This is a genomic window from Ruegeria sp. CDSB113, from assembly GCF_059611045.1.
The window spans coordinates 1-109844 of sequence record NZ_JBXWOU010000005.1; the positions used below are offsets into that span (position 1 = coordinate 1).

Annotated in this window: 116 protein-coding genes (1 of these 116 running past the window's edge); 67 read left to right on the top strand and 49 right to left on the bottom strand. The window is 58.9% G+C overall.

Features of this window, described 5'->3' with window-relative positions:
• From AC2FIS_RS10910 to glyA, 6 genes are all read right to left on the bottom strand, one after another.
• On the bottom strand, nucleotides 1–614 hold a 614-nt coding region (locus AC2FIS_RS10910), incomplete at its 3' end, for an aminomethyltransferase family protein (protein ID WP_496773353.1).
• A gap of 16 nt (nucleotides 615–630) precedes the next feature.
• A complete protein-coding gene (locus tag AC2FIS_RS10915; protein ID WP_058273652.1) occupies nucleotides 631–1053 on the bottom strand; it encodes a universal stress protein in 423 nt (140 codons plus the stop codon).
• A gap of 78 nt (nucleotides 1054–1131) precedes the next feature.
• Nucleotides 1132–2502 carry an alanine/glycine:cation symporter family protein gene (locus AC2FIS_RS10920; protein ID WP_282121348.1) on the bottom strand — a complete coding sequence of 457 codons (1371 nt, stop codon included), beginning with the start codon at nucleotides 2500–2502 and terminating at the stop codon, nucleotides 1132–1134.
• A gap of 25 nt (nucleotides 2503–2527) precedes the next feature.
• Complete coding sequence (gene lipA, locus AC2FIS_RS10925; protein WP_496773354.1) at nucleotides 2528–3472, bottom strand: lipoyl synthase; 945 nt, start codon at nucleotides 3470–3472, stop codon at nucleotides 2528–2530.
• 14 nt (nucleotides 3473–3486) lie between these two features.
• Nucleotides 3487–4869 (bottom strand): dihydrolipoyl dehydrogenase, encoded by a 1383-nt coding sequence (gene lpdA, locus AC2FIS_RS10930; protein WP_496773355.1) that lies wholly within the window; start codon nucleotides 4867–4869, stop codon nucleotides 3487–3489.
• Nucleotides 4870–4880: 11 nt separating this feature from the next.
• Nucleotides 4881–6134 (bottom strand): serine hydroxymethyltransferase, encoded by a 1254-nt coding sequence (glyA, locus tag AC2FIS_RS10935; RefSeq protein ID WP_496773356.1) that lies wholly within the window; start codon nucleotides 6132–6134, stop codon nucleotides 4881–4883.
• 147 nt (nucleotides 6135–6281) lie between these two features.
• Between glyA and AC2FIS_RS10940 the strand changes: the two genes are divergently transcribed.
• A complete protein-coding gene (locus AC2FIS_RS10940; protein ID WP_058273647.1) occupies nucleotides 6282–6884 on the top strand; it encodes a helix-turn-helix domain-containing protein in 603 nt (200 codons plus the stop codon).
• A gap of 69 nt (nucleotides 6885–6953) precedes the next feature.
• Here the strand turns inward: AC2FIS_RS10940 and AC2FIS_RS10945 are convergent, their stop codons facing one another.
• From AC2FIS_RS10945 to AC2FIS_RS10955, 3 genes are all read right to left on the bottom strand, one after another.
• Nucleotides 6954–7337 carry a carboxymuconolactone decarboxylase family protein gene (locus AC2FIS_RS10945; protein ID WP_058273646.1) on the bottom strand — a complete coding sequence of 128 codons (384 nt, stop codon included), beginning with the start codon at nucleotides 7335–7337 and terminating at the stop codon, nucleotides 6954–6956.
• A gap of 120 nt (nucleotides 7338–7457) precedes the next feature.
• Nucleotides 7458–8546 carry an aromatic ring-hydroxylating oxygenase subunit alpha gene (locus tag AC2FIS_RS10950; protein WP_496773357.1) on the bottom strand — a complete coding sequence of 363 codons (1089 nt, stop codon included), beginning with the start codon at nucleotides 8544–8546 and terminating at the stop codon, nucleotides 7458–7460.
• Nucleotides 8543–9430, bottom strand: a complete 888-nt coding sequence (locus tag AC2FIS_RS10955) for a MurR/RpiR family transcriptional regulator (RefSeq protein WP_472722768.1) — start codon at nucleotides 9428–9430, stop codon at nucleotides 8543–8545. Before AC2FIS_RS10955 ends, AC2FIS_RS10950 begins: the two co-directional genes overlap by 4 nt.
• A 67-nt stretch (nucleotides 9431–9497) precedes the next feature.
• Between AC2FIS_RS10955 and AC2FIS_RS10960 the strand changes: the two genes are divergently transcribed.
• The 8 genes from AC2FIS_RS10960 to AC2FIS_RS10995 are packed head-to-tail and all read left to right on the top strand — an operon-like array spanning nucleotide 9498 to nucleotide 18474.
• Nucleotides 9498–11951: an FAD-dependent oxidoreductase gene (locus AC2FIS_RS10960; protein ID WP_496773358.1), complete on the top strand. Its 2454-nt coding sequence runs from the start codon at nucleotides 9498–9500 to the stop codon at nucleotides 11949–11951.
• The gene (locus tag AC2FIS_RS10965) at nucleotides 11951–13033 is read left to right on the top strand and encodes an alcohol dehydrogenase family protein (protein WP_496773360.1); all 1083 of its coding nucleotides are present in this window, start codon (nucleotides 11951–11953) and stop codon (nucleotides 13031–13033) included. Before AC2FIS_RS10960 ends, AC2FIS_RS10965 begins: the two co-directional genes overlap by 1 nt.
• Nucleotides 13030–13608: a dimethylsulfonioproprionate lyase family protein gene (locus AC2FIS_RS10970; RefSeq protein WP_496773361.1), complete on the top strand. Its 579-nt coding sequence runs from the start codon at nucleotides 13030–13032 to the stop codon at nucleotides 13606–13608. The genes AC2FIS_RS10965 and AC2FIS_RS10970 overlap by 4 nt, the downstream gene beginning before the upstream one ends.
• Nucleotides 13605–14711, top strand: a complete 1107-nt coding sequence (locus AC2FIS_RS10975) for a mandelate racemase/muconate lactonizing enzyme family protein (RefSeq protein WP_496773362.1) — start codon at nucleotides 13605–13607, stop codon at nucleotides 14709–14711. Before AC2FIS_RS10970 ends, AC2FIS_RS10975 begins: the two co-directional genes overlap by 4 nt.
• The gene (locus AC2FIS_RS10980) at nucleotides 14708–14992 is read left to right on the top strand and encodes a cupin domain-containing protein (protein WP_496773363.1); all 285 of its coding nucleotides are present in this window, start codon (nucleotides 14708–14710) and stop codon (nucleotides 14990–14992) included. The genes AC2FIS_RS10975 and AC2FIS_RS10980 overlap by 4 nt, the downstream gene beginning before the upstream one ends.
• A complete protein-coding gene (locus AC2FIS_RS10985; protein WP_496773364.1) occupies nucleotides 14989–16095 on the top strand; it encodes a mandelate racemase/muconate lactonizing enzyme family protein in 1107 nt (368 codons plus the stop codon). The genes AC2FIS_RS10980 and AC2FIS_RS10985 overlap by 4 nt, the downstream gene beginning before the upstream one ends.
• Complete coding sequence (locus AC2FIS_RS10990; protein WP_496773365.1) at nucleotides 16092–17195, top strand: mandelate racemase/muconate lactonizing enzyme family protein; 1104 nt, start codon at nucleotides 16092–16094, stop codon at nucleotides 17193–17195. The genes AC2FIS_RS10985 and AC2FIS_RS10990 overlap by 4 nt, the downstream gene beginning before the upstream one ends.
• A 1-nt stretch (nucleotide 17196) precedes the next feature.
• Nucleotides 17197–18474, top strand: coding sequence for an aspartate aminotransferase family protein (locus tag AC2FIS_RS10995; protein ID WP_496773366.1), 1278 nt, complete (start codon nucleotides 17197–17199; stop codon nucleotides 18472–18474).
• Nucleotides 18475–18702: 228 nt separating this feature from the next.
• Here the strand turns inward: AC2FIS_RS10995 and hemC are convergent, their stop codons facing one another.
• The gene (hemC, locus tag AC2FIS_RS11000; protein ID WP_496773367.1) at nucleotides 18703–19662 is read right to left on the bottom strand and encodes a hydroxymethylbilane synthase; all 960 of its coding nucleotides are present in this window, start codon (nucleotides 19660–19662) and stop codon (nucleotides 18703–18705) included.
• Between the two features lie 108 nt (nucleotides 19663–19770).
• On the opposite strand from hemC, the gene hemE reads away from it, so the two are divergent.
• Nucleotides 19771–20814, top strand: coding sequence for a uroporphyrinogen decarboxylase (hemE, locus tag AC2FIS_RS11005; RefSeq protein ID WP_496773368.1), 1044 nt, complete (start codon nucleotides 19771–19773; stop codon nucleotides 20812–20814).
• A gap of 47 nt (nucleotides 20815–20861) precedes the next feature.
• On the opposite strand, the gene AC2FIS_RS11010 is transcribed toward hemE, so the two are convergent.
• Entirely contained in the window at nucleotides 20862–21971 is a 1110-nt protein-coding gene (locus AC2FIS_RS11010) for a CaiB/BaiF CoA transferase family protein (RefSeq protein ID WP_496773369.1), read from the bottom strand.
• Nucleotides 21972–22297: 326 nt separating this feature from the next.
• On the opposite strand from AC2FIS_RS11010, the gene AC2FIS_RS11015 reads away from it, so the two are divergent.
• From AC2FIS_RS11015 to uvrC, 6 genes are all read left to right on the top strand, one after another.
• The gene (locus AC2FIS_RS11015) at nucleotides 22298–23227 is read left to right on the top strand and encodes an ABC transporter ATP-binding protein (RefSeq protein ID WP_282152552.1); all 930 of its coding nucleotides are present in this window, start codon (nucleotides 22298–22300) and stop codon (nucleotides 23225–23227) included.
• Entirely contained in the window at nucleotides 23224–23985 is a 762-nt protein-coding gene (locus AC2FIS_RS11020; protein WP_058273631.1) for an ABC transporter permease, read from the top strand. The genes AC2FIS_RS11015 and AC2FIS_RS11020 overlap by 4 nt, the downstream gene beginning before the upstream one ends.
• Nucleotides 23986–24089: 104 nt before the next feature.
• Nucleotides 24090–24887: a S49 family peptidase gene (locus tag AC2FIS_RS11025; protein ID WP_282121365.1), complete on the top strand. Its 798-nt coding sequence runs from the start codon at nucleotides 24090–24092 to the stop codon at nucleotides 24885–24887.
• A gap of 168 nt (nucleotides 24888–25055) precedes the next feature.
• Nucleotides 25056–26018: a calcium/sodium antiporter gene (locus AC2FIS_RS11030; RefSeq protein WP_108860676.1), complete on the top strand. Its 963-nt coding sequence runs from the start codon at nucleotides 25056–25058 to the stop codon at nucleotides 26016–26018.
• Nucleotides 26019–26038: 20 nt separating this feature from the next.
• Nucleotides 26039–26818, top strand: a complete 780-nt coding sequence (locus AC2FIS_RS11035) for an SDR family oxidoreductase (RefSeq protein ID WP_496773370.1) — start codon at nucleotides 26039–26041, stop codon at nucleotides 26816–26818.
• Nucleotides 26819–27108: 290 nt separating this feature from the next.
• The gene (gene uvrC / locus AC2FIS_RS11040; protein ID WP_496773371.1) at nucleotides 27109–28983 is read left to right on the top strand and encodes an excinuclease ABC subunit UvrC; all 1875 of its coding nucleotides are present in this window, start codon (nucleotides 27109–27111) and stop codon (nucleotides 28981–28983) included.
• On the opposite strand, the gene AC2FIS_RS11045 is transcribed toward uvrC, so the two are convergent.
• Nucleotides 28980–29864: a DMT family transporter gene (locus tag AC2FIS_RS11045; RefSeq protein WP_496773585.1), complete on the bottom strand. Its 885-nt coding sequence runs from the start codon at nucleotides 29862–29864 to the stop codon at nucleotides 28980–28982. The two genes, uvrC and AC2FIS_RS11045, sit on opposite strands and share 4 nt — an antisense overlap.
• A 178-nt stretch (nucleotides 29865–30042) precedes the next feature.
• Between AC2FIS_RS11045 and pgsA the strand changes: the two genes are divergently transcribed.
• Genes pgsA through AC2FIS_RS11060 form a run of 3 tightly spaced genes read left to right on the top strand, consistent with a single transcriptional unit; the run spans nucleotide 30043 to nucleotide 31408 of the window.
• Complete coding sequence (pgsA, locus tag AC2FIS_RS11050; protein ID WP_496773372.1) at nucleotides 30043–30711, top strand: CDP-diacylglycerol--glycerol-3-phosphate 3-phosphatidyltransferase; 669 nt, start codon at nucleotides 30043–30045, stop codon at nucleotides 30709–30711.
• 3 nt (nucleotides 30712–30714) lie between these two features.
• Nucleotides 30715–30960, top strand: coding sequence for a molybdopterin converting factor subunit 1 (gene moaD / locus AC2FIS_RS11055; protein ID WP_209224144.1), 246 nt, complete (start codon nucleotides 30715–30717; stop codon nucleotides 30958–30960).
• Nucleotides 30961–30964: 4 nt separating this feature from the next.
• Nucleotides 30965–31408: a molybdenum cofactor biosynthesis protein MoaE gene (locus tag AC2FIS_RS11060; protein ID WP_496773373.1), complete on the top strand. Its 444-nt coding sequence runs from the start codon at nucleotides 30965–30967 to the stop codon at nucleotides 31406–31408.
• 37 nt (nucleotides 31409–31445) lie between these two features.
• On the opposite strand, the gene AC2FIS_RS11065 is transcribed toward AC2FIS_RS11060, so the two are convergent.
• From AC2FIS_RS11065 to ubiA, 4 genes are all read right to left on the bottom strand, one after another.
• Nucleotides 31446–32264, bottom strand: a complete 819-nt coding sequence (locus AC2FIS_RS11065) for an isocitrate lyase/PEP mutase family protein (RefSeq protein ID WP_496773375.1) — start codon at nucleotides 32262–32264, stop codon at nucleotides 31446–31448.
• A 101-nt stretch (nucleotides 32265–32365) separates the two neighbouring features.
• Entirely contained in the window at nucleotides 32366–32686 is a 321-nt protein-coding gene (locus AC2FIS_RS11070; protein WP_058273621.1) for a hypothetical protein, read from the bottom strand.
• 1 nt (nucleotide 32687) lies between these two features.
• Nucleotides 32688–34622 (bottom strand): OmpA family protein, encoded by a 1935-nt coding sequence (locus AC2FIS_RS11075; protein ID WP_496773376.1) that lies wholly within the window; start codon nucleotides 34620–34622, stop codon nucleotides 32688–32690.
• 65 nt (nucleotides 34623–34687) lie between these two features.
• Nucleotides 34688–35650, bottom strand: a complete 963-nt coding sequence (gene ubiA / locus AC2FIS_RS11080; RefSeq protein ID WP_496773377.1) for a 4-hydroxybenzoate octaprenyltransferase — start codon at nucleotides 35648–35650, stop codon at nucleotides 34688–34690.
• Nucleotides 35651–35662: 12 nt separating this feature from the next.
• Between ubiA and AC2FIS_RS11085 the strand changes: the two genes are divergently transcribed.
• The 11 genes from AC2FIS_RS11085 (at nucleotide 35663) to AC2FIS_RS11135 (ending at nucleotide 48062) form a co-directional block, all read left to right on the top strand.
• Nucleotides 35663–36388 (top strand): 16S rRNA (uracil(1498)-N(3))-methyltransferase, encoded by a 726-nt coding sequence (locus AC2FIS_RS11085; protein ID WP_109312972.1) that lies wholly within the window; start codon nucleotides 35663–35665, stop codon nucleotides 36386–36388.
• Nucleotides 36385–37233 (top strand): GNAT family N-acetyltransferase, encoded by an 849-nt coding sequence (locus AC2FIS_RS11090; protein WP_496773379.1) that lies wholly within the window; start codon nucleotides 36385–36387, stop codon nucleotides 37231–37233. The genes AC2FIS_RS11085 and AC2FIS_RS11090 overlap by 4 nt, the downstream gene beginning before the upstream one ends.
• Nucleotides 37230–37757, top strand: coding sequence for a hypothetical protein (locus tag AC2FIS_RS11095; protein WP_058273616.1), 528 nt, complete (start codon nucleotides 37230–37232; stop codon nucleotides 37755–37757). The genes AC2FIS_RS11090 and AC2FIS_RS11095 overlap by 4 nt, the downstream gene beginning before the upstream one ends.
• A 64-nt stretch (nucleotides 37758–37821) precedes the next feature.
• Nucleotides 37822–39192 carry a glutamate--cysteine ligase gene (locus tag AC2FIS_RS11100; RefSeq protein ID WP_058273615.1) on the top strand — a complete coding sequence of 457 codons (1371 nt, stop codon included), beginning with the start codon at nucleotides 37822–37824 and terminating at the stop codon, nucleotides 39190–39192.
• A gap of 64 nt (nucleotides 39193–39256) precedes the next feature.
• Nucleotides 39257–40378, top strand: a complete 1122-nt coding sequence (locus tag AC2FIS_RS11105; RefSeq protein WP_496773381.1) for a Hint domain-containing protein — start codon at nucleotides 39257–39259, stop codon at nucleotides 40376–40378.
• A gap of 65 nt (nucleotides 40379–40443) precedes the next feature.
• Nucleotides 40444–41517: a phenylalanine--tRNA ligase subunit alpha gene (gene pheS / locus AC2FIS_RS11110; RefSeq protein ID WP_282169857.1), complete on the top strand. Its 1074-nt coding sequence runs from the start codon at nucleotides 40444–40446 to the stop codon at nucleotides 41515–41517.
• A gap of 584 nt (nucleotides 41518–42101) precedes the next feature.
• Entirely contained in the window at nucleotides 42102–42896 is a 795-nt protein-coding gene (locus AC2FIS_RS11115; protein ID WP_496773382.1) for a CE1 family esterase, read from the top strand.
• Between the two features lie 40 nt (nucleotides 42897–42936).
• Nucleotides 42937–43368: a cupin domain-containing protein gene (locus AC2FIS_RS11120; RefSeq protein ID WP_496773383.1), complete on the top strand. Its 432-nt coding sequence runs from the start codon at nucleotides 42937–42939 to the stop codon at nucleotides 43366–43368.
• Between the two features lie 88 nt (nucleotides 43369–43456).
• On the top strand, nucleotides 43457–45853 hold the full coding sequence (gene pheT, locus AC2FIS_RS11125; RefSeq protein ID WP_496773385.1) for a phenylalanine--tRNA ligase subunit beta: 2397 nt from the start codon (nucleotides 43457–43459) through the stop codon (nucleotides 45851–45853).
• A gap of 81 nt (nucleotides 45854–45934) precedes the next feature.
• Nucleotides 45935–46381: a YtoQ family protein gene (locus AC2FIS_RS11130; RefSeq protein ID WP_496773386.1), complete on the top strand. Its 447-nt coding sequence runs from the start codon at nucleotides 45935–45937 to the stop codon at nucleotides 46379–46381.
• A 73-nt stretch (nucleotides 46382–46454) separates the two neighbouring features.
• Nucleotides 46455–48062: a GMC family oxidoreductase gene (locus AC2FIS_RS11135; RefSeq protein WP_496773387.1), complete on the top strand. Its 1608-nt coding sequence runs from the start codon at nucleotides 46455–46457 to the stop codon at nucleotides 48060–48062.
• Here the strand turns inward: AC2FIS_RS11135 and AC2FIS_RS11140 are convergent.
• Complete coding sequence (locus AC2FIS_RS11140) at nucleotides 48043–48741, bottom strand: glutathione S-transferase family protein (RefSeq protein WP_496773388.1); 699 nt, start codon at nucleotides 48739–48741, stop codon at nucleotides 48043–48045. The genes AC2FIS_RS11135 and AC2FIS_RS11140 overlap by 20 nt on opposite strands.
• A 211-nt stretch (nucleotides 48742–48952) precedes the next feature.
• On the opposite strand from AC2FIS_RS11140, the gene AC2FIS_RS11145 reads away from it, so the two are divergent.
• On the top strand, nucleotides 48953–49765 hold the full coding sequence (locus AC2FIS_RS11145; protein WP_496724512.1) for a mechanosensitive ion channel family protein: 813 nt from the start codon (nucleotides 48953–48955) through the stop codon (nucleotides 49763–49765).
• A gap of 194 nt (nucleotides 49766–49959) precedes the next feature.
• On the opposite strand, the gene ald is transcribed toward AC2FIS_RS11145, so the two are convergent.
• Nucleotides 49960–51078: an alanine dehydrogenase gene (gene ald, locus AC2FIS_RS11150; RefSeq protein ID WP_282121384.1), complete on the bottom strand. Its 1119-nt coding sequence runs from the start codon at nucleotides 51076–51078 to the stop codon at nucleotides 49960–49962.
• A 138-nt stretch (nucleotides 51079–51216) separates the two neighbouring features.
• Between ald and AC2FIS_RS11155 the strand changes: the two genes are divergently transcribed.
• Nucleotides 51217–51675, top strand: coding sequence for an Lrp/AsnC family transcriptional regulator (locus tag AC2FIS_RS11155; RefSeq protein ID WP_058278916.1), 459 nt, complete (start codon nucleotides 51217–51219; stop codon nucleotides 51673–51675).
• Between the two features lie 3 nt (nucleotides 51676–51678).
• Here the strand turns inward: AC2FIS_RS11155 and AC2FIS_RS11160 are convergent, their stop codons facing one another.
• Nucleotides 51679–52518, bottom strand: a complete 840-nt coding sequence (locus AC2FIS_RS11160; RefSeq protein ID WP_496773391.1) for a CPBP family intramembrane glutamic endopeptidase — start codon at nucleotides 52516–52518, stop codon at nucleotides 51679–51681.
• A 289-nt stretch (nucleotides 52519–52807) separates the two neighbouring features.
• On the opposite strand from AC2FIS_RS11160, the gene ppk2 reads away from it, so the two are divergent.
• Nucleotides 52808–53725, top strand: a complete 918-nt coding sequence (gene ppk2 / locus AC2FIS_RS11165; RefSeq protein WP_496724508.1) for a polyphosphate kinase 2 — start codon at nucleotides 52808–52810, stop codon at nucleotides 53723–53725.
• 60 nt (nucleotides 53726–53785) lie between these two features.
• Here ppk2 and AC2FIS_RS11170 read toward each other — a convergent pair whose 3' ends face one another.
• On the bottom strand, nucleotides 53786–54922 hold the full coding sequence (locus AC2FIS_RS11170; protein WP_496773392.1) for a CAP domain-containing protein: 1137 nt from the start codon (nucleotides 54920–54922) through the stop codon (nucleotides 53786–53788).
• Nucleotides 54923–55215: 293 nt separating this feature from the next.
• Entirely contained in the window at nucleotides 55216–55422 is a 207-nt protein-coding gene (gene rpsU, locus AC2FIS_RS11175) for a 30S ribosomal protein S21 (protein ID WP_005614280.1), read from the bottom strand.
• Between the two features lie 111 nt (nucleotides 55423–55533).
• Between rpsU and AC2FIS_RS11180 the strand changes: the two genes are divergently transcribed.
• Nucleotides 55534–56226, top strand: a complete 693-nt coding sequence (locus tag AC2FIS_RS11180) for a COQ9 family protein (protein ID WP_496773394.1) — start codon at nucleotides 55534–55536, stop codon at nucleotides 56224–56226.
• A 55-nt stretch (nucleotides 56227–56281) separates the two neighbouring features.
• Nucleotides 56282–57268, top strand: a complete 987-nt coding sequence (locus tag AC2FIS_RS11185; RefSeq protein WP_496707349.1) for an NAD(P)H-quinone oxidoreductase — start codon at nucleotides 56282–56284, stop codon at nucleotides 57266–57268.
• A gap of 35 nt (nucleotides 57269–57303) precedes the next feature.
• On the opposite strand, the gene AC2FIS_RS11190 is transcribed toward AC2FIS_RS11185, so the two are convergent.
• A complete protein-coding gene (locus tag AC2FIS_RS11190; RefSeq protein WP_496773395.1) occupies nucleotides 57304–58161 on the bottom strand; it encodes a DUF2189 domain-containing protein in 858 nt (285 codons plus the stop codon).
• Between the two features lie 191 nt (nucleotides 58162–58352).
• Here AC2FIS_RS11190 and AC2FIS_RS11195 point away from each other — a divergent pair, with 191 nt between their 5' ends.
• On the top strand, nucleotides 58353–59336 hold the full coding sequence (locus AC2FIS_RS11195) for a quinone oxidoreductase family protein (protein WP_496773396.1): 984 nt from the start codon (nucleotides 58353–58355) through the stop codon (nucleotides 59334–59336).
• Nucleotides 59337–59428: 92 nt separating this feature from the next.
• On the opposite strand, the gene AC2FIS_RS11200 is transcribed toward AC2FIS_RS11195, so the two are convergent.
• The 8 genes from AC2FIS_RS11200 to AC2FIS_RS11235 all read right to left on the bottom strand — a co-directional run bounded on the left by AC2FIS_RS11200 (nucleotide 59429) and on the right by AC2FIS_RS11235 (nucleotide 64738).
• Entirely contained in the window at nucleotides 59429–59902 is a 474-nt protein-coding gene (locus tag AC2FIS_RS11200) for a YHS domain-containing (seleno)protein (RefSeq protein WP_058273690.1), read from the bottom strand.
• A 195-nt stretch (nucleotides 59903–60097) separates the two neighbouring features.
• Entirely contained in the window at nucleotides 60098–60364 is a 267-nt protein-coding gene (locus AC2FIS_RS11205; protein ID WP_496773397.1) for a hypothetical protein, read from the bottom strand.
• The gene (plsY, locus tag AC2FIS_RS11210) at nucleotides 60361–60966 is read right to left on the bottom strand and encodes a glycerol-3-phosphate 1-O-acyltransferase PlsY (protein ID WP_496773398.1); all 606 of its coding nucleotides are present in this window, start codon (nucleotides 60964–60966) and stop codon (nucleotides 60361–60363) included. Before plsY ends, AC2FIS_RS11205 begins: the two co-directional genes overlap by 4 nt.
• A complete protein-coding gene (pyrC, locus tag AC2FIS_RS11215) occupies nucleotides 60966–62246 on the bottom strand; it encodes a dihydroorotase (RefSeq protein ID WP_496773399.1) in 1281 nt (426 codons plus the stop codon). The genes plsY and pyrC overlap by 1 nt, the downstream gene beginning before the upstream one ends.
• Nucleotides 62243–62629 (bottom strand): hypothetical protein, encoded by a 387-nt coding sequence (locus AC2FIS_RS11220; RefSeq protein ID WP_496773401.1) that lies wholly within the window; start codon nucleotides 62627–62629, stop codon nucleotides 62243–62245. Before AC2FIS_RS11220 ends, pyrC begins: the two co-directional genes overlap by 4 nt.
• Nucleotides 62614–63132, bottom strand: coding sequence for a hypothetical protein (locus tag AC2FIS_RS11225; RefSeq protein ID WP_496773402.1), 519 nt, complete (start codon nucleotides 63130–63132; stop codon nucleotides 62614–62616). The genes AC2FIS_RS11220 and AC2FIS_RS11225 overlap by 16 nt, the downstream gene beginning before the upstream one ends.
• Nucleotides 63129–64064: an aspartate carbamoyltransferase catalytic subunit gene (locus AC2FIS_RS11230; protein ID WP_058273594.1), complete on the bottom strand. Its 936-nt coding sequence runs from the start codon at nucleotides 64062–64064 to the stop codon at nucleotides 63129–63131. The genes AC2FIS_RS11225 and AC2FIS_RS11230 overlap by 4 nt, the downstream gene beginning before the upstream one ends.
• A gap of 59 nt (nucleotides 64065–64123) precedes the next feature.
• A complete protein-coding gene (locus tag AC2FIS_RS11235; protein WP_496773404.1) occupies nucleotides 64124–64738 on the bottom strand; it encodes a scavenger receptor class F, member 2 in 615 nt (204 codons plus the stop codon).
• Nucleotides 64739–64823: 85 nt separating this feature from the next.
• Between AC2FIS_RS11235 and AC2FIS_RS11240 the strand changes: the two genes are divergently transcribed.
• The 6 genes from AC2FIS_RS11240 (at nucleotide 64824) to AC2FIS_RS11265 (ending at nucleotide 72318) form a co-directional block, all read left to right on the top strand.
• Entirely contained in the window at nucleotides 64824–65591 is a 768-nt protein-coding gene (locus tag AC2FIS_RS11240; protein WP_496773406.1) for a uracil-DNA glycosylase, read from the top strand.
• On the top strand, nucleotides 65588–66187 hold the full coding sequence (locus AC2FIS_RS11245; protein WP_496773407.1) for a metallophosphoesterase family protein: 600 nt from the start codon (nucleotides 65588–65590) through the stop codon (nucleotides 66185–66187). Before AC2FIS_RS11240 ends, AC2FIS_RS11245 begins: the two co-directional genes overlap by 4 nt.
• On the top strand, nucleotides 66184–66804 hold the full coding sequence (locus AC2FIS_RS11250) for a LysE family translocator (protein ID WP_496773409.1): 621 nt from the start codon (nucleotides 66184–66186) through the stop codon (nucleotides 66802–66804). The genes AC2FIS_RS11245 and AC2FIS_RS11250 overlap by 4 nt, the downstream gene beginning before the upstream one ends.
• Before the next feature lie 6 nt (nucleotides 66805–66810).
• Entirely contained in the window at nucleotides 66811–67353 is a 543-nt protein-coding gene (gene moaB / locus AC2FIS_RS11255; protein ID WP_496773411.1) for a molybdenum cofactor biosynthesis protein B, read from the top strand.
• A gap of 106 nt (nucleotides 67354–67459) precedes the next feature.
• Nucleotides 67460–68914 carry an efflux RND transporter periplasmic adaptor subunit gene (locus tag AC2FIS_RS11260; protein WP_496773412.1) on the top strand — a complete coding sequence of 485 codons (1455 nt, stop codon included), beginning with the start codon at nucleotides 67460–67462 and terminating at the stop codon, nucleotides 68912–68914.
• Between the two features lie 5 nt (nucleotides 68915–68919).
• On the top strand, nucleotides 68920–72318 hold the full coding sequence (locus tag AC2FIS_RS11265) for an efflux RND transporter permease subunit (protein WP_496773414.1): 3399 nt from the start codon (nucleotides 68920–68922) through the stop codon (nucleotides 72316–72318).
• Here AC2FIS_RS11265 and AC2FIS_RS11270 read toward each other — a convergent pair.
• Nucleotides 72315–72734 carry an NUDIX hydrolase gene (locus tag AC2FIS_RS11270; protein ID WP_058273587.1) on the bottom strand — a complete coding sequence of 140 codons (420 nt, stop codon included), beginning with the start codon at nucleotides 72732–72734 and terminating at the stop codon, nucleotides 72315–72317. The two genes, AC2FIS_RS11265 and AC2FIS_RS11270, sit on opposite strands and share 4 nt — an antisense overlap.
• A gap of 13 nt (nucleotides 72735–72747) precedes the next feature.
• Complete coding sequence (locus AC2FIS_RS11275; protein WP_496773415.1) at nucleotides 72748–73554, bottom strand: protein-disulfide reductase DsbD domain-containing protein; 807 nt, start codon at nucleotides 73552–73554, stop codon at nucleotides 72748–72750.
• A 145-nt stretch (nucleotides 73555–73699) separates the two neighbouring features.
• On the opposite strand from AC2FIS_RS11275, the gene AC2FIS_RS11280 reads away from it, so the two are divergent.
• Nucleotides 73700–74254 carry a YqgE/AlgH family protein gene (locus AC2FIS_RS11280; RefSeq protein ID WP_496773416.1) on the top strand — a complete coding sequence of 185 codons (555 nt, stop codon included), beginning with the start codon at nucleotides 73700–73702 and terminating at the stop codon, nucleotides 74252–74254.
• Here the strand turns inward: AC2FIS_RS11280 and AC2FIS_RS11285 are convergent, their stop codons facing one another.
• Nucleotides 74255–75187: an L-threonylcarbamoyladenylate synthase gene (locus AC2FIS_RS11285; protein WP_496773417.1), complete on the bottom strand. Its 933-nt coding sequence runs from the start codon at nucleotides 75185–75187 to the stop codon at nucleotides 74255–74257.
• Between the two features lie 155 nt (nucleotides 75188–75342).
• Here AC2FIS_RS11285 and AC2FIS_RS11290 point away from each other — a divergent pair, with 155 nt between their 5' ends.
• The 7 genes from AC2FIS_RS11290 to AC2FIS_RS11320 all read left to right on the top strand — a co-directional run bounded on the left by AC2FIS_RS11290 (nucleotide 75343) and on the right by AC2FIS_RS11320 (nucleotide 81853).
• Nucleotides 75343–77046, top strand: a complete 1704-nt coding sequence (locus AC2FIS_RS11290) for an acyl-CoA dehydrogenase family protein (protein ID WP_496773419.1) — start codon at nucleotides 75343–75345, stop codon at nucleotides 77044–77046.
• Complete coding sequence (locus AC2FIS_RS11295; RefSeq protein ID WP_496773421.1) at nucleotides 77046–78092, top strand: MBL fold metallo-hydrolase; 1047 nt, start codon at nucleotides 77046–77048, stop codon at nucleotides 78090–78092. The genes AC2FIS_RS11290 and AC2FIS_RS11295 overlap by 1 nt, the downstream gene beginning before the upstream one ends.
• Before the next feature lie 4 nt (nucleotides 78093–78096).
• Complete coding sequence (locus tag AC2FIS_RS11300; protein ID WP_058273581.1) at nucleotides 78097–78549, top strand: DUF6173 family protein; 453 nt, start codon at nucleotides 78097–78099, stop codon at nucleotides 78547–78549.
• Nucleotides 78550–78613: 64 nt separating this feature from the next.
• Entirely contained in the window at nucleotides 78614–80452 is a 1839-nt protein-coding gene (locus AC2FIS_RS11305) for a glycerophosphodiester phosphodiesterase (RefSeq protein WP_496773423.1), read from the top strand.
• Nucleotides 80439–80999: a hypothetical protein gene (locus AC2FIS_RS11310; RefSeq protein ID WP_496773424.1), complete on the top strand. Its 561-nt coding sequence runs from the start codon at nucleotides 80439–80441 to the stop codon at nucleotides 80997–80999. Before AC2FIS_RS11305 ends, AC2FIS_RS11310 begins: the two co-directional genes overlap by 14 nt.
• A 68-nt stretch (nucleotides 81000–81067) precedes the next feature.
• Nucleotides 81068–81202, top strand: coding sequence for an aa3-type cytochrome c oxidase subunit IV (locus AC2FIS_RS11315; protein WP_058273578.1), 135 nt, complete (start codon nucleotides 81068–81070; stop codon nucleotides 81200–81202).
• Between the two features lie 18 nt (nucleotides 81203–81220).
• The gene (locus AC2FIS_RS11320) at nucleotides 81221–81853 is read left to right on the top strand and encodes a hypothetical protein (protein WP_496773425.1); all 633 of its coding nucleotides are present in this window, start codon (nucleotides 81221–81223) and stop codon (nucleotides 81851–81853) included.
• Here AC2FIS_RS11320 and AC2FIS_RS11325 read toward each other — a convergent pair.
• Both AC2FIS_RS11325 and AC2FIS_RS11330 read right to left on the bottom strand, forming a co-directional pair.
• A complete protein-coding gene (locus tag AC2FIS_RS11325) occupies nucleotides 81842–82174 on the bottom strand; it encodes an AzlD domain-containing protein (protein ID WP_058273577.1) in 333 nt (110 codons plus the stop codon). The genes AC2FIS_RS11320 and AC2FIS_RS11325 overlap by 12 nt on opposite strands.
• On the bottom strand, nucleotides 82171–82887 hold the full coding sequence (locus tag AC2FIS_RS11330; protein ID WP_496773426.1) for an AzlC family ABC transporter permease: 717 nt from the start codon (nucleotides 82885–82887) through the stop codon (nucleotides 82171–82173). Before AC2FIS_RS11330 ends, AC2FIS_RS11325 begins: the two co-directional genes overlap by 4 nt.
• Here AC2FIS_RS11330 and AC2FIS_RS11335 point away from each other — a divergent pair.
• The 5 genes from AC2FIS_RS11335 to AC2FIS_RS11355 all read left to right on the top strand — a co-directional run bounded on the left by AC2FIS_RS11335 (nucleotide 82886) and on the right by AC2FIS_RS11355 (nucleotide 87343).
• A complete protein-coding gene (locus AC2FIS_RS11335; protein ID WP_496773427.1) occupies nucleotides 82886–83827 on the top strand; it encodes a formate dehydrogenase accessory sulfurtransferase FdhD in 942 nt (313 codons plus the stop codon). The two genes, AC2FIS_RS11330 and AC2FIS_RS11335, sit on opposite strands and share 2 nt — an antisense overlap.
• Before the next feature lie 108 nt (nucleotides 83828–83935).
• Complete coding sequence (locus AC2FIS_RS11340) at nucleotides 83936–84889, top strand: AEC family transporter (RefSeq protein WP_496773428.1); 954 nt, start codon at nucleotides 83936–83938, stop codon at nucleotides 84887–84889.
• Nucleotides 84890–84948: 59 nt separating this feature from the next.
• Nucleotides 84949–85593 carry a molybdenum cofactor guanylyltransferase MobA gene (gene mobA / locus AC2FIS_RS11345; protein ID WP_282120084.1) on the top strand — a complete coding sequence of 215 codons (645 nt, stop codon included), beginning with the start codon at nucleotides 84949–84951 and terminating at the stop codon, nucleotides 85591–85593.
• The gene (gene mobB / locus AC2FIS_RS11350; protein WP_496773429.1) at nucleotides 85590–86081 is read left to right on the top strand and encodes a molybdopterin-guanine dinucleotide biosynthesis protein B; all 492 of its coding nucleotides are present in this window, start codon (nucleotides 85590–85592) and stop codon (nucleotides 86079–86081) included. Before mobA ends, mobB begins: the two co-directional genes overlap by 4 nt.
• A complete protein-coding gene (locus AC2FIS_RS11355; protein ID WP_496773430.1) occupies nucleotides 86078–87343 on the top strand; it encodes a molybdenum cofactor synthesis domain-containing protein in 1266 nt (421 codons plus the stop codon). The genes mobB and AC2FIS_RS11355 overlap by 4 nt, the downstream gene beginning before the upstream one ends.
• On the opposite strand, the gene AC2FIS_RS11360 is transcribed toward AC2FIS_RS11355, so the two are convergent.
• The 3 genes from AC2FIS_RS11360 to AC2FIS_RS11370 form a co-directional block, all read right to left on the bottom strand.
• Nucleotides 87344–88336: a hypothetical protein gene (locus AC2FIS_RS11360; RefSeq protein ID WP_496773431.1), complete on the bottom strand. Its 993-nt coding sequence runs from the start codon at nucleotides 88334–88336 to the stop codon at nucleotides 87344–87346.
• A 14-nt stretch (nucleotides 88337–88350) separates the two neighbouring features.
• Nucleotides 88351–88821, bottom strand: a complete 471-nt coding sequence (gene greA, locus AC2FIS_RS11365; RefSeq protein WP_058278909.1) for a transcription elongation factor GreA — start codon at nucleotides 88819–88821, stop codon at nucleotides 88351–88353.
• A 241-nt stretch (nucleotides 88822–89062) separates the two neighbouring features.
• Nucleotides 89063–89443: a VOC family protein gene (locus AC2FIS_RS11370; protein ID WP_496722902.1), complete on the bottom strand. Its 381-nt coding sequence runs from the start codon at nucleotides 89441–89443 to the stop codon at nucleotides 89063–89065.
• A gap of 88 nt (nucleotides 89444–89531) precedes the next feature.
• On the opposite strand from AC2FIS_RS11370, the gene soxR reads away from it, so the two are divergent.
• From soxR to AC2FIS_RS11390, 4 genes are all read left to right on the top strand, one after another.
• The gene (soxR, locus tag AC2FIS_RS11375) at nucleotides 89532–89987 is read left to right on the top strand and encodes a redox-sensitive transcriptional activator SoxR (RefSeq protein WP_496773432.1); all 456 of its coding nucleotides are present in this window, start codon (nucleotides 89532–89534) and stop codon (nucleotides 89985–89987) included.
• Between the two features lie 135 nt (nucleotides 89988–90122).
• Complete coding sequence (locus AC2FIS_RS11380) at nucleotides 90123–91769, top strand: electron transfer flavoprotein-ubiquinone oxidoreductase (RefSeq protein ID WP_496773433.1); 1647 nt, start codon at nucleotides 90123–90125, stop codon at nucleotides 91767–91769.
• A gap of 104 nt (nucleotides 91770–91873) precedes the next feature.
• The gene (locus tag AC2FIS_RS11385; protein ID WP_496773434.1) at nucleotides 91874–93586 is read left to right on the top strand and encodes a tetratricopeptide repeat protein; all 1713 of its coding nucleotides are present in this window, start codon (nucleotides 91874–91876) and stop codon (nucleotides 93584–93586) included.
• Nucleotides 93576–94397, top strand: coding sequence for a 4-(cytidine 5'-diphospho)-2-C-methyl-D-erythritol kinase (locus AC2FIS_RS11390; protein ID WP_496773435.1), 822 nt, complete (start codon nucleotides 93576–93578; stop codon nucleotides 94395–94397). The genes AC2FIS_RS11385 and AC2FIS_RS11390 overlap by 11 nt, the downstream gene beginning before the upstream one ends.
• On the opposite strand, the gene AC2FIS_RS11395 is transcribed toward AC2FIS_RS11390, so the two are convergent.
• A complete protein-coding gene (locus tag AC2FIS_RS11395; RefSeq protein WP_496722909.1) occupies nucleotides 94390–95388 on the bottom strand; it encodes a polyprenyl synthetase family protein in 999 nt (332 codons plus the stop codon). The two genes, AC2FIS_RS11390 and AC2FIS_RS11395, sit on opposite strands and share 8 nt — an antisense overlap.
• A gap of 56 nt (nucleotides 95389–95444) precedes the next feature.
• Here AC2FIS_RS11395 and AC2FIS_RS11400 point away from each other — a divergent pair, with 56 nt between their 5' ends.
• The 3 genes from AC2FIS_RS11400 to AC2FIS_RS11410 all read left to right on the top strand — a co-directional run bounded on the left by AC2FIS_RS11400 (nucleotide 95445) and on the right by AC2FIS_RS11410 (nucleotide 96716).
• Nucleotides 95445–95660: a putative signal transducing protein gene (locus tag AC2FIS_RS11400; protein ID WP_120632374.1), complete on the top strand. Its 216-nt coding sequence runs from the start codon at nucleotides 95445–95447 to the stop codon at nucleotides 95658–95660.
• Complete coding sequence (locus AC2FIS_RS11405; RefSeq protein WP_496773437.1) at nucleotides 95657–96430, top strand: tRNA1(Val) (adenine(37)-N6)-methyltransferase; 774 nt, start codon at nucleotides 95657–95659, stop codon at nucleotides 96428–96430. Before AC2FIS_RS11400 ends, AC2FIS_RS11405 begins: the two co-directional genes overlap by 4 nt.
• A gap of 121 nt (nucleotides 96431–96551) precedes the next feature.
• Nucleotides 96552–96716, top strand: a complete 165-nt coding sequence (locus tag AC2FIS_RS11410; RefSeq protein ID WP_282152494.1) for a YdcH family protein — start codon at nucleotides 96552–96554, stop codon at nucleotides 96714–96716.
• Here AC2FIS_RS11410 and yddG read toward each other — a convergent pair.
• The 10 genes from yddG to AC2FIS_RS11460 form a co-directional block, all read right to left on the bottom strand.
• On the bottom strand, nucleotides 96713–97579 hold the full coding sequence (gene yddG / locus AC2FIS_RS11415) for an aromatic amino acid exporter YddG (RefSeq protein ID WP_496773438.1): 867 nt from the start codon (nucleotides 97577–97579) through the stop codon (nucleotides 96713–96715). The two genes, AC2FIS_RS11410 and yddG, sit on opposite strands and share 4 nt — an antisense overlap.
• Nucleotides 97576–98523, bottom strand: a complete 948-nt coding sequence (locus AC2FIS_RS11420; protein WP_282169821.1) for a transcriptional regulator GcvA — start codon at nucleotides 98521–98523, stop codon at nucleotides 97576–97578. Before AC2FIS_RS11420 ends, yddG begins: the two co-directional genes overlap by 4 nt.
• A gap of 303 nt (nucleotides 98524–98826) precedes the next feature.
• On the bottom strand, nucleotides 98827–99549 hold the full coding sequence (phbB, locus tag AC2FIS_RS11425; RefSeq protein WP_109312925.1) for an acetoacetyl-CoA reductase: 723 nt from the start codon (nucleotides 99547–99549) through the stop codon (nucleotides 98827–98829).
• 187 nt (nucleotides 99550–99736) lie between these two features.
• Complete coding sequence (locus AC2FIS_RS11430; RefSeq protein ID WP_109312924.1) at nucleotides 99737–100912, bottom strand: acetyl-CoA C-acetyltransferase; 1176 nt, start codon at nucleotides 100910–100912, stop codon at nucleotides 99737–99739.
• A gap of 183 nt (nucleotides 100913–101095) precedes the next feature.
• The gene (locus AC2FIS_RS11435) at nucleotides 101096–101929 is read right to left on the bottom strand and encodes an EAL domain-containing protein (protein ID WP_496773439.1); all 834 of its coding nucleotides are present in this window, start codon (nucleotides 101927–101929) and stop codon (nucleotides 101096–101098) included.
• A gap of 103 nt (nucleotides 101930–102032) precedes the next feature.
• Nucleotides 102033–102221 carry a hypothetical protein gene (locus AC2FIS_RS11440; protein WP_145975011.1) on the bottom strand — a complete coding sequence of 63 codons (189 nt, stop codon included), beginning with the start codon at nucleotides 102219–102221 and terminating at the stop codon, nucleotides 102033–102035.
• A gap of 90 nt (nucleotides 102222–102311) precedes the next feature.
• On the bottom strand, nucleotides 102312–103283 hold the full coding sequence (locus AC2FIS_RS11445; protein ID WP_496773441.1) for a sterol desaturase family protein: 972 nt from the start codon (nucleotides 103281–103283) through the stop codon (nucleotides 102312–102314).
• A complete protein-coding gene (locus AC2FIS_RS11450; RefSeq protein WP_496773442.1) occupies nucleotides 103280–103666 on the bottom strand; it encodes a hypothetical protein in 387 nt (128 codons plus the stop codon). The genes AC2FIS_RS11445 and AC2FIS_RS11450 overlap by 4 nt, the downstream gene beginning before the upstream one ends.
• Before the next feature lie 60 nt (nucleotides 103667–103726).
• Entirely contained in the window at nucleotides 103727–104056 is a 330-nt protein-coding gene (locus AC2FIS_RS11455; RefSeq protein WP_496767571.1) for a hypothetical protein, read from the bottom strand.
• Between the two features lie 92 nt (nucleotides 104057–104148).
• Entirely contained in the window at nucleotides 104149–104715 is a 567-nt protein-coding gene (locus AC2FIS_RS11460; RefSeq protein ID WP_058273552.1) for a TlpA disulfide reductase family protein, read from the bottom strand.
• Nucleotides 104716–104736: 21 nt separating this feature from the next.
• Here AC2FIS_RS11460 and argH point away from each other — a divergent pair, with 21 nt between their 5' ends.
• From argH to AC2FIS_RS11485, 5 genes are all read left to right on the top strand, one after another.
• Nucleotides 104737–106125 carry an argininosuccinate lyase gene (argH, locus tag AC2FIS_RS11465; protein WP_496722923.1) on the top strand — a complete coding sequence of 463 codons (1389 nt, stop codon included), beginning with the start codon at nucleotides 104737–104739 and terminating at the stop codon, nucleotides 106123–106125.
• On the top strand, nucleotides 106125–106307 hold the full coding sequence (locus AC2FIS_RS11470) for an argininosuccinate lyase (protein WP_496722925.1): 183 nt from the start codon (nucleotides 106125–106127) through the stop codon (nucleotides 106305–106307). The genes argH and AC2FIS_RS11470 overlap by 1 nt, the downstream gene beginning before the upstream one ends.
• A gap of 82 nt (nucleotides 106308–106389) precedes the next feature.
• The gene (locus AC2FIS_RS11475; protein WP_496722927.1) at nucleotides 106390–106539 is read left to right on the top strand and encodes a hypothetical protein; all 150 of its coding nucleotides are present in this window, start codon (nucleotides 106390–106392) and stop codon (nucleotides 106537–106539) included.
• A gap of 53 nt (nucleotides 106540–106592) precedes the next feature.
• Nucleotides 106593–107858, top strand: a complete 1266-nt coding sequence (gene lysA, locus AC2FIS_RS11480; protein ID WP_282169815.1) for a diaminopimelate decarboxylase — start codon at nucleotides 106593–106595, stop codon at nucleotides 107856–107858.
• Nucleotides 107859–107894: 36 nt separating this feature from the next.
• Nucleotides 107895–109844: the 5' portion of a TIGR02302 family protein gene (locus AC2FIS_RS11485; RefSeq protein ID WP_496773443.1), read on the top strand. It continues 597 nt past the right edge of the window; only the first 1950 of its 2547 coding nucleotides appear in the window; its start codon is at nucleotides 107895–107897; its stop codon lies off the right edge, out of view.

A 109844-nucleotide genomic window follows, 5' to 3' on the forward strand; every position in this document is an offset into this window, starting at 1 on the left:
ACTTCGATCGCCTTGTCCTCGGGGATCGAGATCTCATACCCGTCCTCGCCGGTGTAGCCCAGCCGCGAGATGCGGCACTCGACACCGTTGATCGGGGCCTCAGTGGTTTCCATGAACTTCAGGTCGCGGGCGGCAGGGCAAAGATCACCCACAACGTTTTCCGCCGCCGGGCCCTGCACCGCCACCAGCGCGCGGTCGAAGATCTCGATCACTTCGACGCCGTCCAGATTGTCCCGCATATGCGGAATGTCCTGATGGCGCAGCGCCGCATTCACCACCACGAAATAGTAATCCCCCGCATTCGACACGATCAAATCGTCCATGATCCCGCCTTCCGGGTTGGTGAAAAACCCGTACCGCGCCTTGCCCGGCTTCAGGGTCGCATAGGCCTGCGGGCACAAAGCTTCCAGCTTCTCACCCACATTCTCACCGCGCAGGATCACCTGTCCCATATGAGACACATCAAACAACGCCGCCTTCTCACGGCACTGCTTATGTTCCCCCATAATCCCCAAAGGATACTGAACAGGCATCTCCCAACCAGCAAAATCAACCAACTTACCCCCCAACTCAACGTGCAAAGAATGCAATGGGGTGCGTTTTAAATCAGTCATATCTCTAGCCTTTCGATCAGCGAGACTGGTCACGAACGACCATGACGGTGCAATGCGCGTTGCGCACGACACGGGCCAGGTTCGGGCCAATCTCATAATTCGGGAAATCGCCTTTGGTCGACGCCATGACGATCAGATCAAAGCCGTCCTTGTAGGCCAGCTTCAGGATTTCGCGGTAGACGCTGCCTTCTTCGACATGCACTTGCACGTCAGATGCGTTGCCGTGATCCAGTATGGCCTGAACTGCATTGCGCACGTGGTCTTTGGCACCAGCGCCGTAGTTGGCAGGCAGGTTCGGCAGCTGGATGATCTCGGGGATGACGGCAACCGCATGCAGTTCGGCACCGTAGAACTTCGCCTGTTCCAGTGCGACCGGCAGGGCCAGTTTCCACGAGCGGTCGTCGGTGTGATCAATAGGCAGCAGGATTTTCGTGGCCATCACGTCTCTCCTCGAGATATGGAATTCTGTTTAAGTGCGGGGGGCCGGCGCGGCCCCCCGTTTTATTTTGGGACCGGATTACTCGGCAGGTGTCCCACCCGGCTCTTCGGACTTGCCACCCGAGGCAAAGAACTCTTTCGTCAGTTTGAAGACGATCGGGCTCAGCAGGGCCAGGGCGATCAGGTTCGGGATGGCCATCATGGCGTTCAGCGTGTCTGCCAACAGCCAGATAAAGCCTAGATCCGCGGTCGCGCCGAAGTAGATCGCGATGATCCACAGGATGCGGTACGGCATCAGGGATTTGACACCCAGCAGGAACTCGACGCATTTCTCACCGTAGAACGACCAACCGAGGATGGTGGTGAACGCAAAGATCGACAGCGCGATTGCAATCAGGTGACCGCCGCCCGGCAAAGACGTCGCAAATGCCAGAGAAGTCAAAGCTGCACCTGATTCACCCGACGTCCACGCACCCGACGAGATGATCGCCAGACCAGTGATCGAGCAGACGATGATCGTGTCGATGAACGTGCCCAGCATCGCGATCAGGCCTTGGTTGACCGGACCTTTGGTCTCAGCCGCGGCATGTGCGATTGGAGCAGAACCCAGACCGGCTTCGTTTGAGAACACACCACGTGCCACACCAAAGCGGATGGCGGCCCAGACGGCCGCGCCTGCGAAACCACCTTCAGCAGCTGATGGGGTGAAGGCATAGGTGAAGACCAGCGACAAGGCGTTGCCGATCTCGCCAATGTTGATGATCAGAACCAGAAGACCAGCGACAATGTAGGCGATTGCCATGGCCGGAACCAGTTTACCGGCAACCGCACCGATGCGGGTGATGCCGCCCAGGATAACGGCAGCGGTCAGGACCATCAGGACAACACCGGTGACCGAGGTGTTGACGCCCCAGTTCGATTCCAGAACCTGCGCCACACCGTTGGCTTGTACGCCGTTGCCAATGCCGAAGGCCGCGATTGCACCGAACAGGGCAAATGCAACACCCAGCCAGGCCCATTTCGCGCCGAGGCCGTTTTTGATGTAGTACATCGGGCCGCCGACAAAATTGCCCAGCTCGTCTTTTTCACGGTATTTCACCGCCAGAACGGCTTCGGCATATTTGGTGGCCATGCCCACCAGGGCGGTCATCCACATCCAGAACAAAGCGCCCGGACCGCCCAGGAAGACAGCAGTGGCCACACCGGCGATGTTGCCGGTACCAATGGTTGCCGACAGCGACGTCATCAGCGCGTTGAACGGGCTGATCTGACCGTCGCCCTGACCTTCACGACCCGCAAACAACAGCTTGAAGCCGGTGCCGACTTTCAGGATCGGCATGAATTTCAGCCCGACCTGCAGGAAGAAGCCGACGCCAAGGATGAGGACCAGCATCAGCGGCCCCCATACGACGCCATTGATGGCTCCTACGATTGAATTTAACGCTTCCATGGTTTCCCTCCCATTTGCGTTTGGTTTATGCCCCGTTGGCGATGGCCCGTTGGCGGGCCTGCTTGAGGGCGGCAAAATCTTCGTCGGCGTGGAACGAGGAACGTGTCAGCGGCGTCGCCGACACATGCAAAAAGCCCTTGGACCTTGCGATCTGTTCCAGTTGGGCGAACTCTTCCGGTGACCAGAACCGGTCAATTGGATGGTGTTTTGGGGTCGGCTGCAGGTATTGACCCACGGTCAGAAAATCGACCTGAGCCGCGCGCAGATCGTCCATGACCTGACGCACGTCATTCAGGCTCTCGCCCAGGCCAACCATCAAGCCGGATTTCGTAAAGATTTCTGGGTTTGCACGTTTGGCATCATCTAGAAGTCGCAGTGAAGTATAGTAGCGTGCGCCGGGGCGAACGGTCGGGTACAGGTGCGGAACGGTTTCCAGATTGTGGTTGAACACGTCCGGGGCAGCATCGAACACCAGATCCGCCGCATCGCCTTTGCCGAGAAAATCGGGGGTCAGCACCTCGACCGTAGTGCCAGGGTTCTGATGACGCACGGCACGGATGGTTTGGGCGATATGCTCGGCTCCACCGTCTGCCAGATCATCGCGGTCGACCGAGGTGATCACCACGTGACGCAAGCCTAGTTTCTTAACCGCTGCAGCAACTCGGCCCGGCTCGAACAGGTCCAGTGCATCGGGGCGTCCTGTTGAGACGTTGCAGAAGGAACAGCCGCGGGTGCAGACCTCGCCCATGATCATCATGGTGGCGTGGCGCTTGGACCAGCATTCGCCGATGTTGGGGCATGCAGCCTCTTCACAAACCGTCGTCAGATTGTGGTCGCGCATCAGGCGGCGGGTCTCGTAATATTCGGGCCCGTCGACCTTTTTCTTGCGAATCCACTTGGGCTTTCGCGGGATGACGCTGTCAGCCTTTTTGGCTTTTTCCGGATGGCGGGTGCGAAGCTGGATGGTCATCTGGCTGTTCCCTCTCAGGCGTGGATTGCGCGGCCCATGGCGTCCAGGCAGGCTTCCTTGACGGCCTCGCCCATTGCCGGATGCGCATGACAGGTTGAGGCGACCTCGCCGACGGTTGCGCCCTTGGTCATGGCCAGAACCAGTTCGGCGATTAGGTCACCGCCATGTGCGCCGCAGATATGCGCGCCCAGGATTTTGCCCTTTGGGTCGGCCAGTACTTTGACGGCTCCGTCTGTCTCGCCAGTCGAACGCGCGCGTGAGTTGGCCATGAAGGCAAACTTGCCGACAGCGTATTCGGACCCGGCTTCTTTCAGCGCTTCCTCGGTCAAACCGACCGAAGCGACCTCGGGGTCCGTATACACAACGCCAGGAACGGTATTGTAGTCCACATGCCCGGTTTCACCGGCCAGCATTTCGACACAGGCGACGCCGTCTTCTTCGGCCTTGTGGGCAAGCATCGGGCCGGGGACACAGTCGCCAATCGCATAGATGCCGGGAACCGAGGTGCGGAACGACGTGTCCACCTGAATGAAGCCGCGCGGGTCAAGGGCTATCCCCAGATCTTCCAACCCAAGCCCGCGCGATACGGGGCGGCGTCCGACGGCGATCAGAACCTTGTCGGCTTCGATCACCTCTTCCTTGTCTTTGCCAACCCGGTCCAATGTCAGCGTCAGCCCAACGTTGGTTTTGTCGATGGTTTTCAGTGCGCGCCCCAGCTGAAACTTCAGACCACGCTTTGACAGGGCGCGCTGTGCGAGTTTTGCTATCTCGCCGTCGATTCCGGGCAGAATGCGGTCAAGATACTCAACAACCGTGACCTTCGCGCCCAATCGGGACCAGACCTGTCCAAGTTCCAGGCCGATCACGCCAGCACCGACGACCACCAGATGTTCGGGAACAGCATCCAGCGCGATCGCTCCGGTCGAGCTTAGGATATCCTGCTCGTCAATCTCGATCCCGTTTAGCGGGGTTGGCTCGGAACCGGTGGCGATCAGGATGTTTTTGGCTTCATAAACATCGTCGCCAACTTTGACCTGCCCGTCAGAGGGGATACTGGCCCAACCCTCAACCAGATCGACGCCGTTTTTCTTGAACAGAAACGCAATGCCCTTGGTCAGATCGCCGACGATCTTGTCCTTGCGACCCATCATCGAGCTCAGGTCGATGCTGGCCCCCTCGACAGCAATGCCATGGGAGGAGAGATGTGCAAGCTCGGCATACTTAGCCGAGGAGGTCAGCAACGCTTTGGAGGGTATGCACCCCACATTCAGACAGGTTCCGCCAAGCGAACCGCGGCCTTCAACGCAGGCGACTTTCATGCCCAGTTGTGCTGCGCGGATTGCTGCAACATATCCGCCGGGTCCGCCCCCGATGACGATTAGGTCGTAGATACTCATTGAACGGTCTTTCAGTAGATCGGGTGGCTGGCGCAGAGTGCGCGGACTTTTTCTTGGGTTTCGGCTTCGATCTTCGCGTCGCCCTCGGGGGATTGGGCCAAGGCCTCGAGCACGTCGCCGATCAGGTGACCGATCTGTTTGAACTCTTCCGGTCCAAACCCGCGGCTGCAGCCTGCTGCGGTACCCAGCCGGATACCGCTGGTCACGGTAGGTTTTTGCGGATCGCCCGGCACGCTGTTCTTGTTGCAGGTGAAACCGGCACGCTCCAGCGCGGCTTCTGCGTCTTTGCCGGTCACGCCCAGCGGGCGCAGATCGACCAGCATCAGGTGGTTTTCCGTGCCGCCCGAAACGATGTCACATCCACGTGCCATCATGACGTTTGCCAGCGCCGATGCGCTATCCACAACGCGTTGCATGTAGTCCTTGAATTCGGGCTTTAGCGCCTCGCCAAACGCGACAGCCTTACCGGCAATCACATGCATCAGGGGGCCGCCCTGAAGGCCGGGGAATACGGCCGAATTCATCTTTTTCGCCAGCGCCTCGTCATTCGTCAGAATGATCCCGCCGCGCGGACCGCGCAGGGTTTTATGTGTGGTCGAGGTAACCACATGCGCGTGGCCGATAGGCGAGGGGTGCAGCCCGGTTGCGACCAGACCGGCGATATGTGCCATATCCGCCAGCAGCCAAGCGCCGACCTCATCCGCAATGGCGCGGAAGCGGGCGAAATCGATCTTTTGCGAATAGGCGGATGCGCCAGCGATGATCAGTTGCGGCTTTTCGGCTTTCGCCAGTTCTTCGACCTGATCATAGTCAATCAGACCGGCATCGGTCAGACCGTACTGAACCGGGCGGAACCACTTGCCGGATTGTGCTGGTTTGGCACCGTGCGTCAGGTGGCCACCCGCATCCAGTGACATGCCCAGGATCGTGTCGCCGGGGCTGAGCAGGGCCAATTTAACAGCGCCGTTTGCCTGCGCGCCCGAATGCGGCTGAACGTTTGCGTATTCGCAGCCGAACAACTGTTTCAGACGGTCGATGGCCTCGGATTCAACTTCGTCTACAAATTCGCAGCCGCCATAGTAGCGACGACCAGGGTACCCTTCGGCGTATTTGTTGGTCAGGACTGACCCCTGCGCGTCGATCACAGCTTGCGAGACAATATTCTCGGACGCGATCAATTCGATCTGTTCAGCCTGACGTTTGCCTTCTCGCGTAATTGACGCGGCGACAACCGGATCAGCTTCGGTAAGCGACGTTTTGAACATGGTTTCCTCCTCAGGCACCGAATCCTCAGTACGAAATTTTGTTTCCTATAGTGGAATTCGTGCAGCTAAGGCAACATATATCTCACATTTGTGAAGTTGTGTGGTTTGAGGGAAATCTGTAACCTCTGGTAAAACAGGGAGATTTTTATGGGCGACGAGACTCGCGGTGATGTTTCCTCACCGGAAGATCAGGACGAAGGTGAGGTTCTGGGGCGTTCCATCCGCGATGCACGACGTGCAAAAGGCTGGACTTTGGAGGAAGCCGGACGCGCGGCGGGAATCGGTCGGTCCACCCTGTCGAAGATCGAGAACAACCAGACGCGGCCAAGTTTCGACATCGTGCGCAGGCTGACACAGGCGCTGGATATGAGCACCCCTCAGCTGTTTCTGCAGTCCGGGCAATCGGGGATTTCGGGAAGGCGCGACTTTACCCCGAAAGGTGAAGGCGAGATAAAAAGCACACCGACCTATTTGCACGAATTGCTGTGTCCCGAGCTGACCAGCAAGCGGATGCTGCCCTATATCGCGACAATCAAAGCCCGCGACCTGTCAGAGTTCGAAAACTGGATCCGGCATACGGGTGAAGAGTTCATGTATGTCATCAGTGGCGAGCTGATCTTTGTATCAGAGCATTATCGCCCGCTGCCGATGAAGGCTGGTGACTCGCTTTATTATGACAGCGGGATGGGGCACGGGTGCATTTCAACCAGTGAGGAAGACGCGAAGGTGCTGTGGGTGTCACTCGAATAAGCGCGACCCACAAGGCATGAAAAAAACGGCCCCAGCGGCCGCTTTTTGAAGTATAAGACGGTCTCTGGGTCAGGTGTGGCCCAGCACCTTGCGGGCAACGCGGAAACACTCCAGCGCTTGCGGGACGCCACAGTAGATGCCAATCACGTGGATGATGGCTCGGATTTCCTCGGGCGAGACGCCGTTGTTGATCGCACCTTTGCAGTGAATTTCCCATTCATGCATCTTCCCAAGCGCGCCGATCATGGACAGGTTCATCATCGATCGCGTTTTGGCATCGATCACGTCATCGCCCCAGCCAAACCCCCAGCACCACGCCGTCATGGCCTCTTGAAACGGGCGGGTAAAGTCATCGGCCGCCGCCAGGTTCTTTTCCACATATTCCGCACCAAGCGTGTTCTTGCGCTGCTCCAGGCCTTTCAGGAACAGGTCTTCGTCGAAAATATCAGCCATCTATGGTCTCCGGTTCTTCATCGCTTTGCGCGGTGTTCGTAAATGCGATCATAATGTGGGTTCATTTTGAACTGTACCCGTTCGATCCGATCCTGCAGGTCACTTTTGGGCGCGCGCAGATTATTCCACCGCCTCGCGCATCCATTGTTGCAACCGGGCAATTGAGTGTTCCGACATCACCCCACAACTGGGGTCCAGCACGAGCGGACCGGGGCGATACCCGCGGGATTTCAGGCCGCGATGGACGCTTTCGACCAGATGGATGTCTTCTTCGACTGTGGTTTCCCGGTCCTGCACGGCCAGTTGTCGGATCACCGCGCTTTCGGATCCACCCTCGGTGTACCAGCCGCGCCAGACGGTGCAGTGATCGGCATCAATGGCGCGCCAGTGATAGGTGTTCAGCACATTGCCCGGGTAGCACTGGAACGAGAACATCGGCCACAGGAACCATGACTGATAGTCGCCCGCATGTGGCACCGACAGGTCGATGGGATAGGTCATCTTGTCGAGGCTTTGGCATTCGGTCGTATGGCGCAACACGTAACCGCCGTCTGCATCGGGCTGGATGTCGTAGGTCTCGGGCTTGACCACACCTTCGGCAAAGGTCGGGTGGTTGGTCGGGCAGTGATAGCACTCCGAGTAATTCTCGATACTGACTTTCCAGTTGCAGTTTTCCGGGATTTCGACCCATTCCAGCGGTTCCAGATCGTCGATATGCGGAACGAACGTGCGGATTTCCTCGCGCACGCCGGGGTACCATTCATCCATCGGGGCGGCGTTGTCGTCGAGGTTGATGAAGATGAAGCCGTTGAACACCTCAGTCCGAACCGAAGTCAGGCATATGGCGCTGCGATCAAAGCCAGGAACGGACTTGATGTTGGGTCCGGCGCGTAATTGGCCTGACAGCTCATAAGTCCACGCGTGATAGGGGCAGACTACGACGCGGGTGTTGCCTGCGCCTGTTACCATCTCATGTGCGCGATGCTGGCACACGTTATAAAACGTGCGAATTTCGCCGTCTCGGCCCCGAATGCAGAACAGGTTTTGCCCGGCGATTTCAAAAGCAAAGTAATCGCCCGATTCCCGGACCTGCGCCACGTGCCCGGCAAACTGCCACGTGCGGGCCAAAAGCCCCTGCATCTCCTGCTCGAAAATGGCGGGGTCGGTATAATACCGCGCGTCGAGCGAATGCGTCAGAGGTGCGTTCATTCGGGTTCCTCCGCGTAGAGGCCAAGTTGGTGGCGGCGTTGGTGAAATCGTTCCACCCGTTCGACGATCTCATCGCTGGACACGGCGATTACAAAGGACAGCAGCGTTTCCAGCAAGGCGATGGTCGAAACCGAGGACGGAAAGAACTGTGGTGTGTCAGCGGCAACGACAAAACCGTGCTGTGCATTTAGGATCACTGGGCTGGCCGGGCTGTCGGAAATGCCAATGACGGTCATTCCCTGTTGCCGCGCCAGTTTGATCGCGTCGATGACTTCGGTGCGGTAAGGGTGGCAGGTGATCGCGATCAGTACGTCTTGCTCATCCGCCCATGCCAGATCATCCACCGGAGTGGAACCGGGGCGCGGGATAGCGTGGAACTGTTTCATGCCGGTTGAAGCCAGATAGGTGAAATTGCGTGCGTTCGAATTGTTGACGCCTACACCCAGTGTGAAAATCTGGCGACAATTCCAGATATCCTCGGCGGCGGCCTTCAGGTTTGCGGCGTCGATCCCGGCAAAGGTTTCTTCGATATTGCGGATCGCGGCGCCGATCATATCGGCGTAGAGGCCGCCCAGTTCCCCTGACTTGCCGATGTCCTGCAACCAGCGGGCGCGGTCAGGAAATGACACACGTCCCTGCCGGATCGCATCCCGGAACGGGGCACGGAAATCTTCGTAGCCTTCGAACCCCACCTGCTGGGCCATCCGCACGAAGGTGTTCGGTTTTACTCTGGCGGCCTCGGCAATCTCGCGCACGGTTGAAACCCCAACGTCCGTTGGGTTTTCCAGCACGTAGCGCGCGGCCTTCTGCGCCTCGGGCGTCAGGGCGTCCCATTCTTCGGACAAGCGTTCCAGAACGATCGATGATACATTTGTGTCATTCATGATTGACGATGGTACATTTGTGGAATTAGCCTGTCGAGCAGAAACGCGACTCGGGAGAGGAAAAATCATGTCCGAGAAGAATCTGCCGTCCCATTCCCGCGTGGTGATTGTCGGTGGCGGCGTCATGGGGGTCGGTCTGGCCTATCATCTGGCGCATGAAGGGTGGGGCGGTGATACCGTCCTGCTTGAAAAGGCCGAGCTGACCAGTGGCAGCACTTGGCACGCCGCTGGGCAGATCACGCATTCGACGTCCAGTTTTGGGTTGGGCAAATGCGTGGATTACAATATCGGATTGTATTCCGGTCAGTTGGAGGCTGAAACCGGTCAGCCGGTGACATGGCATGGCTGTGGCTCGTTCCGCCTGGCCTATACCGAGGATGAGATGGACTGGCTGCGCCACACCCTGTCTGTAGGCCGGTCGTTGGGGTTCAACATTGAACTGGTCGGACCTGAAAAGGTTGCGGAACTGCACCCGTTCTACAATCTCGACGGCGTATTGGGTGCGCTATACACGCCAGATGATGGGCATGTGGACCCGACCAACGTCACCATGGCGATGGCAACCGGGGCGCGTCAGAAGGGCGCGCGCATTTTTCGCAATTGCCGCGCCACCAACATCACGCAGGCCGCGAATGGCGAATGGGTGGTTGAGACCGAGCGGGGTACCATCACGTGCGAGCATGTGGTGAACGCGGGCGGCACCTATGCGCGGCAGATGGGCGAATGGTCGGGTCTGCAGCTGCCCATGACCTCGATGACGCACCATTATTTTGTGACCGAGCCGGTACCGGAGTTCCAGAACCTGGATAAGGAACTGCCGGTGATCCGCGATGACCGCAAGGTTTCGGGCTATATCCGGATGGAGCAACAGCGCGGCCTGATCGGGATTTACGAGAAAGAGAACCCGAACTCGGTTTGGCACGATCACTGCCCGTGGGAAAACGAGAACTGGTTGTTCGACGCGGATTACGACCGGGTGATGCCATGGCTTGAGGAAAGTCTGAACCGCATGCCGATCTTTGCCGAATTGGGCATTCAGCGCGATGTGCATGGGGCGATTTCGCATCCGCCCGATGGCAACCCTCTGATCGGGCCGGCGCCGGGTGTGCGGAACTATTGGTGTTGTTGCGGGACGCAGATCGGCATCGGCTGGGGGCCGGGTTTGACCCGCGAGTTGGCACGCTGGATGGTGCATGGCGCGGCCGATATCTCGATGCGTGAGTTCGATCCACGCAGGTTCGGCAGCTATGCGACCAAGGATTGGCAGGTGATCAAGGCTGAGGAAGACTACTGCCTGCGCCACGAGATCCCGTTCCCGCATTTCAACCGTTTGGAAGGGCGTCCGATCAAGCCGTCGCCTCTCTATGATCTGTTGAATTCCAAGGGTGCTGTATATGAAGAGGTTTATGGCTTTGAGCGCGCCCGCTGGTTCGCGCGGGACGGGGCCGAGCAGCGCGATCACTATTCCTTCCGCCGCACCCCTGCAGATGGCATGGTCGCAGCCGAAGTCAAAGCGGTGCGCGAAAAGGTCGGCATCATGGACGTGACCGCCTTCACCAAGGTCGAAGTCTCGGGCCCTGACGCCTACGCGCTGCTGGACCGGCTGACCGCCAACCGGATGCCGCAAAAGGTCGGCTCAATCACCCTGACTCATATGCTGAACCGCCGTGGTCGGATCGAGTTGGAGACCACGATTGTCCGAATGGCCGAAGACTGCTTCTATCTGGTCTGCGCCGCCTTCTTCGAACAGCGTCTGCTGGACCATCTCGCGCAACAACGCGCAAAGGAGAATGTTCAGGTCACGGCCCTGTCTTCCGACTGGTCCGCCCTGTCGCTGAACGGCCCTCGGTCGCGGGACGTGTTGGGACAGTGCACTGATGCCGATCTGACCAACGCTGGTTTCCGCTGGCTGTCAGCACAGGCAATCACCATTGCAGGTCACAAGGTCTGGGCCTTCCGTATGTCTTATGCCGGCGAGTTGGGGTGGGAACTGCACATGCCCAATGCCGCCTGCCTCGATGTCTACACCGCGCTTTGGACCGCAGGCGAACCGTATGGCATCGCCGACTATGGCAGCTTTGCCATGAACGTGATGCGAATGGAGAAGGGGTTCAAGGGTGCGGGCGAGCTGACCAATGAGGTCACTTTGGCCGAGGCTGACGTGCTGCGTTTTGCCCGCTCCGACAAGGAGTATCTGGGTAAAGACAAAACCCTGGACACTGACTTGCCGTGGGTCTGCGCGTATCTGCAGATCGAGCCGGATGGTGAAATTGACGGCCACGGTGGAGAAGCAGTGATGCTGGACGGACGCGTAGTGGGTTCAACAGCCTCGGTCGTCTATGGGCACACGGTCGGCAAGATCCTGGCCTTTGCGTACATCAAGCCCGAGGCTTCCGACCCCGGCACCGAATTGGAGGCCGTCATCCACGGCCAACCCCGCGCGGCCCGTGTTCTGGGCGAACCTGCTTATGATCCGCAAAGCCTGCTGCCCCGCACCGACGCTATTTTGGAGACTGCATAATGAGCTTGCCTGACAAAATGAAGGCCATGGTCACGATGGGCCATGGCGGCTTGGAACAAATGGTGCTGCACAAAGACTGGCCGCGCCCGGAACCCGCGGCCGGCGAGGTGTTGATCAAAGTCGCTGCCTGCGGGCTAAACAACACGGACGTTAATACGCGGTCCGGCTGGTACTCAAAAGCCGTGACCGATGCGACGACGGGCGACGCATTCGCGGAAGTCAGTGACGAGGATCCGACATGGGGCGGCGCGCCCATCACTTTTCCCCGAATCCAAGGGGCAGATATCTGCGGGGAAATCGTCGCCGTGGGTGGCAGTGCCGATCCCGGGCTGATCGGTCAACGCGTTATCACCGATGGCTGGCTGCGCGACCCGTCTGATCCGGGCAATAAGGACAAAACGGGTTATTTCGGCTCGGAACGGGACGGTGGTTTTGCTGAATACGCCACGACTCTGGCGGTTAACGCGGTGCCGATCCTGTCCGACCTGTCGGATGCCGAACTGGCCACGTTCTCCTGTTCCTATTCGACCGCCGAAGGCATGCTGACCCGCTCAAATGTAACTGGCACTGACACGGTTCTGGTGCCCGGAGCCTCAGGCGGGGTTGGCGGTGCCTTGGTGCAACTGGCCAAACGCCGGGGTGCACGGGTGATCGCGATGGCGTCTGATGCAAAACACGCAGACGTTGCCGAACTGGGTGCCGACAAAATCTTGTCTCGTGCCCCGGAAAATCTGCGCGCGGCGCTTGGCGATGAAAAGGTCACCGTTGTGGCCGATGTGGTTGGTGGTCCCTACTGGCCAAACCTGATCGACGTTCTGGAGCGCGGTGGGCGCTATACCTGCTCGGGCGCGATTGCCGGGCCGATGGTCGAATTCGATCTGCGCACGTTCTACTTGCGTGACCTGACATTCACCGGCTCCACCGTGATTGATCCGCAGGTGATGCGTAACATCGTTCAGTATATCGAGGCCGGTGAGATCAAGCCCGCCCTGGCCGCGACATTTCCCCTGGAAGAGTTGCGCGAGGCACAAGCCGCATTCATTGCCAAGCAACACACCGGCAACATCGTGGTGATCCCATGACGATGGACGACGTTCTCGAAGCGGCCCGACAGCTGCATCAATCACATCCTGAGCTTTCAGAATTCGGCGCCTGGCCTGATGACCTGACGTCGGCCGATTTGGAGGCATACCAAATCCCAGCCGTTGAACTGATTCAGCAAACTGACTTCGCGACCGGGCACGCAACGCGATCCCTTTCAGACGCGATCAGGGCAACCGCACACCTGGCGCGGTGGCAACACACCTATACTGAAGAGGAGGTCGGAGCCGATTTCCTCAATCGCTATGGCTATTATGAGCTGTTCGGCCCAACCGGGCATTTCCACTCGACCCAAATGCGCGGCTACGTCGCCTACTGGGGGGCGGGTCTGGATTATGATTGGCACAGCCATCAGGCCGAAGAACTCTATCTGATCGTAGGCGGCGGGGCGATGTTCCGGGTTCAAGGAAACGAAACCTATGTCGGCCCAAACCAGACGCGCCATCACGATAGCTGGCAAAGCCATGCGATGACCACAACCGAACAGTCAATCCTGACCTTTGTCCTTTGGCGAGGTGATGGATTGAACGATTTGCCCAGAATGGACGCCGCATGAAAATCTCCCACATCCGCATTTACCAATCCAGGCTGCCATATGTAGGCGGCGCTTACGTTTGGGGTGCGGGTAATGCGATCGAAACGGCCATAGCCTCGGTTGTGGTCATCGATACGGATGCGGGTCTTCAAGGTTGTGGAGAGTTCACACCCTGTGGCGAAAACTATATGGTGGCGCATTCCGAAGGCGTGCTTGCGCTGGCCCGGCTTGTGGCCACGAAACTGCTGGGCGAAGACCCACGCCAGGTGGGCCGGATCGAACAACTTTTGGATCATCTGGTGCAGGGCCATGGTTATGCAAAGGCCCCGTTCGATGCAGCATGCTGGGACATTCTGGGGCAAGCTTGCGATCAACCCGTTTGGATGTTGCTGGGCGGCAAGTTGACCGATGGCGCGCCGATGTACCGGGTAGCGCCGCAGAAAGCTGTGGACGAGACAGTCGCCGAAATGGATCGATACCGCGCGCAGGGCTATCGCCAGTTTCAGGTCAAAGTGGGTGGAGATTGGGCGACCGACATAGACCGCATTCGGACAACTGTGCCTTTGCTGATGTCCGGTGAAGTAGCGATGGCCGATGCCAATCAGGGCTGGCGCGTGGATAACGCAATTCGGGTGGCGCGGGCAACGCGGAATCTGGACTACATCCTGGAACAACCCTGCCGTACTTATGAGGAATGCCAGCAGGTGCGCCGCGTGGCCGAGCAACCGATGAAGCTGGATGAATGTCTCACCGGTATACACATGGCGCAGCGCATCGTCGCGGATCGCGGGGCCGAGATCTGCTGTCTCAAAATTTCCAACCTCGGCGGGATCAGCAAAGCGCGGCGGGTGCGAGACTATCTGGTCGAGAACCGTATTGCTGTGGTCTGCGAGGATACATGGGGTGGTGAAATTGCGACCTCGGCAGTCGCCCATTTTGCAGCCTCGACATCGCCCGAATACCTGCAGAACACCACCGACTTGATGAACTACAACACACGATCCACCGGAATCGGCGGACCAATGTCGCGGAATGGCAAGCTCTATGCCTCGGATGCCCCAGGAATGGGCGTAGTGCCCGATTTCGAATGCCTCGGTGCGCCGATTGAGGAGTTCAGCCTATGAGACCACAAGCCGTTGCAACCCAAATGATTGATGACGCCCGCGTGCGTGTGACGCGATTTGACTTTGCACCGGGGGCCGAAACGGGATGGCATCGTCACGCAATGGACTACGTCATCACCGCCGTAACCGATTGCCATATGCAACTGGAAATGCCCGATGGTTCTGTCAACGAAGTAACGGTTGCTGCGGGAATAACTTATCGCCGCGACGAGGGTGTCGAACACAACGTAATCAATGCCGGGGACGCGCCGATGACCTTTGTTGAAGTGGAACTGAAATGAAAATCACTCGTCTTTCAGTCTACCATGTCGACCTACCGCTTGAGCATCCGTATTGGTTGTCCGGCGGCCGGCTGAAGTTCGAAGTGCTGGATGCAACGTTGGTCAAAACCGAAACCGATACGGGTCTAATCGGCTGGGGCGAGGGTACGCCGTGGGGCCACACATATGTCCCAGCACACGGGCCGGGTATTCGCGCCGGGATTGAGACGATGGCGCCATTCGTTTTGGGCCTTGATCCGCGTCGGGTGCTGGATGTCGAACGGGCGATGGATATCGCTCTGCCCGGCCACCTCTATGCCAAAAGCCCCATAGATATGGCTTGCTGGGATATTGCGGGTCAGGCCGCCGGTCTGCCAATTGCCGATCTGATGGGCGGCGGGTCCCGCACGCCGCGCCCGATTGCCTCGTCGGTCGGCGCGAAGACCGTCGAAGAAACGCGTGAAGTGATGGAACGATATCGCAGCCGGGGCTACGTTGCGCATTCGGTCAAAATCGGCGGTGATGTAGAACGCGACATTGCCCGCGTCCGCGACGTGGAAAGCACCCGACGCCCCGGCGAGATCGTCCTTTATGACGTAAACCGTGGCTGGACCCGGCAGCAAGCCCTGCGGGTGATGAGCGCCTGTGAGGACCTGAACGTGATGTTTGAACAGCCTTGCGAGTCGCTGGACGATATCGCCGCGATCGCGGGCCGCCATGCCTCACCCGTTTCGGTGGATGAAAGTCTTGTGACCCTGCAAGATGCTGCCCGCATTGCCCGCGAAGGGTTGGTCGAGGTGTTTGGAATAAAGCTGAACCGTGTCGGTGGCCTGACCAAGGCGGCACGGATGCGGGACATCGCGTTAGCGCATGGAATCGACATGTTCGTGATGGCCACTGGCGGTTCGGTTTTGGCCGATACCGAGGCCTTGCATCTGGCGGCCACCATCCCGGACGACAACTGTCATGCCGTTTGGGCTTGTCAGGACATGATCACCGTCGATGTCGCTGGCGGGCGAGGCCCACGAAACATCGATGGCCATCTTCATTTACCAGAGGCGCCGGGACTTGGTGTGCACCCTGACGAAGATGCGTTGGGCGACCCTGTCGGCGTCTATCAGTGAGGATAACCAGGATAACGCTCTGGGCCGTCGATCTGACGAGTCATGAGACCTATCACATGGCCGAGGGTAAGACCTGCGCGACCGTGACCTCTCATATCCTGTGCCTTGAGACAGATACAGGCTTGAGGGGTTGGGGCGAGGTCTGCCCTATCCCGCATTACCTGCCAGCGTTTGCGGGCGGAGTGCCGGGCGCAGTAACAGAGATGGGCCGCGAGATTCTGGGCATGTCCCCCTTCGGGGTGGATGCGCCGATGCGAAAGCTGGACGGGTTCCTGCAGGGGCATCTCTATGCCAAGTCCCTTGTCGACATCGCGCTGTGGGATTTGTTCGGGCAAGCGACGGGTCAACCGGTCTATGCGCTGCTGGGCGGGCGGACACGAAAGGACATGCCGCTGTACCACTCGATCACCTGCGTCGCGCCGGATAATATGGCGCGGATCGCCAAGACGGCTTACCAGACCGGCATTCGTCAGTTTCAGGTCAAGCTGGGGGTCGAAGGCGACTGGCAGGCCGACGCCGAGCGCTTGACCAAAGTGCGTGAGGCCGTGGGACCGGGGCCTCTGGTTTATGGCGACTGGAACTGCGGTGCGTCACGCCTGCAAGCTACGCGAACGGGCAGGGCGGTGGCCCACTTGGATGTGATGCTGGAACAGCCCTGCAAAACACTTGAGGACTGTGCGGCGGTTCGACAGGCCACTGGCTTACCTATGAAGATAGACGAGAACGCCCATGATCTGGCGTCGCTGCGGCGTGCACATGAGTTGGGCTGCATGGATGCTGTCGCTTTGAAACTGTCGAAGTTCGGCGGTTTGTCGGCCATGCGCCGGGCGCGCGACCTGACCGTGCATTTCGGGGCCGAGATCTGCGCCGAATGCACCTGGGGCTCGGATATTGTCACCGCCGCGTCGCTGCATTTTGCGGCCTCGACCCCGCACGGGTCACTGATGAACACCTGCGACCTGTCATCCTATGTGTCACCACGCATTTGCCCCGACGCACCAAACCGTGAAAACGGCCGGATTGCCCCGCCTGAAGGACCGGGGTTAGGTGTTGTGCCGGACCAAGAGGTTCTTGGCCCGCCAATATTGGAGATCGTTTGAGATGCTGAAAATCAACACCCAATCCGAATGGATCGCCCGCGCGAATGAGGTACTGCCCGCCGGCGGATTTGGTAATTTCGATCCCGGTATCATCATCGCGCGTGGTGAGGGCAGCCATGTCTGGGATGAGGATGGCAACGAATATGTGGACTTCCTGATCGGTTCGGGCCCGATGCTGCTGGGCCATGGTCACCCCGAGGTCATGGAAGCCGTGCTGGAACAGCTACCCAAGGGCATGACCTTCTTTGCCAACAATGCCCGGGGCATCGAACTGGCCGAGGCCATTGTTGACGCAGTGCCGTGTTGCGAGCAAGTCCGCTTTGTCGCTGCGGGGGGTGAGGCGGATATGTACGCCATCCGTCTGGCCCGAGCCTATACTGGCCGCAGCAAGATCCTGAAGTTCGAAGGCGGCTATCACGGGATGAGCGCCGAGGCGCAGATGAGCCTGGCCCCCAGCCGCCACGTCAACTTCCCCCAAGCGGTCCCGGACAGCGCGGGCATTCCCGACAGTGTGGCCGAGCAGATGCTGATCGCGCCCTTCAATGATCTTGACGCGGTGGCCAATCTACTGGCCGAGCATGATGACGTTGCCGCGATCATGGTTGAGCCGTTGCAACGAATTGTCCCTCCGGCACCCGGATACCTTCAGGGATTGCGCGATCTCTGCGACAAACACAATGTCCTGTTGATTTTCGATGAAATCGTCACCGGATTCCGTTTGGCCTATGGCGGTGCGCAAGAGAAATATGGCGTGACGCCCGATATCTGCACCTTGGGCAAAATCATCGGCGGCGGCTTCCCTTTGGCCGCTCTGGGCGCAAGCGCCGAGATCATGCAGCATTTCGACAAAGCGAAAGTGGGCGAGGAAGGCTGGCTGATGCAGTTGGGCACGCTGTCGGGTAACCCTGTCGCCTCGGCTGCCGGGTTGAAGACAATGGAGGTTTTGCGGCGCGACGGCATGTATGACCGTCTGCGTGAAATCGGTGCCGAGCTTCAGCAGATGCAGGTGGATGCGCTGACCGGGGCTGGCATCCCGCATCAGATCTGCGGGGACGAAACGCTGTTCGACATCTATTTCACCGATACGGACTGTCGTGACTACCGCAGCGCCAAACATGATGACCCGCGCCGTAACGCCATCTACAACGAATCGCTGCGCGCACATGGGATTTTCAAAGCCCCCGGCAAACTCTATCCGTCTCTGGCTGTGACCCAAGCAGATCTGGATCAGACGCGGATGGCCGTTGAGAAAGCGGTTCAGGCGATCAGCGCAGAATAGAGTTCACAAGGTCATAAAAATAAGCGGGCCGCCGTCATTTCTGACAGCGGCCCTAACTGGTTGGATTTCAGGGCCTGGTCTCGCCCCCTCGAATACCACTTAAAAGAGAACGGACTAAAAAAACTTTCGACTATTTCGAGACCGACCCGACTTCACAACCGGTATGAATACTTTATGCACCATCGGCGGCACTGTCTCAGTGAAGTAGTTCACTTTTCTTAAACTTTTTTATTTTTTCCAATCAAAAAAGCCTGGGCCTGCCTGTTTCAGCAGGGATTCTGCCATGGCGCGACCTATTTCCGGGCCATCTGCTACCGACCCAGTGGTGTCCTCGGATATGGATTCGGACCCGTCGGGGCGCAAAACCTCACCGCGCAGGCGTAGTTGATCACCTTCTATTTCTGCCAAACCCGCGATCGGCGTTTCGCAAGAGCCGTCCAAAGCGGCCAGCAACGCGCGTTCCGCCGCCAAGCGCTGCGCGGTCTCATCGTGGTGGATGGCCTCGAGCATTTCGGCCGCACGGGAATCATCGCCACGGCGTTCGATGCCGATCGTGCCTTGGGCGATGGCGGGCAGCATATCTTCGACGGCGATGGCGGTTGCGGGAGCCTCCTCCATATTCAGACGCCGGATGCCGGCCATGGCCAGAAACGTGCAATCGGCCACACCATCTGCCAGCTTCTTGAGGCGCGTTTGAACATTGCCCCGAAACTCGACCACGTTCAGGTCCGGGCGACGGTTCAACAATTGTGCCCGCCGCCGCAGCGATGAGGTGCCCACAACTGCACCCTGCGTGAGGTCACGGATCGAGCTCAGGCTGGGTGAGATAAAGGCGTCGCGCACATCTTCGCGCGGCAGAAACGTGTCCAGGACAAGACCTTTTGGCTGTTCAACCGGCATGTCCTTGGTTGAATGCACCGCGATGTCGATATCTCCGCGCAGCATCGCCTCTTCGATTTCCTTGGTGAACAGGCCCTTGTTGCCAATCTCTTTCAGCGGGCGGTCCGCATCAATCATGGCGCGGTTGTCACCGGTGGTCTTGATCACCACAATCTCAAACGCGTCTTCGGGCAGATCAAAGGCTTTGCCCAGTCGCTCTCGGGTTTCATAAGCTTGCGCCAGCGCCAGCGGTGAGCCACGAGTGCCGATTTTGAGCGGTGATGCGGGGGTTGGCAGGGTCAGTGTCATGTGCACAGCTTTAGTCGCGTCACATTGCCCTGACAATGGGGGCAGACCTTGACAAATTGACGCCGAAGGCAGACCCGTTTGCCGCAAACCAGACGAGTGGGGACAAAGATGGCCGAGACAAAGAAACTGCTGCGGGCGCTGGCTGGCGAAGTACAGGACGTGCCACCGATCTGGATGATGCGGCAGGCGGGGCGTTATTTGCCGGAGTACCGCGCAACCCGGGCGCAGGCCGGGGACTTTTTGTCTTTGTGTTATAACCCCGAGTTGGCGGCCGAGGTGACGTTACAGCCGATCCGCCGCTATGGCTTTGACGCGGCTATCCTGTTTGCTGACATTCTGTTGGTGCCGCAAGCTCTGGGTGCGGATCTGTGGTTTGTCACAGGTGAGGGGCCGCGGTTGTCGACGATCACTCAGCAATCCGATTTCGATGCGCTGAAACCGGTATCGGATATCCATGAAACCCTGTCGCCGGTGTACGAAACTGTCCGAATCCTTTCGCGAGAATTGCCATCCGAGACCACCCTTATCGGGTTCGCAGGCGCGCCATGGACGGTTGCGACCTACATGATCGCCGGTCGCGGCACGCCAGATCAGGGACCGGCTCATGCGCTGCGCGAGGAAAACACCGCCCTGTTCGAAGCGCTACTGGAGCGGATCACGCTGGCCACCATCGAATATCTCTCGGCCCAAATCGAGGCCGGTGCCGAGGTGGTGAAGATTTTCGACAGCTGGGCCGGGTCGCTGAAGGGCGATGCCTTTCAGAAATATGCGGTCGAGCCTTGCCATGTGATCACGCAGGCCATCAAGCAGCGCCATCCGGGCATCCCGGTGATCGGTTTCCCGCGCGAGGCAGGTGATGGTTACATAGGTTTTGCCAAAACCACCGGTGTGGATTGCGTTGCGCTGGACAACTCCGTGTCGCCGGATTGGGCGGTCGAGCATGTGCAGGTGGATGGCTGCGTTCAGGGCAATCTGGCCTCGTCACACATGGTGACCGGCGGACAGGCGCTGGTGGATGAGACGCGTCAGATTGTCGAGGCGTTCTCGAAAGGACCGCATATCTTTAATCTGGGCCACGGGATCACACCCGATGCCGATCCCGATAATGTTCAGCTGATGATCGACACGGTGCGGTCGTGGCGGGGCGCGTAGAGGGGCCAGCCCCTCTTGGATTTCGGCCAACTCACCCAGGGAGATTTTTAGCCAGGTGAGGGGTCAGGAGGCGTGTTGGTAGACAGCTGATCCAGAATATCCTGCCTGTGTTCGCCTCGGCGTGGGCTGGTTTTGGGCTGCCATGTCTCGGTCGAAAAGCGGGGCGCAGCCGCAGCCTGCAGCGCGCCGTCATGGTCGATCCAGGTTTGGCGCGCGGCGTTCATGGGATGGGCTTGCGCCTCGACCGGGTCGAGTACGGGCGCGACGCAGGCGTCGGAACCTTGGAAGATATCGGCCCAGTGGGCGCGGGGTTTGCTGACGAATAAGTCGGTGAGCCGTTGCGTGAGTTTGGGCCAAAGTGCCGGAACATATTGGTTTTTGAATTCGGGATCGTTGGTGAGTCCCAGTTTTTGAAGGAATTCGGCGTAGAACTTGGGCTCAAGACACTGGACGGACATGAAGCCCCCGTCCAGGCACGCGTAAGTGCGGCTCCAATGCGGGCCATCCAGCAGGCTTTGACCGCGCGCCTCAGAAAGGTTTCCGGTTTGGCGCATACTCATCAACAGATTCATCATGTGGGCCGATCCGTCATAAATGGCGGCATCAACCACGGTGCCCTGTCCGGTCCGCTGCGCGTTGAGAAGCCCGGCAAGAATACCGGCAACTAAATACATGGCACCGCCGCCAATATCCCCGACCAGGGTCGCCGGGGTCTGCGGGGGCTGGCCCGCTGCTGATGCATACCACAATGCCCCGGACAATGAGATGTAGTTCAAATCGTGTCCGGCCGTTTCGGACAACGGGCTGTTCTGACCCCATCCGGTCATGCGACCATAGACCAGTTTGGGGTTCGACGCGTTGAACGTGTCGGGACCCAGTCCCAGTTTTTCCATCACGCCGGGGCGGAACCCTTCGATTAGCGCATCGGCCGAGGCGATCAGACTCCTTGCGATGTCCAGATCGGCGGCATCCTTCAGATTCAAGTCAATCGAGCGTTTGCCGCGATCCAGGACGGATTGCTCGGGCATACCCGGTACGGCAGGCTGGCCTTTGCGGTGGATCGTGATGACGTCCGCCCCCAGATCGGCCAGCAGCATGGCGGCGAACGGACCCGGCCCCAAACCTTCAACTTCAATGATCCGTATTCCGCTGAGCATGGACCTTCTCCTTTTGGCGCAAGTTTTCGTGGATGCCCGGGGATTGCAAGCCCCGGATTCTGCTGGATGTGTGGGCGCGTCTGCTTCCGCCGGGTTGTTTGAAGTTGCCGGCAATTGAAACGCAAAGAGCCCGCGGCCTATCGGCAAGGACAACATGATGTGCGGTTGCATGTCGAACTGGTACAAAAACGGCACGCCGTATTGCAGCAGCATAGTCAGACCTGACTCAGCCGCGCGCCCACAAAAAAGCGCAGAGCAATGTGCGGAATTGACCTGTTCTGTGCCGGGCGGTCGCGGTAGTGTCCCCGCCAGAACAGGGAATGTGTATGACAACTATTCTGTCCATCAGGGATTTGCGTAAGTCCTATGCCGACGGATTCGAGGCGCTCAAAGGAGTGTCCTTGGATATCGAGCAGGGCGAAATTCTGGCGTTGCTGGGCCCGAACGGGGCCGGCAAGACGACCTTAATTTCCACCGTGTGCGGCATTACCACGCCGACTTCGGGCACCGTTACCGTTGGTGGGCATGACATCCAGACCGAATTTCGTGCCGCGCGCCGGATGATCGGGCTCGTGCCGCAGGAAATCGCGCTTGAGCCGTTTGAGAAAGTTTGGAACACGGTCCGGTTTTCTCGCGGCCTTTTCGGATATGGCAGCGACAATGCCCGGATCGAAGAGATCCTGCGCAAGCTGTCTCTGTGGGACAAGCGTAAAAACGCGATCAAGGAACTGTCCGGTGGCATGAAGCGCCGCGTGCTGATTGCCAAGGCCCTGGCGCACGAGCCGCGCGTGCTGTTCCTGGATGAGCCGACCGCCGGCGTAGATGTCGAACTGCGCAAGGACATGTGGGAGATCGTGGCCGAGCTGAAACAGGCCGGGGTCACCATCATCTTGACCACGCATTATATCGAAGAGGCCGAGGCCATTGCCGACAGGGTAGGTGTGATCGACAAGGGTGAGCTGCGGCTGGTGCAGGACAAGAACACCCTGATGGCCCAGATGGGCAAGAAGCAGATCGAGGTTATGCTGGCCGATCCTATCCAGGCCATTCCCGACAGTCTGGCTGTGCATAACCTGACGTTGAACGGCAATGGCGATGCGCTGGTCTATACCTATGACACTCATGCGGACCGCACTGGGATCACCACGTTGCTGAACGATGTGGCGCAGGCGGGGCTTGTTCTGCGCGACGTGCAGACCCGGCAGTCGAGCCTGGAAGAGATTTTCGTGAACCTGGTATCCGGAGAACCCGCATGAACTGGTCTGCCATCGCTGCAATCTACCGGTTCGAAATGGCCCGGTTCTTCCGCACTCTGGCGCAGAGCTTTCTGTCGCCGGTCCTGTCGACTTCGCTGTATTTCGTGGTTTTTGGCACCGCGATCGGCAGCCGCATCCAAGAGGTCGAAGGGGTGTCCTACGGCGCGTTTATCGTGCCGGGGCTTATCATGTTGTCCGTGGTGATGCTGGCAATCTCGAACGCGTCATTCGGGATCTACTTCCCGAAATTCCTTGGTACGATCTACGAACTGTTATCGGCACCAGTGAATTTCATTGAGATCGTAATAGGTTACGTCGGAGCTGCCGCCACCAAGTCGTTGTTTGTCGGGCTGGTAATCCTTGTGACAGCCACGTTCTTCGTGGACATACGCATCGAACATCCCTTTGCGATGGCAGCGTTCTTGATCCTGTCCTGCCTCAGTTTTTCGCTGTTGGGCTTTATCGTCGGGATATGGGCCAGCAACTTTGAGCAGATATCTTTGGTGCCCCAACTGGTTGTCACGCCACTGATCTTTCTGGGCGGTACGTTCTATTCGATCTCGATGCTGCCTCCGGTGTGGCAGACGATCACCCTGTTCAACCCGGTTGTTTACCTGATTTCCGGGTTCCGCTGGTCGTTTTACGGGTTGGCCGATGTCCCGATCGGATTCAGCTTGCTGGCGATTCTGGTCTTCACGGGGACTTGTCTGGCTGTGATCGGCTGGATCTTCAAAACCGGTTGGCGCATTCGCAGCTAGGGCGTTGCATTTTTGCCCGCCATGTGTGTGAATTTGGTTCACGTCACGTCTAAGGCCCGAACGGTCCCTTGTTTAGGGCCCGGCCGCACTCTACATCGGCACCCATGAAGCTCAGCCTGCCATTTGTCAAAAAGCAGCCTCTCGTGGCCGTGGTTCGCCTGTCCGGCGCCATCGGAATGGCGGGGCGTGGATCGTTGAACGACACCGCGCTGGCCCCCGTTCTGGAAAAGGCGTTTCGCAAAGGTAAACCTGCGGCCGTGGCGCTTGAGATCAACTCGCCCGGTGGATCGCCGGTGCAAAGCTCTCTGATAGGGTCGCGAATCCGGCGGCTGTCGGAAGAGCTTGAGATCCCCGTTATCGCCTTCGTAGAAGACGTTGCAGCGTCTGGCGGCTACTGGCTGGCCGCTGCCGCCGACGAAATCTGGGCGGATGACAGCTCGGTCCTGGGGTCGATCGGTGTGATTTCGGCTGGGTTTGGCGCGCATGTCCTTCTGGCGCGGCAAGGCATCGAGCGGCGCGTACATACGGCAGGCAAATCAAAATCAATGCTCGACCCGTTTTCGCCGGAAAAAGAAGAAGATGTCGCGCGGCTGCAAGGCTTGCTGGGTGATATCCACGCGAACTTCATTGACCATGTCAAAGCCCGCCGCGGTGACAAACTGGATCAAAGTGCGGATCTGTTCACGGGCGAGGTCTGGCTTGCCAGACGTGCGCAGGAACTGGGCCTGATTGACGGCGTCGCGCACCTGAGGCCGAAAATGCAGGAGCGGTTCGGCGACAAGGTGAAGTTCCGCCGCTATGGCCTGCGCAAACCGTTCTGGTCGCGGTTCGGGGCCACACTTGCCCAGGACGCCATAACCGGAATTGAGGAGCGGGCGGCTTACGCGCGCTTTGGTTTGTGACGTGATTGTCAAGATTGTCACCCTTTTCCTGATTGCCATGGGTGTCTTGGCGATGTTCGGCAAGCTGCGATTTCCGGGGCAGAAGAAGTTGCAATCTGCAAGATGCCCGCGCTGTGGACGGTTCAGTATCGGTAAGGGGCCTTGCTCCTGCGAAAAAGGAGGCCGTACATGACGGCATGGCTGTTATCCGGCCTCGGCTTGCTGATCTTGCTTCTCGCAGGTGATGCTCTGGTCCGCGGTGCAGTGAACCTGAGCCTGCGCCTGGGTGTACCGGCCCTGATTGTCAGCCTGACCATTGTGGCCTTTGGCACCTCGGCCCCTGAGCTGTTAATCGCGATCAGTGCGATCAAGGAAAACGCGCCGGGGATTGCGCTGGGTAACGTGGTCGGGTCGAATACAGCAAACATCTTGCTGGTTCTGGGTCTGCCAGCCTTGCTTGCCACGCTGCACACCAGCGAATGCAACACCCGAAGAAATTATGTGTTCATGCTGCTGGCCACGGTGCTGTTCATCGGCCTGGCATTTTGCGGCGTGTTCAACATGGCCAGTGGTGCGATCTTGCTGGCTGCTTTGGGATTGGTCCTGCTTAACGCGTTCCGCGATGCGCGCGCGCATCGCAAAGCCTGCGGCGAAGCCTGTGCGGAAGAGGATGAGCTGGAAGGTCTGGAAGAGGCCGACCCGGACATGCCCTATTGGAAACTATCGATCTATCTGGTCCTGGGCCTGATTGGCCTGCCGATGGGTGCGCATCTACTGGTCGACAACGCCACGATCATTGCCCGCACATATGGCGTCAGCGAAACGATTATTGGTCTGACTCTGATCGCGGTGGGGACATCCCTGCCGGAACTGGCCACGACCGTCATGGCGGCCTTGCGCAGACAGGCGGATGTCGCCTTGGGCAACGTGATCGGGTCGAACATGTTCAACCTTTTGGCCATCGTCGGTATCGCCACGTTGTTTGGACGTATCCCGGTGGACCCGGAATTCCTGCGTTTCGATCTGTGGGTCATGCTGGGCGCATCGCTTCTGTTGATCCCGTTCGTGTTCTTGAAACAAGATATCACGCGCGGCTGGGGTCTGGTGTTGACGCTACTGTATGCGGTCTACATCGTCTCGCTGCTGGCGTGACCTGAAGATAGGGGAAATCCATGGCCCGAGCGTTGGTGACCGGTGCAGGTATTCGTCTTGGTCGGGCAATGGCCCTGTATCTGGCAAAGCGGGGATATGACGTCGCAGTGCACTATGCGACGTCTGAACAACCTGCCTCCGAGACCGTGGCCGAGGTGCAGGCGCTTGGGCGGAACGCGGTCGCCTTGCACGCCGATCTGCTGGATGAGGCGCAGGTTCTTACCTTGCTGCCCCGTGCGGCAGAGGCGTTAGGCGGACCAATCACCTGTCTGGTGAACAACGCATCGATCTTTGAATACGACAGCCTTCAGTCCGCCACGCGGCAAAGCTGGGACCGACACCTCGACAGCAACCTGCGCGCGCCTTTCGTACTTACGCAGGCCATGGCCGAGCAGGGGCTGCAGCCGGGCACGGACGAGGCGGGTGAGCCTGTTGCCACCGGGCTGATCGTGAACATGGTGGATATGCGAGTGCGCAAGCTCACGCCAGAGTTCATGACCTATACGATTGCCAAGATGGGTCTTTGGGCCTTGACGCGCACCTCGGCGCAGGCGCTTTCGCCAGCAATCCGGGTTAACGCGATCGGGCCTGGTCCAACGATGCAAGGTCATCGGCAAAGCCAAGAACACTTCAATGCGCAGCGCGCGAACACGGTGCTGGAGCGCGGGTCAAACCCATCCGATATCACCGCGGCATTGGGTTATTTCCTGGATGCGCATGCGGTCACAGGCCAACTATTGTGCGTCGACGGGGGGCAGCATCTGGGGTGGAAAACACCGGATGTTCTGGGGCTTGAATAAGTAAAACTGCTGCAAGTTTTGCACCGCTCTCGGTTCTGTTACCTTCGCGTTACAAAAATGTCTTTTTTTTCATACACTTGCCTTGTGAATGAAATTATATACAATGAAAACAATGAGTTAAATATTTGCTTATTTTTTGTGCAAATCAAGGATTCCTTAATGAATCAAGGGAAATTCGCCACGCCCAGAAACTTATCTTCACACTTATCCACAGAAACCGTGGATTTGTTTTCTCTTGATCTGGGGGCCACAAGATTGCAGCCATGGTCAGAGAATCATATCTCAGGCAAATGACAACAGACAGCGACTCGACCCCTGACACTCAATTGACCGGCTATGCCTGCATTTTGCGGTATGTGAAGACGCTGGACAGCTCACCCGGTGTGTATCGGATGTTGGATGCGGACAGCCGGGTGCTGTACGTCGGCAAGGCGCGCAACCTTAAAGCGCGGGTGTCGAACTATGCGCGGCCGGGACATTCGGGGCGGATTGAGCGGATGATCGCGGCGACAGCCTCGATGATGTTCCTGACAACGCGGACCGAGACCGAGGCGCTGCTGCTTGAGCAGAACCTGATCAAGCAGCTCAAGCCCAAGTACAACGTGCTGCTGCGGGACGATAAAAGTTTTCCCAATATTCTGGTCGCCAAGGACCATGCCTTTCCGCAGATCAAAAAACACCGTGGCGCGAAGAAAGAGAAGGGGACCTATTTTGGCCCCTTCGCCAGTGCTGGCGCGGTCAATCGAACGTTGAACCAGCTGCAAAAGGCGTTTCTGCTGCGCAACTGCTCGGATTCCATGTTTGACGGCCGCACGCGGCCCTGTCTGCTTTATCAGATCAAGCGGTGCTCGGGGCCATGCGTTGGCCTGATCTCGGAAGATGAATACGGCGAAAGCGTCAAAGATGCCGAGCGGTTCCTGTCGGGGCGGTCGACCAAAGTGCAAGAGGAGCTGGCCGAACAGATGATGGCCGCGTCCGAGGCGATGGAGTTCGAACGCGCCGCCGGGCTACGAGATCGCATCCGGGCGCTGACGCAGGTGCAGACGTCCCAGGGTATCAATCCGCGCGGCGTGGCTGAGGCGGATGTAATCGGCCTCTATATGGACAGTGGGCAGGCTTGTGTTCAGGTGTTCTTTATCCGCGCAAATCAGAACTGGGGGAACAAAGATTTCTATCCTCGTGTCGGTGCGGATGTGTCCGCAGCAGAGGTGATGGAGGCGTTTCTTGGCCAGTTCTACGACAACAAGGAACCGCCCCGGCAGCTGATCCTGTCGGACGCCGTCGAAAATGCCGATCTAATGCACGAGGCGCTGAGCGAGAAGGCAGGTCGCAAGGTCGAAATCCTAGTGCCTCAGCGCGGCGAGAAACAAGAACTGATTGCAGGGGCCTTGCGCAACGCGCGGGAATCCCTGGCCCGTCGGATGTCGGAAAGCGCCACGCAGGCCAAGCTGTTACGTGGCGTGGCCGAAGCGTTTGATCTGGACAGCCCGCCGAACCGGATTGAGGTTTACGATAACTCTCATATCCAGGGCACCAACGCCGTTGGTGGGATGATCGTGGCAGGCCCAGAAGGGTACATGAAAAACGCCTATCGAAAGTTCAACATTCGGGGTGATGACCTGACCCCCGGTGACGACTTTGGCATGATGAAAGAGGTTCTGACCCGCCGCTTTACTCGCCTGCAAAAAGAGGATCCGGATCGTGACAAGGGGATGTGGCCCGACCTGTTACTGATCGATGGCGGCGCGGGGCAGGTGAGTGCTGTGCGCGAGATCATGGTTGAACATGGGGTCGAAGATATCCCTATGGTCGGTGTTGCAAAGGGCGTTGATCGCGATCACGGCAAGGAAGAGTTCTATCGTACCGGCCAGCGCCCCTTTGCCTTAAAACGCAATGACCCGGTGCTGTATTTTATTCAGCGTCTGCGGGACGAGGCGCACCGGTTTGCAATCGGCACTCACCGTGCCAAACGTGCCAAAGCGGTCGGCGCGACGCCGTTGGACGAAGTCCCCGGAGTTGGTGCTGCGCGCAAACGGGCATTGCTGGCGCATTTCGGCAGTGCCAAGGCTGTTAGCCGGGCCAATCTGGCGGATTTGAAAGCGGTCGAGGGGATCTCAGCCGGGTTGGCGCAGAAAGTTTATGATTTCTTCCACGACAAGGGCTAGACCTTGCGCCCGCGCCACAGGATGTAGAGGCCGGAGGCCACGATCAGACCACTACCGATCCACATTGTCTGGTCCAGATCCTCGCCGAAAAAGATCACGCCCAGGGCAACACCGAACAGCAGGCGGGAATAGCGGAAGGGCGTGACGGCGGACACCTCTCCGGTTCGCATGGCCTTCATCAGGGATGTGTATGCGATTGCGCCAAGGCCCACAGCTCCGGCGATATGCAGGCTTGTGAGCAACGGCACAGGCGCGATGGGGGCCTGTTCCCAAAAGCTGTAGGCAAACCCAGCGACAATCACGCTGACAAAGCCGTAGAACCCTAAAACTTCGGTTCCAAGGCTAGCGGGTGCGACCCGACTGGCCAGATCACGGCCGGCAAATCCCAACATCCCCAGCACGGCCAGAAGGGACAAGATGGTGAAACTGTCCCCAGTTGGTTGGATGATGATCACAACGCCGATCAGGCCAACGAGAATGGCGCTCCACCGCCGCCAACCAACGGTCTCTCCGAATAGAAGCGCGGCACAGGCGACGACCACAAGCGGGGTGGCCTGCAGGATAACAGTTGCTGATGACAAGGGCGTCAGTGTGATGGCCAGAACGTAGAACAGCCGCCCTAGGATTTCGAACACCGCGCGGATCTTCATTGCAGGCGACAGCACATCCGGCTGCAGCAGCCGCGTGCCACGTGCCATGGCGACACAGGCAAAGATGACCGAGCCACCCAATCCGAACAGGACAAGAATTTGCCAGACGGGCAAGGCAACCGCCGCCGCTTTCAGCAGAGCGTCTTCCAGTGCGAAACATGCCATCGCGCCGATCATCCATGCGCTACCGATCAGGTTGGCGCGCGCGTCGGTCTCAATATTCGGGGTCATCGGGTCGTCTTTGCCATTGGGCTTGGTCAGCTGCACTCTGCCGACAATCCGGCCCGGGGCCAAGGTCAATAACCGGCGTCGTGCCGGACTGCGGCGCTTTGACCAAGTCTCTGTGATCGGTACAGTTTTTTTCCGCCCCGTCTTTCCTGTCCCCGGTCGGCGATGTAGGGTCTGCTTCATGAAGTGGAACCTGCCGAATATCCTGACCGTCCTGCGCCTGGTGGCCGCGCCCGGTCTGGCCGTAATGTTTCTGTATTTCACCAGACCCTATGCAGACTGGTTTGCGCTGATCCTGTTTCTGACGGCAGCCATTACCGACTGGTTTGACGGATATTTGGCGCGAGCGTGGAAACAGGAAACCAAGATCGGCGCCATGCTGGACCCGATTGCGGATAAGGCGATGGTGGTGATTGCGCTGATGATCCTTGTGGGTTACTCCGCTGAGCACTGGACGCCCTGGTTGGTGCTGCCAGCGACGGTCATCCTATTCCGCGAGGTGTTTGTCTCGGGCCTGCGTGAATATCTGGGCGATACAGCCGGAACGCTCAAGGTGACCAAGCTGGCGAAATGGAAAACGACCGCTCAGATGGTGGCGATCGCGGTTCTGTTTTCGCAGGGGATTTTCGAGCACAATTTTGTGATGGCCACGTTCGGGATGGATGCCGAAACGATGGATATGGTCCTGACGGGTCAGCTGGAAGACCTGAATCATATGCGCTGGCACCTTGAGGCGATGTTCTGGTCTGGCCGGATCGGGTTGTGGCTGCTGTGGATCGCGGCGGCGCTGACATTGATCACCGGCTATGACTACCTACGTAAAGCCATGCCCCACCTGAAGGAGAGCTAAGGGATGGACGTGCTGTATTTTGCCTGGGTGCGTGAACGGATCGGCCTGCCGAAAGAACGGATTGAGACCGAGGCCGCGACCGTATCCGATCTGGTGGCCGAGCTGAGCGCGCGTGAAGACCGCTATGCTGCCGCATTTGCGGACCTGTCCGCACTGCGCGTGGCACTGGATCAGGAACTGTCCGATTTTGACGCATCGCTTGCCGGCGTGCGCGAAGTAGCTTTTTTCCCGCCGATGACCGGCGGCTGACACCATGCGCATCGCGGTTCAAGAAGAAGAATTTGATCTTGGGGCCGAAGCCAATACCTTCGCCGCTAGAGACGATGCCAACGGCGCCATCGTGACCTTTACCGGCGTGGTTCGCGATCTGGCATCCGGTGATCTGGATGTGATGGAGATCGAGCATTACCCCGGCATGACCGAACGCGCGCTAACCAAAATCGCCGAAGAGGCACAGCAGCGCTGGTCGTTGGGCGATGTTTTGGTGATCCACCGCCACGGACGTCTGGCTCCGGGGGACCGGATCATGATGGTGGCCACTGCCGCGCGGCACCGCAAGGATGCGTTTGAGGCGGCAGAATACCTGATGGATTACCTGAAATCCCGCGCCCCGTTCTGGAAAAAGGAAATCACCACATCCGGCGCGGAATGGGTCGCAGCCAAGGATGAGGATGAAGATGCGTTGACGCGGTGGTGACCCTGTCATCCGGGCACAAAGCTGGACCCAGCCAAACTTAGCTCAAAAGCCTGCCAAGTTCGTCACCAGAGATCGCATCAGCCGAATAGCTGAATGTCCCACTGGATTTCACTTCGTCGGCAGCCCGTTTCAACGCGCCAAACGCGGCACGTGCGAATGACCCGCCTACGCTGACCCGCCGAACGCCTGCGTCGGACAGCTCGGATACGGAATAGACAGGGCCGCTCAGACCCATCACCACATTCACCGGTTTGTCGACCTCGCGGCACACGGTTCTGATCGCGTCCAAGTCCGGTAATCCGGGTGCGTAGAGTACGGCTGCGCCTACTTCCGAAAACAGCTGCAACCGTTTGATTGTATCGCCCAGTTCCGTGCGGCCCCAAAGGTAGTTTTCTGCTCGTGCGGTCAACAGGAACGGCAAACCGACAGCGGCTTCCGCCGCAGCCTGAATACGGTCAACCGCCTGGTGCAGGTCATAGATCGGGGCATCGGGATCGCCTGTCGCGTCTTCTATTGATCCGCCAACCAGACCGATTTCCGCTGCCATGCGTATAGTCAGGGCACAGGCTTCGGGTTCATGCCCAAAGCCTGCCTCGAGATCGGCGGAAACAGGCAAAGGAACCGCTTCGACGATGTCCGAAGCATTATCCAGAAGCTCATCCCTGCTCAGGTCAGCAAAAGAGTCACGTTTCCCTTTTGAGAACGCAAAGCCAGCACTGGTTGTTGCCAATGCGTCAAAGCCCAAATTGCACAGCAACCGCGCCGAGCCTGCGTCCCAGGCGTTGGGTATAACAAAAGCCTCAGACCCAAAATGCAGGCTTTTGAATTGCTCGAATTTGTCTGTTTGATTTGACATTGAACGTCCCCGTGTTGGTGACGACCCTACAGCAACCAGACTGAAGTGAGAGCGAAAAATACAGCTTCCCGGTCAAGCCTGCCCTGATAGGGATAGCTCCCTTAATCCGCGTTGTTGATACGCCCACGCAATTCTTCGGCCTCTTGCCGCGCCGCGCGTAGGCCGTCCATGGCGGCGGCCAGTTCTGCCTCGGTCTGGGTCAGCTGGTTGGTCAGCTCGGCCTCGCGCTGCTGCAGATAGGTGATCGCCTGGTCGCGGGTTTCCTCTGCCTCGTGCAGCTCCTGGCTCATGCGGTCCAGATCGGCGACGTCGCTTTGGCGGACACGTGACAGGCGATGGGCCAGCCAATTGGCGAACCACCCCATGCAAAAGGCGGCAAACAATATGACGGCGGTCGCGATAATGAATTCGATTCTGTTCAACTTACTGGTCCCCTGCGCCCGAGTCGGTTTCCGCATCCGTTTCCGCGGCTTCGGCCTCTGGCTCTGCGTCTTGTGACGTCTCTGCTTCGTCTTCCATCGCTTCCAGCGCCGTTTGAGATTCGGCAGTGGATTCGGGCCGGATCAGGCGGAATTCGATACGTCTGTTTTCTTCGCGCCCGTTTTCGGTGTCATTGTCGGCGATTGGCTGGGTTTCACCATAGCCCAAGGCGGTAAAGCTGGCTGTGGGCACGCGCCGCGCGCGCAGCTCATTGAGGATGGATTGTGCCCGTGATTGGCTGAGCTGCTGGTTCATCTCTTCACGGCCCTGGCTGTCAGTGTGGCCCTGAATCTCCAGCCGGATGGGTCCGCATTCCCGCAGGATGTCGGCGATCTGATTAACCGTATCGCGCGACTCGGCGGCGACCGTGGCAGAACCCGGTTCAAAGGCGATTTTCGAACCCGCCTGAACTTCGGCGATGCGCTCTTCGCAAACATCCGGGTCGGGCAGCTTGTCTGCGGGCTCGGGTGGCTTTTGATAGGTGATCGACAGGCTGAAATCTTGCGCCTCGCCCAGTTTTTCCGACAAAAGCCCCGAAATATAGGCCCGGGTTTTGGGATCGTGGCTGATGCCGTTCAGAACCACTTCGTCCGGTGTCACGGTCAGCGCGCCATTGTGCAGTTGCGACAACGCTTCAAGCCCACTGAGGACGCGAATGGGCCAATCAGCAGGCAGGTCAGGGGCCACGCGGGTTGCGGTATGGACGTGTTCATAACCAAAGGCTGCACGGGCATAGCTGTCGACCATGTCGCGCTGGGTTTCATCCCCCAGCCGGCCGCGCATTTGCACCAGGCCTTCGGGACTTCGTGTTGCTGAGAATTCGGGCGGGCCGGATTGGTTTTCCGTTTCGGGTTCTGGCAGAACCGCGTGCAGGGCAAAGACCTCGGGCAGTGCGTTTTCCAGTTCACCGATCACCTGATCAAACCGCGCGGCGCCAGTGCCTTCGGCCGCGACCAAAGTGATATCCGCATCTGACAAGGTCACCGTACCCTGGCCGATTTCCGACAGCGCCCGAATGCTCAACACGGCGGCGTCGGGCCAGCGAGGCGAGGGTTCACCCAGACCGATGGTGCAGGAATAAGGCCCGGTCAGACCAGCATCCTGTGCGGCTGCGACGATCCGGTCCCGCGCCTTTTCATCCTGGGCTGAACAGGCGTCGAATTGCCCGCCATTTTCGTCGATCAGGTAACGCAGGGTGAAAGGTGTAATGACCGGGCGCGGTGCGGAAATGGACAAGCCAATGCGCAGGCTGGGTGGTGCCGCGCGCGTCAGTTCTTGCTCCAGCCGCTCTTTTTCCTGCTGGCTGTCGGCAATTGCCGTCACCTTTACAAGCCCGGGGCTGGCCGAGATTTTTGCCCGCGGCAGTCGGGCCAGCGCCTCAACGGCATAGGCGATCGCATCGTCCCAGCCTTTGGGCTTTGGATAGTCGGCGGTTTCCAGCAAATCGGATATCGGCCCGTCATTCAGCGAGCTCAATCTTTTCGTCAGAGCGTCGCGGTCTTCGCTGGCCGGGATAAGGCCAATTACCGAGATACCGCTGTCATTGCGCAGAATTTCGGCTGAAAAGCGTGGGGAGGCCAGCTGCGTCGAGGGCGCGACCTCCATGTCATCAATCACGCGCGAGGTGTCGACCTCGGTCCCCGCTGCCGTCAGGGCGTTAAATCGTGTTGCCTCATCCGTGGCAGTGCCGGTCAGAACCACCCGCAGCCCGTCTGACTGGACCTCGGCCCAGTTATGGCCTTTCAGGTCCAGCGCACGCCGCACGGCGAATTCCGAGGCTTCTTCGACCTTTGTTACGGCAAAGCTTGCGGCCAGCAAGGACAGCCCAGCGGACGCAAGGAAGACAAAGGCAACGACGAAGATATAAGGCAGACGCATGTGCGAACTATCGACTCCTCGGGTGAGTGTTCAGAACTCTTACAGAGGCCTAGGCCAAGGTGCAATCAGAGCAACAAGGCGACGCAAAGGAAGATCAGCGGAATAAGGCCGGTGTCGCGGTTGGCGCGAAACAATTGCAGCAGTTTGGCGTTGTCCTCAATATCAAGCCCCCGCAGTTGCCATGCCATGTGCCACCCCATCGCCCAAGGCCCGCCAAGGGCCACCACCAGGGCAATAATTGATACCTGGGTCGTCGCGGCGTCAATGATTGCCAGTCCCATCAGGGCCACGGTAGCCACCAGGAAATATTTCAACCATCGCGCAGTGTCGGTGCCAAACAGCCGGGCGGTGGACTTGATCCCGATCAGCTCGTCATCTTCGGCGTCCTGATGGGCGTAAATCGTGTCGTAAAACAGCGTCCACGCGATTCCGGCCAGATACAGCGTGATTGCGGGTATGTTTACGGTTCCCGTGTGTGCGGCCCAGGTCAGCAGGATGCCCCAGTTGAAGGCAAGCCCCAGAAACACCTGCGGCCACCATGTAAATCGCTTGGCAAATGGATAGATCGTCACTGGCAACAGTGACAACACACCCATCGCAATTGCAGCTTGGTTGAATGTGAGCAGAATCATCAGCGCCAGCAGGCATTGCAGCCCCATCCAGATAACGGCCTGGCGCACACTGACCTGACCGGACGGGATTGGGCGGGACCGTGTGCGTTCGACCTGACCATCGAATTCGCGGTCGGTGATGTCGTTCCACGTACAGCCAGCACCGCGCATCAGAAATGCGCCGAAGGCGCAGCCGATGGCGATCCACAGATCCTCCCACCGCGGGGTGCCGTCGCTGAGGATGGCCAGTGCCAATCCCCACCAGCAGGGAATCAACAGCAACCACGTGCCGATGGGCCGGTCAGCGCGGCTCAGGCGCAGGTAGGGGCGGGTGAAAGCGGGCGCATATGTATCGACCCAGTTGCCGCTGACAGCGTCGGCAACCTGACCGTCTGGTGTTGGGGCATTGCCTTGCATATGTAAGGTCTCATGAGTGCAAAGATCAGACTGTATGTAGAGCACCCTCTGGGTCAGGGGCAATCGGTTCCTTTGACGCGCGAGCAGGCCCATTACCTGTTTGGCGTCATGCGCCTGTCCGTCGGTGGACAGGTCGCGCTGTTCAATGGGCAGGACGGAGAGTGGCTGGCCGAGGTAATAGAGGCAGGCAAGCGGGGCGGCGTCTTGTCCTGCGTTGAGCAATCCAAACCGCTGCAACTGCCCCCAGATCTGTGGTTCCTGTTCGCGCCGATTAAAAAAGCGCGCACTGACTTTATCGTTGAAAAGGCAGCGGAAATGGGCGCAGCGCGGATCATGCCGGTGCAGACGGAATTTACCAATTCGGAACGCATTCGTCAGGACCGATTGCAGGCGCACGCCGTTGAGGCGACCGAGCAATGCGGTGGAACATTTGTGCCCGAGGTGGCTGATCTGCAGCGATTGGATCGCGTTTTGGAAAGCTGGCCCGAGGGGCGGCAACTGATGTTCTGCGATGAGGCCGAGGTAGGCTCGGCCCTGCGGTTGGCTGGCAATGAAACGGACCAACCCTGGGCTATTCTCATCGGCCCCGAAGGTGGCTTTTCCGAGCGTGAACGCGCGAGGCTGGCCGCGTTGCCTTATTCACATGTGGTCAGCCTTGGCCCGCGCATCCTGCGCGCCGATACGGCTGCCGTGGCGGCGCTGACCATGTGGCAGCAGGCGCTGGGAGACTGGGTGTGAACTGGCAAGAAGCGCAAGGCGCAGACGTTCCAAAGATCGACAGGTTCCTGTTTGAACACATCCAGACGTCCATGTTCCCTCTGGCGAACCTGCGGGATTTCGGCTTGCGCGGTTCAGACCCGCGCGCCGTGAACTTGTGGACATTGGGTGATGGCCCGCGGGCGGTTTTTGGAATTACCAACGAAGGTATGGTCCTGCCGCAATGCCCCGAATGTTCGGATGATGAACTGAGCCATGCGATTCGCCTGATCCGAGGGCGCAAGTTGTTCGGTCTGGCGGCTGAGGCCGCTCAAGCCGGTCGGATCATGCAGCTTGCGGGATGGGAAGACCGGCCTGCAACCCTAAACAGCGACGAGCCGGGGTTCTCGCTGGATCTGAATCGACTTGTCATGCCGGACGCCACCGGCGCGAAACTGGTGCCGCTGGATGAACTGGACCGATCTACAACAGTGGGATGGCGGCAAGACTATCTGATCGAAGCAATGGGCTTTGACCCCGAACGCGCGCAACCTCAGGCACAAAAAGATATCGCTGCCTATATCGAACGCGATTCCCATCGGGCCTTGTTGATGGATAACCAGCCGGTAGGAATGACCGGGTTCAACTCGCGTTTGCCAGAGGTTGTCCAGATTGGGGGCGTGTACACGCCGCCCGATCTTCGGGGGCATGGATACGCGCGACTGGCAGTGGCGCTGCATCTAAGCGAGGCGTATAGCAACGGCGCAACCCGCGCTGTTCTGTTTGCTGCTAGCGATGCCGCCGCGCGTGCCTATATAGCAATTGGGTTCCGGCCAGCAGGCCACTATTCCCTGATTCTGTTCAAAAACCCCGAGGACACGGCATGAGTTTCATCCGACCCGAAGCCAAACTGGCCCTGTGGCGCTGGCGCGAAGTGCTGGTGGCAGGGGTCGTCTTGTTGGTCGGCCTCAGCTGGATCGGCGGACCAGGTGGATTGCTGGGTTGGCTGGGCTGGGTTCTGATCGCAGTCTCGGTGGCGCTGGCCGTTATTGGCATTCAACGTGCCCGGTTCCGAACCGGTGCAGGTGGCCCTGGTCTGGTGACCATCGATGAAGGTCAGATCACTTATCTAGGACCGCTGACAGGCGGCATCGTTGCGACACGTGAAATCGAGCGCCTTGCGCTGGACCCGACATCGTCCCCGGCGCATTGGATTTTGGATCAACAGGGGCAGCCGACGCTTCACATTCCTGTGAATGCTGAAGGTGCCGAAGCGCTGTTCGATGTGTTCTCGGCCCTTCCGGGCTTGAAAACCGAACAAATGCTGTCGGAACTGAACGGTGGCGCGACGCATCCTGTGGTTATTTGGGAACGTACGCCTCTGCGTCCGGCCCATTTGAGGCTGCATTGACACTGGCGCGGTTTAAGACCACGACTGACCAAACGACAGACACATCAGGATCGGAGCACGGTTCATGTCCATTCCCCAGTCCGGCGGCGGACCGATCGAACGCCATGAGCAACTGGCCGAATATCTGGAATCGGGCTGCAAGCCCAAACAGGATTGGCGTATCGGAACCGAACATGAGAAGTTCGGTTATTGCAAGGACACGCTGAAACCGCTGCCCTTTGAGGGTGAGCGTTCCATTCTTGCGGTGCTGCAGGGGCTGCGCGATCTGCACGGCTGGGCCCCGGTGGAAGAGGCCGGCAAGCTGATCGGGTTGGAAAAGGACGGGGCCAATGTCTCGCTGGAACCCGGTGGGCAGTTGGAATTGTCAGGTGCGCCGCTTGAGACCATTCATGAAACCTGTGACGAGGTGAACGCGCATCTGCGCGATGTGAAGGATATCGCGGACAAGATCGGTGTCGGCTTCATCGGCCTTGGGGCCGCCCCGATCTGGACCCACGAGGAAATGCCGCTGATGCCCAAGGGGCGTTACCGGCTGATGAATGACTACATGGAAAAGGTCGGCACCATGGGCCGGTCGATGATGCGCCGGACGTGTACGGTTCAGGTCAATATCGACTTTGGATCCGAGGCTGACATGGTGCAGAAACTGCGCGTCGCGCTGGCGTTGCAGCCGGTGGCAACCGCACTGTTTGCCAATTCGCCGTTTTTTGAGGGGAAACCCAACGGCCAGAAAAGCTGGCGCAGCTATATCTGGCGTCATCTGGATGATGCGCGCACCGGTATGCTGCCCTTTGTGTTCGAAGACGGGTTCGGGTTCGAGGCTTGGGTCGAGTACGCCTTGGATGTGCCGATGTATTTCGTCTATCGCGACGGCAAGTATATCGACGCGCTGGGCCAGTCCTTCCGTGACTTTCTGCAAGGCAAACTGCCTGCATTGCCGGGCGAAACGCCGACTTTGTCAGACTGGGCGGATCACCTGACCACAGCCTTCCCCGAGGCGCGGATCAAGAAGTTCATGGAGATGCGCGGGGCCGATGGTGGCCCATGGCGGCGCCTGTGTGCCTTGCCCGCATTCTGGGTCGGTCTGACCTATGATCAGGGTGCGTTGGATGCGGCCTGGGATCTGGTCAAAGGCTGGGATGCCGAAACGCGTGAAGAGCTGCGGGTAGCCGCGGCCCGGGACGGTTTGCAGGCGCAGGTCGGCGACATCAACATGCACGATCTGGCTGGTGAGGTGGTTTCGATCGCCCAAGCCGGCCTGAAATCCCGCGCCTTTCCTGGTGCAGGTGGGTTGGTGCCGGATGAGACGCATTTCCTGAATGCGCTCAAGGACAGTATCGAAACCGGCAAGGTTCCAGCGGATGAATTGCTGGATCACTATAACGGCGACTGGAACGGCGATCTGACCCGGATTTATCCCGATTTCAGTTACTGACCGTCTTTTAGGTCTGTTGCCTTTAGGAGAGTATTTGCCAATTAACGCGATGTGACCTTGCCATGTGGCAGGGTCCTTCGAGTATGATTGGCGGGATATTCCCAAGCGTGATGGCGTCATGGCCCGTATCAGCGAACTGCATTATTCCAATGCCTACGCCGCCCAAAGCGGTGTGTCCGAGTTCCTAGAGGTTGCGCTGAGATCCGATGAGGATCCGGCCAATTTCACTGTGTCCTTCTATCAGGCGAATGGTCAGGTCGGGATCGAAATTCCGCTGGATCACCCGTCGGTTCAGGTTTCGACAGACCCTGACAACAACGAACAAGTCTTTGTGATTTCAGCGGACTTCTTTCCGATCTTGCTGACCGATCCCAATGGCGGTGGCTCTACCAACTATGAAGCCTATGCGCTGACCAATACGTCGACGGGCGAGGTCATTGATTTCTACGATATCGGTGGCGGAACCACAGATATCGTCGCTCAAAACGGGTTGGCCGCCGGGGAAACTTCGGAAAATCTGCCGGTTCTTGTCGGGCCGAACCAAACCACAACGACCCTGCAATTCAATCAGCCCAACCCGGATACACTGGTACATGCGCCGCTCTCACCCGGCGATTCAGGCGCGCCGTGTTTCGCGGCTGGCACGTTGGTCGACACGCCAGACGGCCCGCGCAGGGTTGAAACTCTGGGGCCGGGTGACCTGGTGCTGACGCAGGACGATGGCGCTTGCATCATTCGCTGGGCCGGTGGCCGCACTGTTTCAGGACGGGGTCGGTTTGCACCCGTTCGCATCCGTTCCAGTGCGTTGGGGGCAGAAAGGGACATTTACGTCTCGCCGCAACACCGTCTGCTGGTCGCAGGTTGGCAGGCGCAGCTGTTGTTCGGAGAAGATGAGGTCCTTGTCGCGGCTAAATCAATGGTCAATGACACGACCATCACATCCGCGCCTTGCGACCTTGTCCATTATGTCCACCTGTTCTTTGACCGGCATCAACTGGTGTCGACCTCTGGCCTGATCTCGGAAAGCTTCTTTCCCGGGGCGCAGGGCCTATCGAGTCTTGACCGCGAAGCCGCGGACGAGCTGTTCGCCCTGTTCCCCGAGCTTTTGGATCAGCCGCAAAGCTATGGCCCGACCGTTCGCCCGGTCCGGTGCGGCCCACAAGTGGCAATGCTGCGGGCGATCTGATCCGCCCCTCTTGCTTTCGCAGACTGCTGTGATAGCAGAGCTTCAACAGCATTCAGGGAACCGTCATGGACGATCTTAAGGGAAAATATCTGGGTCAGATCGCCGATGCAGGCGACGAAAACGCGCTCGAAGCGATCCGTGTCGCGGCTGTCGGCAAAAAGGGCGAAGTCGCGCTGAAGATGCGTGAGTTGGGCAAGATGACGCCCGAGGAACGCCAGGTCGCTGGCCCCGCGCTGAATGCCCTGAAGGATGAGATCAACTCGGCCCTGTCCGCCAAGAAAGCCGCTTTGGCCGATGCCGCGCTGGACGAACGCCTGCGCACAGAATGGCTGGATGTGACTCTGCCGACCCGCGCGCGCCGTCAGGGCTCGATCCACCCAGTTAGCCAGGCGACCGAGGAGCTGACCGCGATCTTTGCCGAACTGGGTTTCTCGGTGGCTGAAGGGCCGCGGATTGAGACCGACTGGCATAATTTCGACGCTCTGAACATCCCCGGCCACCACCCCGCGCGGGCCGAGATGGATACGTTCTATATGCACCGTGCCGAGGGCGACAATCGCCCGCCGCACGTGCTGCGCACCCATACTTCGCCAGTCCAGATCCGCTCGATGGAGAAACAGGGCGCGCCGATCCGCATCATTTGTCCGGGCGGCGTGTACCGTGCAGACTACGATCAGACCCACACCCCGATGTTCCATCAGGTCGAGGGGCTGGCCATCGACAAGGACATCTCGATGGCGAACCTGAAATGGGTTCTGGAAGAGTTCGTGAAGGCGTTCTTCGAGGTCGACGATGTCGAACTGCGCTTCCGCGCCTCGCACTTCCCCTTCACCGAGCCATCGGCCGAGGTCGATATCCGCTGTTCCTGGGATAACGGCCAGCTGAAGATCGGTGAGGGCGACGACTGGATGGAGATTCTGGGCTCTGGCATGGTCCATCCCAAGGTGATCGCCGCCGGTGGGATTGATCCGGACGTCTATCAGGGTTTTGCCTTTGGCATCGGCATCGACCGTCTGGCGATGCTGAAATACGGCATTCCGGATTTGCGGGCGTTCTTTGATAGCGACCTGCGCTGGCTGCGGCACTACGGGTTTGCAGCGCTGGATATGCCGAACCTTCATGGTGGTTTGTCGCGGTGAAGCAAAACTCGTTGAGTTATGCCGCTCAACTGATTTTTGGGCTTGTTCTTGGTATAATCCCAAGCCTTTCCACAGCAGAGCAAGTCAAAAAAGACCACCTATGTTTCGAGCTTTGGCAGGACCAGGTTGCGGAGATCCGAAGTGCGTTCCCCGACGGGTTTTCATCGAACCAGGTTGTCTATTTTGCCGGGAGTGATGGCAGAACTTTTGACTGCCTAAATGTCAATGTTCCCTCTAGCGTTCTTGAAGAATCAGAGCGTTGGTCGCAGCAAATTGCACCGCACGCTGATGAAATGGCGAGAGAGTCAGGTGAGATTTCTGTCAACTTCTGTAACCTAAGTCGCCAAAGAATAGGCGGGTTTCAAGTCGTTGCAGTACACTTGCCTTATGAAACAGGGGAACTGACTTCTTCAACATGCCAGAAGAGGCTCCGTGACCTCCCGGACCGTATTAAAGACAGCTTCAAGTAAGTAGGACGTGGTGCCCGTCGAAGCTTTTGGATTCATAGTTTGTAGCGCGGCTTGTCACAACCTCCCACGGGGTTGTGACGTGACAGCGGGCGCAGGCTCGCTAGGGTTCGACAGATGATTTACCGACTGCTCTGCCTTCTCCTTCTGACCGCCACCCAAGCCACTGCTGTGGATACATGCCACGGCGATACCGCCTGTCAGGTCGGCGACCGCTCGTACCATGTACTGGAACCCGACGGGTGGGATGGCGAAACGCCTCTGCCGGTGTTGCTGCATTTTCACGGCTGGGCGCGGCAGGGGACGGTGGTGGTGAACCATGAACGCATCGCAGGGGCTACGAAGCTGCGCGGCGTGTTGCTGGTGGCCCCAAACGGACTGGGCAAAAGCTGGGATTTCTGGACCTCGGACACGCGCGATGTCCCCTTCGCCGACCGGGTGCTTGAGGACGTCGCCAAACGCTATCCGATTGATCCGGACGGCATCTATGTCTCGGGCTATTCCTTTGGCGGTGCGATGGCGTGGCGCTATGTGTGCCAGTCGGGCAATGACACGGCTGCTTTGCTGGCGGTCGCGGGGTCGATCCGTCAGACCGAGCACTGCCCGCAAGCCCCGGCCGAGGTGCGCCATGTGCACGGGACCAGCGACACCGTGATGGACTTCCCCTTTGGGCCGGGCGGGGACACGACTTATCCAGTGGCGCTGTGGCGGCAGAAATATGGTTGCCACGACGCTACCCCGGGCGGGGATTGGAGCGTCGTGCCGATCCTTACGCTCAGCCGGATGGAATGGACCGATTGCGCGCAGGGGCAGGTGGTGCTGGACACACATCCCGGTGGGCATTTCATCCCCCACGGCTGGATCGGACGGCAGTTGGATGAGCTGCTGGGGCGTGAGCCGACATATCCCTGATCATTTGACTTGCACGGTATTTCCAGCTTGGTTGCCCGGAATGATCCGAAAATGGAACTGCCCGATGAAAACCTTGCTGCTAAGCGCCCTAATCCTTGCCGCCACACCTCAACTGGCGCGAGACACCTATCCGCCAGTTGAGGTTCTGTTGCAGACGGATAAATCCGTGATTGGTGAACCGCTGGAATACCCCGAAGGCAAGGCGCAGATAACCATGGCCATCGTGACCATGCAGCCCGGCCAAAAAACCGGCTGGCACCGGCACGAGGCCCCATTGGCGGCTTACATGTTGGAGGGTGAAATCACCGTGGATTACGGGGATGCCGGGACTAAAACCTACAAAACCGGTGATGCGCTGGTTGAGGCATTTCGCTCACCTCATGCAGGGGTGAACTCAGGTGAAGATATCGCACGGATTCTAGCCGTGTTTGCCGGTGCGGATGGTGTTTCCAACACGGTCGCGGAAGAGTAGGCGCCCAAGCCCCCCGCACCCTCTTTCCCCTGTCCGCAATATCCGTTACACGCGGTCTGACCCTAGATTTACTGGCGGAAACCGACCGATGAAATTCACTCTTTCCTGGCTGAAAGACCACCTCGACACCGATGCGTCGGTGGATGAGATTGCAGAGACGCTGACCGATCTTGGACTGGAAGTCGAAGAGATCGTGAACCCGGCGGACCGTCTGGCAGGCTTTACGCTGGGCTATGTGAAACACGCGGAAAAGCACCCGGATGCGGATAAGCTGCGCGTGTGCACTGTTGCGACTGACGAGGGCGATCTGCAGATCATCTGCGGCGCGCCCAACGCACGCGAAGGTATCACGGTAGTGGTCTGTAAGCCGGGCATGTATATCCCCGGTCTGGATCTGACGATCAGCGTGGGCAAGATCCGCGGCGTCGAAAGCTTTGGCATGATGGCCTCGGAGCGGGAGCTGGAGCTGTCAGAAGAACATGACGGCATCATCGAGCTGCCCTCGGGCGAGGTTGGAGACAAGTTCGTCGACTGGCTGACCGAGAACGAGCCGGCAAAGGTCGATACGATGATCGAAATCGCGATCACGCCGAACCGCCCCGATGCGCTGGGCGTGGCCGGGATCGCTCGCGATTTGGCTGCACGTGGCGTCGGTACGCTGAAAGAACGCGGCTATACACCGGTGCCGGGTGAGTTCAAAAGCCCGATCAAGGTGACGATCGACGAAGATACGCTGGACGGTGCGCCGCATTTCACCGGTCGCCTGATCAAAGGGGTCAAGAATGGCCCCAGCCCGCAATGGCTGCAGGATCAGTTGAAGGCAATTGGCCTGCGCCCGATCTCAGCTTTGGTGGATATCACCAACTATATGACGTTCGACCAGAACCGCCCGCTGCACGTTTTCGATGCGGACAAGGTGCAGGGCAACCTGCGCGTTCACCGTGCCAAAGGCGGTGAAAAGCTGGTTGCGCTGGACGAGAAAGAATACACCCTGCAGCCCGGTATGATGGTGATTTCGGACGATAAGGGCCCGGAGTCGATTGCCGGCATCATGGGCGGTGAGGAAACCGGCTGTACCGAGGACACCGTGAATGTGTTCCTTGAAAGCGCGTTTTGGGATCATGTGCAGATCGCGTTGACCGGTCGTGCGCTTAAGATCACCTCGGACGCGCGTTATCGGTTCGAACGTGGCGTAGACCCTGAATACACGCTGGAAGGGTTAGAACATGCAACGCAGATGATCCTGGATATCTGCGGTGGCGAAGCCTCGAAAGTGGTCGAAGCTGGCAAGGCACCGGATCACTCGCGCGCCTACAAGCTGGACGCTGAACGCGTGCAGTCGTTGGTGGGCATGGACATTCCGGAAAGCGAGCAACGCCAGACCCTGACCCGCTTGGGCTTTCGTCTGGAAGGCGAGATGGCGCATGTCCCCAGCTGGCGTCCCGATATTATGGGCGAAGCTGATCTGGTGGAAGAGGTCGCGCGGATTGCATCCCTGACTAAATTGCAGGGCAAGCCGCTGCCGCGTGTGACGGATGGTATTCCCAAGGCGGTGATGACCCCGACGCAGCGGCGTCAGTCGATGGCGCGACGTACCTGCGCGGCGCTGGGGTACAACGAATGCGTCAGCTATACGTTCATTGATCAGGCTTCGGCCGCGCTGTTTGGTGGTGGGGATGAAGCGACGCAGTTGGAAAACCCGATCTCGTCCGAGATGAGCCATATGCGTCCCGACTTGCTGCCCGGTCTGCTGCAGGCCGCCGCCCGCAATCAGGCGCGCGGGTATGCAGATGTCGCGCTGTTCGAGGTTGGCCCGGTTTTCCATGACGGTGAGCCCGGCGATCAGAAAACCCAGATCACCGGTCTGCTTGTCGGTCGCAACGGCCCCAAGGACGTTCACGGTGCCTCGCGCCCGATTGACGTGTTCGATGCCAAGGCGGATGCCGAGGCCGTGCTGATGGCCATTGGTGCACCCGCCAAGGTGCAGGTCCTGCGCGACGGTGACGCCTGGTGGCATCCGGGTCGTCACGGCAAAATTTGCCTGGGTCCCAAAAAGGTGTTGGGTGTCTTTGGCGAACTGCATCCGCGCGTGTTGCAGGCGATGGACATCAAAGGCCCGGCGATGGCCTTCACCATCTGGCCAGAAGAGGTGCCTCTGCCGCGTAAATCCGGCGCTACCCGCGCCGCGCTTGAACTGCGTGATTTGCAGGCGGTCGAGCGTGACTTTGCATTCGTCGTCGACGAGAGCGTCGAGGCGCTGACATTGGTGAACGCCGCAGCCGGCGCCGACAAAGCTTTGGTCGAGGACGTTCGCGTCTTTGACGAATTCATTGGCGGCAGCCTGGGTGAAGGCAAGAAATCTCTGGCCATTACTGTGCGCCTGCAGCCGACGGATGCGACGCTGAAGGAAAAAGATATCGAAGCTGTGGCCGAAAAGATCATCGCCAAGGTTACCAAGGCAACAGGCGGTACATTACGCGGTTGATGCTTGGCCGCCGCTGGCGGGAGTGTTTTTGAAAAGATGAAGGGGCGGTCGCGCCCTTTCTGTTTTTGCGGAGGACAATAGATGCTGAACGTTTACCTATCTGGCGAAATCCACACCGACTGGCGTGAGCAAATCATCGACGGCGCGCAGGGGTTGGACATCACGTTCAACAGTCCGGTCACCGATCACGCGGCCAGCGACGATTGCGGTGTAGCCATTCTGGGGGCCGAGCCGAACAAGTATTGGCATGACCACAAGGGCGCTATGGTCAACGCGATCCGCACGCGCAAGGGTATTGCGGATGCCGATGTGGTCGTGGTCCGGTTCGGCGAGAAGTACAAACAGTGGAACGCGGCATTTGACGCGGGTTACGCCGCGGCGCTGGGGAAATCACTGATTGTGCTGCACGGCCCTGACCACCAACACGCGTTGAAAGAGGTGGATGCGGCGGCACTGGCCGTGGCCGAGCATCCGGGCCAAGTGGTTGATGTGCTGCGCTATGTTCTGACGGGCGCCCTGCCAAAATAGCTCACGCTACGTTTCGCTTGCCTGAATTCAGAGCGCTTTCTACCGTCTGATAGGGCAGTAGGGGAGAACAGCCATGGAATTCGATTACGTCATCGTGGGCGGCGGGTCCGCTGGTTGTGTGATGGCCGCGCGGCTGAGCGAACAACCAGACACAAGCGTTTGCCTGATCGAAGCGGGCGGGGCGGGTGAGGATCTGGTGATCCGGGCTCCCGCCCTGGTGGCGGCCATGGTATCGGGGCGACCCAAGCTGAACAATTGGGCTTTTCAAACGGTGCGCCAACCCGGGTTGAATGGTCGGAAAGGGTTTCAGCCACGCGGCAAGGCGCTGGGGGGCTCATCGGCGATCAACGCGATGCTATATGTGCGTGGGCATCCCAGCGACTATGATGAATGGGCGGATTTGGGGTGCGAAGGATGGGATTGGAAGAGTGTCCTGCCTTACTTCCGCAAGGCCGAAGGCAATGCGCGCGGTGCGGATGATTTCCATAGCGGTGACGGTCCTTTGCACGTGTCGGATCAGTCTGAGCCACGGGCAATCTCTCATGCGTTTGTCGAAGCCTGCGGCCAGCAACAAATTCGCGAGACAAAGGATTTCAACGGGCCGGAACAGGAAGGCGCGGGCCTGTATCAGGTCACGCAGTTCCACGACGGGGCGCATAAGGGTGAACGTTGCTCGGCAGCTGCGGCCTATTTGCGGGGCGTCAAAACGCGACCCAATCTGACAATCATGACAGGGGCAGAAGCCCAGAAGATCCTTTTTGACAAAAAGCGCGCAACCGGGGTTTTGCTGCGTCAGAAAGGCAAAGAAGTCGAAGTTCGCGCCCGCCGGGAAGTCATCCTTTCGGGGGGTGCTTTTGGTTCGCCACAATTGCTGATGCTGTCCGGTATCGGGCCCGAAGACGAGTTGAAACAGCACGGTATTCCTGTTCTGCACGACTTGCCCGGCGTTGGTCAGAATCTGCAGGACCATCTGGACTATGTCCTCAGCTATCATTCGAAACGTAAGGATGTCATCGGGCTGACCCCGGGCGGGCTATGGAACCTGGCTAAGGCGGGGTTGGACTGGCGCCGCACCGGAGAGGGGTTGTTTGCGACCCCCTTTGCCGAAGGCGGCGCGTTCTTCAAATCCGATCCATCCGTTTCCAAACCGGATCTTCAACTGCACTTTGTTGTCGGAATCGTTGATGACCACATGCGCAAGATTCACTTGCCGCACGGGTATTCGTGCCATGTCTGTGTGTTGCGCCCGTTCAGCAGGGGCAGCGTTGGGCTAACCTCGGACCGGGCAGAAGAGCCGCCGCGTATTGATCCGGCTTATCTCAGTGATGACCGCGATCTGGATCTGTTGAAGCGCGGGGCTCGTATCATGGAATCAATTCTCGAATCCGAACCGCTGGAACCCTGGCGCAAAAAGCGGCTCTATGCCCATGACGGCAGTGATCAGGCCTTGGAGGCTGATATCCGCAGCCGTGCCGACACGATCTATCACCCGGTGGGCACCTGCAAGATGGGGGTCGACGATATGGCCGTTGTCGATACCGAAGGCCGGGTTCGTGGGGTCGATGGGCTGCGGGTGGTGGACGCATCAATCATGCCGACTTTGGTCGGCGGCAATACCAATGCGCCCACTATCATGATTGCCGAAAAGATCGCCGAAGCAATCAGTCCCGGGGCGGCGTAACCAGGCCTTTTTGCACTGCGGGTCGCTCCAGGAACCGGTCGAGATACGCCACCAGATTGGCGTGGTCTTCCCAACCAACAAGGTCGTGGGCATTGTAGAATTCGAGCCCGCGCAGCCACGGTGCGATTGCGATATCGGCAATCGAATAGTCTCCGGCAATCCAATCCTGACCTTCAAGCTGTTGGTTCAGGACATTCAGCAGTCGCTTGGCTTCGTTCACATAGCGTTCGCGGGGGCGCGGGTCTTCGATCTCGCTGCCTGCGAATTTGTGAAAATAGCCTAGTTGCCCGAACATCGGACCGATGCCACCCATCTGGAACATCACCCATTGGATCACGCGATATTTGTCGGCTTTGGTCTGACCCAGAAACTTACCGCTTTTCTCGGCGAGGTATATCAGGATCGCTCCGCTTTCGAACAGACCAATGGGTGTGCTATCCGGACCATTCGGGTCAATAATCGCAGGGATCTTGTTATTGGGATTCAACGACAGGAACTCAGGGCTTTTGACATCCGAGTCCGAAAGCGTAACCCGATGGGCTTCATAGGGCAGGCCGGTTTCTTCCAGCATGATTGACGCTTTGACGCCGTTCGGCGTGGGGAAAGAATAGAGCTGAATCCTGTCGGGAAACTGCGCAGGCCAGCGGGCCGTTATCGGGTGAGAGGCGGTGTCCAGCATGGGGGGCTCCTGTCATGGGTTGCCAGCAATAGGTAGGTACAATTGCCCAGTCTTGCCAGTATCCGGGCTGTGCATACAAGGTCAGGGGCTGTTTACGTGAGAACAACGGGGAAAACCTGCGTATCTCACACCTAGACCGAAGCGCGCTTATGGATCACTATTCCGCCAATCCCGCGCTGAGAGACGCGGGTTTGCCGTGAATCGAAAGGAGATGCGCGTGGATGAGGTCGTAACACAGGTGGGTGCCTATGCCCCGCTGATCATAAGCGCGGTCAAAGCGCTGGTCGTACTGATCCTTGGATGGATCATTGCTGGCGCCATTGCCGGTGTAGTCCGGCGCCGGATCAATGCGACACCGCATATTGATCAGACGCTTGGGAATTTCGTCGCCAGTCTGGTGAAATGGGTCATACTGGCCATGGTACTGGTTGCAGTGCTGGGCATCTTTGGCATTCAGGCGACAAGCATCGTCGCCATTTTGGGTGCTGCTTCTCTGGCCATCGGTTTGGCCCTACAGGGAACGCTGAGCGATCTTGCTGCGGGCGTTATGCTGGTTGTCTTCCGCCCTTACAAGCTGGGTCAGTATGTCGATATCGGCGGCACCGCAGGCACTGTTAAGGATCTGAACCTGTTCACGACAGAGCTGGTGACGCCGGATAACGTGCAGATCATCGTTCCGAACGGGCAATCCTGGGGATCGATCATCACGAACTACTCGGCGCATGACACGCGGCGTGTCGATCTGGTGTTCGGTATCGATTATGGCGACAGCGCTGATGAGGCGATGAAGATCATTCTGGATGTGGCAAAGGCCGATGACCGTATCCACAGTGATCCGGAACCTTGGGTGCGTGTGACAAACTTGGGTGACAGCTCGGTCGATCTGACGGCGCGCCTCTGGTGCGCGGCCGCGGACTATTGGGATGTGAAGTTCGACCTGACCAAAGCCGTGAAGGAAGCGTTTGACGCCAAAGGCGTTTCGATTCCCTACCCGCATTCTGTGGAAATTCACAAAGAAGGGTAAATTCTCCCGCCCGTCGCGCGGGCATTGGAAATGCCCTCCTCCGTTTGGGCCCGGCGCCGCGCTTTTAGCGCGGCGTTTTTTTGTCGGTGCAAAAGTCGTTCGATCAAAAGAAAAGCGGCGCGCCAAAGGCGCGCCGCCATGCCCAACGCTGTAAAGCAGCCGCTTTAGCGGCTCCTTTCAGGGGCGGGAGTGCTTCAGGCGTTGACGATTGCCTCGGGCGAGACAACATCCAGACCCAGCGCCGTACCAACAGCTTCGTAAGTCAGCTGACCGGCATGGACGTTCAGACCTGCCAGCAAATGCGGGTCGTCCTGACATGCTTTCTTCCAGCCTTTACCCGCCAGTGCCAGCAGGAACGGCATAGTCGCGTTGCCCAATGCGATGGTTGAGGTTCGCGCAACTGCGCCCGGCATGTTGGCCACGCAATAGTGCATGACGCCGTCCACTTCATAGATCGGATCGGCATGGGTGGTCGCTTTGGAGGTTTCAAAGCAGCCGCCCTGGTCGATCGCAACGTCAACCAGAACCGCACCGGGTTTCATGGTGGACAGTTGTGCGCGCGAGATCAGCTTGGGTGCCGCAGCGCCGGGGATCAGAACCGCACCGATGACCATGTCGGCTTCCTGGATCAGCTCGGCCGTTGCGCCAGCTGTCGAGTACTGGCTTTTGAATGTACCGCCAAAGACGTCGTCGAGGTAGCGCAGGCGTGGCAGAGACCGGTCCAAAACGGTGACATCAGCGCCCATGCCGGCCGCGATCTTGGCTGCGTGCGTGCCAACAACGCCGCCGCCGATCACGATGACTTTGGCCGGGCCAACGCCGGGAACGCCACCCATCAGAACCCCGCGGCCGCCATTGGCCTTCTGCAAGGTCCACGAACCGACCTGAGGTGCCAGACGACCGGCAACTTCGGACATCGGCGCCAGCAGCGGCAGGCCGCCGTTGCGGTCGGTTACGGTCTCATAGGCAATCGCGGTGCAGCCCGACGCCAGCAGGTCGTGGGTCTGGTCTGGATCAGGTGCCAGGTGCAGGTAGGTGAACAGCAGCTGGCCTTCACGCAGCATCTTGCGCTCGACCGCCTGAGGTTCTTTGACCTTTACGATCATGTCTGCGGTCGCAAAAACTTCTTCTGCGGTGTCGACGATACGCGCACCTGCGGCGACGTACGAGTCGTTGTCAAAGCCGGAACCCATGCCGGCATTGGTTTCAATGATGACCTCGTGGCCGCGCGCAACAGCTTCTTGCGCAGCGTTGGGGGTCATGCCAACACGGAATTCCTGGGGTTTGATTTCCTTGGGGCAACCGATTTTCATTTCTCGCTCCTCCATTCATAAACTGCCCAAATTATGTGCAATTCAGGATGCAATTTCTGTGAAACTCTGCCCGTCATTTGGGTTTTCTTTGCGAGAATCTTCGGTATTATTGGAATTTCTTGCAAAGGACTTGCGCGTATGAGCCTCGACACGACCGATAGAAAGATTCTGGCCGCCCTGCAGAGAAACGGCAGGATGTCGAATGCTGAGCTGTCAGATCAGGTGAATCTGTCGCCATCGGCATGTCACCGGCGGGTCCAACGGCTTGAGGCCGAAGGGTACATCCGAAACTATGTTGCGCTGCTGGACGCACGCAAGATGAACGTCCCGACCACCGTGTTTGTTGAGATCACCTTGCAGGGGCAAGCCGAAGAGCTTCTGGACGCGTTCGAAAAAGCGGTGGCGCGTATTCCCGACGTTCTGGAGTGTCATCTTATGGCGGGGACGGCGGACTATATTCTGAAGGTTGTCGCCGAGAACACCGAGGATTTCGCCCGAATTCACCGTCAGTACCTGTCGCGTTTGCCCGGCGTGGCGCAAATGCAAAGCTCATTTGCTTTGCGCACTGTGTTCAAGACGACGGCCTTACCGGTGTGACCGTCAGGCTGGGGTCGGGTAGGTGAACAGGATCAGATGTACGGCATTGAAGCCGAAATGCATCATAACGGGCACCCACAACCGACCGGTCGCATAAAATCCCAAACCACAGGCCGCGCCAAGAATCGCGGCATAAGCGACTAGGGCCGGACCCCCGGCAAAATGTGCCAGACCAAACAGAATGCTGGCCAGAGTTACGCCACGTGCTGCACCAAGTTTGGAAGCAATAAGCGACTGCAGGTAACCGCGGAAAAAAGCCTCTTCCGTCAGGCAGGTCAGAAACAGGTTCGACAATGCAAAAATCAGCCACCAAGGTGGTAGGCTGAGTTCTGGCCGGATGGCCTGCGCGGCCAGCCCAAAGGCGAAGAGGGCGGGCAAGGTCGCGAGGCCCACTAGCAAGGGTGTTCTCCGGACAGGTCTCGCTGAATCGGTCATTCCCGGCCAGGCCAGCAGGACCGCGAACAGCACCATTGGCTTGTCCAGATTCAAGTACATTGAAAACGCCGAACTGTCCGGCCCGGCATAGACCCGGTCCAGTACCAGCAGGTTTTGAAAACCGGGCACCTGATGCGCGCCCAATGCAAGACACCAGCCGATCAACATGACGTGGCCAACCGCCGCGCCGGTGCCTGTAAGATGGTTCAGGGCCGCAGCCCCCAACAATCCGGCAGCAACAACTCCAACAGCCAAAGGCGTGACCAGCCCCAGGGCGAGGGCGGCAAGACCAAACACCAACAGCAGCGTCAGGCCAAGTTGCCGCCGGCCCGAGGCCGCACTGACCATGCCGGCGATCAGTATGGACCAGGGCCACATCAATGGCAGAAGGGATACAAAATGCGCCACGGCTCTCTCATGTATTCAGGTGCGTATTGATGCCGTCGGACAACCCCAAATGGCAAGGCCGTGCAAGGATCAGCCTGTGCCTAACTGCTGGCGTTGCGTCAAATCGGACGCTTGTATCTAGGCGCAGGTCGGTTCAATTATAGGAATGACCGAACGTCTGTCTGTTTTACGGCCCCGCACCAACTTGAAATTGAACCGGCGCGGAGCGTTCATCAATTGTATCTGATGACATCAGGCGGTCACACTCTCTGGGTATGGTCGGAACCCGTTGACTGATAAGGAGCAGATCTTGGCTTACCAAAACAATGATGCCCCAAAAGACTGGCTGGAAGCCGAGCTCGAAGACACGCTGGATGAAGATCTCGAAATCGAATTCAGCGAGCCGATGCTGTCGATGGAAGTTCGCAAGATCTATAAGGAACAGCATCCTGACATGCTGGACCGCAAGGTCTATTTCCAGAACCTGCTGCGATTGCAGGCCGAACTGATCAGGGTTCAGGATTGGGTTCAACACACCGGTGCCAAAGTGTGCATCCTGTTCGAAGGTCGCGACAGTGCCGGTAAAGGGGGGGTAATCAAGCGGATTACCCAGCGCCTGAACCCGCGTGTTGCGCGTGTGGTTGCGTTGCCCGCACCCAGTCGCAGGGAACAAAGCCAGTGGTATTTCCAACGCTACGTGCCGCATCTGCCCGCAGCTGGCGAAATCGTTCTGTTCGACCGGTCCTGGTACAACCGTGCGGGCGTCGAGCGGGTCATGGGTTTTGCCAGTGAAGATCAGGTCGAACAGTTCTTTCAGGACGTTCCCGAATTCGAACGGATGCTGGTGCGGTCGGGGATCATCCTGCTGAAATACTGGTTCTCGATCACCGACGAAGAACAGCAGTTGCGATTCCTGATGCGCATTCACGATCCGATGAAGCAGTGGAAGCTGTCGCCGATGGATCTGGAATCGCGCATTCGGTGGGAATCCTACACCAAGGCCAAAGAGGACATGTTGTTTCGCACGAACATTCCCGAAGCGCCCTGGTACATCGTCGAAGGCAACGACAAAAAGCGCGAACGCCTGAATTGTATCGAACACCTGTTGACCAAGATCCCGTATTCGGATGTGCCGCAGGAAAAGGTCGATCTGCCGGATCGAAAGTATAACCCGGAATATGAACGCCGGATTTTGCCGGACGATCTGTATGTTCCCAAGGTCTATTGAACTATTGAAGTAGAAATTGGTGCGAGGCAGGATCGCCCCCGCCTCGCACCGTGGTATCCGTTAAGCGGCGTCCATCATGCAGTCGAAATCATAATAGTTGAACACAAAGACATCACCTGAATTGTCGCCGGCCATGTCAGAACATGTCTCAACATCGTCCACAGGATTGTCACCGCCGGTCATCACCATATCGAAATCGTCGGTTTCGGGTTCCGCATCGGCATAGTCCGTGTCGTTCCAATCAAACTGGTCAAACTGCGCCTGAATCGATTGGACGAATGCCCGGATCTCGGCAAGAAACTCCTGAACGTCAAAACAGGCAAACTCTTCGGGTTCTTCCGTTCCGGGCGTTTCTGCCACCGGTTCCTCGGGCTCGGTAACTTCGGGGTCAGGTACTTCGGCCACCGGTTCCTCGGGCTCGGTAACTTCAGGGTCAGGTACTTCGGCCACAGGTTCCTCAGGCTCGGTAACTTCTGGGTCAGGTACTTCGGCCACCGGTTCCTCGGGTTCGGTAACTTCTGGGTCAGGCACTTCGGCCACCGGTTCCTCGGGCTCGGTAACTTCAGGGTCAGGCGTTTCGGCCACCGGTTCCTCGGGCTCGGTAACTTCAGGGTTAGGCACTTCGGCTACCGGTTCCTCAGGCTCTGTAACCTCGGGTTCTGGCACTTCGGCAACCGGCTCTTCGGGCTGCGGGGTTTCTTCAACCGGTGGCGTCGGCGCTGGCGGAGTGGTGGAGCCGTTGTCCAGCATGACCTCACCCTGGGTGGCAGCAAAATTCTGCGTCACCATCACAGCGTCAAAACCCTGCATGTCGCCGGTTTCAATGCCGATCCCGATGTATTTGAAATCGGGGTTCAGAATATTGGCGCGGTGACCGGGGCTGTTCATCAGGTTCTGATGAAGCTGGGCGACGTCATCGCTGATGCCTGGCGCGCCGCGCTCGGATTGCCAGGCGATGTTTTCACCTGACCGCCAGTTGCCCGAGAAGTCGAACCCGGCCATTTCCATCCGCTGCGTGGCGCTGGAACCACCCGAGCCGGTGTGGCTGAAGACATCCGATTCCAGCATCCATTCACTGTGATCCTCGGACGAGTCGTTCAGGCGCGTTTCAAGCTGTAGGGGGTCCAGCCCGCGGGATGTGCGCTCTTGGTTAATCAGCGCCAGCATTTCTTGTTCGATACTACTTGCAGTCGACATTTTTGCCTCCGATTGGTTTTTTGTCGTGGTAGACGGCGCCAGTTACAAAGGCTCGATACTGCGTTGATAGGGATGGCGTGTTTAGAGGCGAGTTTTGGCGGGGCAGTGCTGCCGCAACGGGATTCGCTGCGCTGCAAAATGCCGGGCAAAATGTTGCTGAGGGGAAAATGGCAGCTTGTCGCGCGTAGGCGGCCCGAGTCGGCATAAATCATCCGACCCTGAAAACGACAAACCCCCGGGCGATGCCTCGGGGGTCGTCAAATAGTGTCATCCAAAGCTGGACGAGCGAGGTTTTAGAGCAAACCTTCGCGCTGTGCTTTCTTACGTGCCAGTTTACGGGCACGGCGGATCGCTTCAGCTTTCTCGCGCGCTTTTTTCTCGGACGGTTTCTCGAAATGTTGCTTGAGCTTCATTTCGCGGAACACGCCTTCGCGCTGCAGCTTTTTCTTCAGGGCACGAAGCGCCTGATCGACGTTATTGTCGCGAACACTAACCTGCATGTGGTTGTCACCACCTTTCTAGATAGAGTTGCAAGGAAATTGCAGGAATTGGCCGTATAGCAAAGCCGTTCTATCTTGTCTAGTACTGGTCCCCAGAACCGGAGAACCGCCATGACCACCACATATGAAGACGCCAAGCAGCAGTTGTTGGACGCGATTTTGATCCATGTGCCGTTTGACGGCTGGTCCGAAGCCAGCTTTCGTGCAGCTATCTTAGATTGCGATATGGATGACACGCTGGCGCGCGCGATCTGTCCCCGTGGCGCGGTTGATCTGGCACTGGCCTTTCACGCGCGCGGCGACGCGGCGATGGAGGATCGGCTGAAGTCCTCGGACCTGAGCGAGTTGAAGTTCCGCGAGCGAATCGCCGCTGCAGTTCGGTTCCGGCTTGAGGCGGTTCCGGACAAAGAGCTTGTTCGCCGGGGTATGACGTTGTTTTCGCTGCCCACCCACGCGGCCGATGGGGCAAAAGCCTTGTGGCAGACCTGCGATCTGATCTGGGACACGCTGGGCGATTCCTCGGAAGACGTGAACTGGTACACGAAACGGGCGACGTTGTCGGGCGTCTATTCCTCGACTCTGCTGTTTTGGCTGGGTGACGATTCCCCCGATCACCAGAAAACATGGGAGTTTCTGGATCGGCGGATAGACAACGTCATGCAGTTCGAAAAGATCAAGGCGCAGGTGAAGGACAACCCGTTGTTCAAACCGTTTCTGGCGGTGCCGAACTGGTTGGCCGGTCAGGTAAAAGCGCCGACGAAGATGCGGGCTGATTTGCCGGGTATGTTGAACCCGCGCAAGTAAGCGTCTGGGCCTTCCAGAAATTGCCTGCTAGGCATTGGGCAAAGGAGATTTGCCCATGACCCAGATGATGCGCGCTGTCGAAATCACCAAACCCGGTGGCCCGGATGTTCTGCAACTGACGGAACGCCCGGTGCCGGAACCGCAAGCCGGACAGGTGATCCTGAAAGTGGCCTATGCGGGTGTGAACCGCCCGGACGCGCTGCAGCGTGCCGGGGCCTATGATCCGCCGCAGGGTGCCAGTGATTTGCCGGGGCTTGAGGCATCGGGCGAGGTTGTTGCCGTTGGTGCCGGGGTCGAGGGTCTGGCCATCGGCGATCAGGTCTGTGCCTTGCTGCCCGGTGGCGGTTATGCGGAATATGTGGCCACACCCGCCGCGCATTGTCTGCCAGTTCCTTCGGAAATGGGGATGAAAGAGGCCGCGTGCCTGCCCGAAACCTTCTTTACTGTGTGGTCCAACGTCTTCACGCGCGGCGGTCTGAAGGCAGGTGAGCGGTTTCTGGTGCATGGTGGGTCCAGCGGCATTGGCACAACAGCGATCCAGCTGGCGAACGCGTTTGGTGCGCGGGTGTTTGCAACCGCCGGATCTGCTGAGAAATGCGAGGCCTGTGTGAACCTCGGGGCCGAGAGGGCGATCAATTACCGGGATGAGGACTTCGTGGGCGTCATGCGGGCTGAGGGTGGGGCGAACCTGATCCTCGACATGGTTGGTGGCGACTATATCCCGCGCAACGTCAAAGCTCTGGCCGAGGATGGGCGTCTGGTTCAGATCGCCTTCCTGCAAGGGCCGAAGGTCGAGTTGAACTTTGCGATGATGATGGTCAAACGCCTGACCCTGACGGGCAGTACTTTGCGCCCGCAAAGCGATCTGGCAAAGGCGAAGATTGCGCAGGATCTGCGCGAGGCTGTCTGGCCATTGCTGGAGGCTGGGAAGGTGGCCCCCGTCATGGACAGTGAGTTCGATCTGGCCGAGGCGGCGGCCGCCCATGCGCGGATGGAAAGCTCGGGCCACATCGGCAAGATTGTCCTCAAGGTCGCTGGTTAAAACTCTGGCGCGGGTATATCCCGCGCTTTTTTCGATCAGACCACTGCACGGCGGTAAAGATGCCAGGTTGCATGGCCCAGGACTGGCATGACAACGATCAGCCCCAATAGCATCGGGATGGCTCCGATGATCAACAGGGCCGCTACGATGAACCCCCATGCCAAAATGACACCGGGGTTATGCCGCAACACCCGGACGGACGTCACGACCGCCACCGGCAGCCCGACAGGACGGTCCAACAGCAATGGAAAGCTGACGACGCTCATGGCTAATGCGACCAGCGCGAATAGAAACCCGATCGCATTGCCGAAAATGATCATGGACCAGCCTGCGCCCGTGGTGAACACCTGAGTCACGAAAGCCCCGAGTGAGGTGGGCAGATCAGGCCCAAGCGTATGTACATAGATGCTCTGCGCGACCATCAGCCAGACCAGCAGCAGCAAGACCAGATAGAACCCCAAAGCCAGAATTGCACCGAAGGACGGGGACCGGAAGACGCCCAAGGCGTCCAGCCAACGCACCTCGCCGCCTTGCTCGCGTTTGCGGCTGATTTCGTAAAGGCCCACGGCTGCTATCGGACCGACTAGTGCGAAACCCATGATCAGCGGAGCCAGAAGGGGAACCATGTTGCGATTAAGGCCAAACCCGAACATCAGCAGACCTGCAATCGGGTAAACCAGTATGATGAAAATGGCATCCGCCCGTGTTTCCAGAAAATCATTGTATCCGGCCTGCAAACAGGCCTTCAGGTCCTGCATCGACAGTGTTTGCACCTGCGGCAGATGTCGGGTATCCGCGCTGCCGATGTGGTGCACGCTTTCGGTAATATGATCGCCGGTTGCGCCGATGTTTCGGGCGGCCCAACTGATCGGATTTCCTATTGTTTTGGCCATCTTGATCCCCTCACTTTGCCAGTGCGCAACGGGTTGAATCCGGCGGTGGTTGCCTTTGGCCGGACCATCCGGCAACGCTCAGACCCCAGTATAGCACAGTTTTTCCCGTTGTGGTTGCGCGGCAGCGAAAACCTACCAATTGCCCTGTTTCACAGGCGTGTTAGCTTGGCGTCAGGCAACAGGAGGTCAGCATGCAGCAAACGGCAAGAACCGTCGTCATTCATGAACACGGCGGTCCCGAAGTTCTAAAGATCGAAGACCGGCCCTTGGGCGACCCCGGACCCGGCGAGGTTCGCATCCGCCACCGGGCCTGTGGGCTGAACTTCATTGATGTCTATCAGCGCACCGGGTTGTACCCGATGGATTTACCGCACGCGCTGGGCATGGAAGCGGCAGGTGTGATTGAGGCCGTCGGCGAAGGTGTTACCCATCTGAAACCGGGCCAGCGCGCGGCCTATGCCGCAGCACCCGCCGGGGCCTATTGCGAAGCGCGCGTGATGCCAGCGGCGCAGGTGTGTCCGTTGTCCGAAGGGATTTCTTTTGACGCGGCTGCGGCGATGATGCTCAAGGGGATGACGGTCGAGTATCTGTTTCACCGGACAACGCCATTGAAACGGGGTGACACGGTTCTGTTTCACGCGGCTGCTGGTGGCGTTGGTCTGATTGCCTGCCAATGGGCCAAGTCTGAGGGCATCACCCTGATCGGAACAGCCGGGACAGATGAGAAATGCAGCCTCGCGCAGTTCAATGGGGCTGCGCATTGCATCAACTACCGGACCGAGAACTTTGCCGAACGTGTGGCCGAAATCACCGGCAGCAAAGGCGTGGATGTGGTCATGGATTCTATCGGCGCGGACACGTTCAATGGCTCGCTGGACTGCCTGAAGCCTTTGGGAATGATGATCTCATTCGGCAATGCCTCAGGTCCGGTTCCTTTGATGGACATCGGGATTCTGGGCAAGAAAGGTTCCCTGAAAATCACCCGACCTACCCTGTTCACCCATATCGCCGACCCTTCCGTCTGCCAGGCAATGGCACGGCGGCTGTTCGGCAAGGTTGAGGGCGGCGAGGTCAAAATCCACATCGACCAGCGGTTCCCGTTGGATCAGGTGGCCGAGGCGCATCGGGTGCTTGAAGCGCGTCAGACCACAGGCAGCACGGTTCTGGAGCCATAAGGCCGATTGAACCCGGCTCGTTGGTGTTTGATATTGAAACGAAAAGCGGCGGCAGAATACTCTGCCGCCGCCTATTTGGGGAATGTCAGAAATTATTGCTGCAGTTCCGCCGGTGTTTTATCCGCGATGGTTTCCCAATTGGCGCTGGCTTGTTCGACAAAACCAGGGATGTCACCTTCCCAGCGCTGCTGGATGTCTTGCGACAGGTTCAGGTACAGCTTGTTGTCGACGATCTTCCAATAGGTCGGGTCACCGTCAAACTTGAAGCCCATCGCAGCGCCGAATGCGCAGTAGCCACCATATGCAGGCAGGTAGGCCTCGGGGTTTTCTTCGAACGCGGCTTTGTTTTCTTCATTGGCAAAGCGATACATCGCGTCGTTGTGCAGTGTGGTGATGCGGTAGTCACCTTTGGTCGGCTCGCCAGCGGTGAAGTAGGCAACCGGATCATAGCCCTGCATGGCCAGACCGGTCGAGCTTGCGTTCAGTTCAACACCAGCGGCCAGAGCCGAGCTTGCAATGGCAACAGACAGCGCGACGCCGCCGATAAGAGATTTGAACTTGTTCATTGTTTTCACCTTTCGTGAAGGGGCTGCCACGTGACGCAGAAAATTGCGCCCAGACAACCCAAGAGTTTTTTTGTCCGTGAGACCCGCAATTGGTCGTCACGGAACCCAAGTGGGCAGGCGGCCCATCACGTTCAAAGCAATCAATTGTGAATGTGCAGGGGCGAAGAGGCACTGTTCACAAATGCAGGGTAGGCCTTAGGTATCGGGCGTCAGATCCAAAACGAATTCGGTGACTTTTTCCGCGGGCATTTCGCAGGGGCGAAGAAGAGATCCGCGTTTGGTCAGATAAAGGTTCAGGCTGATGTAGTCGCTGCCGTCCAGTGCGCGTGCGACAAGTTTCAGGGACTTGCCGTCTGAAAATTCCGTTCGACTGACGATATACCGCCTGCCGTGGGCACGCCCGGTCGACGACCCCTTGGGGATGGCAAAAAAGGCGGTCAGGAAGGCGTTCGGAGCGCTCAAGACTGTCCGATTTTTGGTTCAGTGCCGGATTTGATGCGGGCTATATTCGCGCTGTGGCGCCAATAGACCAACAGGGTCAGGACGCCAGCTAGTAGCAGCGTTTGCGAACTTGTCAGGAAAAGGACCCAGATAGTGGACGTTGCCGCCGCTGCAAGTGCCGCAAGGGATGAGATACGCCAGATTGCAGCAGCAACCACCCAGGTCAGGCAACAGGCCACACCGACGCGCCAATCCAACGCCAGCCAGATCCCCAGAAACGTGGCGACGCCTTTGCCGCCCTTAAATCCCAGCCAAACCGGAAAGCAATGGCCCAAAAGTGCTGCCAGCGCGGCAATCTGCGCGGCATCCTCGCCCGCCAGTGCGCGTGCTACCAGAACGGCAACCCCGCCTTTTGCGGCGTCGAAGATCAGGGTCAGGGCCGCGGCGGTCTTGTTGCCCGTCCGCAGAACATTGGTTGCGCCGATATTGCCCGATCCGATGTTGCGCAGGTTGCCCAGCCCCATCACCTTGGCCATGACCATGCCAAACGGGATCGACCCCATCAGATACCCAAGTGCAGCCCACAGGATCAGCTGGGTCATTGTACTGTCGATGATCGGCATCAGGGTCTCCGGTAAACTTCTTGTCCTGCAACGAAAGTTGCGGTGACCTTACCCTGCATGCGCTGGCCGTCAAACGGTGTGTTCTGTGATTTCGATTTGAGTGAGAACCGGTTCAGCACAAAGGGCACATCCGGGTCAAACAGCACCAGATCCGCAGGCGCGCCTTCGGACAGACGGCCGTTGTTCAGCCCCAGTCTTTTCGCCGGGTTCAGCGCCATAGCGCGGAACAGTGTCGGCAGGTCCAACTGCCCGGCATGATACAGACGCAAGGCGGCGGGCAGCAGCGTTTCCAGCGCCACCGCGCCGGAGGCCGCCTCTTCAAACGGCAGGCGTTTGCTTTCCTCATCCTGAGGCGTGTGCATGGAACTGATCGTATCAATCAGGCCGGTCCGCACTGCTTCGATCACTGCTTGCCGGTCGTCCTCGGATCGCAGCGGCGGCTTGACCTTGAAGAAGGTGCGATAGTCGGCCACGTCCAGTTCATTCAGCGTCAGGTGGTGGATTGACGTACCTGCCGTGATGTCCAGTCCATTCCGCTTGGCCCGCTCCAGCGCAGGCAGGGCGCGGGCGGTAGTGATCTGGTCGGCGTGATAGGCGGCCCCGGTCATCTCTAGCAGAGCGATGTCGCGGTCCAGTCCCATCCGCTCGGCCATTGGTGAGACGGCGGGCAGGCCACGCAGCACGGCGAATTTACCACTGGTGGCTGCGGCACCATTGCTAAGGATGGGTTCTTGCGGGTGGGCGATGACCAGCGCGCCACAGGCCCGGGCATAGGTCAGGGCGCGGGAAAACACCTTGGTGTTGGCGATCACGTGATCGCAGTCAGTAAAGGCGACGGCACCGGCATCCTGTAGGAATCCGATCTCAGTCATTTCGCGGCCTTCGCGACCTTTGGTCAACGCGGCCATTGGCAGGACGTTGACCGGAGTGTCGGCCTGCGCTCGGCGTGTGACGAACTCCAGAATTTCGGGCGTGTCGATCGCGGGGCTGGTATCGGGGCGGGTCACAATGGTGGTCACGCCTCCGGCCGCAGCGGCCAGACCGGCGGATTTATAGCTTTCCTTGTGCCGCTCACCCGGTTCACAGACCTTGACGCCGATATCGACGATGCCGGGGGCAAGGCACTGCCCGCCACAATCGATGACCTGCGCCTCCAATGCCGGAGCATCCCCCTCGCCGCGCGCAGTAATCTGACCGTCGGATACTTGTAGCCAGCCAGGGCAGTCGGTGCCGGTTTCCGGGTCAATCAGGCGGGCGTTGGTGAAAAGAGTGTTGTTCATGCCATTGCCCTTTCGATGGCGGTTTTGGTGGCGGCGGGGTCAGCCTGATACTTGATCAGGTGTTTGTCGCCGCCCTTGGTGACGATCTGGACAAAGCTGCCCATGAGGTTGACCGCCTCTATCTGGTTCAGCGCCACTTTGCGTGGTCCCGGGCCGGTTAGGGTGGTGTCCGTTATCTGCCATGTGGTGGTCAGTTCTTCTGAGGCCAGGTACCATGCGCGAAAGGCGACCGCTGCAAGACCGGCGGGTGCCCCGGTCCAGACGTAGGGGTTTCCGACCAGCCACAGCACGATCATAGCGACTGCCATGGCCCCGGCGGCCAGCCATGTATTCGTGCGGATATACGCGCCTTTGTCGGGGGTGAAGGTCACAGGATCAGCCACAGGATGCCTCCGATGACCACCAGCGCCACCACTGCCAGCATGGCCGACCCAATACGGCGGGGTTTGTCGTCTTGTGGCGGGGTTTGCGGGGCCGAGAACGGTTTCGCGCTTTCGGTATTAATTGCCCCACCGGTCCAGCTTGTCGCCTCTTCTGTGTAAAGGCCGATCAGACGCACTTTGGCGTCCGGTCGCAAAGTGGCGGCACGTCCCTGAAACGCGGCACTGCGCACGACCATGACCCAGCCTTCAACGCTCTCCAGCGCAGCCCGGTCCAGCTGATCTTTAGGGACGCCGCACCCTTCGTTGAGATAGCCGAAAAGACCCAGTTCCTCGAGATCTGATACGGGAAAGACGTCGATCTGAACGGGATCCAGACCCTCGACACCCAGAACCTGGTCGGCGGCGCCCGGTTCGCGCAGGAACTTTGCTGCCTCGGGCCGCATGTCCAGCTGAAACAGGCGCAGGACGCCGTATTCGTGGGGGGCGACGATCAGATCACTCATGCTGCCTCGCGCAGGTTGCGGGCCAACAGTTCCATTGCGGCCATGCGAACGGCGACGCCCATTTCGACCTGTTCCTGAATAACGGACCGGTTGATGTCGTCCGCCAGCGTTCCGTCAATCTCAACACCGCGATTCATCGGGCCGGGATGCATGACGATGGCGTCAGGCTTGGCCTGCGACAGCTTAGCGGCGTCCAGACCATAGCGGTGATAGTACTCCCGCTCGGACGGGATGAACCCGCCATCCATCCGCTCTTTCTGAAGGCGCAGCATCATCACGACGTCGACGTCCTTGAGGCCTTCGTTCATGTCGTCGTAAATTTCAGCGCCAAACTCGGCAAACTGGTTGGGGACCAGCGTCGGTGGTCCGATCAGACGAATACGGTTTTCCATTTTGCCCAGCAGGATCAGGTTCGACCGGGCCACCCGGGAATGGGCGACATCGCCGCAGATCGCGATGTTCAGACGGTGCAGGCGACCTTTGGCGCGGCGAATGGTCAGCGCGTCCAGCAGAGCTTGCGTCGGGTGTTCGTGCTTGCCATCACCAGCGTTCAGCACCGCGCAATTCACCTTCTGCGCCAGCAGGTCGACCGCGCCGGAATGCGGATGGCGCACCACCAGCAGATCAGGGTGCATCGCATTCAGCGTCATCGCTGTGTCGATCAGCGTCTCGCCTTTTTTGATCGAGCTGGCTTGCATCGCCATGTTCATCACATCCGCGCCCAGCCGCTTGCCGGCAATCTCGAAACTGGCCTGCGTGCGGGTTGAGTTCTCGAAGAACATGTTGATTTGCGTCAGCCCTGACAGCACGTCGGAATGCTTGGTCGACTGGCGGTTCATGTCGACATATTTCTCGGCCAGATCGAGAATGGCAGTGATATCGGATTGCGACAGATGCTCGATGCCAAGAAGGTGACGATGGGCGAAACGCATTGGCGGGCTCCTGTCTGACAATCGCGCCGCTTATAGGAAGCCGCGCTGCGCAAGGCAACCTAAGGATCAGATCCTTCGGGCAGTTTCTCGCATCCGCCTTCGGGCAGGCACTGTTCGCCGGGCTTGCACCACTTGCCGTATCCGCAATCGATGGCCTTGACGGGAACACAGCCCTGATTTTTGGAACACTTGAACCCCTGACGGCATTGCGACCCGGTTTTTTCGCAAAGATACCAGCCAGGGCGTGAACATCCGCCACCCGGCAGGCAAGACGACCCGGATCCGCAAATGCGACCGTCGTCGCATGTCAGTGAAGGCAGTTCCAGAATGTCAGGCGTGTTACGCTCGCATTCGCCACGGGCATTGCAGATGCTGCCGCCGGGGCAGTCCAGACGCGACCTGCACTTATTTTGCCCCGCTGGTGCGCATCGGGTGCCGCCTGCCACGCAGCGCTCGAATGGGCCGCAGGTTCTGCCGCCACCGCAATAGGTGCCGCCCAGCGGAATGCAGTTCCCGTCAAAGCTGCATCTTTGGCCACCCGAACAGCAGGTACTGCCGCATTTGAACTGACCCGCACGGCACTGCCCGTACCGGTCTTGAAACTGCGCAGAGGCCGGGCCGCTGAGCATGGTCAGCAGCAAACTGATGAGAAAGAATCGCAATACACACAACATGAATACGCCAATGGTCGGTGCGACGGACCGACCAATCAAGGCCTATTCGCTTTCCCTCGTTCAAAAGGTGGTTAGATTGAGGGGTATGGAATCGGCTTTGGACTATCATACTGCCCGTGCTCTGCTGGAATGGCAGATCGAGCTGGGTGCGACGGATGCGATCGGTGATGCACCGGTGGATCGCTATGCGCTGCCAGATACGGCGCCAAAAGCCAAGAAACCCGCAAAGGCCCAAACCGCACCAGAAAAACCAAAGCAGGTTGATCCGGTGGCGGTTGCGAAATCTGCGGCACAGTCCGCCGGGTCGCTGGATCAGTTACGGGCGGCCATGGACGCGTTTGACCATTGCGAGTTGAAGCGCGGTGCGCGGCAGTTGGTCTTTGCCGACGGCACCCCGGGTTCGCGGGTGATGATTATCGGAGAGGCTCCGGGCCGGGATGAGGACCGCGAGGGCAAGCCCTTTGTCGGACGCGCCGGGCAGTTGTTGGACCGGATGCTGGCGGCGATTAATCTCAATCGGACCGAAAACGTCTATATCACCAACGTCCTGCCGTGGCGCCCACCGCAGAACCGGGATCCCAAGCCCGAAGAGATTGGCATGTTGAAGCCGTTTCTCGAACGGCACGTGGCCTTGGCCAAACCCGAGGTTTTGGTGGTGATGGGCAATATCAGCTGTCAGGCTGTTCTGGGCAAACGGGGGATCACACGGCTTCGGGGTCAGTGGGGTCAGGCGATGGACTTGCCGGTTATCCCGATGTTCCATCCAGCATATCTGCTGCGACAGCCACAGATGAAGCGGCAGGCATGGGCCGATTTGCTGGAACTCAAAGCAAGGCTGGAGGGCAAGGCATGAAAATCCTCGCATTCTCTGACCTACATATGTCGAGAAACCGTGCCGCCGACATTGTTGCAGCCAGCGAAGAGGCCGATCTGGTTATCGGAGCCGGAGACTATTGCAACATGCGGCAAGGTCTGGAGGACGCGATGGCGATGCTCTCTGGTATCAATGCGCCGCTGGTTCTGGTGCCGGGCAATGCCGAAAGCTCCGGTGAACTGACCGACGCTGCGCCCGAAGGTGTGCACGTTCTACACGGGACAGGCATGACTGTGGATGGGCTGCGTCTGTTTGGCCTTGGTTACGGCGTGCCGGTGACGCCATTCGGTGAGTGGTCCTGTGATCTGTCGGACCCTGAAGCGGCTGAGTTGCTGGATCGTTGCGAAGGAGCTGACATCCTGATCGCGCATTCTCCGCCCAAGGGTCACGGCGATCTTACATCGACGGGTGATGCGGTAGGATCAGTGGCGGTCCGTGACGCAATCGAGCGGTTGCAGCCGCAATTTGCCCTTTGTGGCCATATCCATGACAGCTGGGGCTACCGAGGCGCAATCGGCGTGACGCAGGTCGCCAATCTTGGCCCCACAGTAAATTGGTTCGAGGTCACCACGTGATTGAAACAGTTACGCTGCTGGCGTTTATCCCGGCGGCAATTGCCCTGAATCTAACCCCCGGGGCGGATATGATGTTCTGCTTTGGGCAGGGGCTGCGGTCCGGGGCGCGGCCTGCAATCGCCGCCAGCGCAGGTATCTCCGTCGGATCGATAGTTCATGTTCTGGTAGCGGGTCTTGGTCTAGGAGCCGCGGTGGCCACGATGCCTTGGCTGTTCGATGTGATCCGCTGGATGGGCGTTGCTTATCTGCTGTATCTCGCCTGGGGGGCGTTTCGGAATGGGGCGGTCGCTGCGGATGCGCCGTCCGGTCCCACCCAATTGGCATTCCGGGACGGGCTGGTTGTGAACCTGACCAACCCTAAGGTAATTCTGTTTGTTCTGGCTTTTATCCCGCAGTTCGTGAACCCGGCGGCGGGATCGATCCTGCCGCAGTTCCTGATTTTCGGATCCATCATTGCGCTGGGCGGATTTGTGGTGAATGGGCTAGTGGGAATTTTTGCCGGTGGTGCGGGGCGGATGCTAATCGAGAACCCGCGCGCCTCACGCATCGTTGGTTGGCTGACCGGGGGGATCTTCACAGCCCTCGCCATCCGGCTTGCCATCTTGGAAAGGGCCTGACCAAACATGTCGCGCATTGATGAAACCAAAGACTTCATTGCTGTCCGGATCGCCGTGCTGACCGTCTCGGACACGCGGTCGCTGGATGAAGATAAATCCGGCCAGACACTTGTGGACCGCATCGAACGCGCCGGGCATCACGTTGCTGATCGCAGCCTAATACAGGACGAACGCAACAAGATCGCTGATCAGTTGCGGACCTGGATCGCTAACCCAGAAATAGATGTGGTAATTTCAACCGGCGGTACCGGCTTGACGGGGCGCGACGTAACTGTCGAAGCGCATCGCGATGTCTATGAGAAGGAAATCGAGGCCTTCGGCACGGTGTTCACAATTATTTCCATGGAAAAGATCGGCACCTCCGCCGTTCAATCGCGGGCAACTGGTGGCGTGGCAGGCGGCACATATCTATTTGCATTGCCCGGCAGTCCGGGCGCTTGCAAGGACGCTTGGGACGGGATTTTGGAAAAGCAGTTCGACTATCGCCACCGTCCCTGTAATTTCGTCGAGATAATGCCCAGATTGGACGAACATTTGCGACGGAAGTAGACTGGTCGCACGTTAAACCGTTCATAACCGCTTTGTGGCTTGGCATTTTTTGCTGCCCAGCTACCTTTTGCTAATGGCAGCCTGATGCAACCGGGGTGAATTTTATATGCGATTTCTGAGGCAAAGCCTTGTAGGAGTCTTTTTGACGTCGTTGACTGTGGCCCTGTTGTTTGTGGCAGCGCAGATGATTTCGGGCGCCGTACAAGACGTTCTGACGCGGGAGGAGTCGGCTCCGCAGGCGCGCGAGCGTGTCTTTGCCGTTTCTGTTCGGTCTGCGGAATTGGAAACCGTGACTCCGTATCTTGAAGCCTTTGGCGAGGTTCAAAGCCGTCGCAGGTTAGAGTTGCGCGCCGCGCTGGGCGGGCGCGTTGTCGAGTTGGCCGAAGATTTTGAAGATGGCGGTGTGGTAACAACAGGCGAAGTTCTGGTCGAACTTGATCCCGTAGACGCCCAGTCCGCGCTGGACCGGGCAAAATCCGATTTGCTGGACGCGCAGTTTGAAGAGCGTGACGCGGAGCGGTCGCTGCTGCTGGCGCAGGACGAGTTGAACTCGGCTGAGGCGCAGGCGGAGCTGCGCGGGCGCGCCTTGCAGCGCCAACAGGATTTGCAGACCCGCGGGGTCGGGGCCGCAGCATCTGTGGAAGAGGCTGAGCTGGCCAAAGCTGCCGCGCAGCAGGCGGTGCTGGCGCGGCGGATTGCACTGGCCCAGGCCGAATCCCGCGTCGATCAGGCGACCACCCTGTTGTCACGAGCCCGCATTGCGCTTGAGGCCGCTGAACGCGATCTGGATGATATGACAATCCGCGCCCGGTTCGGGGGCACATTGACGGATGTAACACTGGTCGAAGGACGGCTGGTGTCCGCGAACGAAAAGCTGGCGGAGCTTGTCGACCCCAATGCGTTGGAGGTGGCATTCCGGGTCTCAACCGCGCAATACGTCCGATTGCTGGATGCAGACGGTGATCTGATCGACGCGCCAGTGACTATCTCGCTTGAGGTCACGGGCACCGACCTGACCGCCCAAGGCCGCATTAGCCGCGACAGCGGATCGGCGGGCGAAGGGCAGACCGGGCGTTTGATCTATGCCCGGCTGGATGAGGCGTCGGGGTTCAAGCCAGGCGATTTTGTTACCGTCACAGTGCAGGAACAACCGCTGGACAACGTAGTATTGCTGCCGTCTTCGGTTCTTGATGCTGTTGGAACAGTGTTGGTGCTGGATGAGAATGACAGGCTCGAAGCGCTGCCAGTCCAGCTGATCCGCCGTCAGGGCGATGAGGTCTTGCTGCGCGGCGAAGGTTTGGTTGGGCGTGAGGTCGTGATAGGCCGCACGCCGCTGCTGGGATCGGGCGTGCGTGTCCGGCCCCTGCGGATAGATGATAGCGCCGGGGCCGCACCGGATATGGTTGAGCTGTCTGTGGAACAGCGCGCTAAGTTGGTCGCTCAGGTTGAGGCTAGCACCCGCATGCCAAAGGACGTCAAAGAACGGGTTCTGGGTCAGTTGAGCGAGGCCAAGGTGCCCGCCTCGCTTGTCCAGCGGCTTGAAAACAGGGCGGGGGGCTAAGCGCCATGATGCGCGAGATCCCCGGCGCGGCAGGCGGCATACTTAGTTACTTCACGCGTCACAAAACAGTGGCAAACCTGCTGCTGCTGGTGATGCTGGTCCTGGGCGCGGCCGCAATCCCGAACATGCGGGCACAGTTCTTTCCGGATGTGATCCTGGAACGCGTCGACGTGAGTGTGGACTGGGATGGGGCCGGTCCCGAAGATGTGGACAACGGAATCGTTCAGGTGCTTGAGCCCGCCTTGCTGGCGGTCGAGGGTGTCGCCAGCACCGAGTCCACGTCACGCGAGGGGCGCGCCAGCATTCGGCTCGAGTTCGAGCCAAACTGGGACATGTCCCGCGCTGTCGAAGAAGTACGGACGGCTGTCGACAGTGTCACCAGCCTGCCCGACGATGCCGAAGAACCAACAATCCGGCGGGGAGCCTGGCGGGACCGGGTTACCGATGTGGTTGTGACCGGGCCTGTCGATCCTGATCAATTGGCCAAGTTCACGGACGAGTTGATCAACCGGCTTTTCGCAGTCGGGGTTACCCGTACCACGATTCGGGGGCTTGCCGCGCCGCGCATCGTGGTCGAGATACCGACCGCCCAACTGATTGCCAACGACATCACCCTGTCCGAGGTCGCATCAGCTGTCGCGGCCGAGGTCAACGCAAACCCGGCAGGTGATGTGACTGGCGCGAATGCCCGTATTCGCACGGGTACGGAAAAGCGCACACCCGAAGAAATCGAAGGTATCGCCCTGCGCAATTTTGCGGACGGATCCAAGTTGCTGGTGGGCGATGTCGCCCAGATCCGGGTCGAAGGGGTCAACCGCAATCGCAGCTACTTCGTGGGCGAAAACCCGGCAATGTCGGTGCGCGTAGATCGCTCAAACTTGGGTGACGCGATTGAAATCCAGCACGCGGTTGAAGACGTTGTGACGGAAATGCAGGCCAGCGTTCCCGAAGGTGTGACGATCGAGTTGATCAGAACCCGCGCTCAGGCGATCACCGACCGTCTGGATATTCTGGTCGACAACGGCCTTGTTGGCTTGGGCTTGGTGGTCTGTCTGCTGTTTTTGTTTCTGAATGCGCGGATCGCCTTTTGGGTCGCAGCAGGTATTCCGGTTGCCATGTCCGCCGCGATTGCCTTCATGTATATCGGCGGGCTGTCGATCAACATGGTGTCCCTGTTCGGCCTGATCATCACATTGGGCATTGTTGTGGATGACGCCATCGTCGTGGGTGAGCATGCAGACTTTCGCGCGCGCCGGCTGGGTGAGGCACCGATGGTGGCTGCCGAACGGGCGGCACGGCGCATGGCGATGCCGGTCTTTGCGGCCACCCTGACGACGGTGATTGCCTTTTTTGGTCTGACCCTGGTTGGCGGCCGGTTTGGCGAGTTGATCCGCGACATCCCCTTTACCGTGATTGCGGTGCTGATTGCCTCGTTGATCGAATGCTTCTTGATTTTGCCGAACCATATGGCGCATGCCATCGCGCATTCCACGAAAGAGCACTGGTATGACCTGCCCAACCGGGTGGTCAATCGCGGGTTTCGCTGGGTGCGCGATCATCTGTTCCGCCCGTTGATCGCCTGGGTCGTATGGGCGCGATATGTGGTGGTTGCAATGATGGTGGTGATCCTGGCCAGCCAGGTTGCTTTGTTCATTCGAGGTGATGTGAACTGGCGGTTTTTCAACGCACCCGAGCGCGGCTCGGTCACGGGCAACTTCATAATGGTCGAAGGTGCCACCCGCGCCGAGACCGTGGCCATGATGCATGAGCTGCAGCGCGCGACCGAAGAGCTGGGCCAGATCTATGAAGACCGCCACGGTCGTAACCCGATCGACTATGTGCTGGCCGAGGTGGGCGGGTCCGCAGGATGGGGATTGGCCGCCGCTGATGGCAAAGACGCTGACTTGCTGGGTGGTATTTCCATCGAGCTGATCGATGCGGATCTGCGCCCCTATTCCAGCTTTGAGTTTGTGGGTGAGTTGCAGGATTTTGTTCCGCGCCACCCAAAGGTCGAACTGCTCAGCTTCCGGGGATGGCGCTCTGGGCCCGGTGGCGATGCCATTGACGTTCAGTTCTATGGCGCGGAGGTGAATACGCTCAAATCCGCTTCCGAGGATTTGCAGACCGAGTTGTCAAAATACCCTGAAGTTTCGGCACTGGAAGACAATCTTGCCTATGACAAGGAAGAGTACATTCTGGACCTTACAGCGCAGGGTCAGTCGCTGGGGTTCAGGATCGAAACGCTGGGACGCGTGTTGCGTGACCGGTTAAACGGGATCGAGGCGGCGACCTTCCCGGACGGCCCGCGTAGTGCCGAGATCAGGGTTGAACTGCCCGAAGGAGAGCTGACCGCAGACTTCCTGGAACGCACTCTGATGCGCACACCGGACGGCGTTTATGTGCCGCTGGCCGATATCGTGTCGGTCGAGCGAAAATCCGGCTTCTCGACCGTCCGGCGCGAAAATGGACTGCGGGTGATATCTGTGAATGGCGACATCTCGGAAGATGACCCGACGCGCGCGGCTGAGATTGCACGTGCCATGGGCGAGGAAATCCTGCCGAAAATCGCTTCGGAACGACAAGTTGAATGGCGGATGGCCGGTCTGAGCGAACAGGAAGACGAGTTCCTGTCCGAGGCGCGCACCGGCTTGATTCTGTGCCTGACGGGTATCTATCTTGTGCTGGCCTGGGTGTTTGCCAGCTGGACGCGGCCACTGGTGGTGATGGCGATTATCCCATTTGGGTTGGTCGGCGCGATCTGGGGGCACTACCTGTGGGAGGTTCCGCTAAGCATGTTCACGGTCGTCGGTCTGCTGGGGATGACGGGGATCATCATCAACGACTCGATTGTTTTGGTGACGACCATCGACGATTACCAAAAAGAGCGCGGGCTTGTGCCTTCGATAGTTGAAGGTACCGCAGACCGGTTGCGGCCTGTGATGCTGACCACTCTGACCACGGTTCTGGGGCTGACCCCATTGCTATATGAAGGATCGCAACAGGCGCAGTTCCTCAAACCCACCGTGATTACTTTGGTCTATGGGCTGGGCTTTGGAATGTTGCTGGTCCTGCTGCTAGTCCCGGCGTTGCTTGCCATTCTGAACGATCTGTCCCGCCCAATGACCGCGATGCGTCGGGCGGCACGTGCCCCGGACCGTGTGGTGCAGGGGGCGTTGGCGTGTTCGGGCCTCGCCTTGCTTTCATGGTTTACGGTCACGATGGTGTGGCCCGCAATTTACGGCGCGCCCATCGGGTTCTTGTCCGGGCTTTATGCGGGCGAGGATGGCATGGCTATTCTTCGGATGGGCTTGGGCGCATTCGTTACAGGTGCCGCGCTGATACTGTTCCTCAGCGTGGCAGTCTCTGGCTTGCTTTACGCCCGGCTCAAAAGGCCCGCGACCTAAGTCCGGCGCAGGGCGGTTTCCAGCAGATCGATGACGCGGTTGCTCATCTCTAGTTCGCCGCGGCGGATCTGATCCACAGGGAACCAACGCGCATCGAGCGCGTCGTCACCTGCAATGGGGTCGCCGGTTTGATACTGACAGGCCACGCCTACCAGCAGGTAGTGTGTCTGGACGTCGCCGTTTTCGTTCCAGCGCAGCAAATCAAGATTGTCTAAGTAGTGCTGTGGGTCTGCAATGACCGAGGTTTCTTCGCGCAGCTCTCTTTGCGCGGCTTGCAAAACAGTCTCGCCCCATTCCACGTGACCCCCAGGAAACCCCCATAGCCCAGCATCAGGTTGCTTGCTGCGTTGAACCAGCAGCACTTGGTCCTGATGCAGGACTACTGCCAACGCGCCGATTTTTGGAGTTTGTGTCATGAAATCACCGGGCTCAGCTTGCGCTGCATCCTCGAATGTCGACCGCGTGATTTGCACCCAACACGGTGATCCGAATTTCCGACCGATCCAGCGCAAACGGTCCACCGGATGCATTAATTACCTCAGAGGTTGCGATCAGAGTCTTGCCGGTTCGCGTCGTCTCGGTCTGCGAAGCCCAGAGCGCGGGGTTCCCCGGCTCGATCACGGCCACTTCGCGACCGCCGGCCGAGGGCATGGTCACCCTGGCCTCGATCTTCATTCCGTCTGATGTGGGTGAGAGGTGACAGGTGGTATGGGCCACTCTGGCCTCGTGTTCGGAAAAGGGCCGTTGGGCCAGTGCAGCGGCGATGGTCGGGTTGCGCCCGGCCTCTGCGTTCAGCGTGTGGTCGAAATCCAACTGTTCCGGGATGCAGACATCCTTGCAGACGCCCAGATCCATCGTTCCCTGCAGGCGTACGGGCTTGGCCGGGTTTTTCGGCGTGATCTCGACTGGCAAAACCAGTTGGTTTTCGTAACCGATCGATTGCAATCCGTTCTGGTCAAACACATCTGGCGCGGGCCATGTAATCGACACATCCCCAACATTGTCCGAGCGGTTCCAGTCGAATTGCGGCGGAATGCCAGCATCCCCCGGCGCACGCCAATAGGTTTTCCATCCGTCCTGCAGCGTTACACGCACGGCGCTGAGGTACGTTCCTTTAGCGGTGCGTCCGCCATCCAGAATATCCAACTCGGCAACGGGGCCGTTGACCTGCGCTGTTGCAGGTAGGGCCAGACCAAAGGTTATGGCGATCGCCGGCAATACATTTTTTACGCTCATGGTTCATAAATGCGCGGTTGCGGCACAGAATCCAAGTCACGTTCCGGTAACCAGGATGAAATCTGCGGAAATGTGCGCTGATCCCTTGCCATTCCGGGTGACCAAGGGTCATTGTTGAAGCATACCTGATAAGAGATGTCGGCCCATGGATCTTACCGGAAAACTGTTGATTGCGATGCCCGGCATGGGCGATCCGCGTTTTGATCATTCGGTGGTGTACCTTTGCAGCCATGGCGAAGATGGTGCTATGGGGTTGATTATCAACAAACCTTCGGACCTACGGCTGAAAACTCTGTTGAGTCAGCTCAACATCCCCTGCCGGATTCCGGTTGTGGGTGAACGTTTGGTCCATTTCGGCGGCCCGGTCGAGATGTCGCGTGGTTTTGTCCTGCACAGCTCGGATTACGAGGCGAACCTGCATTCCATGCACATCACGGATGAGTTCAGCATGACGGCAACGCTGGATATCCTTGAAGATCTTGCTGCCGGGCGTGGACCTTTGAATTCCACGTTGGTGCTGGGCTATTCGGGCTGGGGGCCCGGTCAGCTTGAGGACGAGATCGCGATGAACGGCTGGTTGACGACCGAAGCGTCACCGAACCTGGTATTTGACGTGCCGGATGACGAAAAATGGCAGGGTGCACTTGCGACTTTGGGCGTTGACCCCTTGATCCTGTCTGCCGAGTCCGGGCGCGCCTGATCAGCCGTTACGCGGGGCCGCAGCGCGGCGCAGGCGGTCGTTAATTGCCGCACCCAAATCATGTTCGGGAATTTGGGTCACCGCAATTGGTCTGCCGGTGTCATTCAGGTGGTGCAGTGCGGCAAACAGGTTGGCAGCGGCCTCGGCAAGATCACCTTTCGCTGACAGGTTCAGATCGCAGCCCACCGGGCCAAACCCCAGCAGAACTTCATCGCCTTGGGCGGTGCTGGCGTTCAGACGAACGGGCGCATCCGGAGCATAATGCGATTGCAGCTGGCCGGGCGCGTTCAGCGCTTCACCCGGCTGGTGGTGGTGCAGCTGAGTATCCAGAACCGCCTCGATCTGTTCCAGCGCAACACCGCCAGGGCGCAAAAGGGCAGGCTCGCTCGCAAGGCCCACGATTGTGCTTTCCAACCCGACCCCGCATGGCCCATCATCCAGAACCGCGGCGATGCACCCATTCAGGCCGGACAGGACGTGCGCGGCTGTGGTCGGGCTGATTTGCCCGGACGGATTGGCCGATGGCGCGGCGACCGGCCCGTCGAAGGCGGACAGCAGTGCACGCGCTGCAGGGTGGGCCGGAACCCGCACTGCCAGCGTGTCCAGCCCGGCTGTCACCAGCGACGAAATCCCGTGATCCGGGCGCAGTGGCAGAACCAGGGTCAGCGGTCCGGGCCAAAACGCGGCCGATAAGGCCTCGGCCTGATCGGACCATGTCACGAACCGCTGGGCGGCTTCGACCGAAGCCACATGCGCAATCAGCGGGTTGAAGCTGGGTCGCCCCTTGGCGGCATAGATGCTTGCCACCGCTTCTCCGTTACGGGCATCGCCGCCCAGACCGTAGACCGTCTCGGTTGGGAAGGCCACCAGAAGGCCTTGCCGCAACAGGTCTGCCGCTTGCGCGATTCCGGCTGGATCGGCGGATAATGTCATTGTGCCGTTGGGGATCATTGGTGGTGACGCCGCGTTTTGATTGCGTGTAGCTTTCGGACCGATACCTAATCGGTTGAACCCAGATGCATAAAGGTGGGCGGTGGAAATTCCAAGCCCGTCGGCGTAAACGCAATCAGACAGCCTAGAGGGAAGACATGCCATATCGCGCCCCAATCTCTGATTATGAATTCTTGTTCCGCCACGCGGTCAATTTTGACAAGATCGCTGCCACCGAGAAGTTCTCGGAAGCCAGCGACGATGTGGTCAGTGCCATTCTGACCGAAGCCGGAAAACTGTGCGAAGAGGTGATGGCCCCTCTGCAACGCCCCGGTGATCTTGAGCCCGCGCGTTTGGAAAACGGCGTGCTGCGTACCTCGACCGGGTATGCTGATGGCTGGAAAGCCATAGCCGAAGGCGGCTGGGTCGGGATGAGCGGTGATCCGGATTATGGCGGCATGGGTCTGCCGATGACGTTGACCACCGCCGTTAATGAAATGATGTCTGCCGCCTGTCTGTCGCTGCAACTTGCGCCGCTGATGACACAGGGCCAGATCGAAGCGCTGGAACATCATGCCAGCGATGAGCTCAAGGCGCTCTATCTGCCTAAGATGATGGCGGGTGAATGGTCGGGGACCATGAACCTGACCGAGCCGCAGGCTGGGTCGGATGTGGGGGCGTTGACATCAAAAGCGATCTCGAATGGTGACGGCACATATGCTGTTACGGGGCAGAAAATCTTTATCTCATGGGGCGATAACGATTTTGCTGGGAATGTCTGCCATTTGGTACTGGCGCGCCTGCCCGATGGCGTTCCCGGAACCAAGGGTATTTCACTGTTCCTGGTGCCCAAGCTGCTGCCGGATGAGAACGGCAATCCCGGTGTGGCCAATGACCTGAAGGTCGTATCGGTCGAGCACAAGATGGGCCTGCATGGCTCACCAACCTGCGTGATGCAGTTTGACGGTGCCAAAGGCTGGCTTGTAGGCAAGGAACATGGCGGCATGGCCGCGATGTTCACCATGATGAACAACGCGCGTCTGGGTGTTGGCGGTCAGGGCGTAGGTGCAGCCGAAGGTGCCTTTCAGCACGCGCTGGCCTATGCGTTGGAGCGGAAACAGGGCAAAACCCCCTCGGGCACCATTGTCGACCACGCGGATGTGCGTCGGATGTTGATGAGCATGCGTGCTGACACTTTCGCTGCGCGTGCGATTATGCTGGCCAACGCCGCAGCCATCGATATGGCCAACGCAACGGGCGACGCCGATTGGATGTCTCGTGCCGCCCTTTTGACGCCGATTGGCAAGGTTTTTGGCACCGAGACGGGAATGCGCGTATCTGAGACCGGTGTTCAGGTCCACGGCGGTATGGGCTTCATCGAAGAATCCGGTGCGGCTCAGTATTACCGCGACGTCCGCGTGACCGCGATCTACGAAGGCACCAACGGTATTCAGGCGATGGATTTGGTGGCGCGCAAGATGATGGATGGCGGCGAGGCGGCCTCGCGCCTACTGGACGAGATCGAAGATCATGCCGAACAGGCGCGGGCGACCATGCCCGAACTGGCTGGCCCGGTTTGGGAAGCGACCGAAAGCTTGCGCGAGACGACCGAGTGGATGGTGGCGCAGTCTGATTTGAACAACCGGTTTGCCGGGGCGTTGCCCTATCTGCATGCCTTTGCCCGCGTTTTGGGTGCACATTACCACCTGAAGTCGGCTCTGGCTGAACCGGGTGGCCCGCGCTTTAAACTGGCCCGGTATTACATCAACGCGCTGTTGCCTGAATATGCCGGACTGCTTGTTCAAGCACAGAACGGGGCAGATGATGTATTCGGGCTCAGCGCCGAGGAGTTTGTATCCTGATGGACGGAGATACCCCTTTGGCGATCAGATATCCTTGGTCTGAGCCTCCGGCCGAGGGCGAGGCGACCGAGGTTGCCGAAGGTGTTCTGTGGATGCGTTTGCCGCTGCCCATGGCGCTGGATCACGTTAACATTTACGCGCTGGACGATGGCGACGGCTGGACCGTGATCGACACAGGAATGTCGTCGAACAAAACACGGCGCATCTGGGAAAAGCTGATGGCAGGCCCGTTGGCGGGCAAGCCGATCACGCGGGTGGTCGTGACCCACCATCACCCGGATCACGTGGGCAATGCGGGTTGGTTCCAATCCGAACATGGCGTGGAACTGGTGGCGTCGCGAACGGCCTGGCTGTTTTCGCGGATGCTACAGCTGGATGTTCAGGAAAGCTGGCCCCAGGAGACGCTGGACTATTACCGCAGTGCAGGAATGGCGCCCGACGTGCTGGCCAAGCGGATGGCCGAGCGCCCCTTCAATTATTGCGACACTGTTTATCCGATGCCGCTGGGTTTCACCCGGATCAAGCAAGGCAGCGTGATCCGCATGGGTGGGCGCGACTGGGATGTCCATATGGGCAATGGCCATGCCCCTGAACACGCCACGTTCTGGAGCCGCGACGACAATCTGGTGATCACCGGCGATCAGATCCTCAGTTCGATCAGTCCCAACCTGGGTGTCTATGTCACCGAACCACTTGCTGATCCGGTTGCGGAATGGCTTGAGGCCTGCGAACGGCTACAGGGGCTGGCGCGACCCGATCATCTGGCGCTGGGCGGGCATAAGTTGCCATTCACCGGGCTGCCCATCCGGATGAGGCAACTGATCGACAATCACCACAGCGCATTGGATCGTTTGGAAAAGTATTTGGACCAGCCCAAGACCGCTGCCGAATGTTTCATGCCCCTGTTCAAACGGCAGATCAGCGGTGGCGAGTATGGGCTTGCGCTGGTCGAAGCGGTTGCACATCTGAACCATCTTTACCACATTGGAGCTGTCACCCGGACGCGCCGCGCGGACGGGGCGTGGGAGTTTCAGCGCAAAGGGTAAAGCTATGCAGGATCAGATCGAAACCTCGGCCGAGGCCGCCGAAGCCGCAGCTTTGCCGCGCTGCTACGAAGTGCATTCCGACCCCGAAGCAAAGTCAGGCGCGAAAGATTTGCCCGGTCCGTTGCAAAAACCGGTCGAGACGAAAAGCCCCGCGCAATGGGCTTATGAGCGGCTGATCCTCTATATCCAGAATTTCGAAAAGACGCTGACTGGCGACCAAGAGGTCGCGATGGGATTCACGGGCGGCGACGCAGGCGTCATGCGGATCGAAGGGATGGGGTATTTTGATCCCGATATCATCACCTTTTACGGATCGGATGCGACCGGCGCGCGCACTCAGCTTGTACAACATGTGAGCCAGCTGAACGTGATGCTGCGGGCCCTGCCCAAATCGGTTGAGGACAAACCAGCCAACCGGATCGGGTTCCGCTTGGCGGCTGATCTGGAAGAAAGCTGATCACCTGACTTGCAATTCACGTCTGCGCAGCCTTGAATGAGTCTACCATTCAAGGGGACCTCACGTGACCACTTTCTCTGCCGTTACAAGTGCCTACAAGGGTGCATGGGCCCGTCGCCGTGTCTTTGTGCCGATCTATCTTGTTGTGCGCCTGTTGCTGGTTGCGCTGATTGCGCCCGGCGTGGCGATCACGGTGAATCTTGCCGTATCGCTGTCCAACCAGACGGCGCTGACTGATCAGGCGATCGCTGCATTCATCCTCTCACCTGCCGGGTTTATTGCGGCAGTTGTGGTTCTCAGCCTGTTTCTACTGGCCGAGGTGTTTGTCTTCTCGGTCATGGCCGGGTCGTTGCGGATGGCAGAGCCGGACCCATGGCGCGCTGGTAGTTCTTCGATCAGGCTGATCCTGTCGCGGCTTCCATCCCTGTTTGGATTTGCGGTGCGCTTTGTTGTGCGCGTTCTGCTGTTGGTTCTGCCCTTTGCGATCGTTTCTGCCGTGATCGCGTGGTGGACGCTGACTGAATATGACATCAACTATTATCTGACATTCCACCCGCCCTCATTCTGGGTGGCTGTGGTGCTGATCGGGGCGGTTGCGCTGGCTATGGCTTGGGTGTTGATCCGACGCCTGTCAGCCTGGGCATTGTCGCTGCATTTGGTTTTGTTCGAAGGCGTTCACCCCGGACATGCGTTTGGCATCAGCGCCAGTCGGATGGAAGGTAAGCGCGGTCGCCTCAAGATAGAATTGGCCATCTGGCTGGCTGTTCGCCTTGTCATCGCCGCCGTGATCGCCTGGGTGGCCGGGCTATTGTTCGCGCTGGTGCCGCTGCAAGGCGCAGCCAATCTGAGATTGGCCCTGATTTACAGCTTGGCCGTCGCCGGTATCTGGTCACTGGCCGGACTGGTATTGGCAGCCACGGCTCTGGGCGCATTGGCAGTGCTGCTCGATGGGTTCTTTGATATCCAGACATCAGATCCAACCCCTCCAAAGCCGCGCAACCTGCGCAGAACAATGGTCACGGCTGTTGGGGCCGCCATCGTCGCCGTTCTTGTCGGGATATGGTTTGGGCAGCACCTTCTGGAAAGGGTGCAGGCACCGGACCGTGCCGAGGTTATCGGACATCGCGGCGCTGCCGCGCTGAAGCCCGAAAACACGATGGCCTCGGTTCTCAAGGCGATCGAGGACGGTGCCGACTGGGTTGAGATCGATGTTCAGGAAACAGCGGATGATGTAGTCATCGTCGCCCATGACAGTGATTTCATGAAGCTGGCCGGTGTTAACCTCAAGGTGTGGGATGCCACGATGGAGGATATCGATCAGATCGACATCGGCAGCTGGTTTGGCCCTGAATACGCAGATGAGCGGACGCCGACGCTGCGTGACGTGCTGGAGGCCGCGAAGGGCAAGGCCAAGGTCATTATCGAACTGAAATACTACGGCCACGACGTAGACCTTGAGAATCGGGTTGTCGCTCTGGTCGAAGAGCTGGGCATGCAGGACGACATTGCAACGATGTCCCTGAAATACCCGGCTGTGCAAAAAATGAAGACGATTCGCCCCGACTGGCGCGCCGGTGTTCTGGCCGCGACTGCCGTGGGTAATCTCTCAGGTCTCGAAGGTGATTTTGTTGCGGTGAACGCCGCGATGGCGACGCCGGGTTTGGTCAATTCGGTCCACGCTGCCGGTAAGGACATCTATGTCTGGACCGTGAATGATCCTCTGCAAATGTCGGCGATGGCGTCGATCGGGGTGGATGGGCTGATCACGGACCAACCCGCGATGGCGAATGAAGTTCTGCGTGTGCGCGCCGAATTGGGGCCGGCAGAGCGGTTGTTGCTGTGGCTGGCGACGACCTTTGGCATGTCCTTTGATACTGAGGCGATGCGCGATGAAAGCCCCTAATCTGGCAGCAATCCTTTTGGTGAGTGCCGCGCCAGCCTTCGCGCAAGACGTCATGCGCAGCTTTGAGCTGCCCGCGCATCGCGCCCTGATGGCCGGGCTCAGCAGCGCAGAGTTGACCCCGTTTGAAACGGATGGCTGTTCGGGTGGTCTTTCGGCCAGCTGGCGCTTTGTGGCGGATACATTCCCCAGCTTTCGGGGACTGTATGAGGCGCACCCGCCGTGGGAATACTGCTGTGTGACGCATGATCGCGCCTATCACCATGCTGGCGGGGCTTTGCGGGCCGAAGACAGCTATGACGCACGCCTGTCCGCGGACGACACCCTGCGTGCCTGCGTCAAACAGCATGGGACAGACCATGCCGAGGAATATGCCGAACGCTATGACATGACGGCCGAACAGATTCGCACCGCCCATTCCGTTACCGCCGAGGCGATGTACGCGGCGGTCCGATTTGGCGGCGGCCCCTGTTCGGGCCTGCCCTGGCGTTGGGGTTTTGGGTATCCGGGGTGCTCGGTGTTTCCACCTTTGGCCCCTGCGCGCGAATGACGTGGTGACAGGCCCCGGATTTTCCATTATCCAACATTTCAAACACGCGAATTAGGATTCTGAGACTCATGGCTGAACACAAGCACGGCGAAATGGATATCACTGTTCAAACCAAAACCTTTGATGGGTTTGTCAAAGCCACCACATGGTGTGTGGTTGCCATCGCCCTCCTTTGCCTGTTCCTGGCGGTCTTCGCCGCATAATCCAAAACGGGGTTGACCTTGATCCGGATTTTGATTGCCTGCCTGCTGGCAGCAACTGTTGCTGGCTGCACGGGATCGCAGCGCCCGCAAGCCGACCGGTCCGAGGTCGTTGCCCGATCCTATCGTGATCCGGGTCCCTCGACCCTGACGCTGTATACGATGATCAGCACGCGCACCGGGTCTGGTGCCCATACTTCGTTGATGATCAGCGGCAGCGAGCGGGTGATCTTTGATCCTGCGGGGTCTTTCCGCGCAGATGTGGTTCCGATCAAGGACGACGTGCTGTACGGCATTACCCCGAATGCGGAGCGCGCCTATCGCAGCTCGCACGCGCGCGAGACACATTATGCGCGTATCCAGACGATTCAGGTAAGCCCGCAACAGGCTGAGATTGCCTTGCAACTGGCCAAACAATCCGGTCCGGTCGCTGGCGCCTATTGTGCGAATTCCACCGCGTCGCTGCTGAAGCAGGTTCCGGGGTTCGAACAGATCGACGTAACCTTTTTTCCGGTCAAGCTGTCAGATCAGTTCGGTCAGATCCCGGGCGTCGTGACAACGGAGTATCGTGAGAACGACGATGCCGACCTGCAAAAAGGTCTGGCCGCCAACAATGCGGCGCTGAACCAACAAGACGCTGTCTCAGCCCAGTAAATACAACAAACCATACAGGGTTGCGGCACCGCTGAAGATCGCTGCCAGCACATTCTTTGTGATCACTCCAACACTCAGCGCAACCGCGGCGGCCGCCATCCGTGGAATGTCGGGCTGCCCTTCGGTTGCGGTTGGCCAAACAACCAGCGGTGCAATCAGGGCGGGCAGGATGGCCACAGCAGTATAGCGCAAGTGGCGCAACAGCCAGGGAGGCATCGGGCGATCCCCGACGAGGCCAATAAAGACAAACCGCAAACTATAACTGCCAATGGCAAGTCCAATGATGATGGACCAGATCGTGACCGGATCAACAGGGGTCATTGTGTGGCCTTTCTGCGTTCGGCGAACAATTCGGCCTGAGCACCGGCCATCATGCCGGCACATCCGGCAATCAGCAGGCCCAGATTGTATGGGATGCCAGCGGTCAACAAAGAAACGACAATGGCGACCAGCGCAGCCACCACGTGGGGCAGGGTGCGCATCATTGGCCCGATCATTGCCAGAAATGTAATCGGCAAGGCAAAGTCCAGCGCCCAGCTTTCGGGAATGCGCGTGCCAAGAACCGCGCCCAGATAGGTCGCAAATATCCATAGCGGCGTGATGGGTGTGACCGAGCCCACGAAATAAGCCATGCGCTGGGGCACCGTCATCTTGGGTTCTTTTTCAAACTGCACGATTGAACAGGCATAAGACTGATCGACGGTCAGGTAGGCCGCACATGCCCGTTGCCACATCGGCGCAGCCCCCAGATAGGGCGTCAGGGACGCTGAATACATCGCCATCCGCAGATTTACCGCCAGGGCAGAGACAAGAATAATGGCCGTCGGCGTCTGATCCTGCAGCAATTGCAGCGCGGCAAACTGCGCAGCACCCGCAAAGACGGTGGATGTGAACGCCATGGTTTGCACGATATTCAACCCAGCCTCGGTCGCGAACACGCCGAACAGGGTGCCAAACGGGATCGCCACAAAAATGAACGGGGTCCCGTCGCGAAAACCCCTCCAGAAGTATGACTTGGATGTGGTGTCTGCCATGGCTAAATCCTATGGTGATCCCCGCAGCAGTAGCGGTCTTGGGAAAGGGTTGCAATTGGCCACGGAACAGAACCAGTCAGACTACATCATCGCCCCAGATCCCGGTGCGCCCCGCCTGACCCGCGCCGTTGAAGGCGTGGACCAGAATGGTGAGGTCAGCCAGATCTCGGTGGTCGAGGAACGCCCGCTGACGATTTTCCTGAATTCGCAAGAGATCGTGACGGCGATGACGATCGGTGACTACCCCGAGTATCTGGCGCTGGGGTTCCTGCGCAATCAGGGGATGCTGCTGGTCGATGACGACATCACGCGCGTCGATTACGATGAAGATCTGGAAACTGTAGTGGTACGTACTGCGCGCGAGACCTCGTATGAGGACAAGCTGAAGAAAAAGACCCGCACCAGCGGCTGTGCAGTCGGCACGGTGTTCGGTGACATGATGGAGGGTTTGGAGGGCGTGCGCCTGCCGCAGATCTCGGTCCGCACCTCGTGGCTGTACGATCTGGCGGCCAAGATCAACCGCACCCCGTCGCTGTATCTTGAGGCTGGGGCGATCCACGGCACTGTGCTGTGCCACGAGAACCGCCCGCTGGTCTATATGGAAGACGTGGGCCGCCACAACGCTGTCGACAAGATCGCGGGTTGGATGCTGTCCGAAGGTGAGGGGGCTGAAGACAAAATCCTCTACACCACCGGACGCCTGACCTCGGAAATGGTGATCAAGACCGCGATGATGGGCATCCCGGTTCTGGCGTCTCGATCGGGCTTCACCGCATGGGGCGTAGAGATCGCTCGCGAAGTCGGACTGACATTGATCGGCCGTATGCGTGGGCAGCGCTTTGTATGTCTTTCAGGCGAAGACCGTCTGGTGCGCGATGTAGACCCGTCTACCGTTGCGGTCGAAGATAAGAAGCACAAAAGGAAAAGTTCCCAGTCCTGAAATCCGTGGGTGACCAGATTTTGAGAAAACTCTGCAAGCTCCAGAAGATATACGCTAAGGTAGAGCAACTCAGAGTAGAATTTTGGATGGTTGCCACGTAGGGAAGCTATGGAATTAATCAGTTTGATTGCACCGGTCTTCGCGGTGATCTTGACGGGGTACGTGTTTTCTTGGACGAATCTTCTGGGTGAAGACACGTCAGAAGCTCTGGTGCAATTTGCGGTTTACGTCCTGATCCCCGCCATCATGTTTTACCTGATTGGTCAGGAGGAGTTTGAGAACCTTCTGAACTACGGTTTCTACGTGTCGTATGGCGGTACGATACTGGCTCTTTTTGCCGTTCTGTTCATCGGTTTGAAAGCGCTGACGAATTTTCAGGTCGGATCAGCAACCGTATTGGCGTTTGCTGGCGTCGCCTCGAACACAGCGTTGGTTGCGTTGCCCATCCTTCATTCGATTTTTGGGTCAAAGGGGGCGCTGCCGGCTGTATTGGCAAATCTGGTGGTCGCCATTCTGCTGTTGATCATGACCACCATTCTAGAAACCTCGGCCGGGCACAAGGCAAGCGCCAAGACTCCCATTTACAAGATCCTTCTTAATGTTTTGAAAAACCCGATAATCGCTGCAACGTTGTTGGGTGTTCTTTACTCTTTCACAGGTATTGGGTTTTCTGACGCCGTTTCGGATTATTTAGAGCTTATGAGCCAGGCGCTTGCAGCTGTTGCGCTGTTTGCGATCGGGTTCACCACAAGTGTTCGCACGATTGTTCAGACTGGACCGATGATCCTGTTCTTGACAGTAATAAAACTTCTCGTTGTTCCGGGGGTGGTGCTGCTTGCGGGGCATTTGATCGGCCTGGATCCGCTTTGGATCATTGCGGCGACGGTCTCTGCAGCAGCGCCCACAGCAAAGAGCATCTTTTTGCTGGCCAAACATTATGATCAGGAGCCGCAACTCGCCGCTCACATCGTGTCGGCGACCTCGTTCCTGGCGGTCGGGACTTTGATCCTGTGGCTGTTTGTCCTGCATCATCTGCATCCTACCGCGTTCCAATTGAATTGAGTTCGCTCTACAAAGTTGCGATCTATTGATCACTTGGACGCAAGCAACAAGGTGCAGCAATGAACACCCCTTTGGGCGTAATCCTCGCAGGCGGCCTCGCCACCCGTATGGGCGGCGGCGACAAGGGTCTGTTGCAGATCGGGGGGCAAAGCCTGCTGTCTCATGTCATTGACCGGTTCGGCCCGCAGGTAGACGGTCTGGCGCTGAACGCCAATGGCGACCCCGAACGGTTCGCCGATCTGAACCTGCCGGTTCTGCCCGATACCATCGAAGGTTTCGCCGGGCCTTTGGCGGGTGTGCTGGCGGGGCTCGACTGGGCTGCTAAGCAAGGCGCCTACAGCATAGTCACAGCCGCCGCTGACACGCCGTTTTTTCCACGCGATCTTGTGGCACGGCTGACCGACGCTGCCCAAGGGCAAACACATCCTCTGGTGCTGGCCACCACGCCGCGCACCGGGGATGAAGCTCTAAAGTCCGGCGGCGGCAAGCGGGTCAACAGGCATCCGACATTTGGGCTCTGGCCTGTCGCCCTGCGCGATGATCTGCGGGATGCCTTGAATGACGGGCTGCGCAAGGTTGTGCTGTGGACCGACAAACATGACGGTCGTGAAGCTTTGTTTCCCGCGGAACCTTTCGATCCCTTCTTCAACGTCAACACGCCCGACGATTTGGCGCGGGCGCAAAAGCTGCTGGAACAGGCATGAGGGTCTTCGGCGTCACCGGCTGGAAAAACGCAGGCAAGACCGGCCTAGTGGAGCGGTTAGTGACCGAGATTACCGGGCGCGGCTTCTCAGTTTCGACGGTCAAACATGCCCATCACGCGGTCGATGTCGACCAGACCGGAACCGACAGCTTCCGCCATCGAGAAGCCGGTGCGTCCGAGGTGCTGTTGGCATCCGGCAAGCGCATTGCGGTGATGCAGGAACTGCGCGGCGCACCTGAGCCGCCACTGGCTGATCTTCTGACGCGGCTGCTTCCGGTCGACCTCGTTCTGATCGAAGGGTTCAAACGAGAAAGCCACCCCAAGGTCGAAGCGTTTCGCGCTGAGGCCGGCAATGCGTTAATGGCCGGGGAAAACAGTACGATCCGCGCTGTCGCCAGCGATACGCCCCTGCAGGTACAGGTTCCGGTGTTTGATCTGGACAACACCGCCGCAGTCGCGGATTTCATCTTGAAAGAGGTCGGATTATGACGCCGCCGAACATCACGCCTCCGCCCCTGCGAAACGATTGTTTTGCCTTGCCTGCCGGGGTCAACTGGACACCTGTGGACGACGCGCTGGCCTTGTTGCGATCTCGGTTGACGGTGGTGACTTCGGTCGAAACCGTTCTGATCGGGCAGGCTGTGGGGCGGATACTGGCAGAAGACGGTTTTGCGAAACGTTCAAACCCGCCGCAACCGAACACGGCTGTGGATGGCTATGGATTTTCCGGGTCTGTCTCCGAGGGCCCCCAAGTGATGCCGCTGCAGGATGGGCGCGCTGCGGCTGGTATTCCGTTTGATGGCACGGTGCCACACGGCAAGGCGCTGCGCGTGCTGACCGGCGCAGCGCTGCCTGCTGGTGTGGATACGGTCATACTGGAAGAGGACGTGACCGTTCAGGATGGTCACATCGCCTTTCACGGCCCGTTGAAACTGGGCGCAAATACCCGCAAAGCCGGTGAAGATGTGGCCGAAGGTGACATGGTCCTGCCCGCAGGGCGAAGGCTGACTCCCGCTGATATGGCCCTTCTGTCCGCAACCGGGATTGCCGAGGTTGCGGTACGCAAAACGCTACGCGTTGCGGTGCTCTCGACCGGAGATGAACTGGTTGAACCCGGAGAATCCGCCGGACCCGGTCAGATTTTCGACGCCAACCGTCCGATGCTGTTGTCGATGATCGCGCGGCTGGGCTTTTGTCCGGTGGATTTGGGGCGCGTGTCTGACGACCGGGAAGATTTGCGTGACAGATTGAACAAAGCGGCGGAACAGGCCGACGTCATTCTGACCAGCGGCGGTGCGTCCGCCGGGGATGAAGATCACGTCTCGGCCCTGTTGCGAGAGGCCGGTGCGATGCAAGAGTGGCGGATCGCACTGAAACCAGGCCGCCCATTGGCGTTGGGTATGTGGAACGAAACGCCCGTATTTGGCCTGCCGGGTAATCCCGTCGCTGCCAAAGTCTGTACGTTGATCTTTGCCCGCCCTGCGCTGGGTCTGATGGCGGGCGAAGGCTGGTCTCAGCCGCAGGGGTTCGACCTGCCAGCCAATTTCGAGAAGCGCAAAAAACCGGGGCGGCGCGAGTACTTGCGGGCCCGTGTCCGAGACGGTCGGGTCGAAGTTTTTGCATCGGAAGGCTCGGGTCGTATCAGCGGCCTTAGCTGGGCCGAGGGATTGGTCGAGGTTCAGGATGGCGCATGTCACATCAGGCCGGGCGATCTGGTGCGGTTCATTCCCTATGGCAGCTTTGGGCTGTGATCAATCGAAGGTGCCCGCCACACGTCCCAACAGCATGAACGCACGGGCGGTTCGCGTGTCGCCCAAAGCCGTCAGATCCGCGTCGCTGGCAATCGGTTCAAATTCAACAATCATGTGATCAAAACGGCGCAGGAAATGGTGCACGGCGTCCCGGAATATCGGGTCCTGCTTCATCCGTGCTGCCGTCAGTGCCAGCGAGGACCGGTCCCTGATCCCGCCCAACGCGGCAACCGCGCGGCCGCGTGCGCCCTGAGCAAACTGTCGCCAGATTTCGGGACGCGCCATATCCGGGCGCAGGTCATCCATATAGATGCCTTCCTGGCTCAGCAGGGTAAGCACGTCCTGCGAAGCCTGCACCAGTTGGGCTGTCTTGCGATCCCGTAGCGCCAACCTAAGGGCGTCGAACCCTTCAGCATCATCCTGCGTTTCAGGGAAATTCAGCGCCCGAATGAAGGTATCGGTCGTCAATGGCGGCGCGATATCTTCGGCCGGAGTGCCCAGTTCCAAAGATGTCTGGTCGCCTGTGGCAATAGATGCTTCGCCGCGAATCGGCTCGGTCCGTTTCGACGAAAACGTCGCCAGCGCGGTTTCTGCTTTTTTGGCGGTCTCGGCGATTTCGTCCAGCTTTTTGCTGACACCGGGTTCTTGCAAACTGGCGGCGCGCTGTTGCTGAATCACGTAAGCCTGACGGATCGCATCTATCGCTGTCTGCAGCCGAGCGCTTTCTTCGCGCATGACGCGACTGGCGCGCATCGCCATAGCGGCGACCCAAATCATCGCCACCGGCATGAAAACAGCCAGCAGAGTCACGACGAATCCGCCGCCATCGACCTTGTCGGGAAGCACCAGAAACACAATCGACACGATCAGCCAAACCACGCTAAGCGCGACGGCAACGATCTCGATCTCGGTCACCGAAGGATGCGAAGGCTTATCATATATACCCAAAGGGGTTGGCCGTTCGGGATCTTGTTCGGGATTGGGCTCTGACATGGTCAAGGCTCCGGTCAGGCATACTCGATACTTAGAACTTCATAGGACCGCACACCGCCGGGGGTGCGTACTTCGACACTGTCGCCTTCTTCCTTGCCGATCAATGCCCGCGCGATTGGGGATTTGATATTCAGCAGGCCGTTTTCGATGTTGGCTTCGTATTCGCCAACAATCTGCCAGGTCTTTTCTTCGTCAGTGTCTTCATCCACCAGGGTGACCTTTGCGCCAAATTTGATCGCGCCGTTCAGTTTGGCGGGGTCGATCACATCGGCAAGCGACAGAATGCCTTCCAGCTCTTTGATGCGACCTTCGATGAAGCCCTGCTTTTCTCGGGCCGAATGATACTCGGCATTCTCTTTCAGGTCGCCCAGCTCGCGCGCTGTGGCGATGGCTTCGATGATCGCCGGGCGCTCGACGGACTTGAGGTTTTTGAGCTCCGCCCCAAGCGCGGCATTACCCGCAGGCGTCATTGGAATTTTTTCCATGTTCTTGTCGTCCACGCATAAATTGGTTCGCCCCGCCGCATGAGACACGCGTCGGGGCGATTTGATGGGTCGTCAATTAACTGACCCAAATGAGGCGTGAATTGCAAGGGGGCTTGGTCGCTCAACGCGCGGATTACGGCCTATGATGTTCAGGAAAAGTCTGAATCGCCAATGCTCTGTCGCGCTTCGCGCTCTCGGGGCATTGGCGATGAAGAATCTATCAGGTGTTTCCCAGAACGCCTTAATCGTAGCTAATCACTTCAAATTCGATGTCATTGTCGTCATTGAAATAGAACCGCCGACCCGGTTCATAATCAGCATGGGACTTGGGCGTGAAACCGGCGTCGATCACCTTTTTCTCGGTCGCGTCGATGTCTTCGACCAGAACACCCACATGGTTCAGCCCGCCGACGATGTCATAGCTGCTTTCCCCGGACGGTTGTGGATCGCTGGGCGCGTAAAGGGCCAGATAGGTGTGCTTGGAGCCCACGTGAACCGTGTAGCCGCCCGCAATTGCCGGGCCTTCCCAGCGTGTTTTCCAACCGAACACCTTGTGCATCCACGCAGCCGAGGCCTGCGGGTCGCGAACGGTGAAATTGGTGTGTTCAAGTGTCGCCATCATGGGATCTCCTTCGTGTTTTGAGGCTTGTCCCGACTCACCGTAATTCCTAAACCTAACTTTAGATCAAGGTATTTTTCAGGAGAATGTGATGGCGGCTTCGGAAGGGTTGGCAATTGGCGCATTGGCCCGGCGCACAGGCTTGGCCGTTTCGGCGATCCGGTATTATGAGGCGCAAGGTCTGATATCGCCGTGGCGCAATGCGGGCGGGCAGCGGCGATATCAGCGCGCAGATATCAGACGCCTGAGTTTTGTGATGATCGCACAGCAGTTCGGACTGACCCTGCCCGAGATCCGCGAGGTCCTGTCTGGCCTGCCCGGAAACCGCACGCCAACACCGCAGGATTGGCAGGACATCAGCAAGGGGCTAAGGGCCCATCTGGACCAGCGAATCGATACCCTGAAGCGTTTGCGCGACAATTTGGATGGCTGCATCGGCTGCGGATGTCTAAGCCTGCCGAAATGCGCCCTCTACAACCCGGATGACCGCGCAAAATCCAATGGTAGCGGTCCCAGGTACCTAATGGGGGACTCACCCGAGGCATAACTGCCGCATTGCAGCAAAGTTACGCCGTGTTTTGATTGACCAAGGTGTTTGCGACCATGTAATCAGCCGTGAAACAAAATTGCGCAGAGCATGCAGTGAAAGCGCCAATTCGGAAAGTTAGCTAGGGAGCCCGCGATGGCCGAGATTGAACGCGAAGCGATGGAATACGACGTGGTGATCGTGGGCGCAGGCCCCGCGGGCCTGTCGGCGGCCATCCGTCTGAAACAGCTGGATGCCGACCTGAATGTCGTGGTTCTGGAAAAGGGCTCGGAAGTGGGCGCGCATATCCTGTCGGGCGCGGTTCTGGACCCTTGCGGGCTGGACGCACTGATCCCGGACTGGAAAGAAAAAGGCGCGCCGCTGAACGTGCCGGTACACGAAGACAACTTCTATATGCTGGGCGAGGCGGGCAAGATCCGCATTCCCAACTTCCCGATGCCGCCTCTGATGAACAACCACGGCAACTATATCGTTTCGATGGGCAATGTCTGCCGCTGGATGGCTGAACAGGCGGAAGAGCTGGGCGTGGAAATCTTCCCCGGCATGGCGTGTTCGGAACTGGTTTATGGCGACAATGGCGAAGTCAAAGGCGTCGTCGCCGGTGTCTTCGGCCTAGAGCCTGATGGATCATACGGGCCCCAAACCGAGCCCGGTATGGAACTGCATGGCAAGTACGTCTTCCTGTCGGAAGGTGTGCGCGGTTCGCTGTCCAAGGAAGTGATTGCCAAGTATGACCTCTCTGCTGGCAAAGAGGTGCAGAAATACGGCGTCGGCATGAAAGAGATCTGGGAGATCGACCCGGCTAAGCACAAGGAAGGCTCGGTCACGCACACCATGGGTTGGCCGCTGGGCAGCAACGCGGGCGGCGGGTCATTCATCTACCACCTTGAAAACAATCAGGTCTACGTCGGTTTCGTGGTTCACCTGAACTACAAGAACCCACACCTGTACCCCTACATGGAATTCCAGCGTTTCAAGCACCACCCGATGGTGGCCGAGCTGCTGAAAGGCGGCAAGCGCGTCGCTTACGGCGCCCGTGCGATCACCGAGGGTGGTTATCAGTCAATGCCCAAGCTGGTTGCGCCGGGCGTGGCTCTGTTGGGCTGTTCCGCAGGCATGGTCAACGTGCCGCGCATTAAGGGCAACCACAACGCGATGTTGTCGGGCAAAGCGGCGGCTGAAGCGGCGTTTGACGCCATCAAGGCCGAGCGTTCGGGTGATGAACTGACCGCCTATGAAACCGACGTGCGCGAAGGTGCAATCGGCGCAGACCTGAAGAAGGTGCGCAACGTTAAGCCGCTGTGGTCGAAATACGGCCTGACCGCCAGCCTGATGCTGGGCGGCATGGATATGTGGACTAACACGCTGGGCTTTTCGCTACTGGGCACGCTGGGCCACGGAAAGAATGATGCTGAATCGACCGAAGAGGCCAGCAAGCACAAGCCCATCGATTATCCAAAGCCTGATGGCAAGCTGTCCTTTGATCGTCTGACCAACGTGTCCTTTGCGATGACCAACCATGAGGAAAGTCAGCCTTGCCACCTGAAGCTGGCCGATCCGGAAATCCCGGTCAAAGTAAACATGCCCAAATACGATGAACCGGCGCAGCGCTATTGCCCGGCGGGCGTGTACGAGATGGTCGAGGATGAAGGTGGCGCGCGATTCGTCATCAACTTCCAGAACTGCGTCCACTGCAAAACCTGCGACATCAAGGACCCCAGCCAGAACATCACCTGGACCACGCCGCAGGGCGGGGATGGACCGAACTACCCCAACATGTAAGCGAAAACATGGGCAATGGCGGGGTCGTGAAGGCTCTGCCATTGCCTCTTTCCGGTCAAAGCCCTAGCTTGTTGTCCAGTCAACGATAGCAAGGCAGGATTTTGGTGGCTTCCCTCGTTCGTCGCGCGGCATTTGCCGCGCTGTTAACCTCGTCATTTGCATTCCCGGCGCTGTCGGATTCTGGCTCTGGGTCGTATCTGGCCGGACGTCAGGCGATTTATCAAAGCGACTATATTTCTGCCGAGAAATATTATGCGCAGGCCCTGCGCGCCGACCCCGAAAATGGCAAACTTCTGGAAAACGTCGTCGTAGCGCGTCTTGCATTGGGTGAGATTGAGCGCGCGCTGCCGGTTGCGCAGTCAATTGAGGCGCTCGAACTGCCAAGTCAGGCGGCAAAGATGGTCATCATGGCCAACCTGATCGACGACGGAAAGCTGGATGAGCTGCTTGCACGTGATCCTGAAACTCAAGGCGTTGGGCCATTAGTGGATGGTTTGGTTCTGGGTTGGGTCTATGTGGCGCAAGGTGCCATGACCAAAGCGATGGAAAAGTTCGAGGAAGTCGGCACCCAGGAGGGGCTTCTGGAATTCGCGCTTTACCACAAGGCGTTGGCGCTGGCGTCGATTGGTGACTTCGAAGGGGCCGAAGAGATTTTTGCGGCAAACAACGGAGCGGTGTCGCGGTTCTCGCGCCGTGCGGCCTTGGCCCGGACCGAAGTTTTGTCACAGCTGGACCGCAACGAAGACGCCCTGCAATATCTGAAAGACGTTTTCGCGGCGGGCAGGGACCCATCCATCGAAGGTTACGTGGCGCGTTTGAAGGCGGGTGAAACGTTGCCGTTTACACACATACAGTCGGCGCAGGACGGCATGGCTGAAGTGTTCTTTTCTGTTGGTGCTGCGCTCAGCAGTGAGGCGTCACAGGACTATGTACTTCTCTATGCCCGGATTGCCGCGTTCCTGCGCCCGGACCACGTGGACGCAATCCTACTAAGCGCCGAGTTGCTGGATGCACTGGAACAATATGACCTGGCCGTCGAAGCCTATCGCACGGTGCCGTCCACCAGTAGCGATTACCACGCGGCCGAGTTGGGCCGGGCCGAGGTTCTGAGCCGTTCGGGAAAAACGGACGCTGCGGCCGAAGTTTTGCAGAACCTCGCGGCGCAAAGCCCCAGCCTGCCCAGTGTGCATGTGGCCCTGGCTGATCTGCAACGGCGGCAAGAAAACTATGTCGATGCCGTTGGTACCTATGACACTGCTATCGAACTGACCGAGCAGGGTGTCAGCGGCAACTGGTTTTTGTATTACGCCCGCGGTATCTCGCATGAGCGTCTCAAGCACTGGGAAGCGGCTGAGGCCGATTTCCGTCGCGCGCTGGAACTGAACCCCGATCAGCCACAGGTTCTGAACTATTTGGGCTACTCGCTGGTCGAACGGCAGGAAAAGCTGGACGAAGCACTGAACATGATCGAACGCGCTGTCGCGGCGCGCCCTGACAGCGGCTATATTGTCGACAGCCTTGGGTGGGTCCTGTTCCGACTGGGCCGCTATGACGAAGCCGTCGCGCATATGGAGCGCGCGGTCGAACTGATGCCGGTTGATCCTGTGGTAAACGACCACCTTGGCGACGTCTATTGGGCCGTGGGCCGCGCGCGCGAAGCTGAATTTCAGTGGAAGCGTGCTCTGTCCTTTGTTGATCCAGACGACACGGATGGTGAGGCCGACCCCGAGCGCATTCGTCGCAAGATTGAGGTGGGTCTGGACGCAGTCTTGGCCGAAGAAGGCGCCGATCCATTGAAAGTCGCCAATGGCAATTGAGGGTTTCGCGCCCGCCAAGATCAACCTGACCCTGCATGTGATCGGCCGACGCGATGATGGGTATCATCTGCTGGACTCTCTCGTCGTGTTTGCGGATGTCGGTGACACGCTGGAATTCACGCCGGGGCCGGAGCTGTCGATGTCAATCGCCGGTGAACACGCCAAGGGCGTTCCGGCGGACGACAGAAATCTGGTCTGGAAAGCCGCCGCCGCCGCTGGATGGATCGGGCATATCAACCTTAACAAAGCGTTGCCCCACGGTGGTGGCATTGGCGGCGGATCATCCGACGCCGCGGCGACACTGTGCATGATCGCAGATCAGGGTGTGGCTATCCCCAGCGAAACTGTCCTGACCCTTGGTGCGGATGTGCCGGTTTGCATGATGGCAAGGGCCACCCGGATGCGTGGCATCGGCGAGCGGTTGCAGCCGGTCTCAATGCCGCAATTGCCAGCGCTTTTGGTCAATCCTGGTGTCGAAGTCCCAACCGGCGCCGTATTCTCTGCCTTGCAGAGCCGCGACAACCCGCCAATGCCTGATGAAATCCCGGTCTTTGAAACGCCCAAGGCATGCGCGGATTGGGTGCAGGAACAACGCAATGACTTGGAGCCACCGACAAAGGGCATCGCACCCGAGGTTGCCCGGGTGCTGGATGATCTGTCGGATACGAAAGATGTTCTGCTGGCTCGGATGTCAGGTTCGGGTTCGACCTGTTTTGCGCTCTACCCAACCATGAAAGCCGCCCATTTTGCAGCCTACGAGATTGGCGCGGCGCACCCCGATTGGTGGTGCCGCGCCACGCAGCTTAATTGAGGCGCGAAACCACGTAGTCGGCCAGATCGCGCAGCAGCGACCGGATCTCGTGATCGGGCAGCGCGTCCAGCGCGGTCTTGGCTTTGGTGGCCCAGCCAAACGCATCCGACCGTGTTGCGTCCAGCGTGCCGTATTTGTTCATCAGGCTCAGCGCATGGTCCAGATCACCGTCTTCCTGGCGACCGCGGCCAATTGTACGCTCCCAAAAGGCGTGCTCTTCCGGGGTGGCCTGTGCGATGGCCTTGATGACAGGCAAGGTCAATTTGCGCTCGCGGAAGTCGTCGCCGACATTCTTTCCGGTCGCCTTGCTGTCCCCCTGATAATCCAGCAGGTCATCGGCAATTTGGAACGCAATTCCCAGCGCATCGCCGTATTCGTATAGCGCCTTAACCTGATCCTCAGCCGCGCCAGCAATTACGCCGCCCACCTCGGTCGCGGCGGAAAACAGCGCGGCGGTCTTGCCGCGCACGACCTGCAGGTAAATGGCCTCGGTAGTGCCCAGATCGGTGGCTGCGGTCATCTGCAGCACTTCGCCCTCGGCGATGGTGGCCGAGGCATTGGCCAGAATGTCCAGCACACGCAGCGACCCGGTCTCAACCATCAGTTGGAAACTGCGGGAAAACAAGTAGTCGCCGACCAGAACGCTGGATTTATTGTCCCACAACAGGTTCGCTGTGGGGCGGCCGCGCCGCTGGGCGCTTTCATCAACGACATCGTCGTGCAACAGGGTCGCGGTATGAATAAATTCGACTGTCGCGGCCAGTCGCACGTGATGATCACCCGGATAGCCAAACATCCGGGCTGCCGCCAGCGTAAGCATTGGGCGCAGACGCTTGCCGCCTGCTTCAACCAGATGCGCTGTCACTTCCGGGATGCGCGGTGCGTGCTCCGAGGCCATGCGCGTACGGATCAACTGGTTTACAGCGTCCATTTCGCCGACCAGAATCTCTGCCAGTCGCTCATGCGGTTTCGAGATCGTGTCGATGTTCATCACTCTCCTGATACAAGGCTCGACTTCCGCCTTGCCTTGCCCTTACATCCATCCCCATGAAAGAACTTTTGCGCAGCACCGATCCGACGATTCTGGCCTTTGCTTCCGCCCTTCTTGAGGGCGAGGATATAGACTGCTTTCAGATGGACGTAAATATGAGCATCCTCGAAGGAGGCATAGGAATCTTTCCGCGCCGCCTGATGGTGCGAACCGATGACCTGACCCGCGCAGAACGGGTAATGCGTGACAACGAAATCCCGCTGGGCAGATGAGCCTGTTTTCCGATAGTGAATTGACCCAAAATGATTTTCTGGGCGGGCGCGTGCAATTGTTGCAGCCGCGCGCAGGGTATCGCGCGGGGGTTGACCCGGTTCTGCTGGCAGCGGCGGTCCCGGCGACACGTGGTCACACCGTGTTGGAACTGGGCTGTGGCGCGGGTGCCGCGATCCTGTGCCTGCTGGCGCGCGTGCCGGGTCTGCAGGCCGTTGGGGTCGAGTTACAGGCAAGCTATGCAGAATTGGCGCGCCGAAACGCTGCTGAAAATGCCGCGCCGATGGAGGTTGTCGAGGCCGACCTCAGCGAATTGCCAGCCACGCTCAAACAACGGCAATTCGATCATGTAATCGCAAACCCGCCTTATTACCGTGCTGGCGCGCATAGCCCGGCCGATGACACGGGGCGTAGTATTGCGTTGGGTGAGCAAACGCCTTTGGAGGCGTGGATTGACTGCGCGGCCAAGCGCCTCGCGCCTCGCGGGTACTTGCATATGATCCAGAAAGCCAACCGTCTTCCCGACATATTGATGGCATGCGAAGGGCGGCTGGGATCGGTCGAAATCCTGCCACTGGCCGCCAGAGCCGGTCGCAAGGCAGAATTGGTAATTTTACGGGCCAGAAAGGGCGGCCGCGCCGATTTTAAGTTGCATGCGTCAGTCGTTTTACACGACGGGGATCGGCACGAACGTGATGGGGAAAGCTATACGCCACAGGTCTCAGACGTGTTGCGCAAAGGGGCCTCGTTGCCGGGGTTTTCTGATCAATAGGCATTAACCAGCCGAATTTGTCGGATTTATTACAGATTCTGTGCGTCTGCGGCGTGACAGGCTGGAAACGATGTGGTCAACTTCTTACGTGAACCTGAGACACCAACGAAGGAGTATCGCCATGAGCGTGAGCGCACATCTGACCGAACTGAAGAAAAAGCACGAAAACCTCGGTCTTGAAGTTGAACAAGCCCAACGCGCGCCAGGCATCGATGATCTCCATATCGCTCAACTCAAGAAACAAAAACTAAGGCTAAAAGAAGAGATCGAACGCCTGTCAGCCTAGGACTTCATACTCGCCCGCGCGGCTATGGCCGCGCCGCCAGTAATCAATAGCGCCGCGATCGCCAGACCCCAGGACGGGGCGGCGATCCCGGCCACAACCAAAGCCAGCGTAGACAACAAGGGTGCCGCGTATGACGCCGTCCCCAAGAGCTGTATGTCGCCCTGTTTAACCCCGATATCCCAGACATAGAACGCCAACCCCACCGGCCCCAGGCCCAGTGCGATCACGGACGCCCAGCTAAAGGCACTGTCAGGCCAGACGGTATCTTCGACAGCAAGGTGCAGCACACCGGATGCTATGGCGGTCGCAATACAGAAAACGGCGACAGAGCTGGTTGGCGTATCGCCCAGCCGACGCGACAGGACCGAGTATCCGGACCACGTCAACGCGCATAACAAGGCCAAGGCGTAGCCGGGCAGGTGGTCGATCTGAAACCCAATGCTGCCACCTCCGGCGATGATCACGGCTGCCCCTGCAAACCCCAGACATGCGCCGAACAAATGTCCGATTCGCAGGTGTTCGCCCGGCAAAAGTCCGGAAAACAACACGATGAGCAATGGCCAGAGATATGCGATCAGACCCGCCTCGGCCGCCGGGGCCATGCGCAGGGCTGAGAAATACAGCGCGTGATAGCCGAACAACCCGATTGTGCCGAACAGATAGGTGGTCCACGGCACGTCCCGCAATTGCCGCAACCCACCGCTGCGCCAGGTCCAGATCAGGCCAAGTGTTCCACCAATAGAAAAGCAGATTGCATTCAGCAACAGTGGCGGCGTGGGGGATGACCCGACGGTGAACAAGGCCAGCAGCGACCACAGCAAGACGGCGGCAAACCCGATGGCTGTAGCGCGCGATTTGGTCATAGGCTTTGAACCTCTTGGACCGGGATGATGTTGAATTCGTCCGAAATATGCGCGGTCTTTTCAATTTCGGCCATGAACCAGTCGCGGAAAGCGGCGATTTGGGGCCTGTTTTCTGCACCTGGCAAGCACAGAAACCGAAACCGGCCTTGTGTTTCGATAGCCGTTTTGAACGGAGCAACAAGACGTCCCTCGGTAAGGTCCTTCAAGATCATAGCCCGGCGACCCAGTACCACGCCCACGCCCGCAACAGCAGCATCAATTGCGTGGTCTGCGTTCGAAAAATGCGCCCCATGCGTTGGGGCATAATCCACTCCGACCGCGCGAAACCAGGTCGGCCAATCGCTGGGCGGTTGCAGGAACGCAATCGAATCGTCAAAGATCAATGGTGCGTCCCGCAGGCTGTCGGGGGTGGGGAATTGCTCGGCCAGATCTGGTGTCATCACCGGGGTCAGCCATTCCTTGCGAACCGGCAGGGAATACAATCCTTCATCCCCACCGTAGCCAAATCGAATGGCGACATCCACGTCATCACGTTCAAGATCCATGATCCGCAACGTTGCCGAGAATTTCAGGTCAATCTCGGGATGCGCCCGTGCAAATTCATACAGGCGCGGTGCCAGCCACTTGGCTGTCAGCGCCGGGCCTGCTGTCACGGTCAGCGAGGTATCGTTGCCCTGCCGGCGCGCAGCTTGCCACGCCATCTGCAGTGCGGCGAATCCTTCGGCCGCGCCGGGGGCAAGGGCGCGTCCGGCCTCGGTCAGCTCAACCGCCCGGTTCAAGCGGTGAAACAAGGGCCGGCCCAGATGTTCCTCCAGTGATTTGATCTGGAAAGACAGGGCTGCCGGGGTCACGCGTAACTCCTCTGCGGCTTTGGCAAAGGACATGTGGCGTGCTGCGGCGTCGAAGGCACGCAGGGCGGTTAGCGGAGGAAGGTAATCGCTCATCAATACGCAAGAATATCTTAACTGAAACTCAAAGAAAGCTCGTTTGTCGCCTTTCTTGATAAGGCGCATATTGGGTTCAAGTCAAACACAGCTGAACTGAAAGGATGACTGCCATGATCGAAATGACAACCAACCCCGCAGCTGCCCGCGCCTTTCAGCGGGCCCATGCTGAACGTGGCAAGATGATCAAACACGCCCTTATGTGGCTATTCGGTTCCCGCTGAGCGCAGCGCGCGCGCTCTTACGGGATAAAAAAGGGCCGGTCCGAAATGGACCGGCCCGTTGTCTTTTCTACGCTTCAGATCAGACGAAGAATTGCGCACCGTTGGCCGAGATGGTCGAGCCATTGATGAACTGAGAATCGTCGGATGCCAGGAACGCCACGCAGCGCGCGATTTCTTCGGGCTCACCCAGGCGACCTGCTGGGATCTGGCCGATAATGGATTCGCGGACTTTTTCAGGAACAGCCATCACCATCTCGGTTGCGATATAGCCGGGGCAGATCGCGTTGGCGGTAATGCCTGCACGCGCGCCTTCCTGCGCCAGCGATTTCACGATGCCCAGATCGCCTGCTTTGGTCGCGGCATAGTTCACCTGAGCGAACTGGCCCTTCTGACCATTGATCGAGCTGATGACGATGACGCGGCCGAACTTACGCTCGCGCATGCCGTTCCAGACAGGGTGCACTGTGTTAAACACGCCGGTCAGGTTGGTGTCGATTACCTGGTGCCACTGTTCGGGGGTCATCTTGTGGAAGGGTGCGTCGCGAGTGATGCCCGCGTTTGCAACCACGATGTCGATCGCGCCAACCTCGGCTTCGACTTTTTCAATTCCGGCTTTGGATTCGTCATAATCAGCGACGTTCCACTTGTAGGTGGCGATGCCGGTCTCTTCGGTGAACTTCGCGGCGGCTTCGTCGTTCCCCGCATAGGTGGCTGCAACATTGTACCCTTCGGCCTTGAGCGCCTTGGAAATTGCTGCGCCGATGCCGCGGGAGCCGCCGGTAACGAGTGCTGTACGTGCCATTTAGGAATCCTCCAATTAAAGTCGTCTTGGTAATGCTGTTACTTTGAGAGGTGATCGTGCGCAATATTGTTTCGTCATGATTTTCTAAATTCCGCGTGGCAATATCGTCGCATCTTTGGGTTAAGGCCCCAATGTAACAAAAAAGGGCGCCCAAGGGACGCCCTTTTCTATTCGCTTGTCAAAGCACTTAGTCGCGCTCCACGCACAGGGCGACGCCCATGCCGCCGCCGATGCAGAGAGTGGCGAGACCTTTCTTCGCGTCGCGGCGTTTCATTTCGAAGAGCAGCGTGTTCAGAACGCGGCAGCCCGAAGCGCCGATCGGGTGACCGATGGCAATGGCGCCGCCGTTCACGTTCACGATCGACGGATCCCAGCCCATGTCCTTATTCACGGCGCAGGCCTGTGCGGCAAACGCTTCGTTCGCCTCGACCAGATCCAGATCGTCAACGGACCAGCCCGCTTTTTCCAGCGCTTTGCGCGAAGCGTAGATCGGGCCTACGCCCATGATCGACGGGTCCAGACCGGCGGTTGCATAGGATGCGATACGGCCCAGTGGCTCGATTCCGCGCTTTTCAGCATTTTCGGCGGACATTAGCAGGGTCGCCGCCGCGCCGTCATTCAGGCCGGATGCGTTTGCGGCCGTGACCGAACCGTCCTTTGCGAAGGCCGGACGCAGCTTTGCCATCGCTTCCATGGTGGCGCCGTGGCGGATGTATTCGTCAGCGTCCATCACGATGTCGCCCTTGCGGGTCTTGATGGTGAAGGGCGTGATTTCGTCGGCGAACTTGCCAGCCTTTTGCGCGGCTTCAGCCTTGTTCTGCGAGGCGACGGCGAATTCGTCCTGCATGTCACGGCTGATCTGCCATTTCTCGGCGACGTTCTCAGCGGTCTGGCCCATGTGATAGCCATTGAACGCATCCCACAGGCCATCGCGGATCATCGTGTCGATGTATTTCATGTCGCCCATCTTTTGACCGGCACGCAGAGCGGCGGCGTGGGGCGAAAGAGTCATGTTCTCTTGTCCACCGGCAGCAACGATCTCGGCGTCGCCCAGTTGGATGTGCTGAGCACCCAGAGCCACGGCGCGCAGGCCCGAGCCGCAAACCTGATTGATACCCCAGGCTGCGCTTTCCTGCGGCAGACCAGCGTTGATATGTGCCTGACGGGCGGGGTTCTGACCCTGAGCTGCCGTCAGCACCTGTCCCAGTATGGTTTCGCTGACTTCGCCCTTTTCCACGCCTGCGCGTTCTACTACGGCCTCCAGTACGGCGGCCCCAAGATCATGCGCGGGTGTGTTTGCAAACGAGCCGCCAAAGCTGCCCACTCCGGTGCGCGCGGCGGATGCGATTACTACGTTGGTCATTTAGACAATCCTTTACCGTCAAGGTCCTGCGGGATATTCGACGGCGCGGATCGCACAGAGACAACTCTGTGGCAGTAAGAGCGCCTCATGTTCCCCGCTCCAACTCCACATGGCATAGCGCAACGCTGCAGTTGCAGCAACGGTCAGCTTGCCTCAGGTCGGGCGTGGACCGGATAAATCACTCTAACTGGCTGTATGTTTGCGCTTTTCCGCCTTCCACGGGGCGGAAACGGTAGGGGCGCCAAACAGGAACCCCTGCAGGCAGTCGACGCCGTTGGCAATTAGGAATTCGGCATCCTTCTGTGTTTCGACTGATTCGGCGGTCACCAGAATCTCGAATTCTCGCGCCACGGCGATCAGGGCCCGTACCAAAGCCTGATTGTCCCGATTTTCGCCGATTCCGTGGATGAACTGGCCGTCGATCTTGGCAGCATCAAAGAAAAACTCGCGAAAATTGCGAAAGCTGAAATTGCTGGCCCCAAAGTCGTCAAGCGCAAAGGCGATGCCGCGCGGCTGCAGCCGGTCCATGAAATCGATCACCAGCTCAGGCACCGTCATAGCCGAGCTTTCTGAGATTTCCAAAATCAGCCTTTCGCCAATATTGGGGTCTTTCTTCAGAAACCGCTCCAGCACACGTGACCATCGCGCGTAACCGATCGAACGGGCAGACATGTTGATGGACAGGCGAATGTCGGGGTTTTTGGTCAGCGTCCGCAATCCCATTTCAAGCGCGACACAGTCCAGTTCGCGCCCGATTGGAGTGTTTTCCAGTTGTGGCATGAACTCGCGCGCGGGGATGACCCGACCGGTTTCATCCAGCACCCTGATGAACCCTTCGTAGAAGGCGACGCCATGCGACCTGTTCGCTTGCATCACAGGTTGAAAGGCCAGTTTGCACTGTTTGTGCTTCACCGCCTCGGTCGCCATTTCAATCGTCGAGGCATCGCGGGATTTGACCGCCGCGTTCAAGGGGCTGTCCCCACCTTCGGGCAAATCTGCCAGTACCTTCTTCCGCATATGCAACCCGTTTCCTTCAACGCCGCCGGTCCGGTGACAATTTCAGAGGAAAGGTATGAATCTGCGGTTAAGACAAACGCAATTGATTGAAGTCAGGCTTGGGTCAACGTGTCGTTTCCCAGATGCGTCCCAGCGCTGCAAAGCCACCGACCAGCGCACCCATGAACCCCAAAAGCATCATGCCAAAGCCCAATGCGACGATCCCGGTCGCACCGCCAGCCAGAGCCGTCAACATTGCGAGCACCACTCCGGTAAGACCCATAACGGTGGAAAGGGTTGTCAGTTTGGTCATGTTGCCTCCGGTTACTCGCACTGCACACATCGATTGGATATGGGACGCGAGGGCCGGATTTCAAGAATCAGGTCGGATAGATCGGCGGTATCAGGCCTGTTTTGCCTGCGTATTGGGCTGTTTGGTGTCGAATTGTTCGAATCCGGGCGTTCCACGATCTTCCGGGTGGCGGTCCAGATGCTTGGCCTTGATCTGTTCGGAATTGTCCCGGCTGCCATCATGGCTGTAGCCGGGGGGTGCAAAGCAATAAGCCAGCCGCTGACGCATTGTCAGGCCCGGTTGTGTCGCGTCGCGCCAAATTCCAACCCACTCATGAAAAGCCACGCGCAGCGGGTTGAACGTGCCGATATTGTGCACCAGGCCATAGTCGACGCGGTCATCTTCCTGTTCGGGGACGAAAGTTCCGAACAGCTTGTCCCAGATGATGAAAACGCCAGCATAGTTGCAATCCAGATAACGTGCGTTGCGACCGTGATGGGCGCGGTGGTGGCTGGGCGTGTTCATCACCGCCTCGAACCAGCGGGGCATCTTGCCGATGGCCTCGGTATGAATCCAGAACTGATAGATCAGGTTCAGACCACCGACGAACAGCACCATCGCCGGATGGAAACCCAGTAGGATCAGAGGCGCGCGAACCACCATCATGAAGGTAAAAGTATAGGTCCATGTCTGACGCAGGGCGGTGGTCAGGTTGTAGTGCTGCGAGCTGTGGTGGTTCACGTGGCTGGCCCAGACCCAGCGAATGCGGTGACCAAAGCGGTGCACCCAGTAATAGCGGAAATCATCCAGCACAAAGCACAGAAGGATAACGGGGATAGAGGTGCCCAGGTTCAGCGGCGTGATCTGCCACAGCCACATGAAGAATGCATAGGCGATGAACCCCAACAGAAAGCCGGACGCGATGTTGCCAGCCCCCATGATCAGCGATGTGACAGCGTCCCGCGTCTCATAGCGGCCACCGCGCCCTTTGACGGCGATCCACAAAAATTCGGCCAGAATGGCAGCTATGAAAAAGGGGACAGCCCACTGCACGGCGTCCGGGAAAGTCACGTGGTCAATCATGCGGGCTCCATCAGGTGCTGCCAGTGGCGGCGTTCGCGTTCATCAAGGTGGATTATGGCCTTGGGCGTTCCGAAATCGTGGAATTGAACCTCGAACCCTTGCGGGTGATCCAGCAGATCAAAGTCCAGGAGATGCCGGGCCACGGTGTCTGCACCGAAAGACCACAGCAGACCATTTCCTGTTTCGGTTCGGATCAGGGCGGCGTGCCCGTCATGTGCAACAGTGACATCGATGATCGAATCATCCGGCGCATGGCGCATCCATTCTGACCACGCCAATTCGGGGGATAGCACGCGCAATCGGGATCTACCTGTCAGGTGCAGCAACAGGGTTATCCCGGCGATGCCTCCGACCACCAGAACCAATAGAATTTCAAGCGGCATTCCGTCCTCCTGCGCGGCAGAGTGCAAAGCGGCAGGCAGGCTGTCAAAGGTGGCGTCGCGTCAGCTATGTTCCAGACTGTCCAGAACCTCATACTGGACAACTCGCTGGACAAACGGCACCAACCCGTCCGACCCCGAGGCGCGATCCTTTAGGTGGATACAGATATCGGGCCTGCGTGCCGCGATGATGCCCACCATCTCGCCGCGTATCCTGTCATCAAGACCGGCACCCATGATCGCGCAGGCGATGCGCGGCTCTTCGTCCAGCTGCCGTTTGACTTCTTCCTGATCATGCGCGCCAAGCCATTGGATCGGAAGGTGATCAAGTTGCCGGGCAACGTCTCCGATCACATTTGGTAATTTGCCAATTAACAGAACTACCGGTTTCATCGTCGTCTCCCCTTCCTTCAGGTTGCAAACGAAAACCGGCCCATTTGGGCCGGTTTCAGCATAACACAAAACGTTCAGGAAGGCCTGATGCTTCAGCTGTTGCCCTCGACAAGGGTTGAAACGATCGCCTTGGCGCTGTCCGAGTTCCACTCGGCATCTCCGATCAGGCGGGCAATCTCGTTGCCGTCGGGGTCCAGAATGACAGTGATTGGCAGGGCGATCACGCCCATTTTGCGTGCAACTGCCGATTGGGGGTCCTGATGACGTGGCAGGTTGTCGATGCCGTTTTCCTCGAAAAACTTCTTGATCCCGGCTGGCGAGTTGCGCCCGGTGGCCAGTGTTACGACCTCGAATTTGTCGCCGCCGAATTCTTCTTGCAGCTCGGCGATCTGGGGCATTTCCTTGCGGCACGGCGCACACCAGGTGGCCCAGAAGTTTAGTAGAACATACTTGCCCTTGTAATCCGCAAGCGTCGCGGTGCCGCCGTCATCCTCAAGCTGAAATTCAACTGCTTCGACTGGTTTTGGCTCTTTGTGCAGGATCAGCCGTTTCAGGGAGTCCTCCCGGAGCGGTGCCAGAGTTTCGGCATCCGTGGCCAAAGCCGCGTTTGCACCCAACGCAAGGGCCATATAAAGGGGGATCAGACGAAATAGGCGCATATCAACTCCGGGTTTTCTTACATGACCGATCAATCTTCGAACCAGATGTGGGGCGGCCGCTTTGCCGCCGGTCCAGACGCGATCATGGAGGCGATCAACGCCTCGATCGGGTTCGATCAGCGGATGGCAGCCCAGGACATTGCAGGCTCGCGTGCCCATGCCGCCATGCTGGCTGCCACAGGTGTTATAACTGATAGTGATGCGCAGGCTATTCGGGAAGGGCTGCTCACCGTTTTGTCAGAAATCCAGAACGGAGAATTTCAGTTCTCGACCGCGTTGGAAGACATCCACATGAATGTCGAGGCGCGCCTGAAAGAGGTGATTGGCGAACCCGCAGGCCGTTTGCACACAGGCCGGTCGCGCAATGACCAGGTGGCGACCGATTTCAAACTTTGGGTCCGCGATCAGTTTGATGCGGCTGAATCCGGCCTGCTGGCCCTGATCCGCGCGCTTTTGGCGCAGGCTGAGGCTGGCGCTGATTGGGTTATGCCCGGCTTTACCCATCTGCAAGTTGCGCAGCCCGTCACATGGGGCCATCACATGATGGCCTATGTCGAGATGTTTGGCCGCGATCTGTCCCGTGTCCGCGATGCACGCGCCCGGATGAACGAATCCCCCTTGGGTGCTGCCGCGCTGGCTGGAACGTCCTTCCCCATCGATCGTCAGATGACGGCTGAGGCGCTGGGCTTTGACCGCCCCGCCGCCAACTCGCTGGATGCCGTCAGCGACCGTGATTTCGCGCTGGAATTCCTGTCGACCGCCTCAATTTGCGCTGTACACTTGTCGCGCTTTGCCGAAGAGCTGGTGATCTGGTCGTCGGCCCAGTTCCGCTTTGTTACGCTGTCCGACCGGTTCTCGACCGGTTCGTCGATCATGCCACAGAAAAAGAACCCTGATGCCGCCGAACTGATCCGTGCCAAGGTGGGTCGGATTTACGGTGCCAATACTGCACTGATGATGGTGATGAAGGGCCTGCCTCTGGCGTATTCCAAGGACATGCAGGAAGACAAGGAACAGGTCTTTGACGCCGCCGACAACTGGATGCTGGCTCTGGCCGCGATGGAAGGCATGGTCAAGGACATGACGGCCAACCGCGAAAGCCTTGCTGCCGCCGCAGGGTCTGGTTTTTCGACCGCGACCGATCTGGCCGATTGGCTGGTCCGTGTTCCGGGCCTGCCGTTCCGCGACGCGCACCACGTTACCGGATCGCTGGTCGCCATGGCCGAAAGCAAGGGCTGTGACCTGCCTGATCTGACGCTGGAAGACATGCAATCGGTCCATGCGGACATCACCGACAATGTCTATTCTGTCCTTACCGTCGAAAATTCGGTAAACTCACGCCAGTCTTTTGGTGGCACTGCACCGGATCAGGTGCGTGCCCAGGTCAAGCGGTGGAAGGCGCTGGTGTGATGCAGATACTACGTGTGGTCCTACTAATCGCGGCCGGGGTTGCCCTGGCAGGCTGCGGAGCGGATGGCGAACCCATCCAACCCACGATGAGCGCAAATATCGGTGTCGGCAGCAGCGGTACCTATGGCGGTGTCGGGGTCGGCCTGCGACGCGGTGGGCTGGGCGTTTTCCTGGGGCTGTAATCGTCGATAGCAATCTCGCATAACCATGCCTATTTGAACGGCATAGTGGCCGAGCGCCAAAATCAAAAAAGAAGTCAAGACAATGAAAACCATCGGCCTGATCCTCTCGCTGGTCGTACTGGCAGCCTGCGACCCAACATATAAACCCCGCCCCGAGCCCGCAGAGACATCAACCGGGAACGGCATCAAAATCTCGGGCTATGGCCGGGTCGGTGTTTCCACATCGAACTGATCTTGCGCGGAATCCATTGATCCGCGTGGCCATTTTGGTCTAAGCGCGCAGTCATGGATCACTTTCTCTACCGCGACGGCGCGCTATACGCCGAGGATGTCCCGATTTCCGAAATCGCAGCCGCGGTCGGAACACCGTTTTATGTTTATTCCACCGCCACGCTGTTGAGGCACTTCCAGCTGTTTGATGACGCGCTGGAAGGGATGGACCATCTAGTCTGCTATGCCATGAAAGCGGCCAGCAATCAGGCGATCCTGAAGACGCTGGCACAGGCCGGTGCGGGGATGGACGTGGTCTCGGGCGGGGAATACCTGCGTGCCAAGGCGGCTGGCGTGCCGGGCGACAAGATCGTGTTCTCGGGCGTTGGCAAGACCGCGGATGAGATTCGCGCTGCGCTGAGCGGCGGTATCCGCCAGTTCAACGTGGAATCCGAACCTGAGATGGAAGTGATCAACGCCATCGCGTTGGAACTGGGTGTGGTCGCGCCGATCACCGTTCGGGTGAATCCGGACGTAGACGCCAAGACCCATGCCAAGATCGCGACTGGCAAGTCTGAGAACAAGTTTGGGATCCCGATCGCACGCGCATCTGAGGTTTATGCCCACGCAGCCAGCCTTCCGGGGCTGGAGGTGATCGGTATCGACGTCCATATCGGCTCGCAACTGACCGAGCTGGAGCCGTTCGAGATGGCCTACACCAAAGTCGCCGAACTTACCGAAAAGTTGCGGTCCGAGGGACACAATATCCGACGCCTTGATCTGGGCGGGGGATTGGGCATTCCATACACCCGCGCCAATGACGCACCACCGTTGCCGGTGGAGTATGGCGCGTTGATCAAGAAAACGCTGGGCCATCTGGGCTGCGAGATCGAGATCGAACCTGGCCGCCTGATTGCCGGAAACGCCGGTCTGATGGTCAGCAAGGTAATTTACGTGAAATCTGGCGAGGGTCGTGACTTCCTGATTCTGGATGGCGCGATGAACGACCTGATCCGTCCGGCTATGTACGAGGCACATCACGATATCGTTGCCGTGCAGGAACCCGCTCCGGGCGTTGAACAACAACCCTATGACATTGTTGGCCCTGTTTGCGAAAGCGGTGATACTTTTGCAAAGGAACGCAACATGCCGCCCCTTGCGCCTGGCGATCTGGTCGCCTTCCGCAGCGCCGGGGCCTACGGCGCAGTGATGTCCAGCGAATACAATACCCGCCCTCTGATCCCCGAGGTTCTGGTGCATGGAGATCAATTTGCAGTTATTCGTGAACGGCCAAGCTTTGACGAAATCATAAACCGCGATACCATACCTGAGTGGCTTTGACGCGATAACCGCGCGGGCCCGCTCAGGAGGCCTGCCTTGACCGCAAGACATAACCTGCCGATTCCAAGACTTTCCCTGTGGCTGACGCACGCAGGGATGCTGGCCGAGCAGTTTTTGCGCGCATTTTGGCCGTTTTTCTCGGTTTTGATGGCAATTCTGGCGGCTTTGATGCTGGGCTTGCAGGACGAGGTCCGCGTTGAAATCGTCTGGGGCGTGGGCGCTGTCGCACTGTTGGGGCTGGCCGCTACGCTGATTGTTGGTGCAAGGCGATTCCATTTCCCTTCACGGGCCGAAGCGCTGATGCGGCTGGATGCGGCGATGCCGGGACGGCCTATCCAAGCTTTGATAGATGATCAGGCCATCGGCGCGATGGACGCGGATTCTGTCGCGTTGTGGCGTGCGCACCAGAATAGGATGGCGCGACGTGTTGCGCAGGCCGAACCTGTCAAACCCGATTTGCGGCTGGCGGATCGCGACCCTTATGCGCTGCGCTATTCGGCACTGCTGGCGCTGGTGATCGCGGCGATGTTCGGGTCGTTCTGGCGCATCGGCTCGGTGGCCGAGATGACGCCGGGCGCCGCCGTGGCAGGGCAAGGTCCAAGCTGGGAAGGCTGGGTTGAGCCGCCCCGTTACACCGGGCTACCGACGCTGTATCTGGCTGATCAATCCGATCCGACGTTGTCCGTTCCGCAGGGCAGTCGTATCACTCTTCGCTTCTACGGGGAAATCGGCGCGCACAGTTTGACGGAAACCACCACGCCTTTGGGCACTGAGGCGGCCACCGAGCCGGAGCAGGATTTTGTCGTCGAACGCTCGGGCCAGTTCAAAATCGACGGCCCATCGGGCCGCGACTGGGCGCTGAACGTTATTGCGGATACCCGCCCACAGGTGGCCGTGGCCGGTTCCGCCGAGTCCGAGGCCGGCGGTCAGATGAAACTGCCATTTGCTGCCAGCGATGATTATGGCGTGGTATCCGGCTCGGCTGTGATCGAATTGGATCTGGCCTCAGTCGACCGGCAGTATGGTCTGACGGCTGCGCCTGAGCCGCGCGAGGTCATAACGGTTGAACTGCCCATGCCGATCACCGGCGACCGGGCGGATTTCACCGAAGATCTTATCGAGGATTTTTCACAACACCCATGGGCGCATTTGCCGGTAAAAATCACTTTGATGGCCCGAGACGCGGCGGATCAAGAGGGGCAATCCGAGCCTTATGCGACTGCGCTGCCCGCCCGTCGGTTCTTTGACCCGCTGGCCGCTGCCGTGATCGAACAGCGCCGCGATCTGCTGTGGACTCGCGAAAACGCGACCCGGGTTTCGCAGATGCTGCGGGCGGTATCGCACCTGCCCGAAGAGCTTTTCCGGTCCGACACCGCCTATCTGCGCTTGCGCGTGATCCTACGCCGGTTGGAAATGTTCAACGAGTACGGCCTGAAACAGGAACAGCAGGCAGAAATCGCCGAGGCGCTTTGGGAGCTGGGCGTTCTGATAGAAGACGGTACCCTTGCAGACGCGCTGGAACGCATGCGCCGCGCGCAGGAGCGCCTGACAGAGGCGATGAAAAACGGTGCCACGGATGAAGAGATCGCCGAGTTGATGCAGGAACTGCGCGAGGCAACGCAGGACTACATGCGCCAATTGCAACGTCTGGCGCAGGAAAACGGTGAGTTCGACGAAAATCAGCAAGGTCAGGACGGCGAGTCCATGCAAATGACGCAGGACGACCTGCAACGCATGATGGACCGAATTCAGGAGCTGATGGAACAGGGCCGCATGGCCGAGGCGCAGCAAGCGCTGGAAGAGTTTCAGCAGATGATGGAGAATATGCGCGTTACGCAGGGCCAGGGTCAGGGACAACAGTCCGAAGGCCAGCAGGCGATGGAAGGATTGGCCGAAACTCTGCGCGAACAGCAGGGTCTGAGCGATCAAGCCTTCCGTGATCTGCAGGAACAGTTCAACCCCGGCGCGCAAGCCGGCGAAAGCCAG

Excerpts from the sequence above, each read along its gene's own strand:
- AC2FIS_RS10915 (WP_058273652.1), bottom strand. The coding sequence starts at position 1,053 with ATGGCCACGAAAATCCTGCTGCCTATTGATCACACCGACGACCGCTCG.
- AC2FIS_RS10920 (WP_282121348.1), bottom strand. The coding sequence starts at position 2,502 with ATGGAAGCGTTAAATTCAATCGTAGGAGCCATCAATGGCGTCGTATGG.
- lipA (WP_496773354.1), bottom strand. The coding sequence starts at position 3,472 with ATGACCATCCAGCTTCGCACCCGCCATCCGGAAAAAGCCAAAAAGGCT.
- lpdA (WP_496773355.1), bottom strand. The coding sequence starts at position 4,869 with ATGAGTATCTACGACCTAATCGTCATCGGGGGCGGACCCGGCGGATAT.
- glyA (WP_496773356.1), bottom strand. The coding sequence starts at position 6,134 with ATGTTCAAAACGTCGCTTACCGAAGCTGATCCGGTTGTCGCCGCGTCA.
- AC2FIS_RS10940 (WP_058273647.1), top strand. The coding sequence starts at position 6,282 with ATGGGCGACGAGACTCGCGGTGATGTTTCCTCACCGGAAGATCAGGAC.
- AC2FIS_RS10945 (WP_058273646.1), bottom strand. The coding sequence starts at position 7,337 with ATGGCTGATATTTTCGACGAAGACCTGTTCCTGAAAGGCCTGGAGCAG.
- AC2FIS_RS10950 (WP_496773357.1), bottom strand. The coding sequence starts at position 8,546 with ATGAACGCACCTCTGACGCATTCGCTCGACGCGCGGTATTATACCGAC.
- AC2FIS_RS10955 (WP_472722768.1), bottom strand. The coding sequence starts at position 9,430 with ATGAATGACACAAATGTATCATCGATCGTTCTGGAACGCTTGTCCGAA.
- AC2FIS_RS10960 (WP_496773358.1), top strand. The coding sequence starts at position 9,498 with ATGTCCGAGAAGAATCTGCCGTCCCATTCCCGCGTGGTGATTGTCGGT.
- AC2FIS_RS10965 (WP_496773360.1), top strand. The coding sequence starts at position 11,951 with ATGAGCTTGCCTGACAAAATGAAGGCCATGGTCACGATGGGCCATGGC.
- AC2FIS_RS10970 (WP_496773361.1), top strand. The coding sequence starts at position 13,030 with ATGACGATGGACGACGTTCTCGAAGCGGCCCGACAGCTGCATCAATCA.
- AC2FIS_RS10975 (WP_496773362.1), top strand. The coding sequence starts at position 13,605 with ATGAAAATCTCCCACATCCGCATTTACCAATCCAGGCTGCCATATGTA.
- AC2FIS_RS10980 (WP_496773363.1), top strand. The coding sequence starts at position 14,708 with ATGAGACCACAAGCCGTTGCAACCCAAATGATTGATGACGCCCGCGTG.
- AC2FIS_RS10985 (WP_496773364.1), top strand. The coding sequence starts at position 14,989 with ATGAAAATCACTCGTCTTTCAGTCTACCATGTCGACCTACCGCTTGAG.
- AC2FIS_RS10995 (WP_496773366.1), top strand. The coding sequence starts at position 17,197 with ATGCTGAAAATCAACACCCAATCCGAATGGATCGCCCGCGCGAATGAG.
- hemC (WP_496773367.1), bottom strand. The coding sequence starts at position 19,662 with ATGACACTGACCCTGCCAACCCCCGCATCACCGCTCAAAATCGGCACT.
- hemE (WP_496773368.1), top strand. The coding sequence starts at position 19,771 with ATGGCCGAGACAAAGAAACTGCTGCGGGCGCTGGCTGGCGAAGTACAG.
- AC2FIS_RS11010 (WP_496773369.1), bottom strand. The coding sequence starts at position 21,971 with ATGCTCAGCGGAATACGGATCATTGAAGTTGAAGGTTTGGGGCCGGGT.
- AC2FIS_RS11015 (WP_282152552.1), top strand. The coding sequence starts at position 22,298 with ATGACAACTATTCTGTCCATCAGGGATTTGCGTAAGTCCTATGCCGAC.
- AC2FIS_RS11020 (WP_058273631.1), top strand. The coding sequence starts at position 23,224 with ATGAACTGGTCTGCCATCGCTGCAATCTACCGGTTCGAAATGGCCCGG.
- AC2FIS_RS11025 (WP_282121365.1), top strand. The coding sequence starts at position 24,090 with ATGAAGCTCAGCCTGCCATTTGTCAAAAAGCAGCCTCTCGTGGCCGTG.
- AC2FIS_RS11030 (WP_108860676.1), top strand. The coding sequence starts at position 25,056 with ATGACGGCATGGCTGTTATCCGGCCTCGGCTTGCTGATCTTGCTTCTC.
- AC2FIS_RS11035 (WP_496773370.1), top strand. The coding sequence starts at position 26,039 with ATGGCCCGAGCGTTGGTGACCGGTGCAGGTATTCGTCTTGGTCGGGCA.
- uvrC (WP_496773371.1), top strand. The coding sequence starts at position 27,109 with ATGACAACAGACAGCGACTCGACCCCTGACACTCAATTGACCGGCTAT.
- AC2FIS_RS11045 (WP_496773585.1), bottom strand. The coding sequence starts at position 29,864 with ATGACCCCGAATATTGAGACCGACGCGCGCGCCAACCTGATCGGTAGC.
- pgsA (WP_496773372.1), top strand. The coding sequence starts at position 30,043 with ATGAAGTGGAACCTGCCGAATATCCTGACCGTCCTGCGCCTGGTGGCC.
- moaD (WP_209224144.1), top strand. The coding sequence starts at position 30,715 with ATGGACGTGCTGTATTTTGCCTGGGTGCGTGAACGGATCGGCCTGCCG.
- AC2FIS_RS11060 (WP_496773373.1), top strand. The coding sequence starts at position 30,965 with ATGCGCATCGCGGTTCAAGAAGAAGAATTTGATCTTGGGGCCGAAGCC.
- AC2FIS_RS11065 (WP_496773375.1), bottom strand. The coding sequence starts at position 32,264 with ATGTCAAATCAAACAGACAAATTCGAGCAATTCAAAAGCCTGCATTTT.
- AC2FIS_RS11075 (WP_496773376.1), bottom strand. The coding sequence starts at position 34,622 with ATGCGTCTGCCTTATATCTTCGTCGTTGCCTTTGTCTTCCTTGCGTCC.
- ubiA (WP_496773377.1), bottom strand. The coding sequence starts at position 35,650 with ATGCAAGGCAATGCCCCAACACCAGACGGTCAGGTTGCCGACGCTGTC.
- AC2FIS_RS11085 (WP_109312972.1), top strand. The coding sequence starts at position 35,663 with ATGAGTGCAAAGATCAGACTGTATGTAGAGCACCCTCTGGGTCAGGGG.
- AC2FIS_RS11095 (WP_058273616.1), top strand. The coding sequence starts at position 37,230 with ATGAGTTTCATCCGACCCGAAGCCAAACTGGCCCTGTGGCGCTGGCGC.
- AC2FIS_RS11100 (WP_058273615.1), top strand. The coding sequence starts at position 37,822 with ATGTCCATTCCCCAGTCCGGCGGCGGACCGATCGAACGCCATGAGCAA.
- pheS (WP_282169857.1), top strand. The coding sequence starts at position 40,444 with ATGGACGATCTTAAGGGAAAATATCTGGGTCAGATCGCCGATGCAGGC.
- AC2FIS_RS11115 (WP_496773382.1), top strand. The coding sequence starts at position 42,102 with ATGATTTACCGACTGCTCTGCCTTCTCCTTCTGACCGCCACCCAAGCC.
- AC2FIS_RS11120 (WP_496773383.1), top strand. The coding sequence starts at position 42,937 with ATGATCCGAAAATGGAACTGCCCGATGAAAACCTTGCTGCTAAGCGCC.
- pheT (WP_496773385.1), top strand. The coding sequence starts at position 43,457 with ATGAAATTCACTCTTTCCTGGCTGAAAGACCACCTCGACACCGATGCG.
- AC2FIS_RS11130 (WP_496773386.1), top strand. The coding sequence starts at position 45,935 with ATGCTGAACGTTTACCTATCTGGCGAAATCCACACCGACTGGCGTGAG.
- AC2FIS_RS11135 (WP_496773387.1), top strand. The coding sequence starts at position 46,455 with ATGGAATTCGATTACGTCATCGTGGGCGGCGGGTCCGCTGGTTGTGTG.
- AC2FIS_RS11140 (WP_496773388.1), bottom strand. The coding sequence starts at position 48,741 with ATGCTGGACACCGCCTCTCACCCGATAACGGCCCGCTGGCCTGCGCAG.
- AC2FIS_RS11145 (WP_496724512.1), top strand. The coding sequence starts at position 48,953 with ATGCGCGTGGATGAGGTCGTAACACAGGTGGGTGCCTATGCCCCGCTG.
- ald (WP_282121384.1), bottom strand. The coding sequence starts at position 51,078 with ATGAAAATCGGTTGCCCCAAGGAAATCAAACCCCAGGAATTCCGTGTT.
- AC2FIS_RS11155 (WP_058278916.1), top strand. The coding sequence starts at position 51,217 with ATGAGCCTCGACACGACCGATAGAAAGATTCTGGCCGCCCTGCAGAGA.
- AC2FIS_RS11170 (WP_496773392.1), bottom strand. The coding sequence starts at position 54,922 with ATGTCGACTGCAAGTAGTATCGAACAAGAAATGCTGGCGCTGATTAAC.
- rpsU (WP_005614280.1), bottom strand. The coding sequence starts at position 55,422 with ATGCAGGTTAGTGTTCGCGACAATAACGTCGATCAGGCGCTTCGTGCC.
- AC2FIS_RS11180 (WP_496773394.1), top strand. The coding sequence starts at position 55,534 with ATGACCACCACATATGAAGACGCCAAGCAGCAGTTGTTGGACGCGATT.
- AC2FIS_RS11185 (WP_496707349.1), top strand. The coding sequence starts at position 56,282 with ATGACCCAGATGATGCGCGCTGTCGAAATCACCAAACCCGGTGGCCCG.
- AC2FIS_RS11190 (WP_496773395.1), bottom strand. The coding sequence starts at position 58,161 with ATGGCCAAAACAATAGGAAATCCGATCAGTTGGGCCGCCCGAAACATC.
- AC2FIS_RS11195 (WP_496773396.1), top strand. The coding sequence starts at position 58,353 with ATGCAGCAAACGGCAAGAACCGTCGTCATTCATGAACACGGCGGTCCC.
- AC2FIS_RS11200 (WP_058273690.1), bottom strand. The coding sequence starts at position 59,902 with ATGAACAAGTTCAAATCTCTTATCGGCGGCGTCGCGCTGTCTGTTGCC.
- plsY (WP_496773398.1), bottom strand. The coding sequence starts at position 60,966 with ATGCCGATCATCGACAGTACAATGACCCAGCTGATCCTGTGGGCTGCA.
- pyrC (WP_496773399.1), bottom strand. The coding sequence starts at position 62,246 with ATGAACAACACTCTTTTCACCAACGCCCGCCTGATTGACCCGGAAACC.
- AC2FIS_RS11225 (WP_496773402.1), bottom strand. The coding sequence starts at position 63,132 with ATGAGTGATCTGATCGTCGCCCCCCACGAATACGGCGTCCTGCGCCTG.
- AC2FIS_RS11230 (WP_058273594.1), bottom strand. The coding sequence starts at position 64,064 with ATGCGTTTCGCCCATCGTCACCTTCTTGGCATCGAGCATCTGTCGCAA.
- AC2FIS_RS11235 (WP_496773404.1), bottom strand. The coding sequence starts at position 64,738 with ATGTTGTGTGTATTGCGATTCTTTCTCATCAGTTTGCTGCTGACCATG.
- AC2FIS_RS11240 (WP_496773406.1), top strand. The coding sequence starts at position 64,824 with ATGGAATCGGCTTTGGACTATCATACTGCCCGTGCTCTGCTGGAATGG.
- AC2FIS_RS11245 (WP_496773407.1), top strand. The coding sequence starts at position 65,588 with ATGAAAATCCTCGCATTCTCTGACCTACATATGTCGAGAAACCGTGCC.
- moaB (WP_496773411.1), top strand. The coding sequence starts at position 66,811 with ATGTCGCGCATTGATGAAACCAAAGACTTCATTGCTGTCCGGATCGCC.
- AC2FIS_RS11260 (WP_496773412.1), top strand. The coding sequence starts at position 67,460 with ATGCGATTTCTGAGGCAAAGCCTTGTAGGAGTCTTTTTGACGTCGTTG.
- AC2FIS_RS11265 (WP_496773414.1), top strand. The coding sequence starts at position 68,920 with ATGATGCGCGAGATCCCCGGCGCGGCAGGCGGCATACTTAGTTACTTC.
- AC2FIS_RS11270 (WP_058273587.1), bottom strand. The coding sequence starts at position 72,734 with ATGACACAAACTCCAAAAATCGGCGCGTTGGCAGTAGTCCTGCATCAG.
- AC2FIS_RS11275 (WP_496773415.1), bottom strand. The coding sequence starts at position 73,554 with ATGAGCGTAAAAAATGTATTGCCGGCGATCGCCATAACCTTTGGTCTG.
- AC2FIS_RS11280 (WP_496773416.1), top strand. The coding sequence starts at position 73,700 with ATGGATCTTACCGGAAAACTGTTGATTGCGATGCCCGGCATGGGCGAT.
- AC2FIS_RS11285 (WP_496773417.1), bottom strand. The coding sequence starts at position 75,187 with ATGACATTATCCGCCGATCCAGCCGGAATCGCGCAAGCGGCAGACCTG.
- AC2FIS_RS11290 (WP_496773419.1), top strand. The coding sequence starts at position 75,343 with ATGCCATATCGCGCCCCAATCTCTGATTATGAATTCTTGTTCCGCCAC.
- AC2FIS_RS11295 (WP_496773421.1), top strand. The coding sequence starts at position 77,046 with ATGGACGGAGATACCCCTTTGGCGATCAGATATCCTTGGTCTGAGCCT.
- AC2FIS_RS11300 (WP_058273581.1), top strand. The coding sequence starts at position 78,097 with ATGCAGGATCAGATCGAAACCTCGGCCGAGGCCGCCGAAGCCGCAGCT.
- AC2FIS_RS11310 (WP_496773424.1), top strand. The coding sequence starts at position 80,439 with ATGAAAGCCCCTAATCTGGCAGCAATCCTTTTGGTGAGTGCCGCGCCA.
- AC2FIS_RS11315 (WP_058273578.1), top strand. The coding sequence starts at position 81,068 with ATGGCTGAACACAAGCACGGCGAAATGGATATCACTGTTCAAACCAAA.
- AC2FIS_RS11325 (WP_058273577.1), bottom strand. The coding sequence starts at position 82,174 with ATGACCCCTGTTGATCCGGTCACGATCTGGTCCATCATCATTGGACTT.
- AC2FIS_RS11335 (WP_496773427.1), top strand. The coding sequence starts at position 82,886 with ATGGCTAAATCCTATGGTGATCCCCGCAGCAGTAGCGGTCTTGGGAAA.
- AC2FIS_RS11330 (WP_496773426.1), bottom strand. The coding sequence starts at position 82,887 with ATGGCAGACACCACATCCAAGTCATACTTCTGGAGGGGTTTTCGCGAC.
- AC2FIS_RS11340 (WP_496773428.1), top strand. The coding sequence starts at position 83,936 with ATGGAATTAATCAGTTTGATTGCACCGGTCTTCGCGGTGATCTTGACG.
- mobA (WP_282120084.1), top strand. The coding sequence starts at position 84,949 with ATGAACACCCCTTTGGGCGTAATCCTCGCAGGCGGCCTCGCCACCCGT.
- mobB (WP_496773429.1), top strand. The coding sequence starts at position 85,590 with ATGAGGGTCTTCGGCGTCACCGGCTGGAAAAACGCAGGCAAGACCGGC.
- AC2FIS_RS11355 (WP_496773430.1), top strand. The coding sequence starts at position 86,078 with ATGACGCCGCCGAACATCACGCCTCCGCCCCTGCGAAACGATTGTTTT.
- AC2FIS_RS11360 (WP_496773431.1), bottom strand. The coding sequence starts at position 88,336 with ATGTCAGAGCCCAATCCCGAACAAGATCCCGAACGGCCAACCCCTTTG.
- greA (WP_058278909.1), bottom strand. The coding sequence starts at position 88,821 with ATGGAAAAAATTCCAATGACGCCTGCGGGTAATGCCGCGCTTGGGGCG.
- AC2FIS_RS11370 (WP_496722902.1), bottom strand. The coding sequence starts at position 89,443 with ATGATGGCGACACTTGAACACACCAATTTCACCGTTCGCGACCCGCAG.
- soxR (WP_496773432.1), top strand. The coding sequence starts at position 89,532 with ATGGCGGCTTCGGAAGGGTTGGCAATTGGCGCATTGGCCCGGCGCACA.
- AC2FIS_RS11380 (WP_496773433.1), top strand. The coding sequence starts at position 90,123 with ATGGCCGAGATTGAACGCGAAGCGATGGAATACGACGTGGTGATCGTG.
- AC2FIS_RS11390 (WP_496773435.1), top strand. The coding sequence starts at position 93,576 with ATGGCAATTGAGGGTTTCGCGCCCGCCAAGATCAACCTGACCCTGCAT.
- AC2FIS_RS11395 (WP_496722909.1), bottom strand. The coding sequence starts at position 95,388 with ATGAACATCGACACGATCTCGAAACCGCATGAGCGACTGGCAGAGATT.
- AC2FIS_RS11400 (WP_120632374.1), top strand. The coding sequence starts at position 95,445 with ATGAAAGAACTTTTGCGCAGCACCGATCCGACGATTCTGGCCTTTGCT.
- AC2FIS_RS11405 (WP_496773437.1), top strand. The coding sequence starts at position 95,657 with ATGAGCCTGTTTTCCGATAGTGAATTGACCCAAAATGATTTTCTGGGC.
- AC2FIS_RS11410 (WP_282152494.1), top strand. The coding sequence starts at position 96,552 with ATGAGCGTGAGCGCACATCTGACCGAACTGAAGAAAAAGCACGAAAAC.
- yddG (WP_496773438.1), bottom strand. The coding sequence starts at position 97,579 with ATGACCAAATCGCGCGCTACAGCCATCGGGTTTGCCGCCGTCTTGCTG.
- AC2FIS_RS11420 (WP_282169821.1), bottom strand. The coding sequence starts at position 98,523 with ATGAGCGATTACCTTCCTCCGCTAACCGCCCTGCGTGCCTTCGACGCC.
- phbB (WP_109312925.1), bottom strand. The coding sequence starts at position 99,549 with ATGGCACGTACAGCACTCGTTACCGGCGGCTCCCGCGGCATCGGCGCA.
- AC2FIS_RS11430 (WP_109312924.1), bottom strand. The coding sequence starts at position 100,912 with ATGACCAACGTAGTAATCGCATCCGCCGCGCGCACCGGAGTGGGCAGC.
- AC2FIS_RS11435 (WP_496773439.1), bottom strand. The coding sequence starts at position 101,929 with ATGCGGAAGAAGGTACTGGCAGATTTGCCCGAAGGTGGGGACAGCCCC.
- AC2FIS_RS11440 (WP_145975011.1), bottom strand. The coding sequence starts at position 102,221 with ATGACCAAACTGACAACCCTTTCCACCGTTATGGGTCTTACCGGAGTG.
- AC2FIS_RS11445 (WP_496773441.1), bottom strand. The coding sequence starts at position 103,283 with ATGATTGACCACGTGACTTTCCCGGACGCCGTGCAGTGGGCTGTCCCC.
- AC2FIS_RS11450 (WP_496773442.1), bottom strand. The coding sequence starts at position 103,666 with ATGCCGCTTGAAATTCTATTGGTTCTGGTGGTCGGAGGCATCGCCGGG.
- AC2FIS_RS11455 (WP_496767571.1), bottom strand. The coding sequence starts at position 104,056 with ATGAAACCGGTAGTTCTGTTAATTGGCAAATTACCAAATGTGATCGGA.
- AC2FIS_RS11460 (WP_058273552.1), bottom strand. The coding sequence starts at position 104,715 with ATGCGCCTATTTCGTCTGATCCCCCTTTATATGGCCCTTGCGTTGGGT.
- argH (WP_496722923.1), top strand. The coding sequence starts at position 104,737 with ATGACCGATCAATCTTCGAACCAGATGTGGGGCGGCCGCTTTGCCGCC.
- AC2FIS_RS11470 (WP_496722925.1), top strand. The coding sequence starts at position 106,125 with ATGCAGATACTACGTGTGGTCCTACTAATCGCGGCCGGGGTTGCCCTG.
- AC2FIS_RS11475 (WP_496722927.1), top strand. The coding sequence starts at position 106,390 with ATGAAAACCATCGGCCTGATCCTCTCGCTGGTCGTACTGGCAGCCTGC.
- lysA (WP_282169815.1), top strand. The coding sequence starts at position 106,593 with ATGGATCACTTTCTCTACCGCGACGGCGCGCTATACGCCGAGGATGTC.